The sequence below is a fragment of the Arthrobacter oryzae genome (assembly GCF_030812315.1).
Classification (GTDB): domain Bacteria; phylum Actinomycetota; class Actinomycetes; order Actinomycetales; family Micrococcaceae; genus Arthrobacter; species Arthrobacter oryzae_B.
On the sequence record NZ_JAUSSM010000005.1, the window covers coordinates 229,906 to 343,578 of the forward strand.

The 113,673-nt window shown below is 66.0% G+C and carries 114 protein-coding genes and 1 tRNA gene (2 of these 115 cut by a window edge); 86 read left to right on the forward strand and 29 right to left on the reverse strand.

What is annotated here, in order from left to right:
* The 3 genes from J2S97_RS12130 to J2S97_RS12140 all read left to right on the forward strand — a co-directional run.
* Nucleotides 1–924, forward strand: the 3' portion of a protein-coding gene (locus J2S97_RS12130; RefSeq protein WP_373460555.1) for a glycosyltransferase. The gene continues 267 nt to the left of window position 1, outside the view; 924 of the gene's 1,191 nt are visible here — the last part of the coding sequence; the start codon falls outside the window, past its left edge; it ends in the stop codon at nt 922–924.
* 137 nt (nt 925–1,061) lie between these two features.
* Nucleotides 1,062–1,135 (forward strand) — tRNA-Ile (locus J2S97_RS12135).
* Nucleotides 1,136–1,352: 217 nt separating this feature from the next.
* Nucleotides 1,353–2,543, forward strand: coding sequence for an acyl-CoA dehydrogenase family protein (locus tag J2S97_RS12140; protein ID WP_307049703.1), 1,191 nt, complete (start codon nt 1,353–1,355; stop codon nt 2,541–2,543).
* A 10-nt stretch (nt 2,544–2,553) separates the two neighbouring features.
* Here J2S97_RS12140 and J2S97_RS12145 read toward each other — a convergent pair whose 3' ends face one another.
* Nucleotides 2,554–3,081 carry a murein hydrolase activator EnvC family protein gene (locus J2S97_RS12145; protein ID WP_307049705.1) on the reverse strand — a complete coding sequence of 176 codons (528 nt, stop codon included), beginning with the start codon at nt 3,079–3,081 and terminating at the stop codon, nt 2,554–2,556.
* 476 nt (nt 3,082–3,557) lie between these two features.
* Here J2S97_RS12145 and rpsB point away from each other — a divergent pair, with 476 nt between their 5' ends.
* From rpsB to J2S97_RS12175, 6 genes are all read left to right on the forward strand, one after another.
* The gene (gene rpsB, locus J2S97_RS12150) at nt 3,558–4,469 is read left to right on the forward strand and encodes a 30S ribosomal protein S2 (protein WP_307049707.1); all 912 of its coding nucleotides are present in this window, start codon (nt 3,558–3,560) and stop codon (nt 4,467–4,469) included.
* A gap of 134 nt (nt 4,470–4,603) precedes the next feature.
* On the forward strand, nt 4,604–5,440 hold the full coding sequence (tsf, locus tag J2S97_RS12155) for a translation elongation factor Ts (protein WP_307049709.1): 837 nt from the start codon (nt 4,604–4,606) through the stop codon (nt 5,438–5,440).
* A 147-nt stretch (nt 5,441–5,587) separates the two neighbouring features.
* Nucleotides 5,588–6,325 (forward strand): UMP kinase, encoded by a 738-nt coding sequence (pyrH, locus tag J2S97_RS12160; protein WP_307049711.1) that lies wholly within the window; start codon nt 5,588–5,590, stop codon nt 6,323–6,325.
* Nucleotides 6,326–6,433: 108 nt separating this feature from the next.
* Nucleotides 6,434–6,991, forward strand: a complete 558-nt coding sequence (gene frr / locus J2S97_RS12165; RefSeq protein ID WP_104172549.1) for a ribosome recycling factor — start codon at nt 6,434–6,436, stop codon at nt 6,989–6,991.
* Nucleotides 6,991–7,911 (forward strand): phosphatidate cytidylyltransferase, encoded by a 921-nt coding sequence (locus J2S97_RS12170; RefSeq protein ID WP_307049713.1) that lies wholly within the window; start codon nt 6,991–6,993, stop codon nt 7,909–7,911. Before frr ends, J2S97_RS12170 begins: the two co-directional genes overlap by 1 nt.
* A 78-nt stretch (nt 7,912–7,989) precedes the next feature.
* Nucleotides 7,990–8,574: a DivIVA domain-containing protein gene (locus J2S97_RS12175; protein WP_307049715.1), complete on the forward strand. Its 585-nt coding sequence runs from the start codon at nt 7,990–7,992 to the stop codon at nt 8,572–8,574.
* 32 nt (nt 8,575–8,606) lie between these two features.
* Here the strand turns inward: J2S97_RS12175 and J2S97_RS12180 are convergent, their stop codons facing one another.
* The 4 genes from J2S97_RS12180 to J2S97_RS12195 are packed head-to-tail and all read right to left on the reverse strand — an operon-like array spanning nt 8,607 to nt 12,421.
* Entirely contained in the window at nt 8,607–10,085 is a 1,479-nt protein-coding gene (locus J2S97_RS12180; protein WP_307049717.1) for a sodium/solute symporter, read from the reverse strand.
* A gap of 7 nt (nt 10,086–10,092) precedes the next feature.
* Complete coding sequence (locus J2S97_RS12185; RefSeq protein WP_307049719.1) at nt 10,093–10,443, reverse strand: hypothetical protein; 351 nt, start codon at nt 10,441–10,443, stop codon at nt 10,093–10,095.
* Nucleotides 10,440–11,159 (reverse strand): LytR/AlgR family response regulator transcription factor, encoded by a 720-nt coding sequence (locus J2S97_RS12190; protein ID WP_307049721.1) that lies wholly within the window; start codon nt 11,157–11,159, stop codon nt 10,440–10,442. The genes J2S97_RS12185 and J2S97_RS12190 overlap by 4 nt, the downstream gene beginning before the upstream one ends.
* Before the next feature lie 44 nt (nt 11,160–11,203).
* Entirely contained in the window at nt 11,204–12,421 is a 1,218-nt protein-coding gene (locus tag J2S97_RS12195) for a sensor histidine kinase (RefSeq protein WP_307050001.1), read from the reverse strand.
* A 197-nt stretch (nt 12,422–12,618) separates the two neighbouring features.
* On the opposite strand from J2S97_RS12195, the gene J2S97_RS12200 reads away from it, so the two are divergent.
* A complete protein-coding gene (locus J2S97_RS12200) occupies nt 12,619–12,999 on the forward strand; it encodes a DUF485 domain-containing protein (protein ID WP_307049723.1) in 381 nt (126 codons plus the stop codon).
* Complete coding sequence (locus J2S97_RS12205; RefSeq protein WP_307049725.1) at nt 12,996–14,612, forward strand: solute symporter family protein; 1,617 nt, start codon at nt 12,996–12,998, stop codon at nt 14,610–14,612. The genes J2S97_RS12200 and J2S97_RS12205 overlap by 4 nt, the downstream gene beginning before the upstream one ends.
* A gap of 131 nt (nt 14,613–14,743) precedes the next feature.
* Here the strand turns inward: J2S97_RS12205 and J2S97_RS12210 are convergent, their stop codons facing one another.
* Entirely contained in the window at nt 14,744–15,316 is a 573-nt protein-coding gene (locus J2S97_RS12210) for a hypothetical protein (protein WP_307049727.1), read from the reverse strand.
* Between the two features lie 94 nt (nt 15,317–15,410).
* Nucleotides 15,411–15,884: an Lrp/AsnC family transcriptional regulator gene (locus J2S97_RS12215; RefSeq protein WP_307049729.1), complete on the reverse strand. Its 474-nt coding sequence runs from the start codon at nt 15,882–15,884 to the stop codon at nt 15,411–15,413.
* A 196-nt stretch (nt 15,885–16,080) separates the two neighbouring features.
* Here J2S97_RS12215 and pdhA point away from each other — a divergent pair, with 196 nt between their 5' ends.
* From pdhA to J2S97_RS12230, 3 genes are read left to right on the forward strand one after another with little or no spacing between them, the layout of a single operon-like run.
* Nucleotides 16,081–17,259 (forward strand): pyruvate dehydrogenase (acetyl-transferring) E1 component subunit alpha, encoded by a 1,179-nt coding sequence (gene pdhA, locus J2S97_RS12220; protein ID WP_373460550.1) that lies wholly within the window; start codon nt 16,081–16,083, stop codon nt 17,257–17,259.
* On the forward strand, nt 17,259–18,269 hold the full coding sequence (locus J2S97_RS12225) for an alpha-ketoacid dehydrogenase subunit beta (RefSeq protein ID WP_307049731.1): 1,011 nt from the start codon (nt 17,259–17,261) through the stop codon (nt 18,267–18,269). The genes pdhA and J2S97_RS12225 overlap by 1 nt, the downstream gene beginning before the upstream one ends.
* Nucleotides 18,266–19,696, forward strand: a complete 1,431-nt coding sequence (locus tag J2S97_RS12230; RefSeq protein WP_307049733.1) for a dihydrolipoamide acetyltransferase family protein — start codon at nt 18,266–18,268, stop codon at nt 19,694–19,696. The genes J2S97_RS12225 and J2S97_RS12230 overlap by 4 nt, the downstream gene beginning before the upstream one ends.
* Nucleotides 19,697–19,803: 107 nt before the next feature.
* On the opposite strand, the gene J2S97_RS12235 is transcribed toward J2S97_RS12230, so the two are convergent.
* Nucleotides 19,804–20,454: an SACE_7040 family transcriptional regulator gene (locus J2S97_RS12235; RefSeq protein ID WP_307049735.1), complete on the reverse strand. Its 651-nt coding sequence runs from the start codon at nt 20,452–20,454 to the stop codon at nt 19,804–19,806.
* A gap of 147 nt (nt 20,455–20,601) precedes the next feature.
* On the opposite strand from J2S97_RS12235, the gene J2S97_RS12240 reads away from it, so the two are divergent.
* From J2S97_RS12240 to J2S97_RS12270, 7 genes are all read left to right on the forward strand, one after another.
* A complete protein-coding gene (locus J2S97_RS12240) occupies nt 20,602–22,209 on the forward strand; it encodes a carboxyl transferase domain-containing protein (protein WP_307049738.1) in 1,608 nt (535 codons plus the stop codon).
* 7 nt (nt 22,210–22,216) lie between these two features.
* Nucleotides 22,217–24,391 (forward strand): acetyl/propionyl/methylcrotonyl-CoA carboxylase subunit alpha, encoded by a 2,175-nt coding sequence (locus tag J2S97_RS12245; RefSeq protein WP_307049741.1) that lies wholly within the window; start codon nt 22,217–22,219, stop codon nt 24,389–24,391.
* Nucleotides 24,392–24,461: 70 nt separating this feature from the next.
* Nucleotides 24,462–25,625, forward strand: coding sequence for an acyl-CoA dehydrogenase family protein (locus J2S97_RS12250; RefSeq protein ID WP_307049743.1), 1,164 nt, complete (start codon nt 24,462–24,464; stop codon nt 25,623–25,625).
* 47 nt (nt 25,626–25,672) lie between these two features.
* The gene (locus J2S97_RS12255; protein ID WP_307049745.1) at nt 25,673–26,482 is read left to right on the forward strand and encodes a CoA transferase subunit A; all 810 of its coding nucleotides are present in this window, start codon (nt 25,673–25,675) and stop codon (nt 26,480–26,482) included.
* 2 nt (nt 26,483–26,484) lie between these two features.
* Entirely contained in the window at nt 26,485–27,249 is a 765-nt protein-coding gene (locus J2S97_RS12260) for a CoA transferase subunit B (RefSeq protein WP_307049747.1), read from the forward strand.
* Entirely contained in the window at nt 27,246–27,863 is a 618-nt protein-coding gene (locus J2S97_RS12265; protein ID WP_307049749.1) for a MaoC family dehydratase, read from the forward strand. Before J2S97_RS12260 ends, J2S97_RS12265 begins: the two co-directional genes overlap by 4 nt.
* 2 nt (nt 27,864–27,865) lie before the next feature.
* Nucleotides 27,866–28,699, forward strand: coding sequence for an HpcH/HpaI aldolase/citrate lyase family protein (locus J2S97_RS12270; protein ID WP_307049751.1), 834 nt, complete (start codon nt 27,866–27,868; stop codon nt 28,697–28,699).
* A 120-nt stretch (nt 28,700–28,819) separates the two neighbouring features.
* On the opposite strand, the gene J2S97_RS12275 is transcribed toward J2S97_RS12270, so the two are convergent.
* Genes J2S97_RS12275 through J2S97_RS12290 form a run of 4 tightly spaced genes read right to left on the reverse strand, consistent with a single transcriptional unit; the run spans nt 28,820 to nt 32,398 of the window.
* Nucleotides 28,820–29,212: a universal stress protein gene (locus tag J2S97_RS12275; RefSeq protein ID WP_307049752.1), complete on the reverse strand. Its 393-nt coding sequence runs from the start codon at nt 29,210–29,212 to the stop codon at nt 28,820–28,822.
* A complete protein-coding gene (locus J2S97_RS12280; RefSeq protein WP_307049754.1) occupies nt 29,209–30,879 on the reverse strand; it encodes a tripartite tricarboxylate transporter permease in 1,671 nt (556 codons plus the stop codon). The genes J2S97_RS12275 and J2S97_RS12280 overlap by 4 nt, the downstream gene beginning before the upstream one ends.
* Nucleotides 30,879–31,391: a tripartite tricarboxylate transporter TctB family protein gene (locus J2S97_RS12285; RefSeq protein WP_307049756.1), complete on the reverse strand. Its 513-nt coding sequence runs from the start codon at nt 31,389–31,391 to the stop codon at nt 30,879–30,881. The genes J2S97_RS12280 and J2S97_RS12285 overlap by 1 nt, the downstream gene beginning before the upstream one ends.
* Entirely contained in the window at nt 31,388–32,398 is a 1,011-nt protein-coding gene (locus J2S97_RS12290) for a Bug family tripartite tricarboxylate transporter substrate binding protein (protein ID WP_307049759.1), read from the reverse strand. The genes J2S97_RS12285 and J2S97_RS12290 overlap by 4 nt, the downstream gene beginning before the upstream one ends.
* A 341-nt stretch (nt 32,399–32,739) precedes the next feature.
* Here J2S97_RS12290 and J2S97_RS12295 point away from each other — a divergent pair, with 341 nt between their 5' ends.
* Both J2S97_RS12295 and J2S97_RS12300 read left to right on the forward strand, forming a co-directional pair.
* Complete coding sequence (locus tag J2S97_RS12295; protein WP_307050006.1) at nt 32,740–34,347, forward strand: sensor histidine kinase; 1,608 nt, start codon at nt 32,740–32,742, stop codon at nt 34,345–34,347.
* Nucleotides 34,344–35,030: a response regulator gene (locus tag J2S97_RS12300; protein ID WP_307049761.1), complete on the forward strand. Its 687-nt coding sequence runs from the start codon at nt 34,344–34,346 to the stop codon at nt 35,028–35,030. The genes J2S97_RS12295 and J2S97_RS12300 overlap by 4 nt, the downstream gene beginning before the upstream one ends.
* A gap of 53 nt (nt 35,031–35,083) precedes the next feature.
* On the opposite strand, the gene J2S97_RS12305 is transcribed toward J2S97_RS12300, so the two are convergent.
* Nucleotides 35,084–36,583, reverse strand: coding sequence for a lipase maturation factor family protein (locus J2S97_RS12305; protein WP_307049763.1), 1,500 nt, complete (start codon nt 36,581–36,583; stop codon nt 35,084–35,086).
* Nucleotides 36,584–36,668: 85 nt separating this feature from the next.
* Here J2S97_RS12305 and J2S97_RS12310 point away from each other — a divergent pair, with 85 nt between their 5' ends.
* The 12 genes from J2S97_RS12310 to J2S97_RS12365 all read left to right on the forward strand — a co-directional run bounded on the left by J2S97_RS12310 (nt 36,669) and on the right by J2S97_RS12365 (nt 49,140).
* A complete protein-coding gene (locus tag J2S97_RS12310; protein WP_307049765.1) occupies nt 36,669–37,412 on the forward strand; it encodes a sulfite exporter TauE/SafE family protein in 744 nt (247 codons plus the stop codon).
* A 46-nt stretch (nt 37,413–37,458) separates the two neighbouring features.
* Entirely contained in the window at nt 37,459–38,643 is a 1,185-nt protein-coding gene (gene dxr, locus J2S97_RS12315) for a 1-deoxy-D-xylulose-5-phosphate reductoisomerase (RefSeq protein WP_307049767.1), read from the forward strand.
* 18 nt (nt 38,644–38,661) lie between these two features.
* Nucleotides 38,662–39,993, forward strand: a complete 1,332-nt coding sequence (locus tag J2S97_RS12320) for a M50 family metallopeptidase (RefSeq protein WP_307049769.1) — start codon at nt 38,662–38,664, stop codon at nt 39,991–39,993.
* 105 nt (nt 39,994–40,098) lie between these two features.
* On the forward strand, nt 40,099–40,773 hold the full coding sequence (locus J2S97_RS12325; RefSeq protein WP_307049771.1) for a MarR family transcriptional regulator: 675 nt from the start codon (nt 40,099–40,101) through the stop codon (nt 40,771–40,773).
* The gene (locus J2S97_RS12330; protein WP_307049773.1) at nt 40,770–41,360 is read left to right on the forward strand and encodes a hypothetical protein; all 591 of its coding nucleotides are present in this window, start codon (nt 40,770–40,772) and stop codon (nt 41,358–41,360) included. The genes J2S97_RS12325 and J2S97_RS12330 overlap by 4 nt, the downstream gene beginning before the upstream one ends.
* 42 nt (nt 41,361–41,402) lie before the next feature.
* The gene (locus J2S97_RS12335) at nt 41,403–41,696 is read left to right on the forward strand and encodes a YciI family protein (protein ID WP_307049775.1); all 294 of its coding nucleotides are present in this window, start codon (nt 41,403–41,405) and stop codon (nt 41,694–41,696) included.
* Nucleotides 41,697–41,745: 49 nt separating this feature from the next.
* Entirely contained in the window at nt 41,746–42,912 is a 1,167-nt protein-coding gene (gene ispG / locus J2S97_RS12340) for a flavodoxin-dependent (E)-4-hydroxy-3-methylbut-2-enyl-diphosphate synthase (RefSeq protein WP_307049777.1), read from the forward strand.
* Nucleotides 42,875–43,762 carry a GNAT family N-acetyltransferase gene (locus tag J2S97_RS12345; RefSeq protein WP_307050007.1) on the forward strand — a complete coding sequence of 296 codons (888 nt, stop codon included), beginning with the start codon at nt 42,875–42,877 and terminating at the stop codon, nt 43,760–43,762. Before ispG ends, J2S97_RS12345 begins: the two co-directional genes overlap by 38 nt.
* 40 nt (nt 43,763–43,802) lie before the next feature.
* The gene (locus J2S97_RS12350) at nt 43,803–44,555 is read left to right on the forward strand and encodes a hypothetical protein (protein ID WP_307049779.1); all 753 of its coding nucleotides are present in this window, start codon (nt 43,803–43,805) and stop codon (nt 44,553–44,555) included.
* A 463-nt stretch (nt 44,556–45,018) separates the two neighbouring features.
* Nucleotides 45,019–46,830, forward strand: a complete 1,812-nt coding sequence (locus tag J2S97_RS12355) for a proline--tRNA ligase (RefSeq protein ID WP_307049781.1) — start codon at nt 45,019–45,021, stop codon at nt 46,828–46,830.
* An 18-nt stretch (nt 46,831–46,848) separates the two neighbouring features.
* A complete protein-coding gene (locus J2S97_RS12360) occupies nt 46,849–47,643 on the forward strand; it encodes a sulfite exporter TauE/SafE family protein (RefSeq protein WP_307049783.1) in 795 nt (264 codons plus the stop codon).
* An 87-nt stretch (nt 47,644–47,730) separates the two neighbouring features.
* Entirely contained in the window at nt 47,731–49,140 is a 1,410-nt protein-coding gene (locus J2S97_RS12365; protein ID WP_307049785.1) for a pyridoxal phosphate-dependent decarboxylase family protein, read from the forward strand.
* Here J2S97_RS12365 and J2S97_RS12370 read toward each other — a convergent pair.
* From J2S97_RS12370 to J2S97_RS12380, 3 genes are all read right to left on the reverse strand, one after another.
* Nucleotides 49,137–50,171: an aminoglycoside phosphotransferase family protein gene (locus tag J2S97_RS12370; protein ID WP_307049787.1), complete on the reverse strand. Its 1,035-nt coding sequence runs from the start codon at nt 50,169–50,171 to the stop codon at nt 49,137–49,139. The two genes, J2S97_RS12365 and J2S97_RS12370, sit on opposite strands and share 4 nt — an antisense overlap.
* 41 nt (nt 50,172–50,212) lie before the next feature.
* A complete protein-coding gene (locus J2S97_RS12375; protein ID WP_307049789.1) occupies nt 50,213–50,941 on the reverse strand; it encodes a VIT1/CCC1 transporter family protein in 729 nt (242 codons plus the stop codon).
* A gap of 79 nt (nt 50,942–51,020) precedes the next feature.
* The gene (locus tag J2S97_RS12380; protein ID WP_307049791.1) at nt 51,021–52,208 is read right to left on the reverse strand and encodes a ferritin-like domain-containing protein; all 1,188 of its coding nucleotides are present in this window, start codon (nt 52,206–52,208) and stop codon (nt 51,021–51,023) included.
* Nucleotides 52,209–52,295: 87 nt separating this feature from the next.
* Between J2S97_RS12380 and rimP the strand changes: the two genes are divergently transcribed.
* The 5 genes from rimP (at nt 52,296) to rbfA (ending at nt 58,279) form a co-directional block, all read left to right on the forward strand.
* Nucleotides 52,296–52,913 (forward strand): ribosome maturation factor RimP, encoded by a 618-nt coding sequence (gene rimP / locus J2S97_RS12385; RefSeq protein WP_307049793.1) that lies wholly within the window; start codon nt 52,296–52,298, stop codon nt 52,911–52,913.
* Nucleotides 52,913–53,893 carry a transcription termination factor NusA gene (gene nusA, locus J2S97_RS12390; protein ID WP_307049795.1) on the forward strand — a complete coding sequence of 327 codons (981 nt, stop codon included), beginning with the start codon at nt 52,913–52,915 and terminating at the stop codon, nt 53,891–53,893. Before rimP ends, nusA begins: the two co-directional genes overlap by 1 nt.
* A 249-nt stretch (nt 53,894–54,142) precedes the next feature.
* On the forward strand, nt 54,143–54,475 hold the full coding sequence (locus J2S97_RS12395; RefSeq protein ID WP_307050009.1) for a YlxR family protein: 333 nt from the start codon (nt 54,143–54,145) through the stop codon (nt 54,473–54,475).
* Nucleotides 54,476–54,627: 152 nt separating this feature from the next.
* Nucleotides 54,628–57,531, forward strand: coding sequence for a translation initiation factor IF-2 (gene infB / locus J2S97_RS12400; protein ID WP_307049797.1), 2,904 nt, complete (start codon nt 54,628–54,630; stop codon nt 57,529–57,531).
* A gap of 241 nt (nt 57,532–57,772) precedes the next feature.
* Entirely contained in the window at nt 57,773–58,279 is a 507-nt protein-coding gene (gene rbfA, locus J2S97_RS12405; RefSeq protein ID WP_307049799.1) for a 30S ribosome-binding factor RbfA, read from the forward strand.
* An 80-nt stretch (nt 58,280–58,359) separates the two neighbouring features.
* Here the strand turns inward: rbfA and J2S97_RS12410 are convergent, their stop codons facing one another.
* A complete protein-coding gene (locus J2S97_RS12410) occupies nt 58,360–59,481 on the reverse strand; it encodes a ScyD/ScyE family protein (protein ID WP_307049801.1) in 1,122 nt (373 codons plus the stop codon).
* A 183-nt stretch (nt 59,482–59,664) separates the two neighbouring features.
* Between J2S97_RS12410 and J2S97_RS12415 the strand changes: the two genes are divergently transcribed.
* Both J2S97_RS12415 and trxA read left to right on the forward strand, forming a co-directional pair.
* Nucleotides 59,665–60,150, forward strand: coding sequence for a nucleoside deaminase (locus tag J2S97_RS12415; protein WP_307049803.1), 486 nt, complete (start codon nt 59,665–59,667; stop codon nt 60,148–60,150).
* Between the two features lie 122 nt (nt 60,151–60,272).
* On the forward strand, nt 60,273–60,710 hold the full coding sequence (gene trxA, locus J2S97_RS12420) for a thioredoxin (protein WP_307049805.1): 438 nt from the start codon (nt 60,273–60,275) through the stop codon (nt 60,708–60,710).
* 38 nt (nt 60,711–60,748) lie between these two features.
* Here trxA and J2S97_RS12425 read toward each other — a convergent pair whose 3' ends face one another.
* The gene (locus tag J2S97_RS12425) at nt 60,749–60,958 is read right to left on the reverse strand and encodes a hypothetical protein (RefSeq protein WP_307049807.1); all 210 of its coding nucleotides are present in this window, start codon (nt 60,956–60,958) and stop codon (nt 60,749–60,751) included.
* A gap of 151 nt (nt 60,959–61,109) precedes the next feature.
* A complete protein-coding gene (locus J2S97_RS12430; protein ID WP_307049809.1) occupies nt 61,110–62,264 on the reverse strand; it encodes a pyridoxal phosphate-dependent aminotransferase in 1,155 nt (384 codons plus the stop codon).
* A 97-nt stretch (nt 62,265–62,361) separates the two neighbouring features.
* On the opposite strand from J2S97_RS12430, the gene truB reads away from it, so the two are divergent.
* The 4 genes from truB to J2S97_RS12450 all read left to right on the forward strand — a co-directional run bounded on the left by truB (nt 62,362) and on the right by J2S97_RS12450 (nt 66,004).
* A complete protein-coding gene (gene truB, locus J2S97_RS12435) occupies nt 62,362–63,282 on the forward strand; it encodes a tRNA pseudouridine(55) synthase TruB (protein WP_307049811.1) in 921 nt (306 codons plus the stop codon).
* Nucleotide 63,283: 1 nt separating this feature from the next.
* Nucleotides 63,284–63,637, forward strand: a complete 354-nt coding sequence (locus J2S97_RS12440) for a hypothetical protein (RefSeq protein ID WP_307049813.1) — start codon at nt 63,284–63,286, stop codon at nt 63,635–63,637.
* A gap of 15 nt (nt 63,638–63,652) precedes the next feature.
* The gene (locus J2S97_RS12445; protein WP_307049815.1) at nt 63,653–64,111 is read left to right on the forward strand and encodes a hypothetical protein; all 459 of its coding nucleotides are present in this window, start codon (nt 63,653–63,655) and stop codon (nt 64,109–64,111) included.
* Between the two features lie 102 nt (nt 64,112–64,213).
* The gene (locus J2S97_RS12450; protein ID WP_373460552.1) at nt 64,214–66,004 is read left to right on the forward strand and encodes an HNH endonuclease signature motif containing protein; all 1,791 of its coding nucleotides are present in this window, start codon (nt 64,214–64,216) and stop codon (nt 66,002–66,004) included.
* 34 nt (nt 66,005–66,038) lie between these two features.
* Here J2S97_RS12450 and J2S97_RS12455 read toward each other — a convergent pair whose 3' ends face one another.
* A complete protein-coding gene (locus J2S97_RS12455; protein WP_307049817.1) occupies nt 66,039–66,464 on the reverse strand; it encodes a GNAT family N-acetyltransferase in 426 nt (141 codons plus the stop codon).
* Nucleotides 66,465–66,584: 120 nt separating this feature from the next.
* Between J2S97_RS12455 and J2S97_RS12460 the strand changes: the two genes are divergently transcribed.
* Nucleotides 66,585–67,232 carry an adenylate kinase gene (locus tag J2S97_RS12460; RefSeq protein WP_307049819.1) on the forward strand — a complete coding sequence of 216 codons (648 nt, stop codon included), beginning with the start codon at nt 66,585–66,587 and terminating at the stop codon, nt 67,230–67,232.
* Nucleotides 67,233–67,248: 16 nt separating this feature from the next.
* On the opposite strand, the gene J2S97_RS12465 is transcribed toward J2S97_RS12460, so the two are convergent.
* A complete protein-coding gene (locus J2S97_RS12465) occupies nt 67,249–68,088 on the reverse strand; it encodes a DUF937 domain-containing protein (RefSeq protein ID WP_307049821.1) in 840 nt (279 codons plus the stop codon).
* 255 nt (nt 68,089–68,343) lie between these two features.
* Here J2S97_RS12465 and J2S97_RS12470 point away from each other — a divergent pair, with 255 nt between their 5' ends.
* The 8 genes from J2S97_RS12470 (at nt 68,344) to J2S97_RS12505 (ending at nt 77,010) form a co-directional block, all read left to right on the forward strand.
* Nucleotides 68,344–69,327, forward strand: a complete 984-nt coding sequence (locus J2S97_RS12470; protein ID WP_307049823.1) for a bifunctional riboflavin kinase/FAD synthetase — start codon at nt 68,344–68,346, stop codon at nt 69,325–69,327.
* A 29-nt stretch (nt 69,328–69,356) separates the two neighbouring features.
* Complete coding sequence (gene kynA, locus J2S97_RS12475) at nt 69,357–70,211, forward strand: tryptophan 2,3-dioxygenase (protein WP_307049825.1); 855 nt, start codon at nt 69,357–69,359, stop codon at nt 70,209–70,211.
* On the forward strand, nt 70,208–71,452 hold the full coding sequence (gene kynU / locus J2S97_RS12480; protein ID WP_307049827.1) for a kynureninase: 1,245 nt from the start codon (nt 70,208–70,210) through the stop codon (nt 71,450–71,452). Before kynA ends, kynU begins: the two co-directional genes overlap by 4 nt.
* A gap of 223 nt (nt 71,453–71,675) precedes the next feature.
* A complete protein-coding gene (rpsO, locus tag J2S97_RS12485; protein ID WP_028271969.1) occupies nt 71,676–71,945 on the forward strand; it encodes a 30S ribosomal protein S15 in 270 nt (89 codons plus the stop codon).
* A 246-nt stretch (nt 71,946–72,191) separates the two neighbouring features.
* Nucleotides 72,192–74,432, forward strand: a complete 2,241-nt coding sequence (locus J2S97_RS12490) for a polyribonucleotide nucleotidyltransferase (RefSeq protein ID WP_307050013.1) — start codon at nt 72,192–72,194, stop codon at nt 74,430–74,432.
* 211 nt (nt 74,433–74,643) lie between these two features.
* Entirely contained in the window at nt 74,644–75,987 is a 1,344-nt protein-coding gene (locus J2S97_RS12495) for a M16 family metallopeptidase (RefSeq protein ID WP_307049832.1), read from the forward strand.
* 117 nt (nt 75,988–76,104) lie between these two features.
* Entirely contained in the window at nt 76,105–76,563 is a 459-nt protein-coding gene (locus J2S97_RS12500; protein WP_307049834.1) for a DUF1579 domain-containing protein, read from the forward strand.
* 273 nt (nt 76,564–76,836) lie between these two features.
* A complete protein-coding gene (locus J2S97_RS12505; protein ID WP_307049835.1) occupies nt 76,837–77,010 on the forward strand; it encodes a hypothetical protein in 174 nt (57 codons plus the stop codon).
* Nucleotides 77,011–77,082: 72 nt separating this feature from the next.
* Here J2S97_RS12505 and J2S97_RS12510 read toward each other — a convergent pair whose 3' ends face one another.
* The gene (locus tag J2S97_RS12510) at nt 77,083–77,505 is read right to left on the reverse strand and encodes a YybH family protein (RefSeq protein ID WP_307049837.1); all 423 of its coding nucleotides are present in this window, start codon (nt 77,503–77,505) and stop codon (nt 77,083–77,085) included.
* A gap of 194 nt (nt 77,506–77,699) precedes the next feature.
* Nucleotides 77,700–77,981 (reverse strand): hypothetical protein, encoded by a 282-nt coding sequence (locus tag J2S97_RS12515; protein WP_307049839.1) that lies wholly within the window; start codon nt 77,979–77,981, stop codon nt 77,700–77,702.
* A 238-nt stretch (nt 77,982–78,219) separates the two neighbouring features.
* On the opposite strand from J2S97_RS12515, the gene J2S97_RS12520 reads away from it, so the two are divergent.
* Both J2S97_RS12520 and J2S97_RS12525 read left to right on the forward strand, forming a co-directional pair.
* Nucleotides 78,220–78,558: a hypothetical protein gene (locus J2S97_RS12520; RefSeq protein WP_307049841.1), complete on the forward strand. Its 339-nt coding sequence runs from the start codon at nt 78,220–78,222 to the stop codon at nt 78,556–78,558.
* Between the two features lie 109 nt (nt 78,559–78,667).
* Nucleotides 78,668–79,273 (forward strand): helix-turn-helix transcriptional regulator, encoded by a 606-nt coding sequence (locus tag J2S97_RS12525; protein ID WP_307049843.1) that lies wholly within the window; start codon nt 78,668–78,670, stop codon nt 79,271–79,273.
* Between the two features lie 54 nt (nt 79,274–79,327).
* On the opposite strand, the gene J2S97_RS12530 is transcribed toward J2S97_RS12525, so the two are convergent.
* Nucleotides 79,328–79,594, reverse strand: a complete 267-nt coding sequence (locus J2S97_RS12530; RefSeq protein WP_307049845.1) for a MoaD/ThiS family protein — start codon at nt 79,592–79,594, stop codon at nt 79,328–79,330.
* Nucleotides 79,595–79,598: 4 nt separating this feature from the next.
* A complete protein-coding gene (gene moaA / locus J2S97_RS12535) occupies nt 79,599–80,735 on the reverse strand; it encodes a GTP 3',8-cyclase MoaA (protein WP_307049847.1) in 1,137 nt (378 codons plus the stop codon).
* Between the two features lie 132 nt (nt 80,736–80,867).
* Here moaA and J2S97_RS12540 point away from each other — a divergent pair, with 132 nt between their 5' ends.
* The 9 genes from J2S97_RS12540 (at nt 80,868) to J2S97_RS12580 (ending at nt 88,808) form a co-directional block, all read left to right on the forward strand.
* Nucleotides 80,868–81,611, forward strand: a complete 744-nt coding sequence (locus tag J2S97_RS12540; protein ID WP_307049849.1) for a response regulator transcription factor — start codon at nt 80,868–80,870, stop codon at nt 81,609–81,611.
* Entirely contained in the window at nt 81,598–82,899 is a 1,302-nt protein-coding gene (locus tag J2S97_RS12545) for a sensor histidine kinase (protein WP_307049852.1), read from the forward strand. Before J2S97_RS12540 ends, J2S97_RS12545 begins: the two co-directional genes overlap by 14 nt.
* A 157-nt stretch (nt 82,900–83,056) precedes the next feature.
* A complete protein-coding gene (locus tag J2S97_RS12550; RefSeq protein ID WP_307050015.1) occupies nt 83,057–84,574 on the forward strand; it encodes a molybdopterin-dependent oxidoreductase in 1,518 nt (505 codons plus the stop codon).
* Nucleotides 84,575–84,659: 85 nt separating this feature from the next.
* Nucleotides 84,660–85,970 (forward strand): molybdopterin molybdotransferase MoeA, encoded by a 1,311-nt coding sequence (locus J2S97_RS12555; protein ID WP_307049854.1) that lies wholly within the window; start codon nt 84,660–84,662, stop codon nt 85,968–85,970.
* Nucleotides 85,958–86,452: a cyclic pyranopterin monophosphate synthase MoaC gene (gene moaC / locus J2S97_RS12560; protein WP_307049856.1), complete on the forward strand. Its 495-nt coding sequence runs from the start codon at nt 85,958–85,960 to the stop codon at nt 86,450–86,452. Before J2S97_RS12555 ends, moaC begins: the two co-directional genes overlap by 13 nt.
* The gene (locus J2S97_RS12565) at nt 86,449–86,973 is read left to right on the forward strand and encodes a MogA/MoaB family molybdenum cofactor biosynthesis protein (protein WP_307049858.1); all 525 of its coding nucleotides are present in this window, start codon (nt 86,449–86,451) and stop codon (nt 86,971–86,973) included. Before moaC ends, J2S97_RS12565 begins: the two co-directional genes overlap by 4 nt.
* Complete coding sequence (locus J2S97_RS12570) at nt 86,963–87,496, forward strand: molybdenum cofactor biosynthesis protein MoaE (protein ID WP_307049860.1); 534 nt, start codon at nt 86,963–86,965, stop codon at nt 87,494–87,496. The genes J2S97_RS12565 and J2S97_RS12570 overlap by 11 nt, the downstream gene beginning before the upstream one ends.
* A 65-nt stretch (nt 87,497–87,561) precedes the next feature.
* Nucleotides 87,562–88,320, forward strand: coding sequence for a 4-hydroxy-tetrahydrodipicolinate reductase (gene dapB / locus J2S97_RS12575; protein ID WP_307049862.1), 759 nt, complete (start codon nt 87,562–87,564; stop codon nt 88,318–88,320).
* A 5-nt stretch (nt 88,321–88,325) separates the two neighbouring features.
* Complete coding sequence (locus tag J2S97_RS12580; RefSeq protein ID WP_307049864.1) at nt 88,326–88,808, forward strand: hypothetical protein; 483 nt, start codon at nt 88,326–88,328, stop codon at nt 88,806–88,808.
* Here J2S97_RS12580 and J2S97_RS12585 read toward each other — a convergent pair.
* Entirely contained in the window at nt 88,805–90,040 is a 1,236-nt protein-coding gene (locus tag J2S97_RS12585) for a heparan-alpha-glucosaminide N-acetyltransferase domain-containing protein (protein WP_307049866.1), read from the reverse strand. The genes J2S97_RS12580 and J2S97_RS12585 overlap by 4 nt on opposite strands.
* Before the next feature lie 67 nt (nt 90,041–90,107).
* Between J2S97_RS12585 and J2S97_RS12590 the strand changes: the two genes are divergently transcribed.
* The 7 genes from J2S97_RS12590 to J2S97_RS12620 all read left to right on the forward strand — a co-directional run bounded on the left by J2S97_RS12590 (nt 90,108) and on the right by J2S97_RS12620 (nt 98,095).
* Complete coding sequence (locus J2S97_RS12590) at nt 90,108–90,500, forward strand: hypothetical protein (protein WP_307049868.1); 393 nt, start codon at nt 90,108–90,110, stop codon at nt 90,498–90,500.
* 86 nt (nt 90,501–90,586) lie between these two features.
* On the forward strand, nt 90,587–91,495 hold the full coding sequence (dapA, locus tag J2S97_RS12595) for a 4-hydroxy-tetrahydrodipicolinate synthase (protein ID WP_307049870.1): 909 nt from the start codon (nt 90,587–90,589) through the stop codon (nt 91,493–91,495).
* Nucleotides 91,496–91,537: 42 nt separating this feature from the next.
* On the forward strand, nt 91,538–93,229 hold the full coding sequence (locus tag J2S97_RS12600; RefSeq protein WP_307049872.1) for a ribonuclease J: 1,692 nt from the start codon (nt 91,538–91,540) through the stop codon (nt 93,227–93,229).
* A 199-nt stretch (nt 93,230–93,428) separates the two neighbouring features.
* Nucleotides 93,429–96,359 (forward strand): FtsK/SpoIIIE family DNA translocase, encoded by a 2,931-nt coding sequence (locus tag J2S97_RS12605; protein ID WP_307049874.1) that lies wholly within the window; start codon nt 93,429–93,431, stop codon nt 96,357–96,359.
* A gap of 9 nt (nt 96,360–96,368) precedes the next feature.
* Nucleotides 96,369–97,010 (forward strand): CDP-diacylglycerol--glycerol-3-phosphate 3-phosphatidyltransferase, encoded by a 642-nt coding sequence (gene pgsA, locus J2S97_RS12610; protein WP_307049876.1) that lies wholly within the window; start codon nt 96,369–96,371, stop codon nt 97,008–97,010.
* Nucleotides 97,007–97,501, forward strand: coding sequence for a CinA family protein (locus tag J2S97_RS12615; protein ID WP_307049878.1), 495 nt, complete (start codon nt 97,007–97,009; stop codon nt 97,499–97,501). Before pgsA ends, J2S97_RS12615 begins: the two co-directional genes overlap by 4 nt.
* Nucleotides 97,502–97,642: 141 nt before the next feature.
* A complete protein-coding gene (locus J2S97_RS12620; RefSeq protein ID WP_078026444.1) occupies nt 97,643–98,095 on the forward strand; it encodes a helix-turn-helix domain-containing protein in 453 nt (150 codons plus the stop codon).
* Between the two features lie 72 nt (nt 98,096–98,167).
* Here J2S97_RS12620 and J2S97_RS12625 read toward each other — a convergent pair whose 3' ends face one another.
* The gene (locus tag J2S97_RS12625) at nt 98,168–98,701 is read right to left on the reverse strand and encodes a MarR family winged helix-turn-helix transcriptional regulator (protein WP_307049881.1); all 534 of its coding nucleotides are present in this window, start codon (nt 98,699–98,701) and stop codon (nt 98,168–98,170) included.
* A gap of 53 nt (nt 98,702–98,754) precedes the next feature.
* Here J2S97_RS12625 and J2S97_RS12630 point away from each other — a divergent pair, with 53 nt between their 5' ends.
* The 6 genes from J2S97_RS12630 (at nt 98,755) to dapF (ending at nt 104,512) form a co-directional block, all read left to right on the forward strand.
* Nucleotides 98,755–98,979: a DUF3046 domain-containing protein gene (locus tag J2S97_RS12630; RefSeq protein WP_307049883.1), complete on the forward strand. Its 225-nt coding sequence runs from the start codon at nt 98,755–98,757 to the stop codon at nt 98,977–98,979.
* A gap of 209 nt (nt 98,980–99,188) precedes the next feature.
* A complete protein-coding gene (recA, locus tag J2S97_RS12635; protein WP_055798340.1) occupies nt 99,189–100,244 on the forward strand; it encodes a recombinase RecA in 1,056 nt (351 codons plus the stop codon).
* A gap of 151 nt (nt 100,245–100,395) precedes the next feature.
* Nucleotides 100,396–100,887 (forward strand): regulatory protein RecX, encoded by a 492-nt coding sequence (locus tag J2S97_RS12640; RefSeq protein ID WP_307050017.1) that lies wholly within the window; start codon nt 100,396–100,398, stop codon nt 100,885–100,887.
* 17 nt (nt 100,888–100,904) lie between these two features.
* On the forward strand, nt 100,905–102,473 hold the full coding sequence (gene miaB, locus J2S97_RS12645) for a tRNA (N6-isopentenyl adenosine(37)-C2)-methylthiotransferase MiaB (protein ID WP_307049885.1): 1,569 nt from the start codon (nt 100,905–100,907) through the stop codon (nt 102,471–102,473).
* 39 nt (nt 102,474–102,512) lie between these two features.
* Nucleotides 102,513–103,439, forward strand: a complete 927-nt coding sequence (gene miaA / locus J2S97_RS12650) for a tRNA (adenosine(37)-N6)-dimethylallyltransferase MiaA (protein WP_307049887.1) — start codon at nt 102,513–102,515, stop codon at nt 103,437–103,439.
* Nucleotides 103,440–103,567: 128 nt separating this feature from the next.
* On the forward strand, nt 103,568–104,512 hold the full coding sequence (dapF, locus tag J2S97_RS12655; RefSeq protein WP_307049889.1) for a diaminopimelate epimerase: 945 nt from the start codon (nt 103,568–103,570) through the stop codon (nt 104,510–104,512).
* On the opposite strand, the gene J2S97_RS12660 is transcribed toward dapF, so the two are convergent.
* Nucleotides 104,493–105,107 (reverse strand): class I SAM-dependent methyltransferase, encoded by a 615-nt coding sequence (locus J2S97_RS12660; RefSeq protein ID WP_307049891.1) that lies wholly within the window; start codon nt 105,105–105,107, stop codon nt 104,493–104,495. The two genes, dapF and J2S97_RS12660, sit on opposite strands and share 20 nt — an antisense overlap.
* Nucleotides 105,108–105,644: 537 nt before the next feature.
* On the opposite strand from J2S97_RS12660, the gene hflX reads away from it, so the two are divergent.
* The gene (gene hflX, locus J2S97_RS12665) at nt 105,645–107,210 is read left to right on the forward strand and encodes a GTPase HflX (protein ID WP_307049894.1); all 1,566 of its coding nucleotides are present in this window, start codon (nt 105,645–105,647) and stop codon (nt 107,208–107,210) included.
* Nucleotides 107,203–109,260: an ATP-dependent DNA helicase gene (locus tag J2S97_RS12670; RefSeq protein WP_307049896.1), complete on the forward strand. Its 2,058-nt coding sequence runs from the start codon at nt 107,203–107,205 to the stop codon at nt 109,258–109,260. Before hflX ends, J2S97_RS12670 begins: the two co-directional genes overlap by 8 nt.
* A gap of 94 nt (nt 109,261–109,354) precedes the next feature.
* On the opposite strand, the gene lexA is transcribed toward J2S97_RS12670, so the two are convergent.
* Nucleotides 109,355–110,104 carry a transcriptional repressor LexA gene (lexA, locus tag J2S97_RS12675; protein ID WP_307049898.1) on the reverse strand — a complete coding sequence of 250 codons (750 nt, stop codon included), beginning with the start codon at nt 110,102–110,104 and terminating at the stop codon, nt 109,355–109,357.
* Between the two features lie 413 nt (nt 110,105–110,517).
* Here lexA and J2S97_RS12680 point away from each other — a divergent pair, with 413 nt between their 5' ends.
* The 5 genes from J2S97_RS12680 to J2S97_RS12700 form a co-directional block, all read left to right on the forward strand.
* Nucleotides 110,518–110,883, forward strand: coding sequence for a LysM peptidoglycan-binding domain-containing protein (locus tag J2S97_RS12680; RefSeq protein ID WP_307050019.1), 366 nt, complete (start codon nt 110,518–110,520; stop codon nt 110,881–110,883).
* Nucleotides 110,884–111,032: 149 nt separating this feature from the next.
* Complete coding sequence (locus J2S97_RS12685; RefSeq protein WP_307049900.1) at nt 111,033–112,151, forward strand: histidinol-phosphate transaminase; 1,119 nt, start codon at nt 111,033–111,035, stop codon at nt 112,149–112,151.
* Nucleotides 112,152–112,241: 90 nt separating this feature from the next.
* Entirely contained in the window at nt 112,242–112,868 is a 627-nt protein-coding gene (gene hisB, locus J2S97_RS12690; protein ID WP_137321888.1) for an imidazoleglycerol-phosphate dehydratase HisB, read from the forward strand.
* Nucleotides 112,865–113,638, forward strand: a complete 774-nt coding sequence (hisH, locus tag J2S97_RS12695; RefSeq protein WP_307049902.1) for an imidazole glycerol phosphate synthase subunit HisH — start codon at nt 112,865–112,867, stop codon at nt 113,636–113,638. Before hisB ends, hisH begins: the two co-directional genes overlap by 4 nt.
* A gap of 18 nt (nt 113,639–113,656) precedes the next feature.
* Nucleotides 113,657–113,673 carry the 5' portion of a hypothetical protein gene (locus J2S97_RS12700; protein WP_307050023.1) on the forward strand. 124 nt of this gene lie beyond the right edge of the window, so only the first 17 of its 141 coding nucleotides appear in the window; the start codon lies at nt 113,657–113,659; its stop codon lies off the right edge, out of view.

Below are 113,673 nucleotides of genomic sequence, written 5' to 3' on the forward strand. Positions count from 1 at the left end.
ATCAGCCTCCTGTTCGACCGCGTCAAGCCGGACGTAGTGCATATCCAGAGCCATTACATGATCGGCGAGCACGTGCTCTACGAGGCAGAGCGGCGCGGCGTCAGGATTGTGGCCACCAACCACTTCATGCCTGAGAACCTGAACCCGTTCCTGCCGTTCCCGCAGTGGTTCAAGGACATCGTGGGACGCATCTCCTGGAAGGACATGGGAAAGGTGATGGGAAAGGCCGACGTCGTCACCACACCCACGCCGCTCGCAGCCAAGGCGATGCACCAGCATGCGTTCCTGCGCAAGGTCCTGCCGCTCTCCAACGGCATCGACTCTGCTGCCTATGAACTTCGGGACGACGAGGTGATCGGGCGGCACCCGCACCCCACCGTGCTTTTTGCGGGCCGCCTCGCGGAGGAAAAGCACGTCAACGTCCTCATCGATGCGGTCGCGAAGACCCCGGCCGAACTGAACGTGCACGTGGAAATCGTAGGCGGCGGCGAAGTGCGGGCCGCCCTCGAAGCCCAGGTGGCGCGGCTGGGGCTGGAATCGCGGGTGAAGTTCCTGGGCCTGGCCAGTGACGCCGAACTGCGCGAGGCCTACATCAAGGCGGACCTGTTCTGCATGCCGGGTACGGCCGAGCTCCAGTCCCTGGTCACGCTGGAGGCCATGTCCGCTTCCACCCCGGTGCTGCTGGCGGATGCGATGGCGCTGCCGCACCTGGTGCGCGACGGCGAGAACGGCTACCTGTTCACTCCCAACGACAGCAACGACCTTGCCGAGAAGATCACCCGCGTCCTTCAGCTTCCGGCCGAGGACCTTGCAGCGATGGGCAAGGCCAGCCGCTGCATGGTGGAGCCGCACAGCATCCAGGGAACGCTGCAGACGTTCGAGGACCTCTATTACGGCGCAAGCTACGACGACAAAGTGGTGTGATCCAAAAGCGGTGTAATCCCAAGGTGCCGCCCGCGCCCGGGGCGCAGGTGCGCGTACCAGGGGATTACTATTGCTAGAGTGTTTTTGCCCCGGAACTGCGGAGGCTCCCGGCGGAGCCTGCAGTCCGCGGGGCACACGGGGCTATAGCTCAGCTGGTTAGAGCGCGGGACTCATAATCCTAAGGTCCTCGGTTCAAGTCCGAGTAGCCCTACGAAACCTCCAGCTTCGCCCCTGGCGGAGCGCCACGGGCAACAGATCCTGTACCACGGGAGCCGTGGCCGATGTTCAGACATCGGCCGCGGCTCCTTTTGTTTGCCTTGTTCCCGCTTGCCCGGCAGCCCGCGCTGGGGTATGTTACTCGTGAGTAACTTACCCTCCCTCGTAGCCCGGGACCTTTGGTCGCTGCTGATCACACGTGAAGGAACAACATGTCCAAAGCTGCAATCGACATCAACAACCTGCCGTACGCCGATGGCGACTTCTTCGCGTTCGAGCAGCTGCTCAGCGCCAAAGAGCGGGACCGGTTGGCCGAGGTCCGGGAGTTCCTGGCGCGCGAGGTCAAGCCCATCGCTGTCGACTGCTGGAACCGCGGCGAGTTTCCGATGGAACTGATCCCGAAGCTGGCCGAGATCGACCTCGTCAGCCCCGTTCGGCGCCAGGGCTACTCCAACCTCTTCGCCGGCATCCTGCACGCCGAGGTCACGCGCGCGGACACGTCCATCGCCACGTTCATGGGCGTCCATGACGGACTGTTCACCGGGTCCATCGAGGCCCTCGCCTCGCAGGAGCAGCAGGATGCCTGGCTGCCGGAAATCTACTCGCTTCAAAAGATCGGGGCGTTCGGCCTCACTGAGCCGCTGGGCGGTTCCGATGTTGCCGGCGGCACCCGCACCACTGCCCGCCGCGAGGGCGACAGCTGGATCCTCAATGGCGCCAAGCGCTGGATCGGCAACGCCACGTTCGCCGACTGGGTGGTCATCTACGCCCGCGACCTCGCCGACAATCAGGTCAAGGGCTTCCTCGTGGACACCGGGACCGAGGGCTACGGCGCCACGAAGATCGAAAACAAGATCTCGCTGCGCACCGTCCAGAACGCCGACATCACGCTGGAAAACGTCGTGGTGCCGGACTTCTTCAAGCTCGCCAACGCCAACAGCTTCCGGGACACCAACAAGGTCCTGAAGGTAACCCGCCTCGCCGTAGCCTGGCAGGCCGTCGGCCAGCAGCTCGCGGCCTTCGACGTCGCCAGGCGCTATGCCGTGGAGCGCAGCCAGTTTGGCCGGCCGATCGCCTCATTCCAGCTGGTCCAGAACCAGCTCGTGCAGATCCTTGGCAACGCCGTCAGCTCCATGGGCATGATGGTCCGCCTGTCCCAGCTTGAAGACGCGGGCGAAGCCAAGGACGAGCAGTCCGCCCTCGCCAAGGCCTTCACGACGGCACGAATGCGCGAAAGCGTGGCGATGGGCCGCAGCCTCCTCGGCGGCAACGGCATAGTCACCGACTACGAGATGGCCAAAATCTTCTCGGATGCCGAAGCCATCTACTCCTACGAGGGCACGCACGAGATCAACACCTTGGTAACGGGCCGCGCCATCACCGGCATTTCGGCAATCGTCTAGTCCGTCATCCTCATCCCGGCACACGCAGGGGAAGCAGGATGGAGGGCCGCAGGTCCGCCACCAGGGGCAGCGGATTGATGTATTCCTCGCCCCGCCGCACGCCCCAGTGAACGCACGGCATGGCGGCGCAGTGGCCCGGCAACACTGTTCCGAGGACATCCCCCTTTGACACTGTGGCCCCGGATGCAAGGCCACTTTCCACTGGCTCGAAACTGCTGCGGAGCCCATTGCCGTGATCGATGGTGATCACCGGGCGGTCCACCACCACGCCTACGAAGCTGACGGTTCCCGACTGCGGTGCGGTGACCGGGGCGCCGTCGACCGCTGCCTGGAGGTCCACGCCGCGGTGCCCGCTCATCCACGGCTTGTCCGGCGGATCGAACGTGCGGAGCACCGCCGGCCTGGGCGCCAGCGGCCAGCTCCAACCCGACGTTGGCGCAGCGGCGGGCACTGAGGCAGTGCCGGCGGCGGCCCCGGAAACCGGGACCATTGCTGACGCTGCCAGTACAAGGGTTGCCAACAGGATTCCGGCTTTCATTCCCTCAGCCTGCCCGCGTCGGGCATCCTGTGACAGGGGCGCGTACCGGTATGTGGATAAGCCGGAAAGCGGTCCGGTAAATGGCAAGGCGGCAGGCCTGAAAATGGTCCGATCCGGTGGGCCCGCTGTAGTACACTTGACGGAGCAGTTTGCTGTGCCCTCAACGATGCCCGGCCGGCGGTTCAAGTCACTTTCTGGTCGCTTGGTCCTTCCGGTCGTTCTAGTCAGCACGTCTCATTCAGAGGTGTGGGGGAGCAGTGGCTGACTACGCGTATCCAGCCCTCCTCGCAAGAAGCCGAAAACTTCCGGTGCGGAGGACTGTGCCTCCTGCGGTCCGTGCCATATGGAACGGATGGGAAGTGCAGTGGATGCCAGGAGCAGCGTCCGCCTGGGCGAAGCTATTCAACCGTCAACTATTGGCAGGGTAAGAGAGCCTTGGGTTCTCTCATGAATGACCTGCCGGAAGGAGCGTCGGCATGCCCGTCGTAACTATGCGCCAGCTGCTTGACAGCGGCGTCCACTTTGGACACCAGACCCGTCGTTGGAACCCGAAGATGAAGCGATTCATCTTCACGGAGCGCAACGGCATCTACATCATTGACCTGCAGCAGTCGCTGTCCTACATCGACCGTGCCTACGAGTTCGTGAAGGCCACCGTTGCCCACGGCGGCACCGTCCTCTTCGTCGGCACCAAGAAGCAGGCGCAGGAATCCATCGCCGAGCAGGCCACCCGCGTTGGCCAGCCGTACGTCAACCAGCGTTGGCTCGGCGGTATGCTGACCAACTTCCAGACGGTCTCCAAGCGTATCCAGCGCATGAAGGAACTCGAAGAGATCGACTTCGATGACGTCGCCGGTTCCGCTTACACCAAGAAGGAACTGCTGCTCCTTCGCCGTGAACTCACCAAGCTCGAGACCAACCTCGGCGGTATCCGCAACCTGACCAAGGCACCTTCCGTGCTCTGGATCGTGGACACCAAGAAGGAACACCTCGCCGTTGACGAGGCCAAGAAGCTGAACATCCCGGTTGTTGCCATCCTGGACACCAACTGCGATCCGGACGAAGTCGACTTCCCGATCCCGGGCAACGACGACGCCATCCGCTCCGTCAACCTGCTGACCCGCGTTGTTGCTGACGCTGTTGCTGAGGGCCTGATCGCCCGTAACCAGCGCGCAACCGGCACCACGGAAGCTCCGGAAGAGCCGCTGGCCGAGTGGGAGCGCGAGCTCCTCGAAGGCAGCAAGTCTGAAGAAGCTCCCGCCGCCGCAGAGGCACCGGCTGCTGAAGAAGCTCCGGCTGCTGAAGAGGCTCCCGCCGCTGCAGAGGAAGCTCCGGCAGCTGCCGAAGCAACCGAACCTGCCGCCGGCGAAGCCGACGCTGCCAAGTAGCAGACAAGTAAATCTGGACCATCCCCGGCACTGTCCGCAGTGCCGGGGGTTTCTGACAGGATGGCCGCTCACTACGTGAGCTGCCGTCCTGTCAGTCCGTACACCACACAAAATTTCTAGACAGAGGGGTTCACATGGCGAACTACACTGCCGCTGATATCAAGGCTCTGCGTGAGCGCACTGGCGCCGGCATGATGGATGTCAAGAAGGCTCTTGACGAAGCCAACGGTGACGCCGAAAAGGCCATCGAGATCATCCGCATCAAGGGCCTGAAGGGCGCTACCAAGCGTGAAGGCCGCTCCACCGCAGAAGGCCTGGTTGCTGCCAAGGTTGACGGCGGCGTCGGCGTAATGATCGAAGTCAACTGCGAGACCGACTTCGTGGCAAAGGCTGACAAGTTCATCCAGCTCGCCGACAAGGTCCTGGCCATCGCGGTCGAGTCCGGCGCAGCCGACATCGAAACCCTGCTGGCCACCGAGGTCGACGGCAAGCCGCTGTCCGAGGTCGTCGTCGAAGAGGGCGCGATCCTCGGCGAAAAGGTTGTTGTCCGCCGTATCGCCCGCATCGAGGGCGGCACTGTTGACGCCTACCTGCACAAGACCTCCAAGGACCTCCCGGCCCAGGTCGGCGTCCTGTTCGCCGTTGAGGGCGAAGGCGAAACGGCCGCAACCGCAGCACACGACGTTGCTGTCCACGTTGCCGCCATGGCTCCGAACTACCTGACCCGCGAAGACGTTCCGGCTGAGCTTGTTGAGTCCGAGCGCCGCATCGCCGAGGAAACGGCCAAGGCTGAGGGCAAGCCCGAGGCAGCCATGACCAAGATTGTGGAAGGCCGTGTCACGGGCTTCTACAAGGGTGAGGTGCTGGTTGACCAGGCATTCGCCAAGGACGCCAAGAAGTCTGTGGCGCAGATCCTCGACGAGGCCGGCGTCAAGGCTACGGCCTTCGCGCGTTTCCGCGTCGGTTCCTAGTTAGACACGCAAAGGGGTGGTCACTTCGGTGGCCGCCCCTTTTGCATGCAATCGCAGCCCCGGGGCTGCACGAACGGGCCGGGGAAATGACACCTTTGGCCATCCGGCACGATAACCTAGCTCAGAGCTCATTTACGGGAAGGCACCATGGAAACCGTCAACAATTCTGTCCAGTCAGAGAAGAGCCGGCGTCGCGTCCTCCTGAAACTGTCCGGCGAGGTCTTCGGCGGCGGAAAGCTGGGCGTCGACCCTGATACCGTCCGCGGGGTCGCCAAGCAGATTGCCGCAGCAGTTCCCGACGTTGAGGTTGCGATCGTCGTGGGCGGCGGCAACTTCTTCCGCGGCGCCGAACTGTCGCAGAGCGGCATGGACCGCTCCCGCGCCGACTACATGGGCATGCTGGGTACCGTGATGAACTGCCTCGCCCTCCAGGACTTCCTGGAACAGGCCGGCGTCGAGACCCGCGTGCAGAGCGCCATCACCATGGGCCAGGTAGCCGAGGCGTACATTCCCCGCCGCGCCATCCGCCACATGGAAAAGAACCGCGTCGTGATCTTCGGCGCTGGCGCAGGCCTGCCTTATTTCTCCACCGACACCGTTGCAGCCCAGCGTGCGCTGGAAGTCCATGCCGACGTCGTGCTGATGGCAAAGAGCGGAGTGGACGGCGTCTACACCGCCGACCCCAAGAAGGACCCCAGCGCCGAGAAGCTTGAACGGCTCAGCTACGACGACGCCCTGCGCCGCGACATCCGCGTCATGGACCAGACGGCCATGACCATGTGCAAGGACAACAACCTCACCATGGTGGTGTTCGGCATGGAAGGCGAAGGCAACGTGACCCGGGCCATCCGCGGCGAGCAGCTGGGCACCGTAGTCACCCCCTAGCAACAGCTAGGATGATTTGAGGAAGGCCGGCCCGGTGGGCAGGCCGCAAAGACGGAACGAACCGTGCATTCCGGGCAGCCGGAATGCACCAATTTCTGAGGAGAGACCGTGATCGAAGAGACCTTGCTCGAAGCCGGGGACAAGATGGACAAGGCTGTCGAGGTAGCCAAGGAAGACTTCGCCTCGATCCGCACGGGACGGGCAAACCCGGGCCTCTACAACAAGGTGCTGGTGGACTACTACGGTTCACCCACCCCGCTGCAGCAGCTGGCCTCCTTCGCGATCCCGGACGCGCGCACCATCCTCATCACCCCGTTCGACAAGACGGCCCTGCGGGACATTGAGCGCGCCCTGAGCGACTCCGAGGTGGGCGCCAACCCGTCCAACGACGGAAACGTCATCCGGATCACCATCCCGGAGCTGACCAAGGAACGCCGCAAGGAATACGTCAAGATCGTCAAGTCAAAGGGCGAGGACGCCAAGGTGTCCATCCGGAACATCCGCCGCAAGGCCAAGGAAACCCTGGACAAACTGGTCAAGGACGGCGAAGCCGGTGAGGACGAGGGCGCGCGCGGCGAGAAGGAACTCGACGCCATGACCAAGTCGCACGTTGACGGCATTGACGACCTGCTCAAGCGCAAGGAAGCCGAGCTGCTCGAGGTCTGATGGATCAGGCACAGCAGGCACCCGGACACAGGGTCCGGGTCCGGGGGAAGCAGCGCTCCAACCCAACGCCCAAGGCCGGAAGGAACCTTCCGGCCGCCACCGCGGTGGGTCTCGCAATGCTTTTCGCCGTGTTGGGGGGTCTCCTGTTCCTGCCACTCGGCTTTGTACTGGTCACCACCACCTTCGCGGTGTTCGGCGTGTGGGAGATCTTTCGGGCGCTCGAGGTAAGCGGCACCCGCCTGCCCATCGTCCCCGTGATGGTGGGCACCGTGGGAATGCCGCTGGCCGCCTACTTCGGCGGACTGGAGAGCCTGCTGTTTGCGCTACTGGCCAGCAGCGTGGCGGTGCTGCTGTGGCGGACCATCGAGAGCGCAGCGGGATCAGCGCGCAGCATCTTCGCGGGCGTCTTCACCCTGGCCTGGGTGCCGTTCTTCATCAGCTTTGCGATCCTGCCGCTGCATGCGGTGGGTAGCGTCACGCCGGTGGGCCTGTGGCCCGGCGGCGTGATTCCGCACGGTGCGTGGCAGATCGCCACGATGCTCCTGCTGGTTGTCTCCAACGACACGTTCGGCTACCTGGTGGGGGCCTCGTTCGGGAAGCATCCCATGGCGCCCAAGATCAGCCCCAAGAAATCGTGGGAGGGCTTCGCCGGATCGATCGGCGGAGCCATCGCCGTGGGTGTCCTGGCGTGCCTCTTCCTGCTGGACAAGCCCTGGTGGGTCGGGGTGGTGCTGGCCGTGGGCATGGTGGCGGCGGCAACCACCGGCGACCTCGCCGAATCCATGGTCAAGCGGGAACTGGGCATCAAGGACATGAGCAGCATCCTGCCCGGACACGGCGGCGTCATGGACCGCCTGGATTCAATCGTCTTCGCCTCCCCGGCGGCGTTTATCCTGTTCACAGCTGTTTCCGGAGCCTGAGGCGTCCCGCCTGGCCACAGTTCGGCGCCATAGACTGGTGCGGAGCAAAAACAGCTGAACAGCACTGAAGGAAGCATAGTGACAGTGGACATTCAACGGCAGATACCTGCGTCATTTGACCGCGTGCAGCGGAACGAATACGGCTACAACGCCAAGCAGGTGGACCAGTTCCTCCAGCGCGCACGGGTTTCGTTTGAGAATCCGGCAGCGGCCGCCCAGGTCATCAAGAGCGCCGACGTCCGGGCTGTCTGCTTTGATCCCGTCAAAGGCGGTTACGCCGCGGCCGGGGTCGACGCTGCCCTGGACCGGCTGGAAGACGCCTTTGCCCGGCGCGAGCGCGATGACCTGATTGAGGCGCGCGGCGAGGACGCCTGGCTCCGCGAAATCGGGAAACTGTCCGGCCTGCTGCGTGGGCGCCTCCACCGTCCCGACGGCGAACGGTTCCGTCGGCCGGCCGGCCCCCGCGGCCGAAGCTACAACACCGTGGACGTGGACAACCTGTGCCGTGACCTCATCGGGTACCTCGAAGAGGACCAGCCGCTCAGCGTCGACAATGTCCGCCGCGCGGTCTTCCGTCCGGCCAAGGGTAAGGACGGCTACGAAGAGACCCAGGTTGACGCTTTCCTTGACCGCGTGGTCGAACTGATGGCCGCCATCGACTGACGGGCGACGGCCGTCGGGCTCGACACCGCCTCCTAGCGTTCGGTGGCCAGCGGACGTTCCGGTGTGTGCAGCCTGGTCATCACCTTTGTGAGGGTCCTTGGCACGCGGTCCTTGGTGGCACGGGACACCAGGACCATCACAGCGAAGGCAGCCGGTACCGTCCAGGCAGCCGGCTGTGCCAGCCACGGCGGCATCGCGGCGCCGGAAGCAGCCGGACCGGACAGGGCGCCGGCGACCAGGGCGCCGCCGCACAGGACGCCCCCCGTCACCATTCCGGCAATGGCTCCGGCGTCGGTAAGGCCGCGCCACCAGATGCCCAGCAGCAGGGCGGGGCAGATGGTCGAGGCCGTGAAGGCGAAAACCAGTCCCACGCTCCCGGCCAAAGCCAGTGAGTCGGTCATGAAGGCAAAGCCCAGCGGAACGGTGGCCGAAATCAGTGCGGCCAGCCGGAAGCCACGGACGCTCCCGCCAAGAACGTCCTGGCTGATGACGCCTGCGAGCGACACCACCAGCCCTGAGGTGGTCGACAGGAACGCGGCGAACGCCCCCGCGACCACCAGCGCGGAGAGCATGTCGCCTGCAGGCCCTCCGACCAGCCGGCCCGGCAACAGCAGGACCAGGGCGTCCGAGCGGCCGCCCTGGGCGAGGCCCGGGGCGAACATCCGCCCGGCCAGTCCGTACGCAGTGGGAAAGAGATAGAAAACGGACAGCAGGCCCAATACGATCAGCGTGGTGCGGCGCGCCGACTGCCCGTCAGGGTTGGTGTAGAACCGCACCAGGACATGCGGCAGGCCGAGTGTGCCGAAGAGCAGGGCAACCAGCAGCGAGATGTTTTGGTAGGGACCGTTCGGTGCCAGCCCGGTGGGGTTGGTGTTGGCTTCGGCAACTGCCGGGGTCCCGTTGCCCGCCAGCACCAGGGCGATGAACACGATGGGCACCGCAAGGGCCGTCAGCTTGAGCCAGTACTGGAACGCCTGCACGAACGTGATGGAGCGCATCCCGCCGGCCACCACCGTCAGGCACACCACGATGACCACCGCCACGGATCCCACCCAGGACGGCAGCCCTGTGGTGATGCGGATTGTCAGGGCGGCGCCATGGAGCTGCGGCACGATGTAGAGCCAGCCCACCACAACAACTGCCAGGCTGGTGACCCGGCGGACCGCGCGTGAATCCAGCCGCACCTCGGTGAAATCCGGAATGGTGTAGGCGCCGGAGCGCCGCAGCGGCGCGGCGACGAAGAGCAGCAGCATCAGATACCCCGCGGTGTAGCCGATGGGAAACCAGAGCGCATCCGTGCCGGACAGCAGGATCAGGCCGGCCACGCCCAGGAAACTGGCGGCGGACAGGTACTCGCCGCCGATCGCGGACGCGTTCCACCACGGCCGGACCGTCCGGGATGCCACGTAGAAGTCTCCGGTGGTGCGTGAAATCCGCAACCCGTAGAACCCGATAACCGCCGTGGCCACGGACACGGCAACGAATGCGGCGATGCCCACCACCGGGTTCAACGCCGCCTCACCGGTCCTCCGCCAGGTCCCGGTACCGGGACTCGTTGCGGGTGGCCGTCCGGATGTACAGCCACGCACTGAGGCCGATCACCGGGTAGATTCCGGCGCCGAGGAGGAGCCAGCCGAAGGGGATGCCCGCGATCTTCGATTCCGCCAGCCCGGGCACCAGTCCCAGCATGAGGGGGAAGGCCAGCAGGATCAGCAGGAACCCGCCGGCCACCACCACGGCCAGGCGAAGCTGCGTGCGGATCAGGGACCGAACGAACACCTGGCCCACGTCGGATTCCTCGGCGGCCTCGCGGGACTCCAGTACTGGCCTTGCTGCGGACCGCGGGGCCGTCACCCTGACGCGCGTCATGCCTGCGGCCGGATGCGTGTGGTTTCGAGCTTCTCCCGGACCGACGGCAGGTGGCGGCGGCTGATGGGCAGTTCGGCCCCGGCGACGGTGACGGTGGGGCGGGCTGCGGCGAGCTTCATATGGCTGACATGGTTGAGGGCGATGAGGTAGGACCGGTGCGTGCGGAGGAAGCCGGCCTCGGCCCACTGCTGCTCCAGGTCAGCCAGGGGCACGCGGATGAGGTAGCTGGAATCGGTTGTGTGCAGCCGCGCGTAGTCACCCTGGGCCTGGACGTACGTGACGTCGTCGCGCCGGATCATCCGGGTGGTGCCGCCGAGATCCACCGTGATCATTTCCGGTGGTGCGGCGCCGTCCTTCATGAGTTCGCAGATGCGGCCCACGGACCTGGCCAGGCGTTCCGCGCGTACGGGCTTCAGCAGGTAGTCGACGGCGGCGAGTTCGAACGCTTCCAGCGCGCACTCTTCGTCCGCGGTGACGAAGACGACTGCCGGGGGATTGCTGCTGCGCGAGATGGCCCGGGCGATGTCCAGGCCGGACAGGGCGGGCATGTGGATGTCGAGGAACACCGCGTCCACGGCTTCGGCGTCGAGCACCCGAAGGGCCTGCGCACCGGATGACGCGCGGTGGATGGCCCCGATCCGGTCGTCCCGGCCAAGCAGGAACGCCAGCTCCTCGACAGCGGGGAGTTCGTCGTCGGCGACGAGGACGTTGATCATGGTTCTAGGTTATCCCGGTGTCCCCGCCGGCGATGCCGGGACGCTCAGGCGTCGTGGCCGGGTTGTGACTTGGGGACACGCATGGTGATCAGCGTCCCCTCGCCGGGAGCCGTTTCGATCACGAGGCCGTTGTCCTCGCCGTAGACCTGGCGGAGCCGGGCGTCCACGTTGCGCAGTCCCACGTGGTCGCCGTCGCTGTGTCCGGCCAGCATGGACCGCAGCTGGTCCGGGTCCATCCCCACGCCGTCGTCCTCTATGGTGACCTCCGCGAAGGTTCCGGAATCATTCGCAGAAATGGTGATGTGGCCCGGACCTTCCTTGGCCTCAAGGCCGTGCCTGACGGCGTTTTCGACGAGCGGCTGCAGGCTGAGGAACGGAATGACCGTGCTCAGCACCTCCGGGGCGATCTGCAGGCTGACCTGCACCCGGTCGCCGAACCTTGCACGCTCCAGCAGCAGGTAACGGTCGATGCAGCGGAGCTCTTCGGCGAGGGTGGTGAAGTCCCCGTGGCGGCGGAAGGAGTAGCGGGTGAAGTCGGCGAACTCCACCACCAGTTCCCTGGCCCGCACGGGGTCCGTGTTGATGAAGGACGCGATGGCGTTGAGCGAGTTGTAGATGAAGTGTGGGCTGATCTGGGCGCGGAGGGCACGGACCTCTGCCTCCATCAGGAGGGTCCGGGACGCGTCGAGTTCGGCGAGTTCAACCTGGGCCGCCACCCAGTCGGCCACTTCGCCGGTGGCCCGGACCAGTCCGGCTCCCGCTGACGGGGCGAACGCAGCCACCACTCCGACAACGCGCGCGCCGGCCTTGATGGGGGCGATAACGACGGCGCGTTCCACCTCCTGGGGGATTGGCCCGGAGGCCGCGTCGCCGGCGAGCAGATACAGCTCGCCCGCCGGGATGACGGCGGTGTGGCCGCCGTCGAGCACGTTTGCCGCGAGACCCATCAGCGCGGGCCGGAGTTCCTCCCCGGCGCCGTCCCAGGCGAGCACGCCCGAGGTGTCGGTGATGGCCAGCGCATCGCAGCCCAGGATGGTGCGGAGCTGCCTGCTGGCTTTGGCCGCGCCGGCCGGGTTCAGCCCGGTGCGCAGGTGTTGTCCGGCCCGCGAGGCCGCATGGAGGGTCTTGTAGGTGGCCCGCTCCGCGTCGGTGCCGAGCTCCCGGAAGGACCGCAGGACTTTGAGGCCCACTCCGACGACGACGGCGATCGACATCGCGATCACGGCGATGGCGGCAGCGGTGAACAAGGGGGAGTCCGGCATGGTGCCCAGCGTAGCCTGCCCGGCGTAGCCGCGGGGCACCGTTTGGCGCAGCATCGGGACCGCTGAGCGACGGCCCGGCGGCTTCTCTGGAATGTAACCGCCATCACCCGTCAGAGTGAGTGCAGTCACATTGGCTGAGGACTGTTGTGGAAGAGCAGGCAGCCGGTGTGGACGGAAAGTCTCAATGAGGAGGAATGATGGGTAACGATGCCCCAACTCCGGACGTAGCGGCGTCCGTGGATTTCAAGCAAGTCCAGTCGACCGAGCAGTTCCAGGAACTGCGCAAGCGTCACCGCAGCTTTGTCTTTCCGATGGCCGTTGCGTTCCTGCTCTGGTACTTCGCATACGTACTCCTGGCCGACTACGCCGTCGACTTCATGTCCACGAAGGTCTGGGGCAACATCAACATCGGGCTCATCATGGGCCTCCTGCAGTTCGTGTCCACGTTCGCCATCACAGGCTGGTACGTGAGCTACTCCAACCGGCGGCTCGATCCCATCGCAGCCGAGATCCGGCATGAAATCGAAGGCCACGAGTTCGACAAAGACGGCAACCGAGTGAGCGGAACAGCAAAATGATCGGAATGGTTCCAGCGGTCAACGTCGCCGCCCTCAAAGACACCACCCTGCTGAACATGGCCATTTTCGGCCTGTTCGTCGCGGTCACCATGATTATCGTGATCCGCGCCAGCCGCAACAACAAAACCGCCGCCGACTACTACGCGGCCGGCCGTTCCTTCACCGGCCCGCAGAACGGAACCGCCATTGCGGGGGACTACCTCTCCGCGGCATCATTCCTGGGCATCACCGGCGCCATCGCCATCAACGGCTATGACGGCTTCATGTACTCCATCGGCTTCCTGGTGGCCTGGCTGGTGGCCCTGCTCCTGGTGGCGGAGTTGCTCCGCAACACCGGCAAGTTCACCATGGCCGATGTGCTCTCCTTCAGGCTCAAGCAGCGTCCGGTCCGGATCGCCGCTGCCATTTCCACCCTTGCCGTCTGCTTCTTTTACCTCCTGGCCCAGATGGCCGGCGCCGGCAGCCTGATTTCCCTGCTCCTTGGCATCAGCGACTGGGGCGGACAGGCTCTGGTGATCATCGTCGTCGGCGCCCTCATGATCATGTACGTGCTGATCGGCGGCATGAAGGGCACCACCTGGGTCCAGATCATCAAGGCCATGCTGCTCATAGCCGGCGCCGCCGTGATGACTTTCTGGGTCCTGGCAATCTACGGCTTCAACCTGTCCGACCTCCTCGGCGGCGCGGTGGAGACGGCCAACAACCCCGCAGTCCTCAACCCGGGCATGCAGTACGGTAAGTCGGACACCTCCAAGCTGGACTTCATGTCCCTGGGCCTCGCCTTGGTCCTCGGCACCGCAGCCCTCCCGCACGTGCTGATGCGCTTCTACACCGTGCCCACGGCCAAGGAAGCCCGCAAGTCCGTGGTGTGGTCCATCTGGCTGATCGGCCTGTTCTACCTGTTCACACTGGTCCTGGGCTACGGCGCCGCTGCTCTTGTCGGCGCGGAAACGATCAAGACGGCCCCGGGCGGCGTCAACTCGGCCGCACCGCTGCTTGCCTTCCACCTGGGCGGCCCGCTGCTGCTCGGCTTCATCTCGGCGGTGGCCTTCGCCACCATCCTCGCCGTGGTGGCCGGCCTCACCATCACCGCCGCGGCCTCGTTTGCCCATGACATCTACGCCAACGTGATTGCCAAGGGGAAGGCCGACGCCGACACGGAGGTCAAGGTTGCACGGCGCACCGTGGTGGTCATCGGCATCCTGGCCATTGTCGGCGGCATCTTCGCCAACGGCCAGAATGTCGCCTTCCTGGTGGCGCTCGCCTTCGCGGTCGCGGCTTCGGCGAACCTGCCCACGATCATCTACTCGCTGTTCTGGCGCAGGTTTACCACCCAGGGCGCAATCTGGAGCATGTACGGTGGCCTGGCGTCGGCGATCATCCTGATTGCCCTTTCGCCGGTGGTGTCCGGAACTAAGACCTCGATGATCCAGACGGTGAATTTCGCGGTCTTCCCGCTGAGCAACCCGGGCATCGTCTCCATCCCGCTCGCGTTCTTCCTGGGCTGGCTGGGCACCGTGCTGGACAAGAAGCTGGAAGACACCACCAAGCAGGCCGAAATGGAAGTCCGCTCCCTGACCGGTGTTGGTGCCGAGAAGGCGGTGGAACACTGACACGCCGGTGCTGAGAATCCGGTGCTGAGAACCAGCTGAGACACAACAGGAGCTCCCGTGAAGACGGGAGCTCCTGTTGTCTTGCGTTCAGCCGTGCGGGCAGGCAAGCGGAGGTTGCGCCTTGTGTGACGTCAGTCCTTGGGCCTGAGTTTGATGTTGATCATCTTCATGTCCCTGTCGCTGTCGAAGCTGTAGGCCAGGTTCACTTGCTTGCCGTCACAGCCGATGACCCCTGCGACGTCGGCTGTGTTATTGCCGTTTTCGTTGCGCACCTCGGAGTCGTTGTACGTCGGCTTGCAGGTGTCGTTCAGTTCGAGGCTTTGGACGCCGGCGGCGAATTCCTCCTTGGAAAGTTTTTCCTGCAGGGCCGGGTCGAGGAAATCGTCGTAGGCCTTGTCGGTGTCACCGGCGATGACAAGCTGCGTGAAATCGTCCGCCAGGTCATTGGCCTTGTTCGTTGCGCTGCTCACGAGGTTGAACACGGACACCCCTCCCGCAATGAGAAGGAGTAGTACGCCACCCGCAACTCCCGGCACGATCCATTTCCTGCGGTTTCCCGCCGGCTGCTGGTCCGGTGCGCCGCCGTAGGGTCCGGCGGCAGCATAGTGCGGATCGTACTGCGGTAGCGGCGGCTGCTGACCCGAGGGCGCATGCGGCGGGATCGGCGGTTGCCCTGGCTGGTACGCTTCCTGAGGACTGCTCAAGATCAAGCCTTTCCGGCAGCCGGCTTGGCCACTGCCTGATGGGACGGGCCGGTCACGGCCGCGGTTCGTCGAACTGGAACCCAGCCTATAGCCCTCACCCTTCGGCGGAGCCCCGCTCGAGCAGCGGCTGGATCCGGAACGGGATGAGCTCTCCCATGGCAAGCGCTGTGTCGGTCCGGTCCACTCCTTCGCAGGCAAGGATCTTGCCGTTGATCCGGAAAAGGTCCTCCGCGTCCAGCGCCACCACCCGCAGCAGGAGGTCCGCCGAGCCGGTCAGTCCGTAGCCTTCCAGGATTTCCGGGATGCCGGCCAGGTCCACTGCCAACTGGCCAAGCTTCTGCTGCTGCACGTGGACAGAGATAAACGCCATCAGCGGGTATCCGAGAGCTGCCGGATTGATCCGCCGCTCGAAGGACAGGAAGACGTGCTTCTTCTCCAGCTGGGCCATCCTGGCCTGCACCGTATTGCGGGACAGCCCAAGCTTTTGCGCCAAGGCCACTACCGTGCGTTTCGGGTCCCTGGCGAGGGCGGAAAGGAGCCGTGTGTCAGTGCCATCCAAAGCTTGCATAATGCGCAAGGCTAGCACGGCCACTGGTGTCCAGACAGTGCATTCTGCTCAGTTTTTTTGGCGGTGGTTGTACCCATTGAGCATTGTGAGTATCGTCACAAATATCCGGGGCAACGGCGCCCGGGCGGCTGGCGTGCACGGGGATCACGAGTCCTTTGAGCGCTGGTGACACGACGTATGAAGGTTGCGTGCAACTGTGTTTACAGACGAGTTGGGTCAGGGCGGAATCCCCGCCGGCGGCCCGGGCGACAGTGCAGGACATCACGGCGGGGCGGGCGAGAGCCTGGTCCAATTGATCACTCCCGGCGGTGAACGCGTCAGCCATCCGCAGTACGACGCATGGGTCCAGGATGTCAGTGACGAGCAGCTGGGTTTCCTCTACGAGGACCTGGTGGTCATCCGGCGGATCGACACCGAAGCGACCGCCCTCCAGCGCCAGGGGGAACTCGGCCTGTGGCCGCCGCTCCTGGGTCAGGAGGCCGCCCAGATAGGTTCGGCGAGGTCACTCCGCGACGATGACTTCGTATTCTCCAGCTACCGCGAGAACGGCGTCGCCTACTGCCGCGGCGTGGATCTTGCCGACATCGTCAAGGTCTGGAGGGGCAACGCCTCGGCGGGCTGGGATCCGTACACCGTGAACATGGCCACGCCGCAGATCATCATCGGCGCCCAGACACTTCACGCCACCGGCTACGCAATGGGCATCCAGAACGACGGCGCCGACTCCGTGGCCATCACGTACTTCGGCGACGGCGCAACCAGCGAGGGTGACGTCAACGAGGCCATGGTCTTCGCAGCCAGTTTCCAGTCCCCGGTGGTTTTCTTCTGCTCAAACAACCACTGGGCCATTTCCGAACCGGTGCGCCTGCAGTCCCACATCAGGATCGCCGACCGTGCGGCAGGATTCGGGATTCCCAGCATCCGCGTGGACGGCAATGACGTCCTTGCCGTGATGGCGGCGACGCGCGAGGCACTCGAGCGGGCCCGCCACGGCGGCGGCCCCACGTTCATCGAAGCCGTCACCTACCGGATGGGCCCGCACACCACTGCCGACGACCCCACCCGATACCGGGATGCCAACGAACTGGAAGACTGGGCGGCCAAGGATCCGATTGCGCGGGTCAAGGGCCTGCTGGAACGCAAGGGCCTGCTGACCGGGCAGTTTGAGGCGCGGGTGGCCGCCAAAGCCGACGCCGTAGCCCGCGAGCTGCGGGCGGGATGCATCACCATGCCGGACCCGGAACCGCTGGACATCTTCAAGCACGTCTACAGCACCCCCAACTCCTGGCTGGACCGCCAGGAGGACCATTACTCCCGCTACCTGGCTTCCTTCGGCGATCCCGCAGGGGCCCACTCAGAAGAAGGTGCTCGCTGATGACGCAAATGACCTTTGCCCGGGCGATTAACTCCGGCCTCCGCAAGTCCCTCGAAAACGACCCCAAGGTCATCCTGATGGGCGAGGACATCGGCACCCTTGGCGGCGTCTTCCGCGTGACCGACGGGTTGCAGAAGGACTTCGGCAAACACCGCGTTGTGGACACCCCCCTCGCCGAGTCCGCCATCATGGGCACCGCCGTCGGACTTGCCTACCGCGGATACCGGCCGGTGGTGGAAATCCAGTTCGACGGGTTCGTCTACCCGGCGTTCGACCAGATCGTGTCCCAGGTGGCCAAAATCCACTACCGGACCCAGGGCGCAGTGAAGATGCCCATCACAGTGCGCATCCCGTTCGGCGGCGGCATCGGCTCCCCGGAGCACCACTCGGAGTCTCCAGAGGCGTACTTCACCCACACATCCGGGCTGCGGGTGGTCAGCGTCTCCAATCCGCAGGACGCGCACACCATGATCCAGCAGGCCATCGCCTCCGACGATCCGGTGCTCTTTTTCGAGCCGAAGCGCCGCTACCACGACAAGGGCGAGGTGGATGAATCGATCGATCCGGCCACCGCCCTGTCTATGGAAAAGGCGCGTGTGGTGGCCGAGGGCAAGGACGTGACCCTCGTCGCCTATGGGCCATTGGTCAAGACCGCCAAGGACGCCGCCGTGGCCGCTGCGGACGAGGGCGTCTCGGTCGAGGTCATCGACTTGCGCTCGCTGGCTCCGGTGGACTTCGCAACGCTGGAAGCCTCGGTGCGCAAGACGGGCCGGCTGGTGATCACCCACGAAGCCGGGCAGTCCGGCGGCCTCGGTGCCGAGGTGGCCACGAGCATCACCGAACGCTGCTTCTACCACCTCGAGGCTGCCCCCGTCCGGGTCACCGGTTTCGATGTCCCGTACCCGTACTCGAAGCTCGAATCGCACCATCTGCCTAGCCTCGACAGGATCCTGGACGGCGTGGACCGTGCCCTGGGCCGCCCCAACTCCCTCAGCGGGCTGGAAGGATGAGCGCGGCCATGATCAAGGAATTCAGGCTCCCGGACCTCGGCGAAGGGCTGACGGAATCGGAAATCCTCAGCTGGAAAGTTGCCGTGGGCGACACCGTTGCCCTGAACCAGGTCATCGCGGAAGTGGAGACGGCGAAAGCCGTCGTCGAACTGCCGTCGCCGTTCGCCGGTGTGATTACCGCCCTGCACGAACAGCCGGGGACCGTCGTGGAGGTGGGCAAGCCGATCGTTTCCTTCGAGGTAGAGGGCGACGACGGCGGGCCTTCCGCCGGCGGTCCGGCCCAGGCCGAGACCGCCAAACGCGAGCCCAACCTCGTGGGGTACGGCGCCATCGTCGAAGCCTCCGGCCGGCCAACCCGGCGTGCCCGCACTTTCGCTGCTCCGGCCGCAGCGACTGCCGCTGCTCCGACAGGACCGCCGGTTGCTGAGCGGGTTGCTGAGCGGGTTGCTGAGCCAGCCGCAGCGCCGGTGGTCGAACCCGCCGACATCCGGGCCCCGGCCGAGACTGCTGCCGCAACACCCGGGGGAGAGCGACCGCGGTCCACGCCGCCCGTGCGGAAGCTGGCCAAGGACCTCGGCGTCGAGCTCACGGCGGTGGCAGGCACGGGCGCCGGCGGGCTGATCACCCGGGAGGATGTGCAAAACTTCGTCGGCGGCGGCCATCCGGCAGCTGTTGCCGTGGCCGGAGCAGCTCCGGCAGCCGGCATCGGCAGCGTCACCCAGGGGGAGCGCGAAACGCGTATGCCCATCAAGGGGGTCCGCAAGCTGACTGCGGCGGCGATGGTGTCCAGTGCCTTCACGGCACCGCATGCCACGGAATTCCTGACGGTCGATGTCACGCCCACAATGGAGCTGCTGGCCCGGCTCAAGGCCAGCCGGGCGTTTGAGGGCTTCAAGCTGACTCCGTTGACACTGGTGGCCAAGGCCTTGCTGATTGCCCTCCGCCGCCAGCCGTCGCTGAATTCGCGGTGGGACGAAGCCAACCAGGAGATCGTGCAGTTCAACTATGTGAACCTGGGCATCGCTGCGGCGACTCCCCGGGGACTGACCGTGCCAAACATCAAGGACGCCGACCGGATGTCCCTGACGGAGCTGTCCACGGCGCTCACCGGCCTGACGGAGACTGCCCGCGCCGGCAAGACCAGCCCGGCCGAGCTCTCCGGCGGCACCATCTCCATTACGAACATCGGAGTGTTCGGCATCGACGCCGGGACGCCGATCCTCAACCCCGGCGAAGCGGCCATCCTGGCCATGGGGGCCGTGCGGAGAATGCCGTGGGAATACAAGGACGAGGTTGCCCTCCGCCAGGTCATGACCCTCAGCCTGTCCTTCGACCACCGGCTGGTCGACGGCGAGCAGGGGTCGCGCTTCCTGGCTGACATCGGGGCGATCCTGGCCGACCCCGGCATGGTCCTGGCAATGGTGTAACCAGCGCACCTCGACAAGCTGACGCCAACGAAGCTGCCGGCCACCTCTTCCGAAAGGAAGTGGCGGCTGGCAGCTTTCCTGGGTCGGGCCCCTTCCCGGGCTTGCGTCTACTCGCCGGGTACGGGGCTGGCCGTCACCATGAGTGCCGCGAGGGCCATGCTCTCCAGCAACGGCCGGGCGGACTTCACCGCGACGCTCCGGCCGTGGCTGCGGACGGAGTGCGGCGTGGAGTTGATGAGTCCGAAAGCCGCGTGCGCGCGCATCCGGAGCTCCGCGGTGTCCGTGTCCCCGTGCAGCTCCTGCAGGACATCAACCCACAGCTCCACGTAGTTTCGCTGCAGGGTGCGGACCTCGGCCTGGTCGTCGTCGGAAAGATTGCTGAAGTCGCGGTCCTGGACCCGGATAACATCAGGATTGCTCAGGGCGAAGTCAACGTGGAACTGGACAAGGCGTGCCAGTGCTGCGGCGGGGTCGCCGGCATCCGCCACTACCCGGCGGCCGCCTTCCAGCAGTTCCTGGCTTACGCTGAGCAACAGCGCCCCCAGTACGGCCTGCTTGCCCGCGAAATGCCGGTAGACCGCTGGGCCGCTGACGCCCGCTGCGGCGCCCAGGTCCTCAAGCGACACGCGGTTGAAGCCATTGAGGGCAAAAAGGGTGGCGGCCGAGGACAACAGCGCCTGGCGCCGGCTCTCTTTGGCCTGGCTGCGCTGCGTGGCCTGGCTGCGCTGCGTGGCCTGGCTGCGCTCGATGATCGGCACATTTCCTCCTTGGACCCGCAAATCCTAGCAATGACAGCGCGTGTTGGACATCACAGTTAATAGAGACTAACCTAAATCTCAGTTATGCGGTACTAACCGAATTGCTCAGGACGGCCTTGCCAGGGCGTCCGGGAACGGAAGCAGCCAATGGAGACAATCGCCAGCCTGGTGGACACCGGCAGCGCAGCCTACGCCACCAACCGGGAAGCCCAGCTGGCACTTGCAGGCGAGCTGAGGGATCGGCTCGCCGAGGCCGCGCTTGGCGGTCCGGAGAAGTCCCGGGAACGCCACGTGGCCCGCGGCAAGCTGCTGCCCCGCGAGCGCATAGACCAGCTCCTTGACGATGGCAGTCCCTTCCTCGAAATCGCGCCGCTCGCGGCCAACGGCATGTACAACGACGATTCCCCGGGTGCCGGGGTCATTGCCGGCATCGGCCTGGTCCACGGCCGCCAGGTGCTCGTGATCTCCAATGACGCCACGGTTAAGGGCGGCACCTACTACCCGATGACGGTCAAGAAGCACCTCCGGGCGCAGGAGATCGCGCTGGAGAACCGGCTGCCCTGCATCTATCTCGTGGACTCCGGTGGAGCCTTCCTGCCGAAACAGGACGAGGTCTTCCCGGACAAGGAGCACTTCGGCCGGATCTTCTTCAACCAGGCGAAGATGTCCGCGGCAAAAATCCCGCAGATTGCCTCCGTGATGGGGTCCTGCACCGCCGGGGGCGCCTACGTGCCCGCCATGAGCGACGAAACCGTCATCGTCCGCAACCAGGGCACCATCTTCCTGGGCGGTCCGCCGCTGGTGAAGGCCGCGATCGGCGAAATCGTCACGGCGGAGGAACTCGGCGGCGGCGACGTCCACTCGAAAATCTCCGGCGTCACCGACCACCTGGCCGAGAACGATGAGCATGCCCTCCAGATCGTCCGGGATATCGTCTCCACCCTGCCGAAGCCGGCTGCCCCTGCCTGGGATGTGGACACCGCCGTCGAGCCGCTCGCGGACCCTGGCGAGCTGTACGGTGCCGTCCCGACGGACGTCAACGCGCAGTACGACGTGCGCGAGGTCATTGCCAGGCTGGTGGACGGCAGCCGCTTCCACGAGTTCAAGAAGAATTACGGCACCACCCTGGTCACGGGCTTCGCGAAACTGCACGGCCACCCCGTGGGCATCGTGGCCAACAACGGCGTGCTCTTCAGCGAGTCCTCGCTCAAGGGCGCGCATTTCATCGAGCTCTGCGACCAGCGCGGCATCCCGCTGGTGTTCCTGCAGAACCTCTCCGGCTTTATGGTCGGCAAAGACTACGAACAGGGCGGCATCGCCAAGAACGGCGCCAAGATGGTCACCGCCGTCGCCACGGCGCGCGTCCCGAAGCTGACCGTGGTGATCGGCGGATCCTTCGGCGCCGGCAACTACTCCATGTGCGGCCGTGCCTATTCGCCGCGTTTCCTCTGGATGTGGCCGGCCTCCCGCATCTCGGTGATGGGCGGCAACCAGGCCTCCAGCGTGCTCGCCACCGTCAAACGCGACCAGTACGAGGCCCGCGGCGAGGAATGGTCCGCCGAGGACGAGGAAGCGTTCAAAGCCCCCATCAAACAGCAGTACGAGGACCAGGGCAGCCCCTACTATTCCACCGCCCGCCTCTGGGACGACGGCGTGATCGACCCCGCGGACACCCGCACCGTCCTGGGACTGGCGCTCGACGTCGTCTCCCGCACCCCGCTGCCGGAGACCTCCTTCGGCCTTTTCCGGATGTGAGCCTGTTGTGACTACAACCTCCCAGAAGCCGCTGTTCAACACGGTCCTCGTCGCCAACCGCGGCGAGATCGCCTGCCGCGTCATCCGCACCCTGCGTGCCCTGGGCATCCGTTCGGTGGCCGTTTACAGCGACGCCGACGCCGGTGCCCGCCACGTGCGCGAAGCCGACGTAGCCGTACGGATCGGCCCCGCCTCCGCCGCCGAGAGCTACCTCAAGATCGAGGCCATCATCCAGGCCTGCCGCGAGACCGGCGCCGAGGCAGTGCACCCCGGCTACGGCTTCCTGAGCGAAAACGTCGACTTTGCCCGCGCCCTGGAAAAGGCCGCCATCACTTTCATCGGCCCCGGCGTCGAATCCCTCAATGTCATGGGCGACAAGATCCGCTCCAAGAACCACGTCGCCGGCTACGGGGTCCCGGTGGTCCCGGGCATTGCCGAGCCCGGGATGACGGACGCCCAGCTGATTGAGGCCGCAGCCGGCGTCGGCTTCCCGCTGCTGATCAAACCGTCCGCAGGCGGCGGCGGCAAGGGCATGCACATCGTTGAGCGCCCCGAGGAACTGGAAGCCACGCTGGCCACAGCCCGCCGGGTCGCGGCGAGCGCCTTCGGCGACGACACCCTCTTCCTGGAACGGCTCGTACTCACACCGCGGCACATCGAAGTGCAGGTCCTGGCTGATAACCACGGCAACGTCATCTTTCTTGGCGAGCGCGAGTGCTCGCTGCAGCGCCGCCACCAGAAAGTCATTGAGGAAGCACCGTCGCCGCTGCTGGAATCCCTACCCGACGGCGCCGCCGTCCGGGCGCGGATCGGCGAGGCAGCCTGCAACGCGGCCCGCAGCATCCACTACAGCGGCGCCGGGACCGTGGAGTTCCTCGTCTCGGACAACGCCCCTGACGAGTTCTTCTTCATGGAGATGAACACCCGCCTGCAGGTGGAGCACCCCGTGACCGAGATGGTCACCGGCGTCGACCTGGTCGAATGGCAGGTGCGGATCGCCGCGGGTGAGGAACTCACCGTCCGCCAGGACGACGTCGTGCTCAACGGGCACTCGGTGGAAGCACGCGTCTACGCCGAAATTCCGGAGAAGAGCTTCCTGCCGTCCACGGGAACGGTGCTCCTGCTGGACGAGTTGCCCGGTGATGCAGACGGCACGGTGCGCGTGGACTCGGCCCTGCTGGAGGGACTGGAGATCTCCTCCAGCTACGACCCCATGATCTCCAAGGTCATCGCCTGGGGCGAAGACCGCACGGCCGCCCTTGACACGCTGGATGCGGCGCTCGCCGGGTACACCGCGCTGGGTGTGGACACCAACGTCGAATACCTGCGCCTGCTCATCAACGACGCCGATGTCCGAGCCGGCCGGCTCGACACCGGCCTGATCGAGCGCAAGATGCCGGACTTTGCTTTCCGCCGCGTGTGCGACTTCGAGGTGGTGGCCGCCGCCCTGTTCGCCGAAGCCACGGACGAGCATGATGCGCAGTCCGCCGGGGAAGGCCCGTGGCGTCGCCGCGACGGTTGGAGGCTCGGCGCCCGCGCCCCGCGCCGGATCAGCATTGGAACGGCCGACGGCGGCGTCGCCACGGTAGCCGTGTCCGGCGGGGCAGGGCAGGGCACAGCGGCGGTGACCGTCGACGGCGGCCCGCAGCAACGGGCGTCGTTCCGTTTGTACGGGCGCAACCGCGCAGAGCTGAACCTCGGCGGTGAAGCCCGGGAGTATTCGCTGGCGCCGGTGTCCCGGGGGCACGCCGCACCGGACCGGAGCAACCCGGCCCCGAGCGTCCCCACGGCGTTGTTCCTCGGCAACGGCGGCTGGTCCTGCCGGCTCGAAGTGCTCACCCGCGAGACGCGGCTTGCCCGCGTCCTGGCTGCAATCCAGCGTGAGGAAGGTGCCGCCGACCCGGCCGTGCGCTCGCCGATGCCCGGCACGGTGGTGTCCGTCTCCGTCAGTGACGGCGACCACGTGGAGGCCGGCCAGGTCCTGCTTTCGGTGGAGGCGATGAAGATGGAGCACCAGCTCGTGGCGCCCCTCGACGGCACGGTCCATATCAGCGCCGCGTCCGGCGACCTGGTCAAGGCGGACCAGGTGCTCGCCACGGTCCACCCTGCTGCCGCGGCCGAACCCTCCGCTGCGGAGGACGCGGTGGAGGAATCCGTGATCGCCATGGGCGCCGGAGACTAGCCCGCCCCGCCGCAAAACCATTCACTGCACCCAACAGACCGTCACACAGTTAAGACAAGGAAGTCCCAACATGGCTGATTTTGAGCTCAGCGAGGAATACCAGGACCTCAGCAACACCGTCCGCGAATTCGCCGACGAAGTGGTGGCACCGGTTTCCGCCAAACACGACGAGGAACACAGCTTCCCGTATGAGGTCGTCTCCCAGATGGCCGACATGGGCCTGTTCGGCCTCCCCTTCCCGGAGGAGTTCGGCGGCATGGGCGGAGACTACTTCGCGCTGGCCCTGGCACTGGAGCAGCTGGGCCGGGTGGACCAGTCAGTGGCCATCACGCTGGAAGCGGGCGTCTCCCTTGGTGCCATGCCCGTCTACCGGTTCGGCACCGACGCCCAGAAGGAAGAATGGCTGCCGTCCCTGGCATCCGGCAAGGCGCTCGCCGGCTTCGGCCTGACGGAACCGGAGGCCGGTTCGGATGCCGGCGGGACCAAGACCACGGCACGGCTCGAAGGAGGTGAGTGGATCATCAACGGCAACAAGGAATTCATCACCAACTCCGGCACCGACATCACCCGCCTGGTCACCGTGACGGCCGTAACCGCCAAGCATGAGCGCAAGGACGGCAGCATCAAGAAGGAGATCTCCACCATCCTGGTGCCCACCAACACGCCCGGGTTCAAGGCGGAGAAAGCGTACAACAAGGTGGGCTGGAACGCCTCCGACACCCACCCGCTGACGCTCAAGGACGTGCACGTCCCTGAGGCCAACCTCCTCGGCGAGCAGGGCCGCGGCTACGCGAACTTCCTGTCGATCCTGGACGAGGGCCGCATTGCCATAGCCGCCCTCGCCACCGGCGCGGCGCAGGGCTGCGTGGACCTGTCCGTGAAATACGCCAAGGAACGCAGCGCATTCGGCAACAACATCGGCAAGTACCAGGCCATCGCCTTCAAGATTGCCCGCATGCAGGCCCGCGCCCACACGGCACGGCTGGCTTACTACGACGCCGCGGCGCGGATGCTCGCCGGCAAGCCGTTCAAGACGCAGGCGGCCATCGCTAAGATGGTCGCAGGTGAGGCAGCCATGGACAATGCGCGGGACGCCACCCAGGTGTTCGGCGGCTATGGCTTCATCAACGAATTCACTGTGGCACGCCACTACCGCGACTCCAAGATCCTTGAAGTGGGGGAGGGCACCACTGAGGTGCAGCTGATGCTGATAGCCCGCGAACTCGGCCTATAGCACCCCGTCGGGGAGCAACCAGCGCGCGTAACCAGGAAGGATCGACGATGATTGACAAGGTTGTTGCCAGCGCCGAGGCCGCGGTGGCCGACATCCCCGACGGCGCGTCACTCGCCGTCGGAGGTTTCGGACTGTGCGGCATTCCCGTCGCCCTGATCGATGCCCTGCACCGGCACGGAACGCGGGACCTGGAAACCGTCAGCAACAACTGCGGCGTCGACGACTGGGGGCTGGGGATCCTGCTGAAGGACGGCAGGATCCGCCGCACCGTCAGCTCTTACGTCGGGGAGAACAAGGAATTCGCCCGGCAGTACCTCTCCGGCGAACTCGAGGTGGTGCTGACCCCGCAGGGGACGCTGGCGGAGAAACTGCGCGCCGGCGGCGCCGGCATCCCGGCGTTCTACACGCCAGCCGGCGTGGGCACCCAGGTGTCCGACGGCGGCCTGCCGCAGAAGTACGACGCCGACGGCGGCATCGCCCTCGCCTCCGCGCCCAAGGAAGTCCGCAGCTTCAACGGCGCCGACTATGTGCTGGAGGAGTCGCTGACTCCGGATTTCGGCCTCGTTCACGCGTGGAAGGGCGACCGGCACGGAAACCTCGTCTTCCACGCCACGGCCATGAACTTCAACCCGTTGTGCGCCATGGCCGGACGGATCACCATCGCCGAGGTCGAGGAGCTGGTGGAGCCGGGCGAGCTGGATCCCGAGCACGTCCACGTTCCCGGCATCTTCGTCCAACGGGTGGTCGTCGCGCCCCAGGGCGAGAAGCGCATCGAAAAACGGACGGTCGCAGTGGCCGCCGCCGGCAACGCCCCCCGAGGAACTGAACAGCACGCAACTGACCAGGCAGGAGCATAGCCGTGGAATCGAACAGTACGCCAGGAGCCCCGCCCCGCCCCGAGGCCGTCCGCCACGAATACCGGCGGCCAGCCGTCGGGCATCCCGAGGACACGCCGGAGACCAAAGGCTGGACCCGCAATGAGCTGGCCGCCCGCGTGGCCCTGGAACTCCACAACGGGCAGTACGTCAACCTCGGAATCGGGATGCCGACGCTGATCCCGAACTACATTCCGGCCGGCGTCGAAGTGGTCCTGCACTCGGAAAACGGTATCCTGGGCGTCGGGCCGTACCCCGGCGAGGACCAGGTGGATCCGGACCTGATCAACGCCGGCAAGGAAACCGTCACCGTCAACAAGGGCGCCGCGTTCTTCGACTCCGCGGCCTCGTTCGGCATGATCCGGGGCGGGCACGTGGACGTGGCCGTGCTTGGCGCCATGGAAGTGGCGCAGAACGGCGACCTGGCCAACTGGATGATCCCCGGCAAGATGGTCAAGGGCATGGGCGGTGCCATGGACCTGGTGTTCGGGGCCAAGAAGGTGATTGTCATGATGGAGCACGTGGACCGTAGCGGCAGGCCGAAAATCGTGGAGAAGTGCACGCTGCCGCTGACCGGGAAGGGGTGCGTGGACCGGATCATCACCGACCTCGCCGTCATCGACGTGGTCACCGAGGGCAGCTCGTCCCGGCTGGTGCTGCGGGAGCTGGCTCCCAACGTCACCGCTGAAGACGTTGCCGCGGCCACCGGCGCCGAGCTCTTCGAGGAAGACCAGGAACTGACCGTATGACGGCGGGCGACCCGGAACAGCGTGCCCATGGGGTTTCGACCAGCCCCGCCACCGCCAGTCCGCGCGTGATTGAACAGCGGGGCCTCTACTTCGACGAATTGGAAGAGGGGGTTGTCTACGCCCACCGGCCGGGCCGGACGGTCACCGAAACGGACAACGTCATCTTCACCACAATGACCATGAACACCCAGGCGCTCCACCTCGACGCGGCCTGGAGCGCCGGGCAGCCGTTCGGCCAGCGGCTGATGAACTCGATGTTCACGCTTGCCACGGTGGTGGGGCAGTCCGTCCCGCAGCTGACGCAGGGGACCATCATCGCGCAGCTGGGACTGACCGACGTGTCGTTTCCGCATCCGCTGTACCACGGGGACACCCTGTACACGGAGACCGTCATCACGGGCAAACGGCTGTCGTCCTCGCGGCCCGGGCAGGGGATCGTGACCATGCAGCACACGGGCCGGAACCAGGACGGCGCAGTGGTGGCACTGGCGGCACGCAGTTGCCTGATGTGGACGCGGGAGGCGCACGCAGCGGCGGAGAAAGAAACCGCGCAGAAAGAATCCGCGGGGAAAGAAACCGGGCAGAAAGAAACCGCCGAAAAGAGGACAATCTAAGCATGACATTCCTGATGGGTCCTGCCCTGCTGTTCTGTCCCGCCGACCGTCCCGAGCGCTACCAGAAGGCCGCGGAGCGTTCCGACGCCGTGATCGTGGACCTGGAGGACGCCGTCGCGCCCGCTGACAAGCAGCGTGCCCGCGGTGCCATCCTCGCCCAGCTTGGCGCCACCGGCGACGTTCCGGAGCTGGATCCCAGCCGCACCATCATCAGGATCAACCCGGCGGGAACGGACGAGTTCGAGAAGGACCTGCACTGCCTGAAGCACACCCCGTACCGCCACGTGATGCTGGCCAAGGCCGAAAACCCCGGCCAGCTCAAGGCGCTCGAGGGCTACAGCGTTATTGCGCTCTGCGAGACGGCCGCCGGTATCGTCAACGCCGCCGCCATCGCCGCCGAACCCAATGTGGTGGGCCTGATGTGGGGTGCCGAGGATCTGCTCGCTTCACTCGGCGGAACCTCCAGCAGGAATGACGACGGCGCCTACCGGGCAGTGGCGCTGCACGCCAGGTCAACAGTGCTTCTGGCAGCCGGGGCCTCCGGAAAAGAGGCCATCGACTCGGTGTACGTCAACATTCCGGATCTTGAAGGGCTCGCGGCCGAGTCACGCGACGCCGTGGCCTCGGGCTTCGGTTCCAAGGCCTGCATCCACCCCAGCCAGGTTGCCATCGTACGGGGCGCCTACGCTCCCGCCGAGTCGGACGTCGCCGCGGCCAAGGAGCTCCTGGAGGCTGCCGCTGCTGCCGGGAGCGGCGTGTTCCAGTTCAACGGAAAAATGATCGACGGGCCCATCCTGAAGCACGCGGAATCCACCCTGCGGCGGGCAGTCCACTAGGAAGCGCCGCCGGGGACAGGACTGAACCAATAGCGGTGCAGCACCACGGCAGAGGCCGGGAGTCGGATGACTCCCGGCCTCTGGCATGTTCAGCTGTACCGCTTAGCCCGCTTAGCCCGCTTAGCCCGCTTTCACAGCGAGAACGGGGCAATCCGCTTCCAGGAGTATCCGCTGGGACGTGCTGCCCATGATCAGCTTGCCGACGGGCGAGCGCCGCCGTAGCCCGATCACAATCAGATCGGCCTGGTGTGCCTCCGCCGCTTCCAGCACCTCATTGGCGGCGTCGTGGCCGCGCACCGGCTGGAGGATGATGTGCTCGATTCCTTCCTTGCCGAGCCGCTGGTCGATGCCCTCGATTTCAGCTTCCCCGGCATACCGCTTGTCCACCAGGGCATCGCCCCGGGAGGAATTGATGACCACCAGCTTGGACTGTGCCTTCCGTGCCTCCTTGATGGCCTGGTCAAATGCCGCTTCGCCCTCTGGGGTCGGGACGTAGCCCACAACGATGGTCATGGTTTCTCCTTATCGTGCTGGATGGAGTCGTGGGGGACGGTGTCGTGGGGGACAGTGCTGCGGTGCCCGGCGTCGCCGTCATCCGTGGTGTGGTGGGTCCCCGGTGCGGATGAATCCGGCCGCTGCCCTGGCTGGTCTGCAACTGAGGGCTGGTCTGCAACCGAGGGCTGGACTGCAACTGCGGGCCGGCTCCGGCGGATCAGCTTGAACAGCAGCGGCCACAGGAGAATGAGCGCCACGATGATGTAGACGGTGACGGCGATCGGCTCGCTCCAGAGGCCGGCAGGATCACCGGCGCTGAGCTGCAGCGTCTGGCGGAGCTGCTTTTCCAGGCGCGGTCCGAGGATGACACCGAGGATGAGCGGCAGGACGGGAAGTCCGAAGCGCCGCATCATGAAGCCCAGCGCGCCGAGCGCCAGCAGGAGGACCAGGTCGAACGCCTGCAGGTTCACCGAGTAGGCGCCCAGCGTGGCGAAGAACAGGATGCCGGCGTACAGGTAGGGCCGGGGGATCTGCAGGAGCTTCGCCCACATCGGTGCCAGCGGCAGGTTGATGATCAGCAGCAGCAGGTTGCCGATGAAGAGGCTGGCGATGAGGGCCCAGACCAGCGGTCCCTCGCTTTCGAACAGCTGCGGCCCGGGCTGGATGCCGTATTGCGTGAACGCTGCCAGCATCACTGCGGCCGTGGCGTTGGTGGGCAGGCCCAGGGCCAGCATGGGCGTCAGCGTCCCTGCAGCTGCAGCGTTGTTGGCTGCTTCCGGACCGGCCACACCCTCGATTGCGCCTTTGCCGAACTCTTCGGGGTGTTTACTGAGGCGCTTTTCCGTGACGTAGGAGAGGAACGTGGGAATCTCGGCGCCGCCGGCGGGCAGTGCGCCGAAGGGGAAGCCGAAGGCGGTGCCGCGGAGCCAGGGCTTCCAGGACCGCTTCCAGTCCTGCTTTCCCATCCACGGGCGTCCCACGGGAATGACCTGCAGGGGGTTGCGGCGGAGGTGCGCGGCAACCCAGAGTGCCTCGCCGACGGCGAAGATGGCCACTGCCACCACCACGATGTCGAGACCGTCCGCCAGGAGCGGCACGCCGAAGGTTAGCCGGGCCTGGCCGGTGACCACGTCCAGGCCTACCAGGCCGATGGCGAGGCCAAGGCCCAGGGATGCGAAGCCCCGAAGCCGCGAGGAGCCCAGGACGGCCGTGACGGCCAGCAGGGCCAGGACCATGATGGCGAAGTAGCTCGGAGCGCCGAGGCTGACGGCGAAGTCCACCACGATCGGAGCACAGACTGCCAGGAGGGTGGTGCCGATGGTGCCGGCCACGAACGAGCCGATGGCCGCCGTCGCTAGTGCCTGTGCGGCCCTGCCGGCTTTCGCCATCTTGTTGCCTTCGATGGCGGTGACCACCGACGACGATTCGCCTGGCGTATTAAGCAGGATGGAGGTGGTGGAGCCGCCGTACATGCCGCCGTAGTAGATGCCGGCGAACATGATGAAGGCGCTGGTGGGTTCCAGGGCGTACGTGACCGGAAGCAGCAGTGCCACGGTCATGGCCGGGCCGAGGCCCGGGAGGACCCCGACGGCGGTTCCCAGGACGACGCCGATGACGGCGTAGAGGAAATTCATGGGGGTCAGGGCGGTGGCAAAGCCGTCCATCAGGGAGGAAAAGACATCCATCAGAGAATCCCTTCCAGGAGACCGGCGGGCAGCGCAATGCCGAGGCCAAGGTAGAAGCCATAAAAGGTCAGGAGGGACAGGGCCACGGAGATGAGCCCGTCACGGATGTAGTGCCGGCCTCCCAGTGCCCAGACGCTGCCCCAGAACAGGATGGTTCCCGAGATAACCCAGCCTGCCCAATCGATCAGCAGGATGTTGGCGACGAAGGCCCCCACCAGCGGCAGGATGGTCTTCCAATCGGCGGGGTGGGTGAGATCCACGTCCTCACCGCCTTCGGCTTCGCCCTGGCCACCGCGGAGCACGTTGACGGCCAGCAAGGCAGCGCAGACCAGCAGCAGGCCGCCCACAATGAACGGCAGGGTTTTTGGTCCTACGGGATCAGACTGCGAATAGGGGGTGACGATGCGGGCCGCGTCCGCGATGACCAATGCCCCGGCCGCCCCGAGCAGGAGGGCAACCCCCAGCTCGGAGCGGCCTTTGAGCCGTGAGGCCAGTGTTGGTGAGGAGCTCACGCCAGGCCAAGCTTCGTGAGGACGTCCGCCACCCGCTTGTCCTGCTCGGCCAGGAAGCTTTCGAACTCAGCGCCGGTGATGAAGGCGTCGCTCCAGCTGTTGGTCTTCAGGGCTTCCTTCCAGGCGGCCGTGCCGTGCATCTTTTCGAGCGCCCCGATCAGCTTGGCCTTGTCCTCGTCGGTGATGCCCGGAGGGGCCACGATGCCGCGCCAGTTGGTGAACACCAGGTCGATGTTCGATTCCTTCAGCGTGGGGGCATCCACGCCTTCGAGCCGATTCTCGCCGCTGGTGGCCAGGACGCGGACCGCGCCGGATTCAATCTGCTTGAGGTACTCACCTGCACCGGAGGCCGCGAAGCCCACCTTGTTGCCCAGGATGGCCGGGAGGAGGTCTCCACCGCCGTCGTAGGACACAAAGTTCACCTTGGTGGCGTCGATGCCCAGCGCGCCGGCAAGCTGCATGGGCAGGAGGTGGTCCGGGCCGCCCGGCGACGAGCCGCCGCCGACGCTGATGGAACCGGGGTCAGCCTTCCAAGCGGTAACCAGGTCGTCGATGGTCTTGTAGGGCGAATCCTTGCTGACCATGATGGCGCCGGGCTCTTCGATGAGCCGGGCCAGGGGAGTGGTGGCCGTCAGCTTGGACTCGGACTTGTTGGTGTAGCTCGCGCCCACCACGCCCAGGCCCATCAGCATGGTGAGGTCGCCGTTGCCCTTTTCGTTGACGATTCGGGCGAGGCCCACGGTGCCCCCGGCGCCGGCGAGGTTGAAGACTTCGGGGTTCGTGGCGATTTTCTCGTCTTCGAGGACCTTGGCCGCCACGCGGGCGGTGGTGTCGTAGCCGCCACCCGCAGTGTTGGGGACCATGATCTGGAGGCCGGTCAGCGGACCGGCAGGGGCGCCGGAGGTGGCACCGCCGGTGGAGCTCTTTCCTGTGGCACCGCAGCCGGTGGCCATCAGGGCGATACCGGCGGCGACGGCGGCAATTCGCAATGCGCGGATCTGGCGCATGGGGTTCCTCTTCTCAGTAAAGTTCTCGGTATAGCTGGTCAGCAAAACTGACTGGTGCTTTGATGCTAGGCCTGAAAGTGACGGACATCACTCTTGTGTACGCAGAGAAAGTTAAGTTCATTTCGTTCACGTTTCCGGTTCGCAACCGTCGCGGAGTCTGCCTCGGAAACCGGCCCGGTCCCGGCATTCCGCCGTGGGGTATAGTTCACCCCACCGCGGCGGATCGGGAGTCCCGCGGACGCACGCCGGCATCGTTTCCACGAAGCCCGCCGAACTGGCACTCAGAAAAGAACCTGGCACTCAGAAAATAGGAAAGACGGCACGTGACTCGACGAAGAGGAATGTCCCTCGCCGGGCAATACCTGGTCCTGCAGTTGTTGATTGTCCTGGCCGTCCTCGTGGCCGTCGTCGCCATCTCCCTGGCACAGTCCGCCGCCGCCTTTGAACGGATCGAAGGCCGCCGCGCCCTGTCGGCCGCGGAAGCGCTGGGCAACAACCCCACGGTCCGTGCACTGCTGCCGTCGGCCGAGCCGCGCGGCGGCTCTGCCCTGCCCGCGGTCGCGGAATCGGTCCGCACCGTTTCCGGATCCGCACAGGTGGCCCTTGCCAGATCGGACCGCACGGTGGTGGCCTCCTCGGACCCCGGGCTGCTGGGCCTTCCACTGGAACTTGGTGAGAGCCGCGTGATGGAGGGACGCGCCTGGACCGGCGTGGTGGACGGCAACGCCGCCCCGGTGCTGTCCGCCCACGTCCCGGTCCTGGATGACGCCGGAAAAATGATCGGCATCGCCTCCATCAGCCGGCACTACCCCTCCACCTGGGAGCGGCTGGGCGACGCCGTCCCCAACCTGCTCACCTACCTGGGGGTGGCCAGCGTGCTGGGGGTGGCAGGCTCACTGCTGCTGGCCCGCCGCGTCAAACGGCAGACCCTCGGCATGGAACCCAGTGAAATCACCGGGCTGGTGGAGAACCGGGAGGCCATGCTGCATGGGCTGAAGGAGGGCGTGGTGGCTCTCGACCCGCACGAACGCGTCACCGTGGCCAATGACAGCGCCCGCGAACTGCTGGGCCTGCCGGCGGACTGCGTGGGCAAGGTCCTCGCGGTCCTGCCGGTGGACCCGGCGCTGAAGGACGTCCTGACGCGGGAGCAGCCAGGGCCGGACCAGCTGGTGCTGGTGGGGGAGCGGCTGGTGGTGCTGAACCGTGTGCCCATCCGTTCACGCGGCCGCGACATCGGTTCCGTCACCACCCTGCGCGACCGGACCGAACTGTCGTCCCTGGAACGGGAGCTGGGCGCCACCCGCACCGCCACCGATACCCTGCGCGCGCAGGCCCATGAGTTCGCCAACCAGCTACACGTCATTTCCGGCCTGATCCAGATCGGCGAGTACGATTCCGTGGTGCAGTTCGTTAATGGCGCCACCCTGGACAGAACCCGGCTCAACGATGAGGTGACCAGCCGCATCCAGGACCCGGCGCTCGCCGCCCTGCTGATCGCCAAGTCCAGCCTCGCCACGGAACGCGGGGTCACCCTCCAGCTTGACCCGGACTCCGCGCTGGAGCGGGTCGACGACGAGCTTTCCCGGGACCTGACCACCGTGGTGGGCAACCTCGTGGACAACGCCCTCGACGCCGTCACCGGAGCAGCGGAGGCGTCTGTCCGGGTCCTCGTCGAGGACAGTCCGGAGCAAGTGGTCGTCACGGTACGGGATACCGGCCCGGGCGTTGACGCTTCGGCTACAGAAGAGATTTTCCGGCAGGGTTTCACCACCAAAAAGCCTGGCCCCGCGGGCGGCAGGGGGTTTGGCCTGGCGCTCTCCCGGGTCGTTTGCCGGCGCAGCGGCGGCGACCTTGCCGTGGCCAATGACGGCGGTGCGGTTTTTACCGCGCGTTTGAAAAGGGCGCCGCTGAAACGGATGCCCGCGGAACGGAAGGTGGCCAGGCCATGATCAACGTCCTGATCGTCGACGACGACTTCATGGTGGCCAAAGTCCACGCCGGCTTTATCCAGCGCACACCGGGCTTCGCCGTCGTAGGGGTTGCGCACACCGGAGCCCAGGCGATGGCGGAAACCGCCCGCCTGCAGCCCGACCTGGTCCTGCTGGACATCCACCTGCCTGATATCAACGGGCTGGACCTCATGACCAAGCTGCGGGAGGCGGCGCCGGAACTGGACGTGCTGGTGATCAGTGCCGCCCGTGAGGTGGAGACGGTCCGCCGTGCGCTGCGCGGCGGGATTGTCCACTACCTGATCAAGCCGTTTTCGCAGACGGACCTGCAGGAACGCCTGGAGCATTACCGCAGCGCCTACCAGGGGCTGGACCTCTCCAAGGATGTTGCCGAGCAATCGGACGTCAACCGGGTCTTCGGACTGGAAAGCACCGAACGCACCGACCGGACAGAGCCGCAGCTTCCCAAAGGCTGCAGCCCCGAAACCCTCAAGCGCGTGGTGGACGTGCTCAACTCCGCCGACGCGGACCTGTCAGCGGCCGAGGTCGCCGACCTGCTGGGAACGTCCCGGGTCAGCGCCCGCCGGTACCTCGAATACCTCCACGACGAGTCCAGGGTGGAGGTGCGGCTCAAGTACGGTGCAGGCCGTCCCGAGCGCCGTTATGCCCTGAAGCCTGTGTGACACCAGCACGGCGTCAATGCCCCGGCGTCGTTGCCCGGTATCGATGCCCGGCGTCAGCGCCCCGGCGGGAGGGACAGCGGCGGGATGGCTTCATACAGCAGGGTCCGGATCCAGCGCTGGCCTGTTTCGCGGTACTCCGCCCTGCTGGCGAAGCGGTAGAGGTAGCTGTGCACCCGCACCCACCGGGGGCGGGCGCCGTCGAACGGGTCCTTGCGCAGGAGCCGGAGCACCGCCCCGTCAGCTTCCAGCAGCTTGGCCAGGAAGGCGTAGAACCACTCCTCGTGCACTGTGCGCAGGGGCAGGAACCACATGAGCCAGTCCAGCCGGAGGTGGTAAGGAGCCCACTGGCGCGGCAGCCGTCGGACATCGCCGGGCTTACCGCGGAATCCGTACTCCCGCCAGTCGGAATCGTCGTCCGGCTCGGCGTCGAGGGTCCCCTCCACCACAATCTCGATCCGCATCCTGGTCACCGTGCCGAACGCCCCGTAGGTGTTGCCCACCTGCCAGCGGTTGAAGCTGGCATTCATGAGCTGCCGGTGCTGGAGGAGGTTACGGACGGGCCAGTAACTGAGCACCAGCAGGAGCAGCGTCACGGCGAGCACGACGGCGAGCCACCACACCGGGGTCTGCGTGCCGCCGTCACCCGCGCCGCCGTCGCCCGCGACTGGGCCGGACGCGCCTGAACCCGACGCGTGCCAGTCCAGCGGGATAACGGGCAACACGGCGTGGGCCACCGGATCGCTGACGGCCGCGAAGGCCAGCAGGATGGCCATCCAGTTGAGCCAGGCAAAGTTCCCGCTCGCCACAAGCCACAGCTGGGTAAAGATGACTATGCCCGCGGCGATGCTGGCCAGCGGTTGCGGGGCGAAGAGGAAGAACGGGACCACCAGCTGGGCGAAATGGTTACCCAGGACCTCCATCCGGTGCAGGGGCTTGGGGAGCAGGTGCGCGTGGCGGCTCAGCGGACCGGGCATCGGCTGGGTCTCGTGGTGGTAATACAGGGCGGTCAGGTCCCGCCACTCGCTGCCCCCGCGGATTTTGATCATCCCGGCGCCGAACTCAAGCCTGAACAGCAGCCACGCCAGCAGGATCAGGATGGTCCGGGGCGGTGGAGTCTGGTCCGAACCGAGGAATGCCACGATGAACCCGGCCTCGAGCAACAGCATTTCCCAGCCGAACCCGTAGAACGTCTGGCCCACGTTGACGATCGACATGTACAGCAGCCACAGGGACAGGAACGCGATCATTGGTACCCAGGGCGGCCCCAGCTGGGGGAGACCCGCAACGATCGTCGCCGCAATGGCCATGCCGGTCCAGCAGACCCACCGCAGCAGGCGGTCCGAGTAGCGCCACAGGAACAGGCTGGGCCGGCGTCGCCGCCTGAAGCTGTCCAGGTAGTCGGGGACCGGGAGCAGGCCGCGCTCGCCGAGCAGCGCCGGGAACTGGTTGAGGCAGGAGAGGAATGCCACGAAGAAGATCGTGGCAATGCCGCGCTGCAGCACCTGCCGGGCGAACTCATACTCCGGCGCGTCGAACCAAGCGGTCCACTCCACGTTGTTCACGTTACGCCTGCCGCCACCGGCGTCAATGGACGCGCCCCGGAACTGGTCCGATGCGCTGCCGCACTAGGATCGAACCATGTTTGCGCTGGTGCTCATCGCTGTTGTCGCCGGGGCGTTGGCCCAGCGCATTGCGGGCCTCGGCTTCGGACTCCTTGTCTCGCCGGTCCTGGTGGTGCTGCTTGGCCCCTTCGACGGGGTGATGATCATCAACCTCTGCGGCGCGGCGTCGTCGCTGCTGATCCTGTCCAGGGTGTGGCGGCACGTCAACTGGCGCCGTTACGCCGGCCTGGCCGCGTCCGCAGTGGTGGGCGTGGCTCCGGGCGCCTGGCTCGCCAGCAATGTCCCCGAGGCACCCCTGGAAATCTGCATCGGCGTGCTGCTTATCATCGCCCTGCTCGCTTCCCAGCGGCTGACCCGGAGTTCCTGGCGCGCCAGCGGACCTGTCCCCATGATGTCCCTGGGGTTTTCCAGCGGACTGATGAACGCCGCGGCCGGCGTGGGCGGACCGGCCATTACGGCCTATGCGATCGCCACCCGCTGGGATCAGAAGAGCTTTGGCGCGACGTTGCAGCCCTACTTCGTCACCACGGGCCTGTCCTCGCTGATGACCAAATACTTCTTTTCCGGTGGACATGTTCCGGCCCTGGAAGGCTGGCAATGGCTGGGTGTCCTGGGTGCCATGGTGCTCGGAATCGTGGCAGGCGACGTGCTGTCGGGGCGGGTGCAGCCCGCAGCCGTCCGCCGGATTGTGGTGGTGATCGCCTACACAGGGGCAGTATCCACGATTACCAAGGGCGTGGTGGAGCTGGCGTTCGGGTAGGCGGCGCGGGGCCCGGCCGGCCTTTCACGTGCGGGATACTTAACGGATGCAGCCACGCAGAATCGTTCTTCTCGGATCCACCGGTTCCATCGGCACCCAGGCGATTGACGTCGTCGACGGCGCCCCGCACCTGTTCGAGGTGGTGGCCCTGAGCGCCGGCGGCGGCAACTTGGATCTCCTTGCCCGGCAGGCCGTGCACACGAAGGCGAAGGCCGTGGGCACCGCCAGTGGCGATGCGTCCGCCCTGCAGGAGCTGATCGACGACGCCGCCCGGGCGGCCGGGATCACCGGGTACCGCCCCGAGATCATCACCGGCCCCGACGCCTCCACCAGGATTGCGGAGCTCGAAGCAGACGTGGTGCTCAACGGCATCACCGGCTCCATCGGGCTGGCACCCACACTGGCGGCCTTGAAATCAGGCGCCACCTTGGCGCTGGCCAACAAGGAATCGCTGATCGTCGGCGGCGCCCTGGTGAAGGCTGCCGCGCGGGAAGGCCAGATCGTCCCGGTGGATTCCGAGCACTCGGCCATCGCGCAGTGCCTGCGTTCCGGGACTGCCGCTGAGGTGGACCGGCTCATCCTGACGGCCTCAGGCGGGCCATTCCGCGGCAGGACGCGCGAGGAACTCCACAACGTCTCGCCGCAGGATGCCCTGGCCCACCCCACGTGGGACATGGGCCTGATGGTCACCACCAACTCCGCCAGCCTGGTGAACAAGGGCCTGGAAGTGATCGAAGCGCACCTGCTGTTCGACATCCCGCTGGACCGCATCGATGTTGTGGTCCACCCGCAGTCAGTGGTGCATTCCATGGTCCAGTTCGTGGACGGCTCCATCATCGCCCAGGCCTCCCCGCCGGACATGCGCCTGCCGATCGCCCTCGGGCTGGGCTGGCCGGACCGCGTCCCGAAGGCGGCCACGCCATGCGATTGGACCCAGGCAACGAGCTGGACCTTCGAACCGCTCGACGCCGAGGCGTTTCCCGCCGTCGCGCTTGCCAAGGACGCTGCCAAGCAGGGAAGTACTTATCCCGCCGTTTTCAACGCCGCCAATGAAGAGGCCGTGATGGCCTTCCACTCCGGCCGGATCCGGTTCACGGACATTGTGGATACTATCGAAGCGGTGCTCAGCGAACACCCAGGATCCTCCGGGCTGACAGTTGAGTCCGTGCTGGATGCTGAAACGTGGGCACGAGCGCGCACCCACGAACGTTTAGCAGTGAGCAGTCTCTAGGAAGCAGTAAATCTAAGCATGAGTCCCGTCATTCTCTTCATCCTCGGTGTCGTCTTTGTGGCGATCGGCATCGCAGTCTCCATCGCGCTGCATGAAGTGGGCCACCTGGTTCCGGCCAAGCTGTTCAAGGTACGGGTCACCAAGTACATGATCGGCTTCGGCCCCACATTGTGGTCAAAGCGCAAGGGGGAGACCGAGTACGGCATCAAGGCCATCCCGCTGGGCGGCTACGTGTCCATGATCGGCATGTACCCGCCGAACAAGGATGACGGCACGGTGCGCCCTTCCAGCACCGGGATGTTCCAGACCCTCGCCACCGAGGCCCGTTCCATGGCCCACGAGGAAGTGGGGCCAGGCGACGAGAAGCGCGTCTTCTACCGGCTTCCGGTGTGGAAGAAAATCATCGTGATGCTGGGCGGTCCCGCCATGAACCTGCTGATCGGCGTGGCATTGACGGCCGTGTTGCTGATGGGGTTCGGGATCAGCACCCCCACCACCACCATTGCTGACGTCTCCAAATGCCAGGTCAAGGCAGGGGAGACCGTGGATCCGGACTCCGCCGACTGCAAGCTCACTCCCGCGGCCGACGCCCAGCTCAAGCCCAACGACAGCATCACGTCGTTCGACGGCAAGGCCGTGACCGACTGGAACGAACTCACCGGCTGGATCCGTGCGTCCGCCGGCCGGGAAGTCAACATCACCGTGGAACGGGACGGCTCGCCGGTCACCACCACTGTGACTCCCGTACTCTCTGCACGGCCGGTCATCGGCGCCGACGGCCGGCAGGCCACTGATTCCAACGGAACCCTCCAGTACCAGGAAGTCGGTTTCCTGGGGATCGGTGCCCAGACAACGCTGGTCTCCCAGCCGGCGTCGTCCGTTCTCCCCATGGCGGGGGAAAACATCCAGCAGGTGGCCGGCGTCGTCCTGAACCTGCCCGCCCGCGTGGTGGGCGTGGCCAAGGCGGCCTTCAGTGAAGAGCCCCGCGATCCCAACGGACCCATCAGCGTCGTAGGTGTGGGCCGCGTGGCGGGTGAAGTTGCCGCCATGGAAGAGGTTCCGCTGCAGTCCAGGCTCGCTGCGCTGGTGGGATTGCTGGCCGGCCTGAACTTCGCGTTGGCCGTGTTCAACCTGGTTCCGCTGCTGCCGCTGGACGGCGGCCATGTGGCCGGCGCGCTGTATGAAGGCGTCCGACGGCGGCTGGCCAAGTTGTTCGGACAGCCTGACCCCGGGGCATTCGACATCGCCAAACTCCTGCCGGTGACCTACGTGGTGGCCGCGCTGCTGATGGGCATGAGTGCGCTGCTGATCTACGCAGACATCGTCAAGCCCGTGAACCTCTTCGGCTAATCAGCTCCCAGCGTCTTGGATTCCATAGTCAGCCCTTTTGGGATGATTTTTCATAATCAGCCGAAAATGATTGATATTAGATAATCAGTCGGTTATGTTTGCGGTATGTATGTACTCACGATCGACCAGCGGGGCAGTACGGGGGATAGGGACCGGGTGCCCGGCCTGCTCGCTGAGTTGCACGGAATCTCAACCGGCGGCCGCTTCGAACGCTCCGTCGGTGACGAAGTCCAGGGTGTGGTGGAGCAGCCGGCGGAAGTAGTTGAGATCGCGCTCCATTCCCTGCGCAGCGGCCAGTGGTACGTGGGAATCGGGGTGGGTGCCGTTGACCTGCCCCTGCCTGCCAGCCCGAGGGAGGGATCCGGGCCGGCGTTCGTTGCCGCCCGGATGGCAGTCGAGAAAGCCAAGTCTGCTGCCGCCCATGTGCCGTTGTCCGTGGTGTCCGGCGGTCTTCGTCGCGGCGGCGCCGCGACGCCGGCGGCCGAGCCCGGCATCCTGGCCTGCGCGAACGCCGAGGCTGTCCTCCGCCTCATCGGCCGCCTGGTGCAGGACCGCACGGAGGCCCAGTGGAAAGTCGTGGACACCCTTCGTGTGCTGCAGCAGGACGTGGCAGCCCGCCACGGTACCCAGAAACTCGCCGCCGCAAAACTGGGAATCACGGAGCAGTCGGTGAGCCGCGCCGTGCTGAGGTCCGGCTGGCAGGAAGAATGGGCGGCGAGGCCGGCCGCCGGGATGCTCCTGGCCCTGGCCCATGACGCAGTCCTGGAAGGACAAACGTGAACGCTCTCTGGATTACGCTCGCCCTCCTGACGGCAGGCTTCGTCGGCTGGCCGGTCACCGCCCTGGTGTTCCGGCTGGCGCGGACCATCGACGACAAAGCGGATGCGGCCAAGGCCGCAGCCGACAAGGCTGCCGCCGACCGGGCCGCCGCAGAGTCGGGTGATGACCCCTCCGCCGACGTCACAGTGGACAAAAAAACGGGCGACAAGGACGCGGCGGACAAAACGACAGCGGGCCGGGGGACTGTCGACGGCGAAATCACCGTCGCCGCGGACGCAACCCGGGACGAATCCCGTGACGAAATGGGAAAGGCAGCCAAAGAGGCGGCAGGTTCGCCAGCGCACACCACGCGGATCCTGCGCGGCGGTGCCATCATCGGCGTCCTGGAAAGGCTGGCAGTGTGCCTGGCCATCCTCACCGGCCAGCCCGTGGCCATCGCCTATGTGGTGGCGATCAAGGGACTGGGGCGCTTCGCCGAACTGAAAGAGACCCCCGTTGCCGCGGAGAGGTTCATCATCGGCACGCTGGCCTCCATGCTGTGGGCCGCCGGGGTTGCGGCCCTTGTCAAGATCCTCTTCCTCAGCTGAACCGGATACAAACTCGGGCGGGCAGGGCGATAGGGTATCCGTATGACTGTTTTTGCTGTTGAGTACGTATACGCCGCCGAGTCCACCGAAGCACGGAACGCCGCCCGCCCGGCGCACCGGGAATGGACCGCCCGGCTGGCCAGTGAAGGCGCACTCCTCGCCAGCGGACCCTACGGGGACGGAGCCGGCGCCCTGCTCATCTTCAAGGCGGCGGACGAAAACGCACTGAACGGAATCCTCAAGCAGGATCCCTTCGCCGCGGCCAGCGTAATCGCAGGCACGCGCACCACGGAATGGGCCCCGGTGACCGGCCTCCTGGCCGAGCACGCCGCCTAGCCAGCCGGAACAACACACCATCGATACTTCGATATAAATAGGAGTCCACGTGACCTCGGTCAGCCTGGGAATGCCGTCAGCACCGCCTCCCGTCCTCGCCCCCCGCAGGAGAACCCGTCAGATCAAGGTGGGCTCGGTGGGCGTTGGCTCAGATTCGCCCATCAGCGTGCAGTCGATGACCACCACCCCCACCACGGATATCAACGCCACCCTGCAGCAAATTGCTGAGCTGACGGCGTCAGGCTGCGACATCGTGCGGGTTGCCTGCCCTTCCGCGGACGACGCCGAGGCCCTCCCGATCATCGCGCGCAAATCGCAGATCCCGGTCATCGCTGACATCCACTTCCAGCCCAAATATGTCTTCGCCGCCATTGAAGCGGGCTGCGCTGCCGTGCGCGTCAACCCTGGCAACATCCGTAAGTTCGATGACCAGGTCAAGGAAATTGCCCGCGCCGCCAAGGACCACGGCACGTCCATCCGGATCGGCGTCAATGCAGGATCCCTGGAGCCGGGCATCATGAAGAAGTACGGCAAGGCTACCCCGGAAGCGTTGGTTGAGTCAGCCGTCTGGGAAGCATCGCTGTTTGAGGAGCACGGCTTCCACGACTTCAAGATCTCCGTCAAGCACAACGACCCCGTGATCATGGTCGCCGCCTACGAGATGCTGGCCGAACAGGGCGACTGGCCCCTGCACCTTGGCGTCACCGAGGCCGGACCGGCCTTCCAAGGCACCATCAAGTCCGCCACGGCCTTCGGTGCGCTCCTGTCCAGGGGGATCGGCGACACCATCCGCGTTTCCCTGTCGGCTCCTCCTGTCGAGGAAATCAAGGTGGGCAACCAGATCCTGCAGTCGCTGAACCTGCGCCCGCGGAAGCTTGAAATTGTCTCCTGCCCGTCGTGTGGCCGCGCGCAGGTGGACGTCTACACCCTGGCCGAGCAGGTCACCGCCGGTCTTGAAGGCATGGAGATCCCGCTGCGCGTTGCCGTCATGGGCTGCGTCGTCAACGGCCCCGGTGAAGCGCGGGAAGCAGACCTGGGCGTGGCGTCCGGCAACGGCAAGGGACAAATCTTTGTGAAGGGCGAGGTCATCAAGACTGTCCCCGAGAGCGAAATTGTTGAGACACTGATCGAAGAGGCCATGCGTATCGCTGAAGAGATGGGGGAGGCCGATGGCGAAGATGCTGTCAAGGGTAGCCCCGTGGTTAGCGTCTCGTAAGGAGAATGCAGGACCCGGAATATCCGTCCGGGTCCTGTCCGGGCAGGACACCGCCATGTTGCGGGAACTGGCCCGGACCGACGTTGTGGCCAACGTCTTCATCCTGTCGCACTTGGCCGCAACGGGAAGCGCCGCGCCCACGTTGGGCGGGGCCAGTATTTTTGGCGTGTTCGACGGCGACGACCTCATGGGTGCGTGCTGGGCCGGGGCCAATCTTGTTCCCGTCCAGCTGGACCCGGAACTTGCCGGGCTCGTAGCCGGGCACGCGCACCGCTCCGGCCGCCGCTTCGCCTCCATCTTCGGCCCCGCGGACACGGTCCTGGCCATGTATGAACAGCTGGAGCAGATGGGGCAAGCCGCGCACGAGGTCAGGGCGGAGCAGCCCCTGATGACCATCACCGGCCCGCCCGCCGTCAAGGCAAATGCGGAATTGGGCTTTGGCCAGCTCGCCGACTTCGACCGGATCCTGCCTGCCTGCGCGGCCATGTTCGAAGAGGAAGTCGGCTATTCACCGTTCCTCGGCGGCCGCGAGTTCTACAGCAGGCGCGTCGAAGGACTCATCCGGCAGGGCCATTCCCTGGTCCACCTCAATGCGGACGGCCAGGTCAAGTTCAAGGCCGAACTGGGAGCCGTAACCCCCGACGTGACACAGGTCCAGGGTGTCTGGATGAACCCTTCCTTCCGCGGACTCGGACTGAGCGCCGGCTACATGGCCGCCGTCGTAGAACTGGCGCAGCGACTCGCCCCCGTCACCAGCCTGTACGTCAACGATTACAACGCGCGTGCAAGGGCAACGTACGAGCGCGTGGGCTTCCGCCAGGTGGGCACCTTCGCTACAGTTCTGTTCTAGCTGGCCGGTACCGGCGGGCATTCGAACTCTTGGGGGACAAATGAATACGTCTGTTGTGCGCTATTTCGGGGGCTCTGCCCTCCTGGTGCTGGCTCTGACCGCTTGCGGCGGACCCGCAAATCCGGCGGACGCAGGAGGCGGCGGGGCGTCGGAAACATCGGCCCCGGCCACGCCAAGCCCCACGCCCACGGAAGAAGCCTTCAAAATGCTGACCTCCGATGAGCTGGCGGAGATCGCCGGCGGGGTGAAGGACGCAGACAGCGTGGCTCTGGCGGTGATGCCCGCGGACAAAGTCTCGCAGGCGCTGGACCAGATGATGTCCCTCATGACCGAAGTCCAGGTGGAACCTGCCGAGTGCAATTCCATCGCCACAGGCACGGCGCTGAAGCCGGACAGCAACACCACTATGGCCGTTGGCGCATCCACGTCCTCCAACGCCGAACTGACCCAGACGCTCTCCCTTCTTTCCGGCGTGGACAAGGAAAGGCTGGAGGAGACGCTGTCGGCACGCGGCAAAGAGATTGCCGACTGCGGAAACCTCAGCATGAAAATCGGCGAAATGTCCGTGACAGCAACCACCACCGGGCTTGACAGCGGGGCTGAGACGCCCGGCGCGATTGCCATGCAAACGGACGTCACGCTGCCTACGGGTGCCACGCAGAGCACCGTCATGGCCTTCGCGGTCAAGGGTGGAGTCATGATCGCCGCCCAGGCATCGGGCACGGGCGTGACCTCGGCCGACCTTGCCTCAGCTGAAGCGCTTCTGGACCAGGCCGCCGCCCTTATCGACTAGCAGTCTGTCGTCCGCGAGGCCTCCTGGTACCGCCAGTCAACTATAGAAAACTGCGTGACGACTCTTGTAATGGTGCTGTGGATCACATAGGTTCGAGCTATGCCGCGCCGAGGGGGTGCGTGTGGTCTCAGGGGGAATCAGCAGATGGCGCTAAGTGTGTACCTTCCCAGCGGGTACGCAGGGCGCTTCCTCCGGACTTAGCGGTCTGACGGCCGTAAGAGCCACGCCAAAACGGGATGACCAGCCGGCAGCGGCCAGGGGCTTCCTATAGTTCTGGCGTGGCTCTTCTCCGTCACGCGGCACCGGCTGACAGACAGGCAGCACCCGAACGGACAGGCCGTGCCGGCAGTGCCCGGCTGCGGGGGACCCGGGCACTCGCCGCGCCACGGTAGATTAGTACCCAGACAGATTTGCCCCAGCCCGTCATCTGAACAGGCACCTCCCAAGAAACGGATTCCTACCCGTGGTCCTTCGACTTTCCAAGCTGTTCCTGCGCACCCTGCGCGAAGATCCCGCCGACGCCGAGGTGGCGAGCCACCGGCTCCTGGTCCGTGCCGGATACATCCGCAGGGCCGCGCCGGGCATCTACACCTGGCTGCCGCTGGGCCTGAGCGTCCTGCGCAAGGTGGAGCAGGTCATTCGCGAGGAAATGGCCGCCATTGGCGCCCAGGAAGTCCATTTCCCCGCGCTCCTGCCCAAGGAGCCCTACGAGGCCACCAACCGCTGGACGGAGTACGGCGAAGGCATCTTCCGGCTCAAGGACCGCAAGGGCGGGGACTACCTCCTGGCTCCCACACACGAGGAAATGTTCACGCTCCTGGTCAAGGACCTGTACTCCTCGTACAAGGACCTTCCGCTGAGCATCTACCAGATCCAGAACAAGTACCGGGATGAGGCGCGGCCCCGCGCCGGCCTGCTGCGCGGCCGCGAGTTCATCATGAAGGACTCCTATTCGTTCGACGTCGACGACGCCGGCCTGGACGCCAGCTACAACGCGCACCGCGCCGCCTACCTGAAGATCTTCGAGCGACTCGGCCTCGAAGTTGTTCCGGTGGCCGCCACTGCCGGTGCCATGGGCGGCTCCAGGAGCGAGGAGTTCCTGCACCCCACCGAGATCGGCGAGGACACGTTCGTGCGCTCGGCCGGCGGCTACGCGGCCAACGTGGAAGCCGTGACCACCGTGGTCCCCGCGGAGATCGACTTCTCCAACGCTCCGGCCGCCGAGATCCGGGACACCCCGAACACCCCCACCATCGAAACGCTCGTGGACTCCGCCAACCAGCTGGTGCCCCGCAGCGAAGACGACGGCGGCGCCTGGACGGCCGCGGACACGCTGAAGAACGTTGTCCTCGCCGTCACCCTGCCCACCGGGGAACGCCAGATCGTCGTCATCGGCGTGCCCGGTGACCGCGGCGTGGACCTGAAGCGTGTTGAAGCCAACATCGGCAGGTACCTCCCGGTCGCCGGCGAGATCACCGTTGAAGCCGCGGGCGAGGAAGACCTCGCCCGCAACCCGCTCATTGTCCGCGGGTACCTCGGCCCGGGTATGTCGCTTGGCACCCCCCTCCTTGGCCTTGAAGGCGCCGCAAAGCTCCTGTACCTGGTGGATCCCCGCGTCGTCAGCGGCACCGCCTGGGTGACCGGGGCCAACATGGCCGGAAAGCACGTCTTCGGCCTCGTGGCCGGCCGCGACTTCGGCTGGGACGGCGTGATCGAGTGCACCGAGGTCCGTGCCGGCGACGAAGCGCCGGACGGTTCCGGTCCGCTGGAGACCAAACGCGGCATCGAGATGGGCCATATCTTCCAGCTCGGCCGCAAGTACGCCGAAGCCCTTGAACTGAAAGTCCTGGACCAGAACGGCAAGCAGGTTGTGGTCACCATGGGTTCCTACGGCGTTGGCGTGACCCGTGCCGTCGCGGCCCTGGCGGAATCCAACCACGATGCCAAGGGCCTGGTCTGGCCGCGGGCCGTGGCCCCGGCTGATGTCCATGTCGTGGCCGTAGGCCGCGGCGAGGAGATCTTCGCCGCTGCCGAGCAGCTCGCCCTTGAGCTTGAGGCCAATGGACTTGAGGTCATTTACGACGACCGTCCCAAGGTTTCCCCCGGCGTGAAGTTCGGCGACGCCGAGCTCATCGGCGTGCCGACCATCCTCGCCGTTGGCAAGGGGCTCGTGGACGGCGTCGTGGAGATCAAGGACCGCCGCAGCGGCGAGGCCGAGAACGTGGCTGTGGACAAGGCCGTTGACTACGTCGTCAACGCCGTCCGCAGCAAGTAACTCCGCACGGCCGAACGAGTGATCTCGGGATTCGAGACGCTGGAGCCCGCCACGCTGATCCTCATCATCGTGGCGGGCTTCGCCGCTGGTTGGATTGACGCCGTGGTGGGCGGCGGAGGACTCATTCAGCTCCCTGCCCTGCTGCTGGTGCCGGGCATCAGCCCCGTCCAGGCGCTTGCCACCAACAAGATGGGTTCCATCTTCGGGACCACCACCAGCGCTGTGACGTTTTACCGCCGTGTCCGGCCGGACCTGCGGACGGCCATCCCCATGGCGGTCATTGCACTGGCCGGGAGCTTCGGCGGTGCTGTGCTGGCCGCCACCCTGCCGGCCAGCGTCTTCAAACCCATCATCGTGGTGGCGTTGGTCGCCGTCGCACTCTTCACGGCCTTCAAGCCCAACATCGGCGACCTGACGGCCCTTCGCCACGACGGCCGGACCCACTACGTGGTGGCCTGCCTCATCGGCGCGGCTATCGGTTTCTACGACGGCCTGATCGGACCCGGAACGGGATCCTTCCTGATCATCGCCCTGGTGTCGGCGATGGGGTACGCGTTCCTCGAAGCCAGCGCCAAGGCAAAGATCGTGAACATGGCCACCAACGCCGGCGCCCTGATCTTTTTCCTGCCCCACGGATCGCTGCTGTGGGGCGTGGGGCTCGTACTGGGGCTGGCCAACATGGCCGGCGGCTACCTTGGGGCCCGGACCGCGGTGAAGCAGGGCAGCACTTTCATCCGCAACGTCTTCCTCGCCGTCGTGGGCGCACTGATCATCAAGCTGGGCTACGACATCTGGCAGGACACCTTCGCCTAGCCCCCCGTTCGATCCTGAGCCCGGCCGGGTCCGATCTCCATGCGCAAGACCCTCCCGGCAGGACGGGACCCGGCGTAGCATGCTCCTATGTCAAAAGGGCACGAACCCTTCCGGGACGCCTTGGACGCGGCAACCGCGCATGCCCGTAAATGGCTGGATAGCCAGCCGACCCGTCACGTCGGGCCCCGGGCCACGGCCGGGGAGCTGGAAGCCGTCTTCGGCGGCCCCATGCCCGAGAGCGGCCTCCCTGCGGGCGAAGTGATCGATTACCTCGCGACCAAAGCGGAACCCGGCCTCATGGCCATGCCCTCGGGGCGCTTCTTCGGCTGGGTTATCGGCGGGACCCTGCCTGCCGCAATGGGGGCAGACTGGCTGGTCAGCGCCTGGGACCAGAATTCGTTCCTCCGTGCCGCCACGCCCGCCACCGCGGCCATCGAGGCGGCAGCAGGGCATTGGTTCCTGGACCTGCTGGGTTTGCCGGAAGCGGCCGACGTCGGCTTCGTCACCGGAGCGACAATGGCAAACTTCGCCGGCCTGTCGGCGGCACGCTGGCGCGTCCTGGAGAAAGCCGGCTGGGACGTGAACAGCGACGGGCTGACCGGTGCGCCGGCAATCCGCTGTTTGGTGGGCCAGGAACGCCATGACTCGATCGACCTCGCATTGCGGTACCTGGGCATGGGGCGGCCCATCGTGGTGCCCTCAGACCGGCAGGGCCGCATTGACGCGGCGGAGCTGGACTGTGCGCTGGACCGCGCGCTGAGCGCCGCTAATGGATCCCCGGCCCCGCTGCTGGTCTGCCTGCAGGCCGGGAACGTGCATTCCGGAGCTTTCGATCCGTTCCTGCAGGCGATCACCGTCGCGAAAGCGCACGGTGCATGGGTGCATGTGGATGGTGCATTCGGACTATGGGCAGCAGCGGTGCCTGAACTTGCCGCCCTGACCGCCGGGCTCCATCTGGCTGACTCGTGGGCCACCGATGCGCATAAGACTCTCAACGTGCCCTATGACTGCGGCATCGTTGCCGTGCAGGACGCCGAAGCCCTCCAGGCCGCCATGAGTGTCAACCCCAGCTACATCATCCGCGACGCAGCTGAGGCGGCGGACCCGTTCCAGCTTGTCCCGGAGCTGTCCCGCCGGGCCCGCGGCGTTCCCGTGTGGGCGGCCCTGAAATCGCTCGGCCGGGAGGGCGTGGCGGGACAGGTGCGCAACCTGGTCAGCCGTGCGTCACAGTTGGCACAACAGCTATCGGGGCTGGAAGGCGTCGAAGTGCTCAACGACGTCGAATACACGCAGGTTTCGCTGGCCTTCGGCGATGACGCCACGACGCGGGCGGTAACGGCCCGGATCATTGCCGACGGACTGGTGTGGATGTCAGGTTCCCGCTGGCAGGGACGGGACGTCCTGCGCATTTCGGTGAGCAACTGGACCACGGACGACGGTGACGTCGAAGCCGCGGTCCAGGCAGTGCGGCAGGCCCTGGCGGCGGTCCGCGGCTAGGAAGGGGAGACGGCCAGTCCGGCCGCTTCCCCGGGTGCGGGGAGGTCGTGTGCGGCGGGGAGCCCTTCGAGGGTGCGTCCCGCGAGCGTGCTTGCCACCCACAGGGATCGGGCGAGGTCGCCGCCATGGTGCGCCCGCGAGGCGTACGAGAGCGCATTTTCAACTTCGCGGGCAAGGCTCCACTGCCGGGCGATTTCGGGATCCAGCCCTGCGGCCGCGCTGAAGTCCCGGCATCTGTCCAGCAGTCCCTGCTGAGGATCGGTCCGGGGCAGGTCCCGGATGCGGTTCCACAACAAAGGGGCAACGGTGAACTCGGCCTCGCCAATCATTGGCTGCGGGTCTATGGCAGCGAAACCGTCGCTCCAGGCGTTGCCGGGCCGCGCCAGGATATTCAGGTAGTGGAAGTCGGTGTTGACCAGGACGTCGGTCCCGGCACGCCGGCCCACGGCTCCGCGCGTCTGGCAGACTTCCAAAGCGGCCTCCAGCAGCCACCGCGGAAACGGCCTGCCCAGTTGCTCCCAGTCCGCCGGCAGGTCATCGCTCCACTGTTCGGCGCGGGCCGCCACGTGGTCGAACTCCTGCCACTCCGGGCGGTGGTCCGGGGCCAGGCTCAACTGCCGCGTCAGTCCGCCCCAGACCTCCACGGCCGTTTCCAGCGGAACCTCCTGGAGCGACCGGCCGGCGTCGAGCCGCTCGAGCAGCATCGAACACGTTCCCGCGTCGGATTCAAGCAGCCGGACCGCGCCGTGGCCGTCCCACAGCCGTAGGGCGAAACGCTCAACCCGGGCTTCGTCATGGGGGTAGGCAACCTTGAGCGCAGCAGGGACGCCTTCCCGCGTTACCGGAACAACCACGCCGCCGTGGCCGTTCCATGGCAGCTGGCCGGGTTCGAGGTCCACCTCAAGCTCCCACCGCTCCAGGCGTCCGCAGATCAGCCCGTGCAGGGAGGCAAGCCAAGCTCGTCCCGCGCTGCTTCCGCTGTAGCGGCGGCTGAGGTCGGGAGGAATCGGGACTTCTGCTGGGCTGCTCATTGACTCCAGCGTAGTGGAGGGACCGGCTTACAGTGCGGAACTCAGATGACGCCGGTGGCGCCCAGGAGACTGCCAATGGCGAATGTCGCGGCAAGCGCCAGTGCACCGCCGATCACCACCCGCACGGCTGCCTTCGACTTGGAGCTGCCGCCGATCCACGCGCCAACCGAACCCGTCGCTGCCAGTGCCACCAGCACGGCGGCGAACGTCAGCGGTACCCGGATGTTTTCGGGCGGCAGGAGGATGGCCAGCATCGGCAGGACGGCACCCGCGACAAAGGCGATTGCCGAGGCGAACGCGGCGTGCCAGGGACTGGCGATGTCTTCCTGGTCGATGTTGAGTTCGGCCGACAGGTGGGCGGACAGGGCGTCATGGGCCGTGAGCTCCCTGGCCACCGCCAGTGCCGTGTCCTGGCTCAGTCCCTTGCTCTGGTAGATGGCCGCCAGCTCGGCGAGCTCCTCTTCAGGCTCCTCTTCAAGTTCGCGGCGTTCCTTTTCTATCAGGGCCTTCTGGCTGTCGCTTTGGCTGCTGACGGAGACGTATTCACCCAGTGCCATGGAAATTGCGCCGCCCACGACGCCGGCCGCACCGGCAATGAGGATCGGCCCGGTCTGTGTGGTGGCACCGGCCACACCCACCACGATTGCTGCCACGGAGACGATGCCGTCATTGGCACCGAGGACGCCGGCACGCAGCCAGTTCAGCCGGTGTGCGATGTCATTGCCGTGCGGCTCGTTTGCGTGCAGCACAGGTGCTCCGGGGGTGTCCATGACTACAGCAAACCACCAGCGCCCGGGGCGTGCCAGTAATACGGTACTAAGGAAGGTTAGGCATTCTTACCGGGGAGGCTCAGGGCCCCGGCGCTGTGCCTTTTCCGGCGGACTCTGTTCCACTGGACTCTGTTTCACCCGAGTCGGGCGCCGGGCCTGTGTTCGGCAGTTCGGGGAGATTCGCGGTGTCCACCACGATGCCCGGCAGCGGACCGGAGTCCGCGCCCCAGAGTGCCGCGCGGTGTGCGGCATCCAGAAGGCCCGAAATGGCCCACTGCCGGGTGCTGCCGTCGCTCAGGGCCACCAGGTCTCCGTAAACCGGCAGGGTTCCGGCTTCAAGGCCGCCCAGGCCGGCTGCCGGCGATTCGAGGAACAGCGGGCCAAGAGTGTAGCCCGCTTCCCGCGCCGGGATGTCCACGCACTGTGCCCGGCTCAGGGCCTCGGCCTCGGCAAGGACCGATTCATGCCGTGCCAGCAGCTGGGATGCAGAGCCAGCGGCAGTGCCTTCGAGGCGGGCAAGCGCCACCTGGTAGCCGTAGACGGTTTCGGCCTCGGTCTTGACTGTCATCGCCAGGGCCGTTGCCGGAGTTGCTGTTCCTGCGGCCGCTCCGGAGGAGGTTGGGGCCGGCGGGCAAGAGCCTTCCGGCGTTGTCGACAGCGCCACCGCCGATGACGGCAGTGAACGCGCAGGCATTTCCGGTGCCGCTGACCCCACAGCCGTTGCCAGTGAAGACGCTTGGAGCAGCTGGGCGGTACCGACGGCGGCCAGCAGCCGTGCCATCCCGCCGTCGGACTCTTCCGCATCCGACAGGCGCTGCGCGCCGCTTGCGGACAGCTCGGCAACGAGCTTGGCGGGTGAGTCCACCGGCGCAGCCGAAGGCGCGGGAGTGGCTGTAGCTGTGCCGGTAGGTGTGCCCGTGGCGGTGCCTGTGGCTACCGGAGAAGGTTCGTGATCGGGCCCGGTCAGTGCCCTTGCCTGGGTTGTCAGCAATGTCACAGCACGAATCAGGGCCTGGCGCTCGGCGCCGGAAACGGCGTCGGCGAGTTTGCCGCCGGCCAGGCGTAGCTGCATCGTTTCGGCAAGGGCCGCGGCCCTTGCCCGTTCGGAAAAGGCCGGTTCCGGCGCCTGCGGCGGCGGCCCCGGAGTCAGCGCCAGCCCAAGGCTGATGACCAGCACTGCCAATGACGCCAGGATGCCGTACCGGAAATATCGGCCCGGCCGTCGATTTTCCTTGGTGTCGTCTTTCACAACAGACCATGTTGTCATGCCCGGCAGCAAGCGAGTGCACCATGGCGCCCATAAAATCGCTACGCTAGTACACACAACATCATCTAGCGGGAGGCGGCCGGCATCGTGAGTAATGCAGAAGCCACGACTTCATCAGACCGGACCGGGACGGGGAAGGCTGAGGCCGAATCCGTGCACAACCCGGAGGCCGAGCGCGTCCGGGCGCTGCTGGAACCCTCAGTCCAGGCAAACCGGCTGTACCTGGAGGACGTTGCCATCAACATCCAGGGTTCCCACCGGGTGGTCCACGTAGTGGTGGACCTGCCGCAGGAGGAAACAGGCGGCGTAAGCCTTGATGTCATCGCCGAAATCTCCAAGGAGCTCTCCGGCATCCTGGACAGCGACCCCAACTATGACAGCCGTCCCTACGACCTCGAGGTTTCCTCACCCGGCGTCGGACGGCCCCTGACTGAACCGCGCCACTGGCACCGGGCGCGCGGCCGCATGGTCAAGGTGAACGTCATACAGGGGGACAACCTGACCGGCCGGATCCAGTCCGTTGATGACGACGGCGTGACCCTGGTTCCGGAGATCGCGGCCAAAAAGGGCATGAAGCCCAAGCAGGGCGAGCCCGAGAAAATTCCTTTCGACAGGATCCGTAATGGAAAAGTCGAGATAGAGTTCAGCCACCTCGATGAGGTCGGTCTGGAAGACGAACACAATGGACCTTCTGAGGAGGCCTGATGGATATTGACATGAGCGCACTGAGACTTCTGGAGCGTGAGCGTGAAATTCCGCTGGACCTCCTGATCCCCACCATTGAGCAGGCACTGCTGGTGGCCTACCACAAGTCTCCGGGAGCATTCGAAAAGGCCCGCGCAGAGCTGGACCGCAAGAGCGGCCACGTGACCATCTGGGCAACCGAAATCGACGACGACGGTGCCCCCATTGGCGAGTTCGAGGACACTCCGGCGGGCTTCGGCCGCATCGCCGCCAGCACGGCCCGCCAGATCATCCTGCAGCGCCTGCGCGACGTCGAGGACGACAACGTCCTGGGTGAGTTCAAGGGCCGCGAGGGTGAGCTTGTTGCCGGCACCATCCAGCAGGGCAACAACCCGCACATGATCCAGGTGAACCTTGGAACGGTGGAGGCGCTGCTGCCCCCGCCCGAGCAGGTACCCGGCGAGAAGTACATCCACGGCAACAGGCTGCGCGCCTTCGTGATCGACGTTCACCGCGGCACCAAGGGCCCGTCCATCACGCTGTCGCGTTCGCACCCCGGCCTGGTCCGGAAGCTTTTCGAGCTGGAAGTTCCGGAGATTGCCGACCGCTCGGTGGAGATCGTTGCCCTGGCCCGCGAGGCCGGACACCGCACCAAGATCGCCGTCAAGGCCAACATCCCCGGCATCAACGCCAAGGGCGCCTGCATCGGTGAAATGGGTTCGCGCGTCCGGGCCGTCATGACCGAGCTCAACGACGAAAAGATTGACATCGTTGATTTCAGCGAGGACCCGGCCACTTTCATTGCCAGCGCATTGTCTCCGTCCAAGGTGAATTCCGTCACCATCACCGATGAGGCAACCCGCTCGGCACGTGTTGTTGTGCCGGACTACCAGCTGTCGCTTGCCATCGGCAAGGAGGGCCAGAACGCCCGCCTGGCCGCCAAGCTCACCGGCTGGCGCATCGACATCGTCTCTGACGCCGCGGCTCCCCGCGAAAACTAAATCGCCTTGGCGGGCGGCCCCTCGGGCGGCCCCGCGGAAGGCCCCTCGGATTGTCCCGCCCCGTTTCGACCCGTCGTTTCGGGGCCCGGGCACCTGAGGGGCTAGAATAGACATGACCGCGCCTCATGGCCGGTATTCGTGCGCCTTGAGCGTGCCCGCAGAATCTGCGTTCATTACGAACGCGACCTATGCAGGCGGGCTCGGGGCAGCAGATATGTATGGGCAGGAAGATTACTCACCGTGGCACTAGTGCAACACCTTGAGAATCAGCCGCAGCGTACCTGCATCGGATGCCGGAAGAAGGGCGCGCGGTCTGAGTTACTCCGGCTCGTCGCCGAAGGCAGCGGTTCCACCGCTGTCATCGTTGACGAACGACGCCGGATGGCTGGCCGGGGTGCATGGCTGCATCCCAGCGAAACGTGCCTGGCGCTGGCAATCAAGCGGCGTGCGTTCGGACGTGCCCTCCCGGGCACAACCGGAACTGCCGCCGTCGAACGCCGGATAACGGCAGGCACGCAAGCCGTGGACACTCCGGTGGCCGCAGCGACAACCGTCCAACCTGAAAGCGGGTCAGAAAACTGATGGAAACCCGATGAGTTCCCAGCGATGAGTGCGCAACGATGACAACTTTGTTGCGCTCTGCAATGGGCCTTTCAGCTGCAATCGCGGCGAAGGTCCGCAGTAAGAAGTAGACGGTTCGTGCCTGGCTCGGTGCGGACCGAGACAGGAGAAATGTGGCCAAGGTCCGCGTACATGAGCTTGCTAAAGAGCTCGGTATTACTTCCAAAGATGCAGTAACCAAACTGCAGGAACTGGGCGAATTCGTTCGCTCTGCCTCTTCAACCATTGAGGCCCCCGTTGTGAGGAAACTCCGCAACGCCTACCCCGCCGCCGGCGCTTCGAAGTCCGAAGCTCCCGCTGCAGCGCCCAAGGCGCCCGCCAGCCCCTCGGCTTCCCGTCCGGCGCCCGCGCCGGGCCCGGCAGCTCCCAAGGCTCCGGAACCCCAAGCTGAAGCTCCGGCTGCAGCCCCCGCCCCGGCCGCTCCGTCGGCTGCGGCTCCGGCAGCAGCTCCGGCTGCAGCATCTGTGCCTGCGGCGCCCGCTCCGGCTGCACCGTCCACCGGTGCCAAGCCCGGCGCACGCCCGGCCCCCAAGGCTGAAGCTCCGGCAGCACCGGCCCGCTCCGGCGGACAGGGCAGTTCAGCACCCCGTCCGGGCGGTCCCCGTCCAGGCAATAACCCTTTCGCCACGTCCCAGGGCATGCCCCGTGGCCGCGGCGGCGACAACGAACGTCCGCCGCGTCCGGGCAACAACCCGTTCGCACCTTCCCAGGGCATGCCCCGGGCGGGCGGAAACCGCACTGAGGGCGAACGCCCCGGCGGCCCGCGTCCGGCAGCCGGTGCCGGGGGTCCCCGTCCGGGTGCTCCCCGTCCCGCTGGCGCACAGGGTGCACGTCCGGGCGCCCCGCGTCCGGCAGGTGCTGCCGGTGCACGTCCTGGTGCAGGCGGCGGAAACCGTCCTACTCCCGGCATGATGCCTAACCGCACCGAACGTCCCGCACCCGCTGGTGCAGGCCGTCCCGGCGGCGGAGGCCGCGGTCCCGGACGCCCCGGCGGCGCACCGGGTACCGGTGGCGCTCCCGGTGCCGGTGGCGGTGCTCCGGCCGGCGGTGGCTTTGGCAAGGGCGGCCGCGGTCGCGGTGGCACCCAGGGTGCCTTCGGTAAGGGCGGCGCAGGCCGTGGCAAGCAGCGCAAGTCGAAGCGTGCCAAGCGCCAGGAACTCGAGCAGATGAGTGCTCCGTCGCTGGGTGGCGTAAGCGTGCCCCGCGGCGACGGCAACACCGTCGTCCGGCTCCGTCGCGGCTCGTCCATCACGGACTTTGCCGACAAGATCGAGGCGAACCCCGCTGCACTGGTGACCGTGCTCTTCCACCTCGGCGAGATGGCCACGGCCACGCAGTCGCTGGATGAAGAGACCTTCGCCCTGCTGGGCGAGGAGCTTGGCTACAAGCTCCAGGTCGTATCGCCGGAGGACGAGGAGCGCGAGCTTCTCTCCACCTTCGACATCGACTTTGACGCTGAACTCGAAGCCGAAGGCGACGAGGACCTCGAAGCACGTCCGCCGGTAGTCACCGTCATGGGTCACGTTGACCACGGTAAGACCCGTCTGCTGGATGCCATCCGTAACTCCGACGTTGTCGCGGGTGAACACGGCGGCATCACGCAGCACATCGGTGCTTACCAGATCACCACCGACCACGAGGGCATCGAACGCAAGATCACCTTCATCGATACTCCGGGCCACGAGGCGTTCACCGCCATGCGTGCCCGTGGTGCGAAGGTCACCGACATCGCCATCCTGGTGGTCGCAGCGGACGACGGCGTTATGCCGCAGACCGTTGAGGCCCTCAACCACGCACAGGCGGCCAACGTGCCGATCGTCGTGGCCGTGAACAAGATCGACAAGGAAGGCGCCAACCCGGACAAGGTCCGCGGCCAGCTGACCGAGTACGGACTGGTTCCCGAGGAATACGGTGGCGACACCATGTTCGTGGAGGTCTCTGCCCGCCAGAACCTCAACATCGACGAGCTGCTCGAGGCTGTCCTGCTGACCGCAGACGCTGCCCTGGACATGCGCGCCAACCCGAACAAGGATGCCCGCGGTATCGCGATTGAAGCCAACCTGGATAAGGGCCGCGGTTCCGTGGCCACCGTCCTGGTTCAGTCCGGAACGCTGAAGGTCGGCGACACCATCGTGGCAGGCACGGCCCACGGCCGTGTTCGTGCGATGTTCGACGACGACGGCAGCGCCCTGACCGAGGCTGGCCCGTCCCGCCCCGTGCAGGTACTGGGTCTGTCCAACGTCCCGCGTGCAGGCGACACCTTCTTCGTGACCGCTGACGAGCGCACCGCCCGCCAGATCGCCGAGAAGCGTGAAGCAGCAGACCGCAACGCCGCCCTGGCTAAGCGCCGCAAGCGCATCAGCCTGGAAGACTTCGACCAGGCCGTCGCCGAAGGCAAGATCGACACCCTTAACCTCATCCTCAAGGGTGACGTGTCCGGTGCCGTGGAAGCCCTCGAAGACGCGCTGCTCAAGATCGACGTCGGCGAAGGTGTCCAGCTGCGCGTTATCCACCGCGGTGTCGGTGCGATCACGCAGAACGACGTCAACCTGGCAACGGTCGACAGCGCCGTTATCATCGGCTTCAACGTCAAGCCCGCCGAGCGTGTTGCCGAACTGGCAGACCGCGAAGGCGTGGACATGCGCTTCTACTCCGTCATCTACGCAGCAATCGATGACATTGAGATGGCCCTCAAGGGCATGCTCAAGCCGGAGTACGAAGAAGTCCAGCTTGGCACCGCCGAGGTCCGCGAAGTGTTCCGTTCCTCCAAGTTCGGCAACATTGCCGGTTCCATCGTTCGCTCGGGTGTTATCCGACGCAACACGAAGGCCCGCATCAGCCGCGACGGCAAGGTCATCGGTGACAACCTCACCGTGGAGACGCTCAAGCGCTTCAAGGATGACGCAACCGAAGTCCGCACGGACTTCGAGTGTGGTATCGGTCTTGGCTCGTTCAACGACATCACCGAGGGCGACATCATCGAGACCTTCGAGATGCGCGAGAAGCCGCGCGTCTAAGGCAGGGTAAGCACTATTGCGGGGAGCCTCCGAGTTTTGGGGGCGCCCCGCCCCTACGCTGGGCGGCACTGGATCTGCGATCCTGTGCCGCCCAGCTCCGGTAGGCCCGATGCCACTCCCGGGCGCCCCCAAAACTCTCCGGCATCGTCATAGACTCACCTCAGGTGCGTGGCAGCGAACTCAGCTCAAGAAGCTAAGCCGCCACTGCGCCGTCGTACATCCAAATATTTAGGAGTGGAAAATGGCTGATCCGGCACGCGCTGCCAAGTTGGCGCAGCGGATTAAGGTTGTTGTTGCAGAGGCTTTGGGCCGGAAGGTCAAGGATCCCCGGCTTGAAGGGATTACCGTCACCGATGCCCGTGTGACCAATGATCTGCAACACGCCACGATCTACTACACCGTGTTCGGGGACCAGGTTGTCCAGGCGGATGCCGCCAAAGGCCTCGAGAAGGCAAAGGGCGTCCTCCGGCAGGAAGTCGGCCGCAACATCACCGTTCGGCTGACCCCCACCCTGGAGTTCGTGGCTGACCAGATTCCGGTCAACGCGTCCAACCTCGAGGAACTGCTGCGCGCCGCCAAGAAGCGCGACGCCGAAGTGGCCGCCCTGGCTGCAAGCGCCAAGCACGCCGGTGACGCAGACCCGTACAAGAGCGACATTCCCGAGGACGTGGAAATCGACGAAGACGACTTCGACGAAGAGGATGATGACCTCCTCGACGAAGGAATCGACGAAGACAGCAACAAGTAGACGCAGCAACAAGTAGACGCAGCAACAACAGTGTGGCCGGACCCGCGAAGGGACCGGCCACACTTGTGTGTTAAATCCGGTCAGCGGTGCGAGTGTGCGTCAAGGTCCACGGACACCACCTTGCCGTCAGGGGCCTGGTTTGGCGCCGGGAGGGAATCGACCGTCGCATAGAGCGTCGAATCCCTGATGGCGACATCGGCCGTAAGTTTGCCGGTCAGGACAACCTTCCGATCGTCCTGGTCTCCGGAGCAGCCGAGCCGGAGGACGCCTTCGCCGAAGAGCGATGCAACGTACACGTTGGCGTCGTCGTCCAGTGCCAAGCCGGTTGGTGACATGACATCATCAGCGAACAGCCTGACCCGTCCGTTATCCGGATCGACCCGGTAAACGGCGCCGCGGGCACCGAGGGCGGGATCCTCCGGCCCGCCGGGGAGCACGGACACGTACAACCATCCGTCAGGGCCCACCGCTACATCGGTCGGAACAGGTTCGAAGGCGTAGCTGTGGCCCACAATGCAGGCCGGCAGCTGCAGTGTCGTCGCCACTTCGGCTGTGATCACATAGGGGCGAGGCGGCAGGACGGCCACCGTTTCAGCCTCGCCCGAGTCGACGTCGACCGCCACAACGCTGTTGGCCCCGGCGTCGGCCACGTAGATGGTGTCCCCGGACATCGTGATGCCGTACGGGTGGGAGTCAATGGTTCCGGTGTAGGAAGCAGGAACCTCGGGCGGGAGCTGCGCCGCACATGTGTCTGGAAGGTCCTCGAATCCGTACCGCGTGTCGCCGTCGGCATTCTGTTCGGTCTCCAAGGCGGCCAAATCACCAAAAGTGGCCTGCGTTCCGTCAGCGGCGATGGTCCTGATGTGACCGGCCAGCGGGCGGGGATCCATAGGGCCTGCGCCCTGGCTCTCAACAAAATATGTGGTGGAACGGCGCTGCACGCTGCCGGCGACGCCCCACGCGGCGTCGGAATACAGGACCGCCTTGGTTCCGTCGGCCTTAACTTGCGTCAGCTGCCCGATGAATTCTTCGCTGACCAGCAGTGTGCCATCCCGGCCGGCGCTGACATGCAGCGGACTCACGAGTCCGTTCGCATGGGTTGTGGGCGGGTTTTCGGCCGGAGCCGCAACGGCTGCGGGACTGGCGGCCAGGAATACTGCTGCGGTGGCCGCAGCCGCGACGAGGGAAAGGTGTTTACGCATGGTTTTCTCCAATGGCCAGTGCTGCATGTCAAAGGCCTTGAGACCACGGAAATGGCTTCCGGAAAACGCGGCTGCCCCCACTGGGCACATTCTATTTCTTCGCCATCCGGTAAGTCGATGGATCCGGCAAACTGCAGCCGCATTCTCCACATGAAGCGGGGGATAGCTGGCTATGATCGGAACATGGACGCCCAACCTTCAGCCGCTGACATCCAGGAGTTCCTCGGCCAGGCGGTCAACCTTGCCGTTCAGAACGTGGGCGCCGGCGGGGGCCCGTTTGGTGCAGTGGTGGTCACCGCTGACGGGAAGCTCCACTCCGGCGTCAACAGGGTGACGCGCGACAACGATCCCACAGCCCACGCCGAGGTTGTGGCCATCCGGACAGCGGCGGCCGAGTCCGGCAGCTTCGACCTCAGCGGTGCCGTGCTCTATGCGAGCTGCGAGCCCTGCCCGTTGTGCCTGGCCTCGGCGTTGTGGGCGCGGATCGACCGCGTATATTTTGCCGCCGACAGGCACGGGGCCGCAGCCGCCGGATTCGACGACGCCCTGTTCTACGAGTTCTTCGACGGCACCCGGCCGGAACTAATGCCGGTCCGCCAGACCGACATCCCGACGTCGAACGTTCCGTTCGAAGCGTGGCGCGACAACCCGGACCGCACAGAATACTGAGCTCCGGTCGCGGAGGAAACCGGCCTGCCCGGGCCGGCGGGACCTTCGACTCTATGCGGCCCCGGTCGGCGGGCGTGCGATTAACCTATGATTTCCGGCGCGATGGAAGGCAGCGCGGAGCAGTGGAACCGAGACTCACCAGGTGTCCCGGCTGCGGCAAGACCAACAGGATCCCCGCAGCAGCTCCCGGCCGCCCCCGCTGCGGAAATTGCCGCCATGACCTGCCATGGATCGTCGACGCCGGCGACGCTGACTTCAGGCACATCGCAGAGCAGTCGACCGTGCCTGTGCTGATCGACTTCTGGGCGGTATGGTGCGGCCCGTGCCGTCTGGTCAGCCCGGTCCTGGACCAGCTGGCGACGGAAAAGGCGGGGCGGATCAAACTGGTCAAGGTGGATGTGGACCGCGCGCCGGGACTGTCCTCCAGGTTTGCAGTCCAGGCCATCCCCACGCTGATGGTGATCGTCAGTGGAATGGTGATCGCCCGGCAGGCCGGGGCCGCACCTGCGCCCGAGCTCCGGATGTGGCTGGAACACGCGCTGTCCTCGAGCCTGAGCTAATTTCCCGTCCCGGTGTACTGCGGCTAGGTGCGCTGCGGCTAGGTCCGCCGGGACCGTCGGCCGCGCGCACCGAGCCCTCCGAGCAGCGGTGACCCCATGCCCAGCAGGAAGCCGAAGTCGTACCAGTTGCCGGCTCTCCCGGTGTTGTAGAAGGGGAATTCAGCCCAGGCACCAAAGACGTGGGCAATGAGCACAACCCAGGCCGTAATGCCGTTCCAGAAGCCCCACAACAGGTCCTGCCACCACATGATGTTCCTCTCCGGAGCCGCCCCTGTGGACAGGCTAGGGGACAGCCGGCTCCGGCACTAGGGGCTCTGTGCCTGACTTCGGAATCTATCCTTCAGCTGCGCCGCATCAGCTTCGTCGCATCAGTTTCGGGGTGGATCAGTTTCGGGGGGATCAGTTTCGAGCGGGGAGGCGGCCCAGGCCTTCCACGAGGTCTTCCTGGGCGGCGCACAGCGCGATCCGGATCCAGCCTTCGCCGATGGAGCCGAAGGCGGTCCCGGGGGCAAAAGACACCCCGGAGTCGGCCAGGAACTTCCGGACCCAGGACCGTACATCGCCGCCGCTGACGTGCGAAACGTCCGCCCACAAGTAGAAGGCGCCCTGAGCGGACAGGAACGGGATGCCCTTGGATTCCAGGACCGCCGAGGCCGAGTCCCGGTTGGCCCGGTAGTGGGCATGGGCGTCGCTGACGTAGTCCTGCGGGCCCGTTAGGGCAGCTATCGCGGCGTACTGGGACGGGGACGCGACGCAGGAAACTATCGACTCCATCACGTTGTTCATCTTCCGCTCCAGCCCGGGCGGGCAGACCAGTGCACCAATCCGCAGCCCCGTCAGCCCGTACGTCTTCGAAAGCGTCAAGGACGTAAAGACTCTCGCCTCGCCGGGGACATCGCTGTCGAAGCGTGCCGGGCTTATGTGGGGGACGTCGTAGGTGAAGGCTTCGTAGCATTCGTCGGAGATGATCCACAGGTCGTGGCGCTGGGCCAGCTCCACCAGGCTGCGGGTCAGCTCCTCGCCCAGGACCGCGCCCAGGGGATTGGACGGCGAATTCAGCATCAGCACCCGCGTCCGCGGCGTGATGAGTGCCTCAACGTCCTCGATCCTCGGCTGGAAGTGGTGCTCGGGATACAGCGGGTATCCCACGGGAACAGCGTGCAGCAGCCTGCTGGTCATCGCAAACGTTGGGTACCCGGGGTTGGGGATCAGGATTTCGTCACCGGGGGAGAGCAACAGACTCATGGCCAAGTGGAGTCCCTGCTGGGCGCCGTCCACGATGTAAACCCGGTCGGCGCCTATGTCAACGCCATTGTGCTCACGGAACCTGGCTGCGAAGGCCTCCCGGAGTGCAGGGACTCCGGCATTCGGCGTGTAGTTGGTTTCATCGCGGTCCAGGCAGGCCATGCCGGCCTCAAGGACGTGGCGGGGGAGGGCAAAGCCCGGTTCTCCGATGCTCAGCACAATGGCGCCGGGTGTGGCCCACGCTGCCTCGGTGATCTCGCGGATCTGGTTGACGGGAACATCGCGGACATGTGCGGAAAGCTCGGGCATGTCTGCCATCCTAGCTCTCCGGCCATCGCCCGCCGCCGGACGGGCATCCTGCCGTCGGGCGAAAAGGGAGAGCCGTCGCGCGGATATACTGGGAGGCGTGCTTTCTGGACTGGTAATAGTGGACAAGCCGCAAGGATGGACCAGCCACGATGTGGTTGGACGGATGCGGCGGCTGGCCGGTACCCGGAAAGTGGGGCACGCCGGAACGCTGGATCCCATGGCAACGGGTGTGCTTGTCCTGGGCATCAACAAGGCCACGCGGCTCCTGACGTACATTGTTGGTACGTCCAAGACGTATACGGCCACCATCCGCCTCGGCGAGTCCACCGTGACGGACGACGCCGAAGGGGAAGTCGTCAGCACCAAGTCTGCCTCTGCAGTTACCGAGGACGCCATTCAGGCCGGCGTCGCGGCACTCACCGGCGAGATCCAGCAGGTTCCCAGCAGCGTCAGCGCCATCAAAGTCAACGGCGAACGAGCGTATGCCCGGGTTCGGTCCGGCGAAGACGTCAAACTCGCCGCGCGACCGGTCACCATCCACCGCTTCGATGTCCACGCGGTTCGTCCGGAGCGTGACGGGGAAGTCCTCGACGTGGACGTCACCGTTGAATGCTCTTCCGGAACGTATATCCGTGCCTTGGCCCGGGACCTTGGCGAAGCGCTGGGTACGGGAGGTCACCTGACAGCGCTCCGGCGGACCCAGGTTGGCCCCTACACCCTTGACCAGGCCCGGACCCTGGAGCAGTTGGCCGAGGAACTCGAAGTGCTGGAGATGTCGCTGGCCGCGCGGGCGCTAATGCCGAACCGCGAGCTCAGCGAGGACGAAACCAATGAAATTTCCTTCGGCCGGCGTATCGCCGCAGGCGTCGCGGCCGGGACGCCGGATGCCGCCACCGCGGACAAACCTGCCGCAGCTTTCGCTCCGGACGGCTCGCTCGTGGCCCTTCTGGCCGACGCCGGCAGCTACGCAAAACCGGTCCTGGTCTTTGCTCCGAGCAACGAACAGCAGGCCAAATAGCTTGGACGCGTACTTTTACATCATTCTGGCCGTCGGGCTGCTATCCACGATCATCTGCACCGCGGCCGGGATCATGAAGAAAGCTCCGAACGATGCGACCATCCTGTCCGTCGCCGCCGTCGAACTCGCTCTGCTGGTCTACCTGGTGGGTTCGATCGTCCGCGTGGCGTCTGGGGAGCAGATCGCCGGCGAGGCGTGGGAATTCTGGGGTTACCTCGTGACTGCCCTGATCCTGCCAGTGGGCGCCATGTACTGGTCCATCCTTGAGCGCACCCGGTGGAGCAACTTTGTCCTGGCTGCCGTGGGGGTCACCGCCCTTGTCATGGCAGCCCGCATGAACCAGATCTGGTACTGAGTGGAAGAAGCAGACGTGACTCCGCAAACCCCTGTCAACAAGACCGAGAATGGGACCGCAGAGGCCCAGTCCAAGGACACCCGGAACACCGGACCCGGCCGACTGCTCATCGCGGTCTACGCGGTCTTCGCAATCTCCGCCACGGCCCGGGCCGGATATCAGATCCTCACCAAGTTCTCCGAAGCCCCGTTGGCATACCTGCTTTCAGCCTTCGCGGCGCTCGTTTACGTCGTGGCCACGGTCTCGCTGGCGAAGCCAGGACGGACCTGGTTCAAGGTCTCCGTGGCTGCGGTCCTTGTGGAGCTCGTGGGCGTGGTGGTGGTCGGGGCGCTGAGCATTTTCGACTCCGTCAGCTTCCCGCATGAAACCGTGTGGTCCCTGTTCGGCCGCGGCTACGCTTTCATACCCCTCCTGCTCCCCATCCTTGGGCTGGTGTGGCTGTACCGGCGGCGCCCGGCGCCGCGCGTGGGCTGACGGAGCTCGAGTGACAGCGGCTCGGGGGACAGCGCCCGCGTGCCGCGGCAGGGTCTGACGCCCTGACGGAAAATTGTCACACCCTCGAGGCAGACTTAGTTCATGGAAGCCGTGGGGGATCTTGCAGCAGGGAAAGCGTTGGGCTGGGCCAGTTTGGCCGCCGGTGCTAGAGCTGTGCAGCCCCTTGCTGTTCGGCCGTCTACCGTTTGTCAGCCTGCGGTTCAACAGCCAGCCGCCCGGGTCCGCGGCCTCCGCAGTGTCCCCGCGGGACCACTACGTTTGGATGCTTTGGCGTCCGACGGCGGCGGGTCCGGTGATCTGGCCCGGAGCCTTGAGCTGTTGAAGAGTGTGTGTTTGACGGCGGTTGACGACGCTGGGATGCGCGGTTTCCGTGCGGCCGCGGACTTTGCCGCCAACGTTGAGGAAATCTCCCGGGCTGTGGAGTACCTGCAGGTGGTCGCGGCCGGGTCGGTGGATCGGACGCGGCGCGAAGCTACGGCAGCGGCGCGCTCAGGGGCGGGTGGCTCTGGTTCGGTCGTTGGCTGGGTCACGGGATGGGGCGGAACTGCCGTGCGCGAACCGGCGGGTTGGGCCACGGGTAAGGCTGGCCAAGGCGAAACCGGGCCCGAAGCTGCCCGCGGACGGCCATCCTCAGCTGTCCCGGATCCGGCTGATGACGGGTGCCGGAACGCTGCGGAGTTCCTCCGGTCCCGGCTGCGGATCAGTGTCGCCGAGGCCCGGCGCAGGATGGCCCTCGCGGCCGATCTGCTGCCCCGTGTCGGGTTCGCCGGCCACACCGAACCTCCGGTCCGGCCCGAGCTTGCCGCGGCGGTCGCGGCCGGGATGGTGGCGTCGCGGCCTGCGACGATTATCACGATGGCGTTGGACCGGGTCCGGGACCACGCCACCGGTGACACCACTGCCCGGATGGAACACGTCCTGACCCACGCCGCGGTCGAGCACGACGCGGACTTCCTGTCCCGGATGGCCCGGCAGTGGATTGACGGGATCGATCAGGACGGGTCGGAGCCGTCCGAGGAGGAACTCCGCCGCCGGCAGGGCGTATTCCTCCGTCGCGCCCGCCGCGGACTCCACCACCTGGAAATCTTCGCCACCCCTGACCAGTACGAATCACTGCTGACCGTGATGAACACCGCCACCAACCCCCGCACCAAAGCCGGGGCAGCCGGTGAAGACAACACGGCAGACAGCAACGCCACCGGAGACACACTCCCGGGCCCGGATCTGGACCGGCGGACCCGGCCGCAGCGGCTCCTCGACGGGCTCGTCGGCGGATGCAAGGCAGGCCTGACCACGGAAGCGCTCCCTATAGCGGGAGGGCTCCGCCCGCAGGTCATGGTCACCATCGACTACCGCGACCTCCTGGACCGGCTCGAACATGCCACCAACCAGGGACCCTGGTACCGTTCCAGCAGCGAATCCCCGGCCAGCACGCCCGGCATCCCCGGCACGGGCTCGTTCACGTTCACCGGGCCCGTCAACGCCGCCACGGTCCGGAAGATCGCGTGCGACGCGGACATCATCCCGGTCGTGCTCGGCAGCGAAGGCCGCATCCTGGACATCGGCCGGACCACGAGGATCTTCCCGCCGCACATCCGCAAAACCATTACCGCCCGCGACCAGGGCTGCGCGTTCCCGGGCTGCACGATCCCGGCCCCGTGGTGCGAAGCCCACCACATCACCTACTGGTCACACGGCGGATCCACCAGCTCAGACAACGGAACCCTGCTTTGCTCCCATCACCACCACCTCATCCACAAAGAGCAATGGACCATCCAGGTCAAAACCGGCATCCCCTGGTTCATCCCGCCACCCCACATCGACCCCCGCCAAAAGCGCCAACGCAACAACTACTTCAGGCTCGAATGCTGATGATGCCGGGCGTGCCCATGGCCGTGCCCCACGCCTAGCGGAACTTGGCGAACATCCTCAGCGGCTCGGGGCTGAAGTCGGAGCCTTCGGTGAATCCCATGGCCTGGTAGAAGGCGCGCTGCCCGGCGTCGTTATCAGTGATGAGTACCGTCTGCCGGACATGCCCGTATTGGGACTGGATGGCTTCAAGCATCGTCCGACCGGCGCCGGAACCCTGAAACGAAGGGGCAACCAGGATGTCCTGGACGTAGCAGATGGTGGCATCGTCGGAAATTGCGCGAGCCAGGCCGACAAGTTCTCCGGCGGCGCTCCGGCAGGTCACCACAAACGCTGAACCCCGGATCGCCTGGACCAGCACCGCGGGATCTTCGGTGTAGGCGGTCCACCCCACTGATTCGTACAAGGTGATGACTTCTGCGTCGGAATTCTGGCTGCCGACATGAACGGTGAACTCAGGCATCGGACCAGTGTTGCATGGCAGGGCTCCGCCAAGGCCTTCGAAATGCGCTCAGAAACGAAGGCTTCCATGGGGTGCTATCGTGACAACGCGCTGGCGGGCTGTGTTCAGTGCACAAGCAACATGCCGGGCGAAACAGGGGGAGCGCATCGTGACAAGGACAGCGGCCGAACACCACGGGCCCCAGAAACCAATCCCGAAAAACCCGTCCGCGTCCTCTTCTACGGTGTGACGGGCAGCGGCAAGTCTTCGGCAGCCCATGCATATGCGGCAGCTTCGGGACTCCCGGAGTTTTCGGCCGACGACGATATTGGCTGGCTTCCCGGCTGGCAGCAACGCACCGTCGAACAGCAACGGGAAATCGCGGCGGCCGTGGCTGCACGCGATCGCTGGGTCCTCGACAGCGCCTACGGCGTATGGGCGGACATCGTTGTCCCCCGCGCGGAACTCGTTGTCGCGTTGGACTATCCCCGTTGGCTTTCCCTCTTCCGGCTAGTGCGCCGTTCCCTTCGGCGGATCATCACAAGGCAGCCCGTGTGCAACGGAAATGTCGAAACGCTCGGGAGGCTCGTCGCGAGGGATTCGATCTTCTACTGGCACTTCAACTCATTCGCCAGGAAGAAGCGCGTGTTCAGGGAGTGGCAGTCCAATCCGGACATGCCGCCGGTGATGGCGTTCCGCTGGCCCGGGGAGCTGGACGAATGGCTGGCCCAAGTCGCCGCCGCTGCTGCGGCTACGGTGCGCGCAGCTGACGACTCGGGCCACCCCTGAGCTGAGCCTCGGCCGGCTATTTCTTTCCGAAGAGCCCGCCCAACAGCCCGCCGAGGCCGCCGCCGTCGTCGTTCTTCTTTTTCTCTTCCTGGTGCTCGGCCGTTCGGCCGTCGGGGAGGTCGACGTCGATCAACTCGCCCGGGACGGGTGCGCCGCCGTGCTGTATCGGTTGACCCAGTGGTCCGGTCGGGGCTTGCGTCGCCGAATTCTTCACGGGCTCCTGGACCACGGCACCCCTAGTCTGCTGCCCGCCCTGATTTTCTCCGCCAAGAATGCCGCCAAGGATGTCCCCGAACCCTCCGCCTTGGGATCCTTGCGGACCCTGTGATCCGCCGCCAAGAATTCCACCCAGGATGCTGCCGAGATCGATCCCGCCGGGCTGGCCTGCAGTATCGCCGCCCGAACCACCGCGGCTGGCCACGTCGCCGGCCCCGCCTCCCGCGTTCTGTCCGCCGAGGATCTTTTTGGCGAGGTAAGACATCACAATGGGGGCGAGAATGGGCAGGAGCTTCCGGACAAGGTCGCCGCCAATGCCGCCGAGGTTGGCAGACCCTGCGAGCTGGCTTGCCACCTGGTCCTGCTGCCCGCCAAACACATGGCTCACGATCTTCTCGCCATCGTCGGTGTCCACCTGCGAGGCGTCCACGCCGCCGTCTACGAGCCCGTCACGGTGCTGGGCCAAGGCGGATTCGAGTGACGCGGCACCCTCCGGCGCCTGTGCGTTGCTTTGCATACCGGCGAGGAGGGTGGGTACTGCGGCCTCCACGGCTGCCTGCGCAGACTCCCTGTCCGTGCCCAGCAGCCCGGCAATCTGGTCGACGGGTATCTGTTCCAGAATCTCGCGGATGTCAGTCATGGCGTTCTCCTTCAGCCCCGCGTACGGCCGCGGGCATCGATGGATGCGGCGCGCAGCTGCGTCGCCGGGTGCTGCCCTTGCATCCTAGTCCGGGACGCAGACCCGCGAAAGGCTAGGCTGGACATGGCCGGGCGTCGGTTGCCGCGGCGTGGTTTCGGGTAATTGGCACGGGCAATTGCGGGTAATCTTAGAGAGTTCCGGAGCCCGGCGCGGCCCTCCGGACGAGTCAATGGCAGGCAGTAAAAGGCGAGGTTGATGGTCCACATCTGGAACGATCCGTCCGAGGTCCCCGAGGACTTCGGCCCTACCGTTGTCACGTTCGGCAATTTCGACGGCGTGCATCGGGGGCACCAGCAGGTGCTTTCACAGCTCATCCGCACGGCCCGACTCAACGGGGCGCGGTCAGTAGCGGTCACTTTTGACCCCCATCCCGCGCAGGTCCACCGGCCCGAGTCAGCTCCCGAGCTCATCATGGGGCTAGAGGACAAGCTTGTTGCACTCGGTGAGCTGGGGCTGGATGCCGTCCTGGTCATGAAGTACTCCCTGGAACTCGCCAGCCTCAGCCCCGAAGAATTCGTCGCCGGCGTCCTCGTGGACAGACTCAGGGCCAGCCACGTGGTGATTGGCCACGACGCCCGCTTTGGCCGCGGCAACTCCGGCGACCTGTCCACCATGCAGGAGCTGGGGGAGAAGTTCGGCTTCACGGTGCAGGTCATCAGTGAGTTCGGCTCTGAAGGATTTCCCATCCACGACGACGGCGGCGAGGACCGCCGCTGTTCGTCCACCTGGGTTCGTGAGGCCTTGCGGGAGGGCGACGTCGCCACGGCGGCCGCCGTATTGGGCCGCCCGCACCGGATGCGCGGCGAGGTGGTCCACGGGGCTGCCCGCGGCCGGGCGCTCGGTTTCCCCACCGCAAACCTGGCCTCCGAAGCCAGCGGTTACATTCCGGCGGACGGTATCTACGCCGGCTGGCTGGTGGACCAGATCGGCACCCGGTGGCCTGCAGCCATCTCGGTCGGCTCGAACCCGACGTTCGACGGCGTCAGCCGGCAGGTTGAAGCACATGTCATCGACCGCCCGGAAGAGCCGGTTGAAGACTTCGATCTGTACGGCCAGACAGTAGTGGTGGAATTCGTGGCACGGCTGCGGGGCATGGTGGCGTACCGTGGGCCGGAGGCGCTCGTCGAACAGATGCGCCTGGACGTCGTCCAGGCCCACGACATCCTGTTCCGGCGCTGACCACAGTCACTGGCAAGGAAGGCACCGCTGTGTCCGTTGAGAAGAACACGAGGAAACTGGAGAAGGACATTGTCCGGGATTTCAGTTCGCGGATGAGCTACGCGTCCTACCTGCAGCTGCCCACGCTCCTGAGCGCGCAGCAGCCGGTCAGCGATCCCGAACACCATGACGAGCTGCTGTTCATCATCCAGCACCAGACCACTGAGCTCTGGCTGAAGCTGGTCCTTCACGAGCTGCGTAGCGCGGCAGCATGGCTCCGCAGCGACGACTTGGGCTCCGCCCTGAAGGCAATTGCGCGCGTCAAGCACATCCAGAAGACCCTGACAGAGCAGTGGTCGGTACTGGCCACGCTCACACCCACCGAGTACTCGCAGTTCCGCGGCTTCCTGGGCAATTCCTCGGGGTTCCAGTCCAGCCAGTACCGGGCAGTCGAGTTCGTCCTCGGCAACAAGAACCGCAAGATGCTTCCGGTGTTCGAATCCGATCCCGAGGCCCACGAGCAGCTCCGCCGCGTCCTTGAGGCGCCGAGCATCTACGACGAATTCCTGGCCTACCTGCACCGCCAGGGCTTCGGGATTCCGACTTCCATGCTGGAACGGGATGTCACCAAAGCGCACGAGTTCTGCCCCGAACTGGTGCCCGTGTTCAAGCACATCTACGAGAACGCGGCGGACAACTGGGGTGCGTACGAAGCATGCGAGGAACTGGTGGACCTGGAGGACAACTTCCAGCTGTGGCGGTTCCGGCATCTGCGGACGGTGCAACGGACCATCGGCATGAAGGGGGGCACCGGCGGTTCCAGCGGGGCAGCGTTCCTGCAGAAGGCCCTGGAGCTGACCTTCTTCCCCGAACTCTTCGCCGTCCGGACGGAGATCGGGCAATGAGCACGGTTCCCGAGACCCAAGACGCCCTGCTGCAGCGCGCCGTCGAACTCGACGCCGCGGACCCGCTGGCCGGCTACCGCGACCACTTCGTCGGAACAGACACGGACCTGTCCTACCTCGACGGCAACTCGCTGGGCCGTCCGCTCAAGCGGACCGTCACGGACATCGGCGCCTTCATCCAGGACAGCTGGGGCGGCCGGCTGATCCGCGGCTGGGACGAGGACTGGCTGCAGCTGCCGGAAGCCATCGGCGACCAGCTGGGCCGGGCCGTGCTCGGCGCTGCTCCCGGGCAGACCATCATCGCCGACTCCACCACAGTGGTCCTGTACAAGCTGATCCGCGCTGCCCTCGCCGCGGTGAAGGACCGCGCCAGAACCGAAATCGTGCTGGACACGGACAACTTCCCCACGGACCGGTACCTCCTGGAAGGCATCGCCCAAGAAGAAGGGTTAACGCTGCGCTGGATCGACGCCGATCCGGCCGCCGGCGTGACCGTGGACCAGGTGAAGGCCGCCGTAGGGCCGGCCACCGCCGTCGTTGTCCTCAGCCAGGTGGCATACCGGTCGGGGTTCCTCGCCGACCTCCCGGCGATCACGTCGGCAGTGCACGACGCCGGTGCGCTGGTGGTGTGGGACCTGTGCCACTCTGCCGGGTCAATTGAGCTGCAGCTGGATGGTGCCGGCGTCGACTTCGCCGCGGGCTGCACGTACAAGTACCTCAACGGGGGACCTGGCTCGCCCGCCTTCGCCTACGTCAATTCGCGCCACCTGCCCGCGCTGAGCCAGCCGATCTGGGGCTGGATGGGCCGCAAGGACGCCTTCGAAATGGCGGCCGGCTACGAACCGGCACCCGGGATCCGCAGCTTCCTCAGCGGAACGCCGGCCATCTTCGGCATGATCGCGATGCAGGGCACGCTGGACCTGATCGAAGAAGCCGGCATGAAGGCACTCCGCGAAAAATCCCGGAAGCTGACGGCGTTCGCGCTGGAACTCCATGACGCGTGGCTGGCTCCGGCCGGCGTCCTGCTGGCAACGCCGAGGGACCCGGAACAGCGGGGGAGCCACATCACCGTGGACCACCCGGACTTCCGGGAGATGACGGCCGAGCTCTGGGACCGGGACGTCATCCCCGATTTCCGGGCACCGCACGGGATCCGGATCGGACTGTCACCGCTCAGTACGTCTTTCGCGGAGGTCTACCGCGGTGTCGCCGCCATCCGCGATCTGCTGGAGCGCCCGTAGGCCGCGCGCCCGCTAGCGCCGGCCGGCATCTTTGATGAGTCAACACGGTGTTTCGACAAGATTGCGGCTGGGCCGGTAAACTAAACGTTGGATCCGGCTGCAGTCCGTGGCGGCTGGCTCTTGTTATGTGCAGGAATCCCCGGTTTAGCGGGGATCTCCGGTACAGGCACACCCGGCAGTGAGTTACTGATTCGGGCCTCACGGCACATCTCTAGGAGTTATTGTGGCACTTGACGCCGCTGTAAAGCAGTCCATCATCAAGGATTTCGCAACGTCCGAGGGCGACACCGGTTCACCGGAGGTCCAGGTTGCAGTCCTGACTCAGCGGATCAAGGATCTCACTGAGCACATGAAGGAGCACAAGCACGACTTCCACACCCAGCGCGGTCTGCTGGCCATGGTTGGTCGTCGCAAGCGTATGCTCACCTACCTCAAGAACACTGACATTGCCCGCTACCGTGCGCTCATCGAGCGTCTCGGCCTGCGCCGCTAGTCTGAATAAAGGGGCGGCCCTTTCCTTCCGGAACGGGCCGCCTTCTTCAGTAGAAAACTAAACAGGAGGATCAACCGCATCACGCATTCGCGGTCCTCGGTAGTGATTCCCGGGAACGGCTTCGAAGAATGAAGCCCGGCCCGTGGGTCTCGATCGATGACCGGGTGCAGTGCAGGCCAGTAGACAGATGCTGGACTGGGTTGATGCGGCTGGACTTCCGTTAACCAAGAAACGGAGGTGACTCTCTTGGAGGGTCCCGAAATCCAGTTCTCAGAAGCTGTCATTGATAATGGCCGCTTCGGTAAGCGTGTAATCCGCTTCGAAACCGGCCGTCTTGCCAAGCAGGCAGCCGGCGCAGCCATGGTGTACATCGACGAAGACACCGCGCTGCTGTCCGCAACCACCGCCGGCAAGCACCCGCGTGAAGGCTTCGACTTCTTCCCGCTGACCGTTGACGTCGAAGAGCGTATGTACGCCGCCGGCCGCATCCCGGGCTCGTTCTTCCGCCGCGAAGGCCGCCCGTCCACCGAAGCCATCCTGGCTTGCCGCCTCATGGACCGCCCGCTGCGCCCGGCCTTCATCAAGGGCCTGCGCAACGAGGTCCAGATCGTCGTCACCGTCCTGGCGATCAACCCGGACGAGCTCTACGACGTCGTGGCCATCAACGCCTCCTCGATGTCCACCCAGCTCTCCGGCCTGCCCTTCTCCGGCCCGATCGGCGGCGTCCGCGTTGCCCTCGTTGCCGACGAGAACGGCTCGCAGTGGGTTGCTTTCCCGAAGCACTCCCAGCTCGAGAACTCCGTGTTCAACATGGTCGTTGCCGGCCGCATTGCAGGTGACGACGTCGCCATCATGATGGTTGAAGCCGAAGCCACCGACAACTCCTGGAACCTCATCAAGGAACAGGGCGCCACAGCCCCCACCGAAGAGGTTGTTTCCGAAGGCCTCGAGGCTGCCAAGCCGTTCATCAAGGCCCTCTGCGACGCCCAGGCCGACCTGGCTGCCCGCGCCGCGAAGCCGACCGTCGAATTCCCGGTCTTCCTCGACTACGAGGATGATGTCTACGCCGCTGTTGAAGCCGCTGCCGCTGAGAAGCTGGCCGCTGTCTTCCAGATCGCTGACAAGCAGGAACGCGACGTCGCAACGGATTCGCTCAAGGACGAAGTCACTTCTTCGCTCGCAGGCCAGTTCGAGGGCCGCGAGAAGGAGCTGTCCGCAGCTTTCCGCTCGGTCACCAAGCAGGTTGTGCGCCAGCGCATCCTCAAGGACCAGATCCGCATCGACGGCCGCGGCCTGACGGACATCCGCCAGCTCACCGCCGAGGTTGAGGTTCTGCCCCGCGTCCACGGTTCGGCTATCTTCGAACGCGGCGAGACCCAGATCATGGGTGTCACCACGCTGAACATGCTGAAGATGGAACAGCAGATCGATTCGCTGTCGCCGGTAACGCGCAAGCGCTACATGCACAACTACAACTTCCCGCCGTACTCCACCGGTGAGACCGGCCGCGTGGGTTCGCCCAAGCGCCGCGAAATCGGTCACGGTGCACTCGCAGAGCGCGCCATCGTGCCGGTGCTGCCGTCCCGCGAGGAATTCCCGTACGCCATCCGCCAGGTGTCTGAGGCTCTCAGCTCCAACGGTTCGACGTCGATGGGTTCCGTCTGCGCCTCCACGCTGTCCCTGCTCAACGCAGGTGTGCCGCTGAAGGCTGCCGTTGCCGGTATCGCCATGGGCCTGGTTTCCGACCAGGTGGACGGCCAGACCCGCTACGCGGCCCTGACCGACATCCTCGGCGCCGAAGATGCCTTCGGTGACATGGACTTCAAGGTTGCCGGCACGTCCGAGTTCGTCACAGCAATCCAGCTGGACACCAAGCTCGACGGCATTCCGGCCTCCGTCCTGGCTGCTGCACTGAAGCAGGCACGCGAAGCCCGCCTGCACATCCTCGAGGTCCTGAACTCCGCGATCGACACCCCGGACGAGCTCTCCGAGTTCGCGCCGCGCGTCATCGCGGTCAAGATCCCCGTGGACAAGATCGGCGAGGTCATCGGGCCCAAGGGCAAGATGATCAACCAGATCCAGGAAGACACCGGCGCGGACATTTCCATCGAGGACGACGGCACCGTTTACATCGGCGCCACCAACGGCCCGTCCGCCGACGCCGCACGCTCCGCGATCAACGCCATCGCCAACCCGCAGGTTCCGGAAATCGGAGAGCGCTACCTGGGTACGGTCGTCAAGACCACCACCTTCGGTGCTTTCATTTCCCTCACCCCGGGCAAGGACGGTCTGCTGCACATCTCCGAGCTGCGCAAGATCGCCGGCGGCAAGCGCGTTGACAACGTCGAGGACGTCGTCGCCGTTGGCCAGAAGATCCAGGTTGAGATCACCAAGATCGACGATCGCGGAAAGCTGTCCCTTTCTCCGGTCATCGCCGAGGAAGAAGGCGCTGAAAGCGCCGACGTCGTCGAGGCGGCCGCAGAGTAGTCTGCAGCACACTTCGTAGTACCAACACGACGGCGGGGCCGGTGGATCATCCACCGGCCCCGCTGCCGTTAATCCGCCAGACCCGCCGCTGTTAAGCCGAGCCTGCCGCCGTTAAGCCGAGCGGTGGAACGGCCATTTCCCGGAGCATAGAGGGAATGGTCCGCTGGTACGATTGCAGGCAGATTTGGCACCCGTTTCTTGAAAGGCCTTAATGACTGTCGTACCCCTGCCGCTCGTGCAGAACCAGCCCGGTGACACCCTGATCCACGGCGCCGACGGCGGGTCCGTGGTCCGCCGGTCGGTGCTCCCCGGCGGTGTGCGTGTCCTGACGGAAGCCATGCCCGGCCAGCGTTCCGCGACCATCGGCTTCTGGGTTGGCGTGGGTTCGCGTGATGAAGCCCACGGGCAGCACGGATCCACCCATTTTCTTGAGCACCTGCTCTTCAAGGGCACCAAACGGCGCACCGCGCTGGAAATCGCGTCCGCCTTCGACGAGGTTGGCGGCGAGTCCAATGCGGCCACGGCCAAGGAAAGCACCTGCTACTTTGCCCGGGTCCTGGATACCGACCTGCCGATGGCGATCGACGTCATTGCGGACATGATTACCGGGGCCGTCCTGGACCCGCAGGAGATGGAGCAGGAACGCGACGTCATCCTTGAGGAAATCGCCATGGACAGCGACGACCCCACGGACGTCGCCCACGAGCATTTCGTCGCCGCCGTGCTGGGAACGCATCCGCTGGGACGTCCGATTGGCGGAACCCCGGAGGCCATCCGCGCGGTTGCCCGGGATTCGGTCTGGGACCATTACCGCCGTTACTACCGTCCGGATGAACTCGTCATCACGGCCGCCGGAGGCCTGGACCACGACGTCGTCTGCGGACTTGTGGTGGATGCGCTCCACCAGGCGGGCTGGGCGCTGGAGGCCGGGGCCGCCCCGGTGGAACGCCGCTCCACCGAGCGGGCCGACATCACCGGCACGGCCGGACTCCATGTGGTCAAACGGCCTGTTGAGCAGGCGAACATCATCATGGGCTGCCCGACGATCGTCGCCACCGACCAGCGGCGCTACGTCATGAGCGTGCTGAACGCGGTGCTCGGCGGTGGCATGTCCTCGCGGCTCTTCCAGGAAGTCCGGGAAAAGCGCGGCCTGGTCTACTCCACCTACTCCTTTGCCTCGTCCTATGCCGATGCAGGCTACTTCGGCATGTACGCCGGCTGCACGCCGTCGAAGGTCCGCCAGGTCCTGGAACTCCTCGGCGCCGAACTGGACAAGCTGGCGGCAGACGGCATTTCCGACGACGAGCTCAAGAAAGCCGTGGGCCAGCTTTGCGGCGGCATTGTGCTGGCACTCGAGGACACCGGCTCGCGGATGTCGCGGCTGGGCCGCGCCGAACTGGTGTCCGGTGAATACCAGGACATCGAGGAGACGCTCCGCCAGATCAAGGGCGTCACCGTGGAGCAGGTGCGGGAGCTCGCGCAGGAGCTGGCAGCAGCACCGCGGACCGTGACCGTTGTGGGACCGTTCGAGGAAGACGAAACCTTCGGCCTCTGATACCGTCCGCTCCGTGCGTTGAGCCGCCGACGGCGGACTGTGCATACTGGCCACTCCAACGCTGGACATCCCCACGCAGCGGCGTGATGATGAACCCGGGGCCACACTGGAGGAACCATGGACGGTACGCACCCGGGCACTGCGCAGGAGCTCGAGGTTTTCCTCGGCCATTGGTCGGGCACTACCCACATTGAGGCTTCGCCGCGCGGGCCGGCCCGGACAGCGGACGCCGAAGTGGTGTTCACCAAGGCCGCGGGCGGCTACGCCGTGCTGCAAAGCTACCGGCACACCGAGACTGGTGGGATCCGGTACGAGCGGCACGGCATGTTCACCTTGGACCCCGACCACCCGGACACCGTCTGGTACCACGTGGACAGCGTGGGGCTGCCCCGGGAAGCCCCGGCGCGGTGCACCTGGCATGGCGGTGTGCTCACTGTGGAGCGCCGCAACGGCCGGGCCACGTCGCGGCACACCTTCCGGGTGGACGACGGCGTGCTGACGCACAGGTCCGAGGTCCGCCTGGCAGACGCCACGGGCTTCGCACCCTTCATGACCTCAGTTTGCCGCCGCACCTGACGGCCCGAACGGACACTTGCGGCCTCCGCAACTCAAGAAAGGTATCTCATGCCGGACTCCAGCGTCGAAGGGATGCACGCTCCTACATCCAGGCCGTGGGCTCCCACGATATGGAAGCCTTGAAAACCTGCTCGGTGAGGATCTCCTAACCACCTTCGCCGGCACGACTCTCTCGACAAGGCAGGGTGGACCACGGCGACCAAGGGCCTTCTCGCGGCGCTGGTCCGCAACGAGATCCGGGAGGCTTTCACCGCGCAGGACCGTGCCTGCGTCGTGTTTGACTTCATCACCGATACGGCTGCTGGTGCCGTGAGGCGCATCGAGCTGCTCACCGTCAACGCAGACAAAATCAGCGAGGTCGAACTTGTCCTGGATCGGGCCGCCTTCGCCCCCGTCAATGAGGCGCTGAAGCGCGGGTGCCGCAGGCCCAATAAAGATCACACATGATCCGGTCCCCCTTGAGCCGAAGGACTGGACACGGACGGCGTGAATCCCGTGCGCTAGTTGTGCAGGCGTGCGCTAGTTGGGCAGGACAGCGTCCGGGGGACGCAATGTGATGACCGGGTCTGCGTGGCGATGCACCAGTGCCCAGGTGTCGCCCTCGGGGCGATAAACGCTCGTTACACGCAAATCAAACTGCGATATTTCGTCTCCTCCTCCGAGCTTTGCCTGCCAATGCTCTATGTCGAGAAAGACGGCGAGATCGGAAGTGACGTGCCTGGTGAGGGCATCAACAGCGGTGACACGTCCGTCTTTGAACCGGGCAGCGGCTGAATCGAGGGCCTTAGATACCCGATCCCAGCCCACAACCGGAGGACCCCAGGGATTCGCAAGGGATCCATCCTCGCCGTGGGAGAAAATGGCCTTGGCCGGTTCCGGGTCTCCTTTGGCAAAATCATTCATCGTTTGATGAAAGCGGCCGACGACCTCGTCAAGCTGCATGGCTCCCACCTTCTGACTGATTGTGGCGTTGGCGTTCCGAGTATCGAATCATACGCCGGGGGATCCCGCCCGTCACCAACTGCCTGAATCGATCAAAGATCATCGAAATGGGTGTCACAGTTCCAAGGGCTGAGACGCGCCACGGAGGCCCATGTCCTGCGCGAACGGACACTTGCGGCCCGGGTGACAGCCGGTCAGCCGGCAGATTCCACAATCCGCGTCCGCGGTGTCCCGCGCAGGGCTGGAGCCACGGTCGGGGAGTTCCAAACCTTCTGCTGAAGGTTGGCCAGCAGCGCCTCGGCCTGTTCCCGGCTCGCAAGGTCAAGTTCAACCACCACATAGTGCGGATCGTCCACCGGGCGGCTGATGCGATGGGCGACCACGCCCGAGGCGGCCCGGTTGACCGGGTCCCGGTCGAATGCGGCTTTCCACGTCCCGAAGTCCCTGATTCCGTGCTCGATCTGAAGCGTGTACATTTTCGATCCTTCCTTCCAGGGCCTGCGTGGGGGCCCTATAGCTAAACGGTAGGCCTGCCCGGCAACGGCGGTGTATCCCAGAAATCTGGGTCGGAGCGATGTAACGCCGGGTCGGCGGAGAGCCGGGCCATACTGTTTCCATGACCACAACGCGGGTTCCATGACCACGCGCTGGGCGCTGAGCCGGAGCCTTGACCGGATCAGTCAGCTGTGCGGAGAGTCCATGGAGGATCATGAAATGCGCGCGGCAGTGCTTGCTGAGCTGGGCAGCGTTGTTCCGTTCAGTTGGTTTGCGTGGCCGCTGGCGGACCCCGGTACCTGCACCGGAATGTCGCCCATGGCCCGCATTCCCTGTCCCGAGGAGCTTCCCGCCCTGGTCAGGTTGAAGTACCTGACTGCGGCCGGCCGCTGGACATCGCTTCTGGGCAGAGGCCCGAATGCCGTCACCCTGCAGACGGCAACCGGCGGCAACCCCGTCCTCAGCCCGCTGTGGGACGGCATCCTCCGGCGGTACGAGGTGAGGGACGTCCTTTTCACAGTTGTTTGGCGACAAGTACGGCTGCTGGGGCTGGCTTGACCTGTGGCGGTGCGGTGACGGGGAATCCTTCAGTGACACAGAGTCCACGTACTTGGCGACGGCGGCACCTGTCATTGCTGCCGGCTTGCGGCGCAGCCGGGCAGGACAGATGAAGCGGGACGCCCGGCTGCAGCACGGGACGCAGGAGCCGGAAGCTGAGGGAGGCCGTCCGGGTCGCGGCTTGCCCGGACAGGCATTGCTAACACTGGACGCAGGGCTCGGAATAACCGGCCGGAGCGCCTCCGCCGCTGACTGGATCAGCCTGCTGCAGCCGGGACCCCGCACCTACGAATCCATTCCTGCCGAGGTTTTCAACGTCGCCGCGCAGCTCCTGGCCCGCGAGGCCGGAGTTGATTCCCATGAGGCGTCGGCCCGGGTGCCCATCGGCTTTGGCCGGTGGGCCGTGCTGAGGTCGTTCCGGATGGAGGTGGTGAAAGACGGCGAAGCGACGCTCGCCGTGACGATCCAGGAATGCCCTGCGGCCGAGAGGTTGGAGGTGTTTGCCCGATGCTTTGGCCTGACGCCGAGGCAACGCAGCCTGCTTGACCTGGCCGCCAGAGGACTGGACACTGCCGCCATGGCGGTTGCCCTCGGCATCAGCCACTACACGGTGCAGGACCAGTTCAAAGCGGTCTTTGCCGCGTGCGGGGTCCGGAGCAGGAACGCCTTGCTGGCCCTGGCTCTCGGGACGGAGGCTGGCGCCCCACCGGCATGAAGGGGCCGGCCGGCGGAATCCCGGCCGGTGGAATCCTGGCCCAGGGCAAACTGCCTAGCCGCCGGCAAACGGCGGCAGCACGTCCACCACGTCGTCCGGCCCCAGGACCACCGACCGGTCGCGGACAGCCACTTCGTTCAGCAGGAAACTGCTTCGCGAGAGCAGCCGCGCAAGCGGCGGGGTGCCGGCGGGTGGAGCCGGCCGATCGACGTCGAGCACTGCGCCCAACAGGGTCTCCACCGTGGAGCCAGCAGGCAGCTCAAAGCGTTCCTCTTCCACCCCTGCCGCGGCGCGTGCGGCAGCGAAGTAACGTACGTTCAAGTTTTCAGCCTCCGATGGCGCTCATGCTGCGGTCCGGCTGGACGAAGTCCGGAGCATCCAAACCGACGTGGTCCATGCCGTGGGCCTTGGGCTTGATCCACATGGCGTCCTGCCAGCGTTCTGCGAGCTGCTGGTCCGTGGCGCCCTCGCGCAGCAGCCCCAGGAGGTCGACTTCTTCGCGTGAGAACAGGCAGCTCATGATCTTGCCTTCCGCCGTGATCCGGGTGCGGCGGCAGTCCGAGCAGAACGGTTCGGTGACGGATGCGATGATACCCACGGTTCCCAGCACGGGGCCGGCGGCTTCGGCGGAGCCCGGGACCCGGCGTCGTACTTCAAAACGTTCGGCCGGGGCACCGTCGCGGTCCCTCGGATCGGTGCTCAGCACATAGTCGACAGACAGCAGCTCGCGGATTTCTGCCGCGGTGATCATGTTCCGGCGGGTCCAGCCGTGGTCGGCGTCGAGCGGCATTTGTTCGATGAAGCGGAGTTCATAGCCACGGTCCAGCGCCCACGCCAGCAGTGAGGGTGACTCGGCGTCATTGATTCCCCGCATCAGGACGGCGTTGAGTTTCACCGGGCCGAGGCCCGCTGCCCAGGCGGCGTCCACTCCGGCCAGCACCTTGCCCAGGAACGGGCGGCGCGTCAGTTTGGTGAAAGTCTCTTCGTGCAGGGAATCCAACGAAACGTTGATCCGGGATAGCCCGGCTGCCTTGAGCCCCGCCGCTTTCTTGTCCAGACCCACCGCGTTCGTGGTCATGGAGATCGGCAGCTCAGGATGGGCCTGGCGCAGGGCGGCAATAATGTCGAGAAGGTCGGCCCGGACCAGGGGTTCGCCGCCGGTGAGGCGCAGTTCGCGCACGCCCAGCATGTCAACGCCGACCCGAACGATCCGGACGATCTCCTCGGCGGACATGACGGCCTGCTTGGCCAGCCATTCAAGGCCTTCGGCCGGCATGCAGTAGGTGCAGCGCAGGTTGCATTTGTCCGTCAGGGAGAGCCTCATGTCCGTGGCACGGCGTCCGTAACGGTCCATCAGGCCGGCCGTCATGCCGGCGGGGCGCGACGGCAGCGACAGGGCGGATACTCCCGGATCGGAACCGGCCCCCTCCCGGGGCTGTGGCATGCCAAGCTGAACACTCATAAATTCAGGCTACGCCACCTTGGTGCCAACCATCACGCCTGTGACATTGGCGGATCTTACGGAATCCCTACGGATCGCCACAGCGGGAGGCAAACGCGTGCCGGGCCCCGGGCCCGAACCTATGCTGGAGGTGTGAACAAGTCCCAGCCCGCCGCGGTCCAGACCGCGGTCGGAAACCGGCGGATACTCCTCGTCGAAGACGAACAGACCATCGCCGGAGTGGTCCGTGACTACCTTGTGCAGGCGGGCTTTCAGGTGGACCTGGCAGCGGACGGATTCACGGCCCTTCGGCTGGCCGCCGAGCGGCATCCCGACCTCGTCCTGCTGGACCGCATGCTGCCTGGCCTTGACGGTGTCGAAGTGTGCCGCAGGCTCCGCCAGACGATGACAGTGCCCGTCATCATGCTGACGGCACTGGGGACCGAGGACGACAGGATCCTGGGGCTGGAGGTCGGCGCGGACGACTACATCACCAAGCCCTTTTCGCCCCGCGAACTGGTACTCCGGGTCCGCTCCGTGCTGCGCCGCAGCCTCCAGGAATTCAGCCCCGAACCTGCGGTGGAGGTAGCCGGATTCGAGCTCAACCCGGCAGCCCGGACCGTGACCCACCACGGGGCTCCACTCTCCCTGACCATCCGGGAGTTCGATCTGCTGGCTTTCCTGCTGCGCCGCCCCAACCAGGTGTTCAGCCGCGAGGAACTGATCAAGGCCGTGTGGGGCTGGGACTTCGGTGACCTGTCCACGGTCACCGTCCACGTCCGCCGGCTGCGCGAAAAGATCGAAGCTGACCCCACCCGCCCGGCCCTCCTCAAGACGGTGTGGGGCGTGGGCTACAGGCTGGACACCCCGGACGGAGCCTCCGGTGCAAACCTCTGAGCTTTTCGCCATCGTGGCCTGGGCGCTGCTGTGGGCGGTCGTCATCGGGACCGCCTCGCTGCTCCTGCTCAAGCCCCTCCGCAGGACGTCCATCGCCGTGCAGATCTGCATGGTGGTGCTTTCCACGGTGGCTGTCCTGACCGCGGGCATGGTCAGCGCCTTTACCGCCATGTTCATCTCAGCCCGGGACCTCGAAGTTATGTGGTACGTCCTGGCCATCGCATCCGCCGTTGCACTGGCCATCTCCCTGGTCCTCGGGGCACGGGTCTCGCGCAACGCAAAGCTGCTCGCTGCTGCGGCACGGAGCATCGGGCGCGGTGAAAACCCGGGGCTTCCGGCACCGCTCATGAGCTCGGAGCTGTCCGAACTCGCGGACGAACTGGAACGCAGCAGCAGGATGCTGGCCGAATCCCGGGAGCGTGAGGCCGCCGTCGAGAGTGCCCGCAGGGAACTCGTCAGCTGGATATCGCACGACCTCCGGACGCCGCTGGCCAGCATGCGGGCTATGGCCGAAGCCCTCGAGGACGGCATGGCCGCAGACGTCAGCGGCTACTACCGCAAGATCATCAGCCAGACGGACCAGATGGCGGTCATGGTCAACGACCTCCTGGAACTCTCCAAAATCCAGGCTGGCACCCTGCGCCTCAAAGCCGAGCCGCTGGACCTCTACGACCTCGCCAGCGACGCCATCGCGGACCTCGCGCCGCTCGCAGGCCGCCGGCAGATCACGCTCGACGGCGGCGGCGCCCGTGAGTGCCTCGCCCTGGCGGACGGCCCCTCCCTGGGCCGCGCAGTCCGCAATGTGGTGCTGAACGCCATCCTCTACAGCAAGCCCGGCTCCGACGTGACCGTGGAAGTCGGCAGGGAAGGAACGGAGTCGGTGGTCTCCGTGACCGACGGCTGCGGCGGAATCGCTCCGGAAGACATCGGGCACCTCTTCGAAACCGGATGGCAAAAGAACCCTTCGCGCAGCCGCTCCGGCGGTGTCAGCCTCCACGCCCCGGACAAGGAGCGGGGCCCGGCGGCAGGACAGGGCTTTGAACGGGGCCCGGAAGCAGCACGGAAGCCGGAGACGGCAGGCTACAGTGGCGCCGGGATCGGGCTCAGCATGGTGGCCGGAATCATCCGGGCCCATGACGGCAGCGTGACGGTTGAGAATGTCGACGGCGGCTGCCGGTTCTCCCTCCGCCTCCCCTCCCAGGATCCGGCGAGCCCGCAGGATGCTCCGCACCGGAGCGCACGTACCGCCAAGGACGCACCCGTCGCGGAGGTGCACCGTGGGCTTTGATCTCCAAGGAAAGGCGTCCGTCGGGGCCGAGGCGGCCGTAGCGGGCTCCGCGACCGTTCCCGGCCGGTGGGCGGCCGCTGCAGGCGTCGTGGCTGTGGCCGCGGGGGTGGTGGTCGGCGAACTCGCCGCCAGCCTCGTGAGCCCGGCGCTTTCACCCATGACGGGCGTGGGCGGCGCCGTCATCGATGCTGTTCCGCCGGCCGTCAAAGACTGGGCGATCGCAGTGTTTGGCACCGCTGACAAGCTCGCGCTGCTCGTCGGCATGGGACTGGCCATCGCCGCACTTGCTGCGCTGGCGGGCCTCCTGGAATCGCGGCGCCGCTTCGCCGGGTTTGCGGTCATCGCAGTTTTTGGCGTGGTGGGCTTGGTTGCCGTCCTTGGCCGCGCCCAGGTCACCGGCAACGCCGTTGCGCTGCCACTGCTCGCCGCCGGCACCGGAATCCTGGTGCTGCGCTGGCTGATGTCGCGCCTTCGGGACTGGACGACGGCGGCAACTGCGGGGGAGCGGCCCGCGCCCGCCACGATGGGGGAGCGGCCCGCGCCCGCCACGATGGGGGAGCGGCCCGCGCCGGCCGCCGGACCAGGCGCGGGACCAGGCGCCGGACCCGACCGGCGCCGGTTCCTCCAGGCACTGGGCGGAGGCGCCGTCGCGGCGACTGTCGGCGGAGTGCTGGCTGCATGGCTGCGCGGAGCGGCCGCCGCCGTCAGCGAAGTCCGGAGCAAGCTTGCCCTGCCGTCCGCTGCTTCCCCGGCTCCGCCGGTACCGGCCGGGGCTGAACTGACGCTGGACGGCATGGATCCGCTGGTGACGCCCAACCAGGACTTCTACCGGATCGACACGGCCCTCACCGTTCCTGCGGTGGATCCGGACACCTGGGTTCTTAAGGTCACCGGCCTCGTGGAACGGGAAATTGAACTGGATTTCGCCACACTGCTTGCCAAACCCCTGACCGAACGCCACGTGACCATCGCCTGCGTCTCCAACGAGGTGGGCGGGGACCTCATCGGCAATGCTCTGTGGCTGGGCTGGCCGGTCCGGGAGCTGCTGGCCATGGCCGGGCCGAAGAACGGCGCCGACATGGTGCTGTCCCGCAGCAAGGACGGGTGGACCGCCGGCACGCCGCTGGAGGTCCTCACTGACGACCGGGATGCCCTGCTCGCCGTGGGCATGAACGGCGAGCCGCTGCCGCTGGAGCACGGCTTCCCGGTGCGGCTCGTTGTTCCCGGCCTGTACGGCTACGTTTCCGCCACCAAATGGCTCACTGAACTGAAAGTCACCCGGTTCGCGGACGACGTCGGCTACTGGACACCCCGCGGCTGGAGTGAGCGCGGGCCAATCAAGACGTCGTCACGCATCGACGTTCCGCGTGCCGGCAGCCCGGTGCGAGCCGGAACCGTGGCGTTCGGCGGCGTTGCCTGGGCCCAGCACACCGGAATCAGCAAAGTGGAACTCCGCGTCAACCGCGGCGCCTGGCAGCCGGTGGAGCTTGCTCCCGGCATATCGCGGGACACCTGGTACCAGTGGCGGCTGTCGCTGCCTCTGACACCGGGGCTGTACGAGATCCAGGTCCGGGCCACGAACCTTGACGGTGTGCCGCAGATCGAAGAGCGGTCACAGGTTGCTCCGGACGGCGCCACGGGATTCCACACGATTAGAGTTGACGTGACGCCGTAGCAGGCCGCAAGCCTGGTGGGCCGCAAAGCACACTGGACCGCAAGACGCCCAATTCGCAGTACGCCCGGACCGAGGTAAGGAACGCATGCACCGCACCGACAACAGCCATGTCTCCGGCGACAGCCACAGCCACGGCGGCCGGACTGGCAGCAGCACCGGCAGCTATCGCAGCGGTTCCGGCAACAGCCATCCGGCCCGCCCTGTGGACGCCCACCGCGCGGCCGTACGGGAGCTGCTGGCCGATCTCAATGGCCCGGGCCGCACCGAAGAGCTGCCGCTTCTGGAGGCGCTGGGACGCGGGCTCGCAGCGGACGTCTCCGCCCCCGTGGACCTGCCGCCGTTCGCAAATTCCCAAATGGACGGCTTTGCCGTCCGCAGCACGGACATTGCCGACGGCGGGACGGAACTCAGGGCCGTTGACCCCATCCCCGCCGGTGCCGTCGCGAGGCCCCTGGAACCGGGCACGGCTGCCCCGATCATGACCGGGGCCATGATTCCCCCCGGGGCTGACGCCGTCGTACCCATCGAGAGGGCGGTTCCCGACTCCTTCCCCCGTCCCGGCAGTCCTGCATCGGTCCGGCTGCCCGCAACGGCCCCCGGCACCTACGTCCGCGAGGCCGGCAGCGACGTGCGGACAGGGGAGCTGGCGCTCGCCAGCGGGACCTTCCTGGGTCCGGGCCAGCTGGGACTCCTGGCTGCGCTCGGAATCACCCGGGCCACGGTCCACAGGAGCCTGAAGGTGCTCCTGGCCACTACCGGGGACGAAGTGGTGGAGCCCGGGAGGCCGCTGGAACCCGGCAAAATCTACGACGCCAACGGCACGCTCCTGGAAGCCGCCATGCGCCAGGCCGGACTGGACGTCCTGCGGACGGCGATCTCAACCGACAACCCGGACGAGCTGACAGCCCTCCTTCGGCAGCACGCCCCGCGAGTCGACCTGATCGTCACCACCGGAGGTGTCAGCAAGGGCGCCTATGAAGTGGTGCGGCAGGCCACCGCGGAGCAGGACGTGGAATTCCTGCATGTTGCCATGCAGCCCGGCGGCCCGCAGGGCATCGGACGGTTCGACGGCGTGCCGTTCTTGGGTTTCCCGGGTAACCCGGTCAGCTGCCTGGTGTCCTTCGAGATGTTCCTCCGCCCCGTCCTGAGCGCGTTGCTGGGTGCACCGGCACCGCGCCCGGCCATCCGGGCCAGGCTGGCGGACCCGGTGGAATCACCCGCGGGGAAGCACCAGCTCCGGCGCGGCACCCTCCAACCGGACGGCACGGTCAGGCTGGAAGGCGGCGCAGGCTCGCACCTGGTTCATGCCCTGGCCGGTTCAAACGCCCTGATCCATGTCCCGGTCGGGACATCTGCGCTCGCCGCAGGCGCGGAAGTGGAAGTATGGACGCTGTGAACAATGAAGACAACGCTGCCGGCCTGACGCATCTGCGCCGGGACGGAACAGCGCAGATGGTTGATGTTTCCGGCAAGGCCGAGACCACCCGGGAGGCCACCGCCACCGCCACGGTCCGCACTACAGCCGAGGTGCTCGCCCTCCTGGGTGCGGGCGACCTGCCGAAGGGCGACGCCCTGGCGGTTGCCCGCGTTGCTGGGATCATGGCGGCGAAAAGAACGCCGGAGCTCATCCCGTTGTGCCATCCGTTGCCCATCTCCAAAGTCACCGTTGACTTCGAACTGGGCCGGGATGCCGTCGCGGTGCTGGCAACCGTCAAGACACGCGGCGTCACTGGCGTCGAAATGGAGGCGCTCACCGCAGCGTCGGTGGCCGCCCTCAGTGTGTACGACATGATCAAGGCAGTCGACAAGCATGCCGTGTTGACCGATATCAGGGTGCTGGCCAAAAGCGGCGGCAAGAGCGGGGACTGGACAGCATGAGCAGCTTTGGACAGCAGCAGGAACCGCACCGCCACGGAGAAGCCACCGGCCGGAAGGCCGGCGTCGTGATTGCCTCCAACCGGGCAGCGGCGGGCATCTACCGGGACGAAACCGGCCCGGTGATCATCGACTGGCTGACCGAGCACGGTTTCGAAACGTTCCCGGCCATGGTGGTGCCCGACGGCGAACCCGTGGGAGCCGCGCTGCGTGCCCTGCTGACACAGCAGCCCGCCGTGATCATCACCAGCGGCGGAACCGGGCTGAGCCCCGACGACCTCACCCCCGAGATGACGGTTCCGCTGCTGGACCGTGAAATCCCGGGGATCATGGAGGGAATCAGACAGGCCGGACTCGCCAAAACGCCCATGGCCATGCTGAGCCGCGGCCACGCAGGCGCAGCCGGGCGGACGTTCATTGTCAATCTTCCCGGATCACCCAAAGGCGTCATGGACGGCCTGAGCGTGCTGGATCCGGTGATCGGCCACCTATGCGACCAGTTGGAGGGAGATCATGGCCACTGAAAAGGACACCCAAACCGGGACCGCTGCGGGGGCGGAATCCGGATTCGAGATTGTGAATGCCGTGCTGAGCGCGGAACCCATCTCCGTGGCGCAGGCGATTGCCGCGGTGGAATCGGACACGGCGGGCGCCGTGGTCAGCTTCAGCGGTGTCGTTCGGAACCACGACGGCGGGAAGCAGGTTGAGCGCCTCAGTTACAGTGCACATCCCACCGCCCACCAGGTGATGGCCGACGTCGTGGCGCAGCTGGTGTCCGAACACGCCGGCGACGCTGGCGGTGCCGGTGTTGATGCCCCTGTCGGTGCCGCCTCCAGCAGCGAGCCAGTGCGCATCTGGGCCGCGCACCGGGTGGGCATGCTGGAAATCGGCGACCCCGCCCTGGTGTGCGCGGTCTCCGCGTCGCACCGGGGCCAGGCCTTCGAAGTGTGCTCGGAGCTTGTCGACCGGATCAAGGCGCAGGTGCCCATCTGGAAGGAACAGTTCTTCAGCGACGGTACCGTCGAATGGGTCGGGGCCGGAGCCTGAAAAGCCGGCGGTAACCTGCCGGCCCGGTTCATCCGGGTAGGCGGCCCGACGGTAGGGTTAAGTCCATGACCGAACAACTTGCCGTCGCCGTCCTGGGCGCGAACGGGCGCATGGGCGCCGAGGCCGTGAAAGCCGTTGAAGCGGCCACCGACATGAAGCTCGTAGCAGCCCTCGGACGGAGTGATTCCCTGGACGGGCTGGTCAACGCCGGCGCCCAGGTGGTGGTGGACCTGACCGTCCCCGAAAGCACCGAAGCAAACGTCCGCTTCGCCGTCGAACACGGCATGCACGCCGTCGTCGGCACCACCGGCTGGGACGCCGCCCGGCTCAACGACCTTGAGGAACTGCTGGGCCGGAATGCCGGCGTAGGCGTCCTCATCGCGCCCAACTTCGCGCTGGGCTCCGTGCTCGCGACCGCTTTTGCCGCCAAGGCCGCCAAGTACTTCGAGTCCGTTGAAGTCATCGAGCTGCACCACCCGGACAAGGTGGACGCACCATCGGGCACCGCGGTCCGCACGGCGCAGCTTATCGCGGCCGAACGTGCCGACGCCGGCATCGGCGCCAGCCCGGACGCCACCACCACCGAACTTGCCGGCGCCCGTGGCTGTGATGTCGACGGCATCCGCGTCCACAGCGTGCGGCTCCGCGGCCTCGTGGCCCACCAGGAAGTCCTGCTCGGCGGACCAGGGGAGCAGCTGACGCTGCGCCACGACTCCTTCGACCGGGCGTCCTTCATGCCGGGCGTGCTGCTGGGAGTCCGGAATGTCGCCGGCTACCCCGGGCTGACCGTGGGCCTGGACGGCTACCTGGACCTCGGAGTCTGACGGCCGTGGGCAATGTCCTCGCCGGCCTGAAGAAGAACCGCACCAAAATCTGGGTGGGCGCGGTGACGCTCCTGCTGGTTTTCTATTTGGTGGTGTCCTTCCAGCGCTCCGTGCTGCTCCTCACGGACGCCAACCCCGTGGCCAAGGCCATTGGTGCCGCGTATCTGATCCTGCCCATCATCGGAGCCTGGGCGCTGGTCCGCGAACTTCTGTTCGGTGCCCGGACAGAACAGATGGCCAAGGTCCTCGAAGCCGAAGGCGGCCTGCCCGTCGACAACTTGCAGCGCACACCCGCAGGAAGGATCGTGCGGGAGTCGGCCGACGCCGAGTTTGAGAAGTACCGGACGGAAGCCGAGGAAGCGCCGGACGACTGGCGGTCATGGTTCCGGCTCAGCTGCGCCTACGACGCCGCGGGCGACCGCAAACGCGCCAGGGCATCCATGCGTGACGCCCTGAAGCTGTTCCGCGAGGGCCGCGGCACGGCCTAGCGCACACCCGCCCGCTGGTACCTGCCGACCTCGCTGGCGGCGTGGGCCACCCACTCCAGCGGCCCCCGCCAGTTAAGCGCCGCAAATGACCCGCCGATGAGCACCGCGGTCAGGGCCTGGGCGGCATACAGGCCTTCCTCGGTCCAGCCGGCCGGGAGCGGCTGCAGGTACATCGCAGCCACCAGGCACACATGCGCCGTGTACAGGCTAAGGGTCATGGCGCCGGCACCACGCAGCGGCAGCAGCAAGTCCAGGCTGAGCCATTCACCCAGCCGGCCTAGAAGCAGGCAGGCGCCCACCACTGCGGCGGCCACCGCCGACGTGTGGAGCAGGTCCAGCGTCGTACCCGAATGCGGTGCACTGCCCGCCAGCCACCACCACGAGCCCGATTGCTCTACGCCGGCAAGGTTCACCTGCAGCAGGCTGTCCAGCGGATAGCGTGGGTCAGCCAGCTGCGCCTGCAGTGCCTCCTTGCCGCCCCATTCGCTCATCATGAGCACGCCCAGCCATTTGGACAGCACAGCCACCACAGTGCCTCCGGCCAGCAGCAGGACCTGCACGGCAAGCTTGGTGAGCGCCAGCCGGCCGATCACCAGCCCGATCAGCAGGTAACTGAGCCACTGCAGGACGGGGTAGTAGCCGGTCAGGAAAATGTCCCCGAGCAGGCGTCCGGGCGTGGCGAGGTCGTCCCAGTTGGGGTTGTGGCGCAGCTGCAGCGGCGGGGAAGCGGCCAGGAGCCACGGCCGCAGCAGGTAGGCGAGCACCGGCGAACCAATCACCCAGCCTGCGGCCAGGGCGCAGAGCGGCCTGATGCTGAGGCCGATGAACGGCAGGACGCACAGGAACAGCACGGCGTAGTGGACCAGGATCACTGCAACGTTGACTTCCAGCCCGCCGAGGAAGAGCCCGACGACGGCGATCACCAGGGCGCGGAGGGCAATCCCGCGGCGTGCGCCGCGCAGTTCCTGGCCTTCCGGGGGACGCTGCTTCCCGGTGGACAGGGCGAGCCCGATCCCGGCCAGTACGGCGAACAAGGCCGCCGCCCGCCCCGAGAACGTGAGGCCGATCCACGTGGGCGTCAGTTGCGCGTCGGCTTCGAACGTGGGGAGCAGGTGCGTGGCCATCATGCCAAGCAGCGCCAGCCCGCGGGCCGCGTCGATTCCGGTGAGTCGTGTCGTCTTGGTGGTGTCTTTGGCGGTCCGCGAGGGTGAAGCAGTGCCACGGGAGGTCATGAGCCGATCGTCTCATATCCGGGCAGCACCCCTTGTATTCGAATATATGTTCGAATACTATCGCTTCATGAACAATGCACCAGAACGCCGCACACCAGAGCACGGCCTGCCGGGGCGCGGCATGCCGGAACGCGGTGTGCCGGAGCGCGGGACGCCAGCGGGTCTGCTCAAGGCGATGAGTCCTGGGGTGGTGGACTACCTTTTCCGCCAGCTGGTGGCCGGCCGCCCGGCCGAGGACATTCAGTGGGGCAACGAAGGTGTGGCACTCTCGGCCCAGCCGCCCGGCGCAGAGCTGGCGCGGCGGCTCTCCGAGTGCGACCTTGAGGCCCTCACGCCCATGGAGCTCTTCCACTACGTCCGGGCAGCCCAGCGGCTCGCCTCGTGGGCGGAGTCGCTCCGGGAGGAGGCCGTCAGCCGCTACTGTGGGACGCCCCCGCCAGGAACCGTGTCAAACCCCTGAATAGTGACGACTGAAGGGCCGAATTTGACGATCATCACGCCGCCGCCATTGTCCTAACAAGGCGGGGACAGGGTAACGTTTTTCCTATGGCTGACACTTCCGCGAATATCCCTGCTTTTGGCACCCTCCTGACCGCCATGGTCACGCCGTTCACTGTCGACGGCAAAGTGGACTACCAGCAGGCGGCGGAACTGGCCGTGAAGCTTGTCGACGACGGCTGCGACGGCCTGGTCGTCACCGGAACCACCGGCGAAACCTCCACCCTCACCGACGAGGAGAACGTGGGGATGTTCCGTGCGGTGAAGGAAGCTGTTGGCGGCCGTGCCGCGATCATCGCCGGCACCGGCACCAACGACACCGCGCACTCCGTGCATCTTTCCCGGCTGGCAGCCGACGTAGGCGTCGACGGCCTCCTGATCGTCACGCCGTACTACAACAAGCCCAGCCAGGCCGGCGTGCGCGCGCACTTTGAGGCCGTCGCATCCTCCACCGATGTGCCCGTGATGCTCTACGACATCCCCGGCCGCTCTTCGATCCAGATTGCTCCGGACACCATGATCCGTCTGGCAGAGCACCCGAACATCGTCGCGGTCAAGGACGCCAAGGCCGATTTCGCTGCCGCCACCCGCGTCATGGCGGAGACCGACCTTCTCTTTTACTCCGGCGACGACGGCCTGACCCTGCAGTGGATGGCGCTGGGCGCCGTCGGACTCGTGGGCGTCACCACCCACGTTGCCACCCGCCGGTTCCGCGAGCTAATCGACGCCGTCAACGCGAACGACTTCGGCACCGCCCGGAAGATCAATTTTGAACTCGAACCTGTTGTCCGGGCCACGATGACCCGCGTGCAGGGGGCCGTTGCGGCCAAGCAGATTCTTAAATGGCAGGGAGTCCTGCCCAACTCGGTTGTCCGTTTGCCCCTCGTGGAGCCGGACGAAGCCGAGATCGTAACCATCCGCGAGGATTTGGCGGAAGCAGGAATGGTCTTTTCCTGATCGGTAAAGACCCCCACTGTTCCGCCCGGAAAGTAGTGCATTATGACCCAAACCGCCCTTCCTGGCCTTGTCACGCCACCGAAACTGCCCCAGGGCACCCTGCGGATCGTGCCGCTCGGCGGCCTCGGGGAGATCGGCCGCAACATGGCCGTCTTCGAAATCGACGGCAAGCTGCTCATCGTCGACTGCGGTGTCCTCTTCCCTGAGGAGACCCAGCCCGGCGTCGACCTCATCCTGCCCGATTTCTCCTACATCGAGAACCGGCTTGATGACATTGTGGCCGTCGTCCTGACCCACGGCCACGAGGACCACATCGGTGCCGTGCCGTACCTGCTGCGCCTGCGCGCCGACATTCCCCTGGTCGGATCCCAGCTCACGCTTGCCCTCATCGAGGCCAAGCTGCAGGAACACCGGATCAAGCCTTACACGCTCACAGTGACCGAGGGCCAGGTGGAGCACTTCGGTCCCTTCGAAACCGAGTTCGTCGCCGTCAACCACTCGATTCCCGATGCTCTGGCCGTGTTCATCCGCACAGCCGGCGGCACCGTGCTGCACACTGGCGACTTCAAGATGGACCAGCTTCCGCTGGACGGCCGCATCACGGACCTCCGCCACTTCGCCAAGCTGGGCGAAGAAGGCGTTGACCTGTTCATGTCCGACTCCACCAACGCGGACGTCCCCGGCTTCACCACCGCCGAGAAGGAAATCGGCCCCACCCTGGACCGGCTCTTCGGGCAGGCCAGCAAGCGGATCATCGTCGCTTCCTTCTCCTCGCACGTCCACCGCGTCCAGCAGGTCCTGGACGCCGCGGCCAACCACAACCGCAAGGTTGCCTTCGTAGGCCGCTCCATGGTCCGCAACATGGCCATCGCGGCAAAGCTTGGCTACCTTGACGTGCCGGACGGCATCCTGGTGGACATCAAGAACATCGACAACCTGCCGGACAACCGCGTAGTGCTGATGTCCACGGGTTCGCAGGGCGAGCCGATGGCTGCTTTGTCGCGGATGGCCAACGGGGACCACCGCGTCGTCGTCGGCAAGGGCGACACCGTCATCCTGGCCTCCAGCCTGATCCCGGGCAACGAGAACGCGGTTTTCCGCATCATCAACGGCCTGCTGAAGCTCGGTGCCGACGTCATCCACAAGGGCAACGCCAAGGTCCACGTGTCCGGGCACGCCGCGGCCGGGGAACTGCTGTACTGCTACAACATCCTCGAACCGCTGAACGCCATGCCGGTGCACGGCGAGACGCGGCACCTGATCGCCAACGGCAAGATCGCCCTCGAATCGGGCGTGCCTGATGAGAGCATCCTCCTGGCTGACAACGGCACCGTGATCGACCTCCGCGACCACCAGGCCGACGTCGTGGGCCAGGTCGAGGTGGGCTTTGTCTACGTCGACGGCTCCAGCGTCGGCGAAGTCACGGAGGCCGACCTGAAGGACCGCCAGACGCTCGGTGATGAAGGGTTCATCTCCATCATCACGGTCATCCACCGCGCCACCGGCAAGGTGGTCTCCGGGCCGGAAATCCACGCCCGCGGCGTGGCTGAAGACGATGCGGTCTTCGACGAAATCATTCCCAAGATCAACGCCGCGCTGGAGGAGGCCGTGCTCAACCACGCGGACCACACCACGCACCAGCTCCAGCAGGTTGTCCGCCGCGTTGTCGGTACATGGGTCAACCGCAAGCTGCGCCGCAAGCCCATGATTATCCCGGTGGTCCTCGAGGCCTAAGCATCCGGACTTGCGCCACCTGGGCCTTCCCCGCAGAAACGTTGCCGCCACGGCAGCCGCCTGCGGGGGAGGCCCGGCCGTTTAAGCCGTTTTCACCGCGGGGAAGGATGTTTGGTTTCCCGGCGTTCTCCGCAACATGCGGCCCGGACTGCCCCGGAAATCCGCGGTTTTTGCGCTTAGTTCGGGTACCGTGGCGGGTATGGCGACACGTACCTCCTCCGCGCCTAGAGGCAACTCAAGCGGTAAATCAGGCAGCTCTGTGGGCAGGGGCTCCGGCTCCGCTGCGTCCAAATCCAGCCGGACCGGAGGAACGTCGGGCACGGCGCGCACACGTCAGATGGCCGCCGTCGAACCCCGCCAGCCGTGGCTCGTGCGGGTGGCCGCCGGGGCGTGGCTGGGGATCGGCCACGTCGTCGGCGGGGGCGTGCGCAGGATCGGGTACGACGTCAGCGACCTCGCGCCGGAGGACCGCCGGGACGGGGCTGCCCTCTTCAACCTCGCACTAGGCGTGTTCGTTGCCACCTTCGCCTGGTGGGGCTTTACGGGGTGGTTCCCCGACACTGTCTTCGCGATCGTCAACGGGACCTTCGGCTGGATGTCCCTGCTGCTGCCGCTGATGCTCTTCGTCTGCGCCTTCCGGCTGTTCCGCCAGCCGTCGGACGGGCGGGGCAACAACAGGATCGGCATCGGCTTCATGATCATGACGTTTGCCGGCTGCGGCCTGGCACATGTCATTGGCGGCCAGCCCACTGTAGTGGACGGATTCGACGGCCTGCGCCGGGCCGGTGGAATGCTCGGATTCCTGGCCGCCTCACCGCTTGCCGCCCTGCACACCGCAGTGCCGGTGGCCGTCTACGGACTTCTTGCCTTCACGTCCCTCCTGATCATCACGGCCACCCCGTTTGGCGCCATTCCGCGCCGGATCAAGGACGCCTATGAGCACCTCATGGGCATCGACCTGCAGGAACCCGGCGACGCCCACGACCGCAGCTACCTCTACGAGAACTCCGCCCCGGCAGCGCCGAAAAAGAAGAGGCGCGGCCGGCTGTTCGGCAAGGACCCGGACACCGATCCCCGCCTCGAGGGCTACGTTGGCGACGAAGCGTTCGAACATGCCGTCATCGACGACGACGAGGCCACCGACAGCGCCAACGGCACCAATGCAGGCGGCAAGGGGGCCCGCCCGGCGCCCGGCGTCCGGCGGCCCACCCAGGCCGAGATCGCCGTCGAAAAGATCAAGGCAGCCCAGGGCCTTGGATCCAAGGATTCTAACGGCGAGAACGCCACCGAGGCGATCCCGCTCGTCACCCCGGGCATGGTCGCCGCCGGTTCGCTGAACGCTGTGGCCCCAGCAGCTGCAGGGGCGGCCGCCGCGGCCGCGCAGGTGCCTTCACGCCCCGTTGCCCCGCCGCCACTGCCCACGCCCATCCCGCAGCGCACGGAGCAGCTATCGCTCGCCGGAGACGTCACCTACACCCTGCCGTCCTCGGACGTACTGGCACCCGGCTCAATCCCCAAGGAGCGCACCGAGGCCAACGACGCAATTGTGGCCTCCCTCACGGACACGCTGAACCAGTTCAACGTCGACGCGCAGGTCACCGGCTTCAGCCGGGGGCCTACAGTCACGCGCTACGAAATCGAACTGTCCGCGGGCACCAAGGTGGAACGTGTCACCGCGCTCTCCAAGAACATCTCCTACGCCGTCGCCTCGAGCGACGTCCGCATCCTGAGCCCGATTCCCGGCAAGTCCGCAATCGGCATCGAGATCCCCAACACGGACCGCGAGACGGTCTCCCTCGGCGATGTGCTCCGTAGCCAGAACGCCCGCCGGACCGACCACCCCATGGTTATGGGTGTGGGCAAGGACGTCGAGGGCGGCTACGTGGTGGCCAACCTGGCAAAGATGCCCCACCTGCTCGTGGCCGGTGCCACCGGTGCCGGTAAGTCCTCGTTCGTGAACTCCATGATCACGTCCATCCTGATGCGTGCCACCCCGGACGAGGTCCGCATGGTCATGGTGGACCCCAAGCGCGTGGAGCTCACGGCATACGAAGGTGTGCCGCACCTGATCACACCCATCATCACCAACCCCAAGAAGGCAGCCGAGGCCCTTCAGTGGGTGGTCCGGGAAATGGATGCCCGCTACGACGACCTCGCAAACTACGGGTTCAAGCACATCGATGACTTCAACAAGGCTGTCCGGGCCGGCAAGGTCCACCCGCCGGTCGACTCCAAGCGCGTCATCCGCCCCTACCCGTACCTGCTGGTGATCGTGGACGAGCTCGCCGACCTCATGATGGTCGCCCCGCGCGACGTCGAAGATTCCATCGTCAGGATCACCCAGCTGGCGCGTGCAGCCGGTATCCACCTGGTGCTCGCCACCCAGCGGCCCTCGGTGGACGTCGTCACCGGCCTGATCAAGGCCAACGTGCCGTCCCGCATGGCCTTCGCCACCTCCTCTGTCACCGACTCCCGCGTGGTCCTGGACCAGCCCGGCGCGGAGAAGCTCATCGGCCAGGGCGACGCGCTCTTCCTGCCCATGGGCGCTTCCAAGGCCATGCGTGTGCAGGGGGCCTGGGTCACGGAGTCGGAAATCCACAAGGTCGTGGAGCACGTCAAGGGCCAGCTCAAGGCCGTGTACCGCGACGACGTGGCCCCCGAGGCGCAGAAGAAGCAGATCGACGACGACATCGGGGACGACCTCGAAGTCCTCCTGCAGGCCACCGAGCTCGTCGTCACCACCCAGTTCGGGTCAACATCCATGCTGCAGCGCAAGCTGCGCGTCGGCTTCGCCAAGGCAGGCCGGCTCATGGACCTCCTCGAATCCAGGGGAGTGGTGGGGCCCTCGGAGGGTTCCAAGGCCCGCGACGTGCTGGTTAAGCCCGATGACCTGGCGGCGGTCCTCGCAGCCATGAAGGGCCAGGACGCCCCGGCTGCGCCGGATTCCCAGACCGCGGCACTGAGCGACAACGCCAATTCGAACATCGCCCAGGGTGGCTACGCCGAGGACCTCGTGGCGGCGGACCTGGACAACCGCACCCAGAAAGTCGAATACTACGACGGCGCCGACGGCAACTCCGGTGACGACGAAGACGGCTCCGAGGACGCCTGGTCCCTCACCGGACGGTAGCCTAGGAGAGTGACTAGCACTGAAGCCAACAGCTCAGGCTCCGCCTCCGGGATCTGGAACCTTCCGAACATCCTGACGATGCTGCGGATTGCCCTGGTGCCGTTCTTCGTCTGGTTCCTCGTCGCGGACGCCCCGGGGCTCGAAAGCCAGGACGGCGCCTGGCGCTGGGCCGCTGCCCTGACGTTCGCCGTCGCGATCTACACCGACAAGCTCGACGGCGACATCGCCCGCAGCCGGGGACTCATCACCAACTTCGGCAAGATCGCCGATCCCATCGCGGACAAACTGCTGACGGGCTCTGCCCTGGTGATGCTCTCCCTCCTGAGCGAGCTGCCCTGGTGGATCACCATCCTGATCCTGGTCCGCGAGTGGGGAATCACGGCTCTCCGGTTCTTCGTCATCCGCTATGGCGTCATGCCGGCGTCGCGCGGCGGCAAACTGAAGACCGTTGTGCAGACCGTTGCGATCATGCTGTATGTGATTCCGCTCGCATCGCTGGCGCCCTGGCTGGGTGTGGTCGCCTTCCTGGTGATGCTCGCCGCCGTCGCCATCACCGTCTGGACCGGAGTCCAGTATGTTGTTGAAGCACTCAAGCTGCGGGCGAGCGGACGGCGTGCCGCCAGCCAGCGCATCCAAGGAGAAATGCCGTGAGCAATCTGCACCGCATCGCCGAACAGGCAGTTACCGGCGCCATCGCGCGGGGACTGACAGTCGCCACCGCCGAATCTCTGACAGCGGGCATGGTGACGGCGGTGCTCGCTGACACGCCAGGCGCCTCGGGCATGCTCCAGGGCGGCGTGGTGTCCTACCAGAACTCGGTCAAGGCCGACGTCCTGGGCGTGCCCCAGGAGCTGCTTGACGCCGTCGGATCCGTCGAGGGAGCCGTTGCGGAAGCGATGGCGGCGGGAGCCCGAAAGGCCTGCGGGGCTGACATCGGGGTGTCGACAACCGGCGTCGCGGGTCCGGAACCTCACGGCGGGAAAGCCGTGGGAACAGTCTTCGTCGGCATCGCCTCTTCGGCGGGCACGACGTCGTTCGGTTACGTTTTCGAGGGGAACCGCGCCGACATCCGCGGCCAGGCATGCGCGGCCGCTTTGGAGCGGCTGCTTGAGGCACTATCTTCCGAGGCTTACCCGGCGTAAAGTTGCCGGGAACAAAATTTGATTCCTAATAGTTGTTACATTGTGTCGCTTCCGAATCATGGAGGCGCCTAGGATGAGTAAATAATTATTGGTTCGCCTGATGAGGGCGGACCTGACGTACGAGGGAGCAAGGCGATACAGATGGTAAAGCAGCCCGTATCCGTGAACGGCGTTGTCCGCTGGAAGGATGTGGGCCTCGCCGATCAGGCAAAGAGCGAACAGAAGGAGCGCAAGATGGTAGTACTTCGTCACGAAATCGGTGATGTTCTGCGCGACGTTCGCCAGCGCCAGGGCCGAACCCTCCGCGAAGTTTCACACAGTGCCCGGGTTTCCCTGGGTTACCTCAGTGAAGTGGAGCGCGGCCAGAAGGAAGCCTCTTCGGAGCTGCTGTCTTCGATCTGCTCGGCCCTGGACGTCCCGCTGTCCAGCATGCTCCGCGAAGTCAGCGACCGCGTTGCTGTCGCCGAGGGCGTTGCTGTTCCGGACACCGTCCCGCAGGAATTCTCGCAGCGTTATGGCCGCGACCTTGACCGCGAACTCAACACTGAACTGTCCGACGAACTGGCCAAGGGGCTGCTCTCGGGCGCCCGTTAACCCACGTCGTTCAGAGTCAGCCACACCAGACTCACGCGAAGGGCCTCCGGCTAAGCCGGAGGCCCTTCGGCGTTACGTGCTGGGGTTAAGCCCGGGCCGGTTTGCTTCGTCTTTCGGGAAGCCGTCGCGCTCATACGTCGCGTTGAGCTTCGCCATGTAGGCGGCAAGGGTCTGCAGTTCTTCCACCGGCCATTCGCCCAGCCGCTCCCGGAAGACCTCCCGCCGGGCGTCCTGGACCTGGTGCATCTTCTCCTCGCCCTTCGGGGTCAACCGGATGGTCTGGGCGCGGCCGTCGAGGGGATCCGCTTCCTTGGACACCAGGCCGATGCTCTCAAGGAATGCGATCTGCCGGCTGACTGACGGCTTGCCGACGCCGATGCATGACGCCAGCTCCGTGAGTCTGATGGGACCCTCCCGGCGGATGACCGTCAGGAGGCCATAGGCTGCCGGTTCCATGTCCGGGTGCACTTCCCGCGACAGCTGCTGAGACAGGGCGCGGCCACGGCGCCAGAACAGGCTGATCTGGTGTTCCACGGTGCGCAGGGCCGCGTCGACGCTGTTTTCGGTGGTCCCTGAAGCATCGGGTTCCACGGCTGGGTTGCTCATGGCAACCATTCTATTGGCCCAAGGCGTGGCCTAAGGCGTGAGAGACTTTATCGGTGAGAATCAGCGACTTTTGGCGGCTAATGGACGATGAGTTCGGGGCAGGCTACTCCCGTGTCCTCAGCAGCTCACTGGTGCTGGCGGGTGTCGGTGGCCGGACCGCGGACCAGGCGCTGGCAGCCGGCGTTCCCCCGCGGCAGGTCTGGCTCGCGATGTGCGACGTGCAGGACGTCCCGGCGGACCGGCGCCTCGGCAGGGACGTCAAGCCCTCCCGGAACTGATCCATGGCGCCCTGGAACCGGATGGCTCTGCCCTGACACGCCGGGTGATTGTTCGAATATCTGTTCGGATACGGCTATGCTTTTTTCAGAGCGTTTTCCACATACGCAATGTCATCCGGCAAGAATGTCGGTGGGTGCCGTTAGTGTCGGTGATGACAGATAAGGGCCGCTCAGGCCACTCCACAGCGAGAAAACTAGAGGTGTGAACCATGGCGGCAGCCCCGGATCGTCAGAAGGCGCTCGATGCAGCGCTTGCCCAGATCGACAAGCAGTTCGGCAAAGGCTCCGTCATGCGGCTGGGCGACGAAGTACGTGCTCCCATCGAAGTAATCCCCACCGGCTCCATTGCCTTGGACGTTGCGCTGGGAATTGGTGGCCTGCCGCGCGGCCGCGTCGTGGAAATCTACGGCCCGGAATCATCGGGCAAGACCACCGTGGCGCTGCATGCGGTCGCGAATGCCCAGCGCCTGGGCGGCATCGCTGCATTCATCGACGCAGAGCACGCCCTGGACCCGGAATACGCTGCCAAGCTGGGTGTCGATACCGACGCGCTGCTGGTGTCCCAGCCGGACACCGGTGAGCAGGCCTTGGAAATCATGGACATGCTGATCGGCTCGGGGTCCCTCGATGTCATCGTCATCGACTCCGTGGCAGCCCTTGTGCCCCGCGCGGAAATCGAAGGCGACATGGGCGACAGCCACGTCGGCCTGCAGGCCCGGCTGATGAGCCAAGCGCTCCGTAAGATCACCGGACGATTGAGCCAGACCAAGACCACTGCCATCTTCATCAACCAGCTGCGTGAGAAGATCGGCGTCTTCTTTGGCTCGCCCGAGACCACCACCGGTGGTAAGGCGCTGAAGTTCTACGCCTCCATCCGCATCGACGTTCGCCGCATCCAGACGCTGAAGGAAGGCGCTGATTCGGTGGGCAACCGCACCAAGGCGAAAATCGTCAAGAACAAGATGGCTCCGCCCTTCAAAATCGCCGAATTCGACATCATCTACGGCCAGGGCATCTCACGCGAGGGCGGCATCATCGACATGGGCGTGGAGCACGGCCTGATCAAGAAGTCCGGTTCCTGGTTCACTTACGACGGTGACCAGCTCGGCCAAGGCATGGAGAACTCGCGGCGCTTCCTGCGTGACAACCCGGAGCTGGCCGCGGAGCTGGAGCGCCTCATCAAGGAGAAGCTCGGCGTCGGCGTCAAGCCCGCCGAGGCTGAGAAGGAAGCGTCTCCGAAGCTCAAGGCCGTTGACGGTTTCTAGGGGCCACGGGCGGAGCGGGCCAGGATTCCGATCCCGGAAACCTGGCCCGGCTGCATTTGGCGATGCCGGCCAGGACGTGGTCTTACCCGCCGGGACGGGGTTCGCCCCGGAGCCGCAAGCGGAGCAGGACGCTGAGCCGGACCCGGCCTCGGTGGCGCGGGCTATTGTGCTGCGGCAGCTCACCACGTCGCCGAAAAGCAGGTTGCAGCTGGCCCGCAAGCTCGCCGAACGCAATGTTCCCGAGGACGTGGCCGAGGCAGTCCTGGACAGGTTCGAAGAAGTCCGGCTCGTGGATGACGCCGAGTTTGCGGACATGTGGGTCCGGAGCAGGTCCCAGACCCGGAAGCTCGCCAAGGGGGCGCTGCGGCGTGAGCTTGCGGACAAGGGTATCGAGGCCGACATTGCGGCCCGGGCCTTGGAGCAGCTCAGTGACGAAGCCGAGGAGTCTGCCGCCCGTGAACTCGTCCAGCGCAAGCTCAAAGGCACAGCAGGCCTCACGGACCGCGCCGAGCGGGACAAAGTCACGCGCCGTCTGGCGTCGATGCTGGCCCGGAAGGGATACCAGCCGTCGCAGGCCTTCCGGATCGTGGGCGAGGTGCTGGACGCCGTTGCCGGCGAAGAGGCGGAAACGGAATTCCTGTGAACCGGTACCCTTAACAGGTGAGTTTGACCATTCCCTCCCCAGCGTCCGGCACCAGCACTTCCGCCAGCACCGATGGAGCACCCGCAGCGGCTGCGCCACGTACTTACCAGGTGCGCACTTTTGGCTGCCAAATGAACGTGCACGACTCCGAGCGGATGGCCGGGATGCTTGAGGGCGCCGGGTACGTCCCGGCGTCCGGTGAGCACGCCGACGTCGTGGTGTTCAACACGTGCGCCGTCCGGGAGAACGCCGACAACAAGCTCTACGGCAACCTCGGGATGCTGGCCCCGGTCAAGGCGGCCAACCCGGGAATGCAGATCGCGGTGGGCGGCTGCCTGGCCCAGAAGGACCGCGAGACCATCCTGAAGAAGGCCCCGTGGGTGGACGCTGTTTTCGGCACCCACAATGTCGGCGCCCTTCCCGCGCTGCTCGACCGCGCCCGGCACAACAATGAAGCGCAGCTCGAGATCCTGGAATCACTCGACGTTTTTCCCTCCACCCTCCCCACGAAGCGGGACTCCGTGTACTCGGGCTGGGTATCGATTTCGGTTGGCTGCAACAACACCTGCACCTTCTGCATCGTCCCTGCCCTGCGGGGCAAGGAGAAGGACCGCCGCCCGGGCGACATCCTTGCCGAGATTCAGGCGCTGGTGGACGACGGCGCCATCGAGGTGACGCTCCTGGGCCAGAACGTGAACTCCTACGGCGTGGAATTCGGCGATCGCCAGGCGTTCTCCAAGCTGCTGCGCGCCTGCGGTGAAATCGAAGGACTGGAGCGGGTCCGTTTCACCAGCCCGCACCCCGCTGCGTTTACCGACGACGTCATCGATGCCATGGCCGAAACCCCGAACGTGATGCCGCAGCTCCACATGCCCCTGCAGTCGGGCTCGGACAAAGTACTCAAGGACATGAAGCGGTCGTACCGCTCCACCAAATTCCTGGGCATCCTGGACAAAGTCCGGGAACGGATTCCGCATGCCGCCATCTCGACGGACATCATCGTCGGCTTTCCCGGCGAAACCGACGAGGACTTCCAGGCCACGCTGGACGTCGTCGAAAAGTCGCGCTTCGCCACTGCGTTCACGTTCCAGTATTCCAAGCGTCCCGGCACCCCCGCGGCTGACCTGCCGGACCAGCTCCCCAAGGCCGTGGTGCAGGAGCGCTTTGAGCGCCTGACCGCCCTGCAGGACCGGATCGCGGCCGAGGAAAACGCCCGTCAGCTGGGCCGCAGGGTGGAAGTCATGGTCACGGCTCAGTCCGGCCGCAAGGCGGAGGAAACACACCGGCTGTCAGGCCGGTCGCAGGACCAGCGGCTGGTGCATTTCTCGGTCCCGGAGGGTGCGGAGAAGCCCCGCCCCGGAGACCTTGTGACCGTCACTATCACGGAAGCCGCTGCGTTCCACCTGGTGGCCGATCCGGCATCGCCGGAAGACTACGCGCTCCGCCGATCGCGCGCCGGAGACGCCTGGGACAGGTCCCAGGCCGACTCCTGCGGCGCCCCGGCGCCCGGCAGCGGCTCCGGTGCAAACGGCAGCAGGAGCGGCGTGTCCCTCGGTATGCCGGCGCTCCCCGTCCGCCGCAGCTAGGCAATGGCCACGTCCGCAGGGAACGGTCAGGACGCCCCAGTGCCCTCGGCTGAGGTGGGCGGTTCCGACGCCCGTCAGCCGCCTGTCATTGCGGTGGTCGGACCCACCGGATCCGGGAAATCGGACCTCGCCGTGGCACTGGCGCTGGAACTTGACGGCGAGGTCATCAACGCGGACGCCATGCAGTTCTACCGTGGCATGGACATCGGCACAGCCAAGATTACGGCGGAGGAGCGCAGGGGAGTCCGGCACCACCTGCTGGACACCCTCGACGTCACGCAGGAAGCCAGTGTGTCCGATTTCCAGCGGGAGGCGCGCGCTGCCGTCGCCGAGATCCACAGCCGGGGCAAGCGGGCCATCCTCGTCGGCGGATCCGGCTTGTATGTCCGGGCCGCCCTGGACGTGCTCGAGTTTCCCGGTACGGATCCGGGTATCAGGCGCCGTCTCGAAGCGGAGGTCGACAAAGCCGGCCTGGCAACGCTGCGCACCAGGTTGGAAGCCGTGGACCCGGTTTCTGCCGCCCGGCTGGGAGACGCCCGCAGGGTGGTCCGCGCTCTGGAGGTTTTCGAGCTGACAGGGCGCCCGTTCAGCTCCTTCATGCCGGCCCGGGAGTACTTTCAGCCAGCGGTCCAGATCGGGCTCGAGGTGGACCGGGAGCTCCTGAAGGACAGGCTGGCACAGCGTGTCCACCGCATGGTTGCCAACGGACTTCAGGCCGAAGTGCAGCGGCTGGACGCGGCGGGGCTGAGGAACGGAAAAACCGCATCCCGTGCCTTGGGCTATGCCCAGTTCCTCAAGGTTCTTGATGGTGAATGGGATGCCGGCCAGGCCACGGAAGAAACCATTGCCGCCACACGAAAATTCGCCCGCCGGCAGCTCACCTGGTTCAGGGCCGATCCCCGCATCATGTGGCTCGACTGGCAGGACCCGGACCTGGTGGACAAGGCAACGGCTGTCTGCCGCTGAGTCAGCGCCGCCCAGCCAGCGCCTTACCTGCAGCGCCCGTGCCCGCCTCCGCCCTTACGTGCAGCGCCCCGTGCCCGCCTCCGCGCACGGTTTTCGGGCCAGTCCTCCCGTGACGGTAATCTTGAACCATGGACGAAACCCTTGCACCCACCCCTGACCGCACCCTCCAGGGGTTGAGCGGCCTGGCCTTCTCCAAGGGCCACGGCACCGGCAATGATTTCGTGCTTGTTGCTGATCCTTCGGGCACGTGGCCCATCGCGCCCGAGCAGGTCGTGGAACTCTGCGACCGCCACCGCGGAATCGGCGGCGACGGGCTGATACGCGCCGTGCCGTCACGCTACCTTCCGGAAGGGCGTGAGCTGCAGGCAGTCCACCCGGACGCCGAGTGGTTCATGGACTACCGCAACGGTGACGGCTCCCTGTCGGAAATGTGCGGCAACGGCGTGCGGGTCTTTGTCCACTTCCTCATTGCCGAAGGCCTTGTCCGCCTGGACGCCGGCGATGCCCTGACCATCGGCACGCGAGGGGGCGTCAAAACGGTCGTGCGGACCGACAACGGTTACGCCGTGGACATGGGGCCGTGGGAATTCATCTTCCCCGGTGAAGCCACAGCACGGGCCATGGACTCGCTCGTGACCGCCGACGGCCTTGAAGTGCCGCGCCCGGCGCTGTCCGTCAGCATGGGGAACCCGCATACGGTGGTGGCTCTGGCAGAGCTCAGCGAACTGGAGGCAACGCAGCTTTTCAAGGCACCGCACGTTGACCCGAAGCCGGCCAACGGCACCAACGTCGAGTTCGTCGTCCCGTCCGAACCGCTGGTGCACGACGGCGTGGGGACAGTCACCATGCGCGTCCACGAGCGCGGCGTGGGGGAAACGCAGTCCTGCGGCACCGGCGCCTGCGCAGCGGCCGTTGCCATCCGCCACTGGGCCGGGCAGGGCGCTCCGGACGCCTGGAACGTAAACGTGCCCGGCGGCGTCGTCGGCGTGAAATTCTTTCCGGGGCCGGAAGGCCACGAGCATGTGGAGCTCAGCGGTCCGGCCGTAATCGTGGCTAGTGGGACGCTTTCCTGACCCTGAGGATCCTGAATGACTTCGAGGTGCTTTCGCGGGTGACCGTAAAGCTGCTGTCCAGTTCGGCGCCCAGCCAGCGCTGCAGCGAATCCGAACCGAGGTTTTTCTGGACAACCAGCCAGGCGGACCCGCCCGGGGCCAGCCGCGGCAGCCACAGCAGCAGCAGGGAGTGAAGTTCGTCCTTGCCGATCCGGATCGGCGGATTGGACCAGATGGTGTCGAACCTGAGGCTGGGATCGACGTCGTCCGGCAGGGTGGCGGTGACGTTGTTAAGCCCCAGCAGGCCGGCGTTCTCGTTGGTCAATGCGACGCACCGCTCGTTCACGTCCACAGCATAGACGTGTGCGTGCGGGGCCCGGAGGGCCAAGGTCAGGGCGATAGGGCCCCAGCCGCAGCCGATGTCCAGCAGGTTGCCCTGCGGTGACGGTGCCGGCGCTTCAGCCAGCAGGATGGCGGTACCCTTGTCGATCCCGTCGGGGCTGAAGATACCGCTGGAGGTCTGCAGCTTGCGGGTTTCACCGGCGAGCTCCACGGTTAGCGGCTTTCGCGTGAACGGCCCGGCCGGCTGGGCGCTGAAATAGTGTGCAGACTCCATAACTCGCCAGATTAGTTGGCCCGGGCGCGGATGGGAAACGCGGGGGAACGGGACAAGGAAACCGGTCTGCTAATCTTTAATCCATGTTCTTGATCTTTGAGTAGCCGGCACGGGCCTTCACCCGTCCCGCAGCGACGCAGGTAATCACCTTCCGCTCAGTGCGCCGTCCTGCCCTGATTGTCCGGCCGGACGTGCTGCCCGTACTACTTGGAGTCCAGCAATGCTGATCATCTGAACCATGTCATCCGAACCCTGTCATCCGGACGGCGCCCGCCCGTGAACAGTCCCCTCCGGGGGAAACGCTCCGCGCGAGAGACCGTCCGCTGAACCTTTCGGTGTCACCGACGCCACCGCATCCTGCGCAACGGCGCCTGCCTGCCAGGCCGCCTGCGTAACCGTCCCTACCGCCGCCCGCTGCGCTGCAGCCGCCGGCACCCAGGAGCCCGAATGACCAATAGTCGTCAGCCCAGCGCGAATACCGCCCCGCAGACAAGTAATCAGCATTATTCTGAAGGTGTCGAATCTTCAAAGGAGAACATGACCAACCAGCCCAACACCGGATCTGATTCAGCCTCCCAGGACATGAGTCCTGAGGAAATCCAGGCTGTCATCGACCGGATTCTGTCCAAGGATGTCCCTGCCCGCGCCGCATCCGCCCCGGAGGATTCACGGGGAGTTTTGGGTTCGGCCCAGGCGATTTCCCGCCAGGACAGCGAGCACAGCATCTTCGACGGGGACCAGCAGGACCTCGAAGAACGCCGGGCCCTGCGCCGTACGGCAGGCCTGTCCACCGAACTCGAAGACGTCACTGAGGTTGAATACCGGCAGCTGCGCCTTGAACGTGTGGTCCTGGCCGGTCTGTGGACCGAAGGTACCCTTGCCGACGCCGAGAACTCCCTGCGCGAACTCGCCGCACTCGCGGAAACAGCCGGTTCGGAAGTGCTTGACGGCATCGTCCAGCGCCGCCAGAAACCCGACCCTGGCACCTTCCTCGGTTCCGGCAAGGCACAGGAGCTCAAAGACATCGTGATGTCCACGGGTGCCGACACCGTGGTGGTGGATGCCGAGCTGGCACCCTCGCAGCGGCGCGGACTTGAAGACATCGTGAAGGTCAAGGTCATCGACCGCACGGCCCTGATCCTGGATATCTTCGCCCAGCACGCCAAGAGCCGTGAAGGCAAGGCGCAAGTGGAGCTGGCGCAGCTTGAGTACCTGCTCCCCCGCCTGCGTGGCTGGGGCGAATCCATGTCCCGCCAGGCCGGTGGCCAGGTGGGCGGCGCAGGTGCCGGCATGGGTTCCCGTGGTCCCGGTGAAACCAAGATCGAACTGGACCGGCGCCGGATCCGCACCAGGATGGCCAAGCTGCGGCGTGAAATCGCCGCCATGAAGCCGGCGCGGGAAACCAAGCGGGCCAACCGGCGTCGTAATTCCGTGCCGTCCGTTGCCATCGCCGGGTACACGAACGCCGGAAAGTCCTCGCTCCTAAACCGGCTGACCGACGCCGGTGTCCTGGTGGAGAACGCCCTGTTCGCGACACTGGATCCAACCGTGCGCAAGGCGGAAACCTCCGACGGCCTGGGCTACACCCTGGCCGACACCGTGGGCTTCGTCCGGTCCCTTCCCACGCAGCTGGTGGAAGCCTTCCGCTCCACCTTGGAGGAAGTGGCAGACGCGGACCTCATCCTGCACGTGGTGGATGTTTCGCATCCCGATCCGGAGGGCCAGATCGCCGCGGTCCGTTCCGTGTTCAGCGAAGTGGACGCCCGCAAGGTCCCGGAAATCATCGTGCTGAACAAGGTTGACGCCGCGGACCCGTTCGTGGTGGAACGCCTGAAGCAGCGCGAACCCCGCCATGTGGTGGTGTCCGCACGCACAGGGCAGGGCATCGCTGAGCTCCTGAAGGCGATCAGCGAGGCCATCCCGCGGCCGAGCGTCAAGATGGAACTGCTGATTCCCTACCACCGCGGCGACCTGATCAGTAAGCTCCACGAAGCGGACGCCGAGATCCTTCGGCTTGAGCATGAGGAAGAGGGCACCCGTGCCCTCGTCATGGTGCGCGAGGGGCTAGCCTCTGAACTGGAATCCTTCATCAGCAATGTCTGATCCCGGGGCCGGAGAAACCAGCGGCTCCGCCGGCGAGCAGTTCGTCATCGAGCTGCTCGACCGGGCGGTTTCCGGCATGGGCGGACAGAGCCGCAGCGGCCAGCACGAGATGGCCCGGCAGGTGGCGCGCGCTATCGACAGCGGCGACCACCTGCTGGTCCAGGCCGGAACAGGCACCGGTAAGTCCCTTGCTTACCTCATTCCGCTGATTGCCCACTCATTGGTCAGCGACAAACCCACCCTCGTCTCCACGGCCACCCTTGCCCTCCAGACGCAGATTGTGGGCCGGGACCTCCCGAGACTGCTGGAAACCATCACGCCCGCCCTTGACCGTCCCGTCAAGGTCGCACTCGTCAAGGGCCGGTCCAACTACGTCTGCCGGCACAAGCTCGACGGCGGGTTCCCGTCCGAGGAACCGTCGGAAGGACAGCTCTTCTCGCTGGGAGAGGACACCAGCGTCCCGCACTTCGCCGCTTCGATGGGCGGCCCTGCATCGCAGCTGGGCAAGGAAGTGGTCCGGCTGCGCGAGTGGGCGGAGAAGACGGCGTCGGGGGACCGCGACGAGCTGATGCCCGGTGTGACGGACCGTGCCTGGCGGCAGGTGTCCGTGACGTCGATGGAATGCCTCGGGGCTCAGAAATGCCCCATGGCTGCCGAGTGCTTCAGCGAACTGGCCCGTCAGAACGCGGCCGAAGCCGACGTCGTGGTCACCAACCACGCCATGCTGGCCGTCAGCGCCTTCGAAGGCCTCGCCGTGCTGCCTGAGTACGACGTCGTGGTGGTTGACGAGGCCCACGAGCTGCAGGACAGGGTTACGGGAGCTGTTTCCGGCCAGCTGTCTGTGGCCATGGTCCACGCCGCCGCGTCGGGTGCCCGCAAAAACACCGGTATCACGGTTGATGCGCTCAACAACGCTGCCGCGAACCTCGAGCTGGCCATCGCCGGAGTTCCTTCCGGCCTTCTGCCCAACGGCCTCAACGACGAACAGCTCGACTGTGTGGACCAGTTGCGGGAAGCCTGCCGCGCTGCCCTTTCGGACTCCAAAGGGGACAGTTCCAACACGGCCGACGGCGGGCGCCAGCTTGCGCGCTCACGCCTTATGGTCATCCTCGAGCTTTGTGAACGCCTGATTGCCGCCCGGGAAAACCGGGAGGTGGTCTGGTTCTCGCGGGCCAGCACCTTTGACCCGCAGCAGGGCTACTCGCAGCCTGATGACGCCGCACCGGCCCTTATCAATATTGCCCCCCTGAGCGTGGCCGGGAAGCTGCGCGAGGGGCTTTTCGCGGGCCATACAGTGGTCCTCACGTCGGCCACCCTCGCCATCGGATCGGCGTTCGAGCCTGCCGCGGGAGGGCTTGGTCTGGTGGGGCCCGGGGCGCCCAGCTGGACCGGGGTGGACGTCGGATCCCCGTTCGATTATCCAAAGCAGGGCATCCTCTACGTTGCCAGCCACCTGCCAAAGCCTGGCCGCGGGACGTCGCCGGAGGCGCTTGACGAACTGGAGAAGCTGATCCGGGCCTCCGGCGGCGGGGCACTGTGCCTCTTTTCATCCCGGCGGGCCGCGGAGGACGCGGCCGAGGCCATGCGGCCGCGCCTGGATGTCAGCATCCTTTGCCAGGGCGAATCCACCATGACGGCCCTGGTACGCCAGTTTGCCGACGAACCGGACACATGCCTTTTCGGCACCATGTCGTTGTGGCAGGGGGTCGATGTTCCCGGCGGTTCATGCAGGCTGGTGGTCATCGACCGGATTCCGTTCCCCCGGCCCGACGATCCCCTCATGACAGCCCGCTCCAGGGCGGTGGCGCAGGCGGGCGGCAACGGGTTTATGTCGGTGTCGGCCACGCATGCAGCTATCCGGCTGGCCCAGGGGGCAGGCCGGCTGATCCGTTCCACGGGGGATAAGGGCGTAGTGGCTGTCCTTGATTCCCGGCTGTCCACGGAACGCTACGGGGGCTTCCTCCGGGCCGCCCTGCCGCCGTTCTGGCCGACCACCGATCCCGCGATCGCGGTAGCGGCGCTGAGCCGGCTGGCGAAGGCCCCCGCGTAGTCCGGGCTGCCCGCTGACGCAGGGGAGCTTCAGCCGGCGCCGGAGGGGCGTCAGCCCCGGCCGGGCCGGCCGCCCAACAGCGGCCGGAGCCGGGCTACAGCGAGCGGAGAACCGAAACGACCTTGCCCATGATGTTGGCGTGGTCGCCGAGGATGGGCTCGTATTGCGTGTTCTGCGGCAGCAGCCAGGTGTGGCCGTCACGCTGGCGGAACGTCTTGACCGTGGCTTCATCATCGAGCAGGGCGGCCACAATGTCGCCGTTGGCGGCATCGCTCTGCCGGCGGACCACAACCCAGTCGCCGTCGCAGATTGCCGCGTCGATCATGGAGTCGCCGGTTACCTTCAGCATAAAAAGCTCGCCGTGGCCGACGAGCTGCCGGGGCAGGGGCATGACGTCCTCAACCACCTGGTCCGCCAGGATGGGGCCGCCTGCCGCGATCCGGCCCACCAGGGGAACCATGGCCGTGTCCGTGGCCGTGGCCAGTTCGGAAACGGACAGCCCGCCAATGGTGCGTAGCCGTGCAGGCTTCTCCACGCCGGAAATCTTGGTGGTTCCCTCGTCCAGGGTCAGCGGCATCAGCACTTCCATCGCGCGCGGACGCTTGGGGTCACGCCGGAGGTAACCCAGCTTCTCGAGCTGTGACAGCTGATGGGTGACGCTGGAGAGGCTGGCCAGGCCCACAGTGTCGCCGATTTCACGCATTGACGGCGGATAGCCGTTGTCATTGACGGACCGCTGGATGGTTTCCAGAATCTTCTTCTGCCGCACCGTGAGGCCCTTGGGCTTCGCTGGTGACTGCTGGCTCCGCTGCGTAGCCCTGCCGCCGGTGGCTTGTGCTGCCATGTTCGCCAACGCCTTTCCGTTCCACCCGGCCTCCGTGGCTGCAGCTGCCGGGAACTTCCGGCCTGAAAATGTCAGACCCTGCTGATCAACTGCAGAAGTGGTTGTTCTGTAGCTCAAACGTAGGCCAGCCCCACAGGTTTTTCAAACATTTGTTCTAGTGAGTCTCGACAATGTTCGTTAATAAGTGCTAGAACAGAACCAGCAAAGTTCGAATATGTGTTCTAGTCGCAAGCTCAGTTCGATTGTATGTTCGAAGGTCGGAACGGGCGGATGGCATCTTTGGGAACATGCCGGGCGGCACAGTCAGGTCCAGGAGGGCTCAGTTCATGTCAGCAACAAGCGCTATTCAGGGTTGGGGTCATCAGCGTTCGGGGGAACAGCGTTCCACGGGCCGGGTAGACCAAGGCTCCGGGATGCAGGGCTTCCAGTGGGAGGATCGTCCCGCCGGAAAGGCCCGTTCCTCCCAGCCGCCGCTCCGCCTGACCCGCAGGGGCCGTATCGTCCTGGTCGGGCTCCCGCTCGTCCTGTTGGCCGTGATGCTCATTTCACTGGCCGGCTTCCTCAACTCCCCGGCCAAGGCTGCGGATTCCGTGTCCGAGCTGTCGCTGACTCCCACCGTGTCGGTCACGGTCCAGCCGGGGGAGTCCCTGTGGGGAATTGCCGGAGCCGTAGCGCCGGAGCGTGATCCCAGGGACGTAGTGGCCGACATCGTCCAGCTCAACAACCTTGAAGGCGGCAAGGTCATGCCGGGCCAGCAGATCTTTGTACCCTCGAAATAGGGCAAGCGCCCGGCCGCGTCCGTGGACTTCGATGCCGTGCCCGTCGTGGCCCTCGACCTAATAAGCGGAATCCCTGGCCAGCCATGCGCGGGCGGGCCGGCAAGCGTCACAGTTTCAGTGGCCCGGCCACCCTCACTTAAACTGTTGAAGTGACCGACCAGCTAGAGCGACTGAACCGACTTCCCCTCCGGACCAACCTGCGGGGCCTCACCCCTTATGGAGCGCCGCAGCTGGACGTTCCCATCCTGCTCAACGTCAACGAAAACACCCATGGCGTTCCGGCAGATGTCCTCGCGGCCATTTCCGAGGCCGTGACCGCGGCAGCCGCGGGTCTGAACCGCTATCCGGACCGTGAGTTCACCGAACTCCGCGAACGGCTCGCTGAGTATCTGGGCCACGGCCTGGGAGCCGAGAACATTTGGGCCGCCAATGGTTCCAATGAAGTGCTCCAGCAGATTCTCCAGGCATTCGGCGGCCCGGGACGCACCGCCCTGGGGTTCCCGCCCACGTACTCCATGTACCCCCTCCTGGCGAGCGGGACGGACACCGAATACATCGTCGGCCAGCGAGCGGACGACTACGGCCTCAGCGCCGAATCAGCGGCACGGCAGGTCAAGGAACTGCAGCCCAATATCGTTTTCCTGTGCTCGCCCAACAATCCCACCGGAACTGGCCTGGGACTGGATGTGGTTGAGGCTGTGTATGCCGCCGGCGAGGCCAGCCAGACGGTTGTTATCGTTGACGAGGCCTACCACGAATTCGCCCACGACGGTACGCCGAGCGCACTCACGCTCCTTCCCGGCCGTGAGCGCCTGATCGTGTCCCGCACCATGAGCAAGGCCTTTGCCCTCGCCGGGGCGCGGCTTGGCTACATGGCAGCCGCCCCCGAAGTTACTGATGCGCTGCGCCTGGTGCGGCTGCCGTACCACCTGTCCGCCATCACCCAGGCCACGGCCCTGGCCGCGCTGACCCACCGCGAAGCCCTCATGGCCGATGTCGAGGACATCAAACTGCAGCGCGACCGGATCGTCACAGAGCTGACGCGGATGGGCCTTAAGCCCGCAGCCTCCGATTCCAACTACGTCTTCTTCGGCGGCCTGGAGAACCCGCACGAGGTCTGGCAGGGACTGCTGGACGCCGGCGTCCTGATCCGCGACGTGGGGATCCCCGGCCACCTGCGCGTTACGGCCGGCACTGAGACGGAAACCACAGCCTTCCTGGAAGCCCTCGAACTGATCCTAACCGGGCAGCCCAGCGTCCCGGCCTAAACTGGAATCAGACCCCACGTCACCCAGGTGCCCGGTTCTCACGACCCGGTACCCAGACTGTACTTCTCCTTCATCTAAAGGACACAACACATGAGCACCACCGGATCCATCGCTGCCGAGGCCCGGACCGCACGCATGGAGCGTGCCACGAGCGAATCGTCCGTGCTGGTCGAGATCAACCTTGACGGCACGGGCGTCTCGGACATCAGCACCTCGGTTCCGTTCTACGACCACATGCTGACGGCCCTGAGCAAGCACTCGCTCATCGACATGACGGTCAAGGCGACCGGTGACATCCACATCGACGTCCACCACACGGTGGAGGACGTGGCCATCACATTTGGCGAGGTCCTCCGCACGGCGCTTGGCAACAAGGCCGGGATCCGCCGGTTCGGCGAAGCCACGGTGCCCCTCGACGAAGCGCTGGCGCACGCCGTCGTTGACGTCTCCGGGCGCCCGTACCTTGTGCACGGCGGCGAGCCCGCAGGCCAGGAATACCACCTGATCGGCGGACACTTCACGGGTTCCCTGACCCGCCACGTCTTCGAGGCCATCACCCTGCACGCCGGCATCTGCCTGCACATGAATGTCATCGCCGGGCGGGACCCGCACCACATTGTGGAAGCCCAGTTCAAAGCCTTTGCACGTGCGCTGCGTGCAGCTGTGGAGCCGGATCCCCGCGTTGAAGGCATCCCCTCCACCAAGGGCGCGCTGTGACCGGCCCGATCCTCCAGGACGGGGCAATCCTGGATCCGGCCGGGAGCGCGAAGCCTGCGTCTCCCGAGGGCAAGCCCACCGTCACCGTGCTGGACTACGGTTCCGGCAACGTCCGCTCGGCGGTCCGTGCCCTCGAGCGGGCAGGCGCCGAGGTTATCCTCAGTGCCAAGCCGGAGGATGTCCTGAATGCTGACGGACTGCTGGTCCCCGGCGTGGGAGCCTTCGAAACGGTCATGCGCGAGCTCAAGGCAGTGGACGGCATCCGGATGATCGGCCGGCGCGTCGCCGGCGGCCGTCCCGTCCTCGGCATCTGCGTGGGCCTCCAGGTGCTGTTCGAAGCCGGCGTGGAGCACGGCACCGAAGCCGAGGGCATGGGGGAGTGGCCCGGCAAGGTGGAGCTGCTGCCGGCTGAAGTGGTTCCCCACATGGGCTGGAACACCGTGAAGGTTCCGGAAGGGTCCAGGCTCTTCGACGGGGTCGAAAACGAGCGCTTTTACTTCGTGCACTCCTACGGCGTCCAGCACTGGGACTTCGATGTCATTCAGCCGCGCATGGCAGCGCCGCTCGTCACCTGGTCCGAGCACGGCGCACCGTTCATCGCCGCCGTGGAGAACGGACCGTTGTGCGCCACCCAGTTCCACCCCGAAAAATCCGGCGACGCCGGTGCCCGGCTGCTCCGCAACTGGGTCAACGGCCTGCGCCGCGGCCATGGCCACGCCGCGGAGACAGCCACGCCGACAGCCACTGCCGCTACCGGACCGGCCGCCTAGATGTGGTCGATTGTCCTGATGGCCCTCGCCGGCCT

Coding starts and splice junctions, on each gene's coding strand:
- J2S97_RS12275 (WP_307049752.1), bottom strand. CDS start 29,212: ATGACCATCGTTGTGGGCTACGTCCCGACCCCAGAGGGCGAAGCGGCA.
- J2S97_RS12205 (WP_307049725.1), top strand. CDS start 12,996: ATGATCGGAATGGTTCCAGCGGTCAACGTCGCCGCCCTCAAAGACACC.
- J2S97_RS12620 (WP_078026444.1), top strand. CDS start 97,643: ATGGTAAAGCAGCCCGTATCCGTGAACGGCGTTGTCCGCTGGAAGGAT.
- J2S97_RS12680 (WP_307050019.1), top strand. CDS start 110,518: ATGCAGGGCTTCCAGTGGGAGGATCGTCCCGCCGGAAAGGCCCGTTCC.
- rbfA (WP_307049799.1), top strand. CDS start 57,773: ATGGCTGATCCGGCACGCGCTGCCAAGTTGGCGCAGCGGATTAAGGTT.
- J2S97_RS12520 (WP_307049841.1), top strand. CDS start 78,220: ATGCGCGCGGCAGTGCTTGCTGAGCTGGGCAGCGTTGTTCCGTTCAGT.
- J2S97_RS12370 (WP_307049787.1), bottom strand. CDS start 50,171: ATGAGCAGCCCAGCAGAAGTCCCGATTCCTCCCGACCTCAGCCGCCGC.
- J2S97_RS12410 (WP_307049801.1), bottom strand. CDS start 59,481: ATGCGTAAACACCTTTCCCTCGTCGCGGCTGCGGCCACCGCAGCAGTA.
- J2S97_RS12200 (WP_307049723.1), top strand. CDS start 12,619: ATGGGTAACGATGCCCCAACTCCGGACGTAGCGGCGTCCGTGGATTTC.
- J2S97_RS12335 (WP_307049775.1), top strand. CDS start 41,403: ATGACTGTTTTTGCTGTTGAGTACGTATACGCCGCCGAGTCCACCGAA.
- J2S97_RS12380 (WP_307049791.1), bottom strand. CDS start 52,208: ATGACAACATGGTCTGTTGTGAAAGACGACACCAAGGAAAATCGACGG.
- J2S97_RS12345 (WP_307050007.1), top strand. CDS start 42,875: ATGCTGTCAAGGGTAGCCCCGTGGTTAGCGTCTCGTAAGGAGAATGCA.
- J2S97_RS12585 (WP_307049866.1), bottom strand. CDS start 90,040: ATGACCTCCCGTGGCACTGCTTCACCCTCGCGGACCGCCAAAGACACC.
- J2S97_RS12140 (WP_307049703.1), top strand. CDS start 1,353: ATGTCCAAAGCTGCAATCGACATCAACAACCTGCCGTACGCCGATGGC.
- pyrH (WP_307049711.1), top strand. CDS start 5,588: ATGGAAACCGTCAACAATTCTGTCCAGTCAGAGAAGAGCCGGCGTCGC.
- J2S97_RS12145 (WP_307049705.1), bottom strand. CDS start 3,081: ATGAAAGCCGGAATCCTGTTGGCAACCCTTGTACTGGCAGCGTCAGCA.
- J2S97_RS12225 (WP_307049731.1), top strand. CDS start 17,259: ATGACGCAAATGACCTTTGCCCGGGCGATTAACTCCGGCCTCCGCAAG.
- J2S97_RS12600 (WP_307049872.1), top strand. CDS start 91,538: ATGACCCAAACCGCCCTTCCTGGCCTTGTCACGCCACCGAAACTGCCC.
- J2S97_RS12270 (WP_307049751.1), top strand. CDS start 27,866: ATGACATTCCTGATGGGTCCTGCCCTGCTGTTCTGTCCCGCCGACCGT.
- dapA (WP_307049870.1), top strand. CDS start 90,587: ATGGCTGACACTTCCGCGAATATCCCTGCTTTTGGCACCCTCCTGACC.
- dapF (WP_307049889.1), top strand. CDS start 103,568: ATGGACGAAACCCTTGCACCCACCCCTGACCGCACCCTCCAGGGGTTG.
- J2S97_RS12500 (WP_307049834.1), top strand. CDS start 76,105: ATGGACGGTACGCACCCGGGCACTGCGCAGGAGCTCGAGGTTTTCCTC.
- nusA (WP_307049795.1), top strand. CDS start 52,913: ATGGATATTGACATGAGCGCACTGAGACTTCTGGAGCGTGAGCGTGAA.
- J2S97_RS12185 (WP_307049719.1), bottom strand. CDS start 10,443: ATGACGCGCGTCAGGGTGACGGCCCCGCGGTCCGCAGCAAGGCCAGTA.
- J2S97_RS12320 (WP_307049769.1), top strand. CDS start 38,662: ATGAGTCCCGTCATTCTCTTCATCCTCGGTGTCGTCTTTGTGGCGATC.
- hflX (WP_307049894.1), top strand. CDS start 105,645: ATGACCAACCAGCCCAACACCGGATCTGATTCAGCCTCCCAGGACATG.
- J2S97_RS12515 (WP_307049839.1), bottom strand. CDS start 77,981: ATGTACACGCTTCAGATCGAGCACGGAATCAGGGACTTCGGGACGTGG.
- dapB (WP_307049862.1), top strand. CDS start 87,562: ATGACCGAACAACTTGCCGTCGCCGTCCTGGGCGCGAACGGGCGCATG.
- J2S97_RS12190 (WP_307049721.1), bottom strand. CDS start 11,159: ATGATCAACGTCCTCGTCGCCGACGACGAACTCCCCGCTGTCGAGGAG.
- J2S97_RS12195 (WP_307050001.1), bottom strand. CDS start 12,421: ATGCCGGACTCCCCCTTGTTCACCGCTGCCGCCATCGCCGTGATCGCG.
- J2S97_RS12460 (WP_307049819.1), top strand. CDS start 66,585: ATGCCGGGCGAAACAGGGGGAGCGCATCGTGACAAGGACAGCGGCCGA.
- J2S97_RS12325 (WP_307049771.1), top strand. CDS start 40,099: ATGTATGTACTCACGATCGACCAGCGGGGCAGTACGGGGGATAGGGAC.
- J2S97_RS12300 (WP_307049761.1), top strand. CDS start 34,344: ATGATCAACGTCCTGATCGTCGACGACGACTTCATGGTGGCCAAAGTC.
- J2S97_RS12670 (WP_307049896.1), top strand. CDS start 107,203: ATGTCTGATCCCGGGGCCGGAGAAACCAGCGGCTCCGCCGGCGAGCAG.
- J2S97_RS12310 (WP_307049765.1), top strand. CDS start 36,669: ATGTTTGCGCTGGTGCTCATCGCTGTTGTCGCCGGGGCGTTGGCCCAG.
- J2S97_RS12280 (WP_307049754.1), bottom strand. CDS start 30,879: ATGGATGTCTTTTCCTCCCTGATGGACGGCTTTGCCACCGCCCTGACC.
- lexA (WP_307049898.1), bottom strand. CDS start 110,104: ATGGCAGCACAAGCCACCGGCGGCAGGGCTACGCAGCGGAGCCAGCAG.
- dxr (WP_307049767.1), top strand. CDS start 37,459: ATGCAGCCACGCAGAATCGTTCTTCTCGGATCCACCGGTTCCATCGGC.
- kynU (WP_307049827.1), top strand. CDS start 70,208: ATGAGCACGGTTCCCGAGACCCAAGACGCCCTGCTGCAGCGCGCCGTC.
- J2S97_RS12265 (WP_307049749.1), top strand. CDS start 27,246: ATGACGGCGGGCGACCCGGAACAGCGTGCCCATGGGGTTTCGACCAGC.
- J2S97_RS12365 (WP_307049785.1), top strand. CDS start 47,731: ATGTCAAAAGGGCACGAACCCTTCCGGGACGCCTTGGACGCGGCAACC.
- J2S97_RS12295 (WP_307050006.1), top strand. CDS start 32,740: ATGTCCCTCGCCGGGCAATACCTGGTCCTGCAGTTGTTGATTGTCCTG.
- J2S97_RS12240 (WP_307049738.1), top strand. CDS start 20,602: ATGGAGACAATCGCCAGCCTGGTGGACACCGGCAGCGCAGCCTACGCC.
- J2S97_RS12215 (WP_307049729.1), bottom strand. CDS start 15,884: ATGCAAGCTTTGGATGGCACTGACACACGGCTCCTTTCCGCCCTCGCC.
- J2S97_RS12510 (WP_307049837.1), bottom strand. CDS start 77,505: ATGCAGCTTGACGAGGTCGTCGGCCGCTTTCATCAAACGATGAATGAT.
- J2S97_RS12350 (WP_307049779.1), top strand. CDS start 43,803: ATGAATACGTCTGTTGTGCGCTATTTCGGGGGCTCTGCCCTCCTGGTG.
- J2S97_RS12230 (WP_307049733.1), top strand. CDS start 18,266: ATGAGCGCGGCCATGATCAAGGAATTCAGGCTCCCGGACCTCGGCGAA.
- J2S97_RS12660 (WP_307049891.1), bottom strand. CDS start 105,107: ATGGAGTCTGCACACTATTTCAGCGCCCAGCCGGCCGGGCCGTTCACG.
- rpsB (WP_307049707.1), top strand. CDS start 3,558: ATGCCCGTCGTAACTATGCGCCAGCTGCTTGACAGCGGCGTCCACTTT.
- J2S97_RS12465 (WP_307049821.1), bottom strand. CDS start 68,088: ATGACTGACATCCGCGAGATTCTGGAACAGATACCCGTCGACCAGATT.
- J2S97_RS12550 (WP_307050015.1), top strand. CDS start 83,057: ATGACGGGCGTGGGCGGCGCCGTCATCGATGCTGTTCCGCCGGCCGTC.
- tsf (WP_307049709.1), top strand. CDS start 4,604: ATGGCGAACTACACTGCCGCTGATATCAAGGCTCTGCGTGAGCGCACT.
- recA (WP_055798340.1), top strand. CDS start 99,189: ATGGCGGCAGCCCCGGATCGTCAGAAGGCGCTCGATGCAGCGCTTGCC.
- J2S97_RS12425 (WP_307049807.1), bottom strand. CDS start 60,958: ATGTGGTGGCAGGACCTGTTGTGGGGCTTCTGGAACGGCATTACGGCC.
- hisB (WP_137321888.1), top strand. CDS start 112,242: ATGAGCACCACCGGATCCATCGCTGCCGAGGCCCGGACCGCACGCATG.
- J2S97_RS12255 (WP_307049745.1), top strand. CDS start 25,673: ATGATTGACAAGGTTGTTGCCAGCGCCGAGGCCGCGGTGGCCGACATC.
- J2S97_RS12565 (WP_307049858.1), top strand. CDS start 86,449: ATGAGCAGCTTTGGACAGCAGCAGGAACCGCACCGCCACGGAGAAGCC.
- J2S97_RS12170 (WP_307049713.1), top strand. CDS start 6,991: ATGGATCAGGCACAGCAGGCACCCGGACACAGGGTCCGGGTCCGGGGG.
- J2S97_RS12525 (WP_307049843.1), top strand. CDS start 78,668: ATGAAGCGGGACGCCCGGCTGCAGCACGGGACGCAGGAGCCGGAAGCT.
- J2S97_RS12430 (WP_307049809.1), bottom strand. CDS start 62,264: ATGCCCGAGCTTTCCGCACATGTCCGCGATGTTCCCGTCAACCAGATC.
- J2S97_RS12415 (WP_307049803.1), top strand. CDS start 59,665: ATGGACGCCCAACCTTCAGCCGCTGACATCCAGGAGTTCCTCGGCCAG.
- J2S97_RS12570 (WP_307049860.1), top strand. CDS start 86,963: ATGGCCACTGAAAAGGACACCCAAACCGGGACCGCTGCGGGGGCGGAA.
- J2S97_RS12555 (WP_307049854.1), top strand. CDS start 84,660: ATGCACCGCACCGACAACAGCCATGTCTCCGGCGACAGCCACAGCCAC.
- J2S97_RS12455 (WP_307049817.1), bottom strand. CDS start 66,464: ATGCCTGAGTTCACCGTTCATGTCGGCAGCCAGAATTCCGACGCAGAA.
- J2S97_RS12605 (WP_307049874.1), top strand. CDS start 93,429: ATGGCGACACGTACCTCCTCCGCGCCTAGAGGCAACTCAAGCGGTAAA.
- moaA (WP_307049847.1), bottom strand. CDS start 80,735: ATGAGTGTTCAGCTTGGCATGCCACAGCCCCGGGAGGGGGCCGGTTCC.
- J2S97_RS12290 (WP_307049759.1), bottom strand. CDS start 32,398: ATGCGCCAGATCCGCGCATTGCGAATTGCCGCCGTCGCCGCCGGTATC.
- moaC (WP_307049856.1), top strand. CDS start 85,958: ATGGACGCTGTGAACAATGAAGACAACGCTGCCGGCCTGACGCATCTG.
- J2S97_RS12470 (WP_307049823.1), top strand. CDS start 68,344: ATGGTCCACATCTGGAACGATCCGTCCGAGGTCCCCGAGGACTTCGGC.
- J2S97_RS12450 (WP_373460552.1), top strand. CDS start 64,214: ATGGAAGCCGTGGGGGATCTTGCAGCAGGGAAAGCGTTGGGCTGGGCC.
- J2S97_RS12590 (WP_307049868.1), top strand. CDS start 90,108: ATGAACAATGCACCAGAACGCCGCACACCAGAGCACGGCCTGCCGGGG.
- J2S97_RS12495 (WP_307049832.1), top strand. CDS start 74,644: ATGACTGTCGTACCCCTGCCGCTCGTGCAGAACCAGCCCGGTGACACC.
- J2S97_RS12625 (WP_307049881.1), bottom strand. CDS start 98,701: ATGAGCAACCCAGCCGTGGAACCCGATGCTTCAGGGACCACCGAAAAC.
- J2S97_RS12250 (WP_307049743.1), top strand. CDS start 24,462: ATGGCTGATTTTGAGCTCAGCGAGGAATACCAGGACCTCAGCAACACC.
- J2S97_RS12375 (WP_307049789.1), bottom strand. CDS start 50,941: ATGGACACCCCCGGAGCACCTGTGCTGCACGCAAACGAGCCGCACGGC.